The sequence below is a fragment of the Geobacter hydrogenophilus genome, assembly GCF_018501225.1.
GTDB lineage: Bacteria > Desulfobacterota > Desulfuromonadia > Geobacterales > Geobacteraceae > Geobacter > Geobacter hydrogenophilus.
This window is the reverse complement of the sequence record NZ_JAHCZI010000003.1, coordinates 228361-343703: the sequence shown is the minus strand read 5'-3', so window position 1 is coordinate 343703 and position 115343 is coordinate 228361. Positions and strand designations below refer to the sequence as shown.

103 protein-coding genes (2 of these 103 only partly in view) are annotated in these 115343 nt (G+C 62.4%); 64 read left to right on the top strand and 39 right to left on the bottom strand.

All coding sequences use genetic code 11. The features are described from left to right. From gcvPB to hypA, 5 genes are all read right to left on the bottom strand, one after another. A protein-coding gene (gene gcvPB, locus KI811_RS07510) for an aminomethyl-transferring glycine dehydrogenase subunit GcvPB (RefSeq protein ID WP_214185848.1) crosses the window boundary here: on the bottom strand, positions 1–859 show its 5' portion. 587 nt of this gene lie to the left of the window's left edge; only the first 859 of its 1446 coding nucleotides appear in the window; it begins with the start codon at positions 857–859; the stop codon falls past the left edge of the window. Then, on the bottom strand, positions 850–2196 hold the full coding sequence (gcvPA, locus tag KI811_RS07505; protein WP_214185847.1) for an aminomethyl-transferring glycine dehydrogenase subunit GcvPA: 1347 nt from the start codon (positions 2194–2196) through the stop codon (positions 850–852). Before gcvPA ends, gcvPB begins: the two co-directional genes overlap by 10 nt. After that, complete coding sequence (gcvH, locus tag KI811_RS07500; protein ID WP_214185846.1) at positions 2193–2567, bottom strand: glycine cleavage system protein GcvH; 375 nt, start codon at positions 2565–2567, stop codon at positions 2193–2195. Before gcvH ends, gcvPA begins: the two co-directional genes overlap by 4 nt. Before the next feature lie 88 nt (positions 2568–2655). Next, positions 2656–3744: a glycine cleavage system aminomethyltransferase GcvT gene (gcvT, locus tag KI811_RS07495; protein WP_214185845.1), complete on the bottom strand. Its 1089-nt coding sequence runs from the start codon at positions 3742–3744 to the stop codon at positions 2656–2658. 136 nt (positions 3745–3880) lie between these two features. After that, positions 3881–4213, bottom strand: coding sequence for a hydrogenase maturation nickel metallochaperone HypA (gene hypA, locus KI811_RS07490; RefSeq protein ID WP_214185995.1), 333 nt, complete (start codon positions 4211–4213; stop codon positions 3881–3883). A gap of 151 nt (positions 4214–4364) precedes the next feature. On the opposite strand from hypA, the gene KI811_RS07485 reads away from it, so the two are divergent. The 6 genes from KI811_RS07485 (at position 4365) to KI811_RS07460 (ending at position 13146) form a co-directional block, all read left to right on the top strand. Further along, positions 4365–5771, top strand: a complete 1407-nt coding sequence (locus tag KI811_RS07485) for a sensor histidine kinase (protein WP_214185844.1) — start codon at positions 4365–4367, stop codon at positions 5769–5771. A 20-nt stretch (positions 5772–5791) separates the two neighbouring features. Then, positions 5792–7168: a sigma-54-dependent transcriptional regulator gene (locus KI811_RS07480; protein WP_214185843.1), complete on the top strand. Its 1377-nt coding sequence runs from the start codon at positions 5792–5794 to the stop codon at positions 7166–7168. A gap of 8 nt (positions 7169–7176) precedes the next feature. After that, positions 7177–9741: a glycosyltransferase family 1 protein gene (locus tag KI811_RS07475; RefSeq protein WP_214185842.1), complete on the top strand. Its 2565-nt coding sequence runs from the start codon at positions 7177–7179 to the stop codon at positions 9739–9741. Positions 9742–9798: 57 nt separating this feature from the next. Next, positions 9799–11535, top strand: coding sequence for a flagellar hook-length control protein FliK (gene fliK / locus KI811_RS07470; RefSeq protein ID WP_214185841.1), 1737 nt, complete (start codon positions 9799–9801; stop codon positions 11533–11535). Continuing rightward, the gene (locus KI811_RS07465) at positions 11522–11806 is read left to right on the top strand and encodes an EscU/YscU/HrcU family type III secretion system export apparatus switch protein (RefSeq protein WP_214185840.1); all 285 of its coding nucleotides are present in this window, start codon (positions 11522–11524) and stop codon (positions 11804–11806) included. The genes fliK and KI811_RS07465 overlap by 14 nt, the downstream gene beginning before the upstream one ends. Positions 11807–11901: 95 nt before the next feature. After that, the gene (locus tag KI811_RS07460) at positions 11902–13146 is read left to right on the top strand and encodes a BamA/TamA family outer membrane protein (RefSeq protein WP_214185839.1); all 1245 of its coding nucleotides are present in this window, start codon (positions 11902–11904) and stop codon (positions 13144–13146) included. Here the strand turns inward: KI811_RS07460 and mnmL are convergent. Both mnmL and KI811_RS07450 read right to left on the bottom strand, forming a co-directional pair. Further along, the gene (gene mnmL, locus KI811_RS07455) at positions 13143–14075 is read right to left on the bottom strand and encodes a tRNA modification radical SAM protein MnmL/YtqA (protein ID WP_214185838.1); all 933 of its coding nucleotides are present in this window, start codon (positions 14073–14075) and stop codon (positions 13143–13145) included. The two genes, KI811_RS07460 and mnmL, sit on opposite strands and share 4 nt — an antisense overlap. Beyond that, positions 14072–15019: a helix-turn-helix transcriptional regulator gene (locus KI811_RS07450; RefSeq protein ID WP_214185837.1), complete on the bottom strand. Its 948-nt coding sequence runs from the start codon at positions 15017–15019 to the stop codon at positions 14072–14074. The genes mnmL and KI811_RS07450 overlap by 4 nt, the downstream gene beginning before the upstream one ends. Positions 15020–15167: 148 nt before the next feature. On the opposite strand from KI811_RS07450, the gene KI811_RS07445 reads away from it, so the two are divergent. From KI811_RS07445 to KI811_RS07435, 3 genes are all read left to right on the top strand, one after another. After that, positions 15168–15455, top strand: a complete 288-nt coding sequence (locus KI811_RS07445) for a cytochrome c3 family protein (RefSeq protein WP_214185836.1) — start codon at positions 15168–15170, stop codon at positions 15453–15455. Between the two features lie 131 nt (positions 15456–15586). Then, positions 15587–15859 (top strand): cytochrome c7, encoded by a 273-nt coding sequence (locus tag KI811_RS07440; protein WP_214185835.1) that lies wholly within the window; start codon positions 15587–15589, stop codon positions 15857–15859. A gap of 91 nt (positions 15860–15950) precedes the next feature. Then, entirely contained in the window at positions 15951–18473 is a 2523-nt protein-coding gene (locus KI811_RS07435) for a helicase C-terminal domain-containing protein (protein WP_214185834.1), read from the top strand. On the opposite strand, the gene KI811_RS07430 is transcribed toward KI811_RS07435, so the two are convergent. Together KI811_RS07430 and pckA are read right to left on the bottom strand one after the other, a co-directional pair. Beyond that, positions 18454–18909: a hypothetical protein gene (locus KI811_RS07430; protein ID WP_214185833.1), complete on the bottom strand. Its 456-nt coding sequence runs from the start codon at positions 18907–18909 to the stop codon at positions 18454–18456. The two genes, KI811_RS07435 and KI811_RS07430, sit on opposite strands and share 20 nt — an antisense overlap. A gap of 169 nt (positions 18910–19078) precedes the next feature. Next, a complete protein-coding gene (gene pckA / locus KI811_RS07425; RefSeq protein WP_214185832.1) occupies positions 19079–20671 on the bottom strand; it encodes a phosphoenolpyruvate carboxykinase (ATP) in 1593 nt (530 codons plus the stop codon). 213 nt (positions 20672–20884) lie between these two features. On the opposite strand from pckA, the gene KI811_RS07420 reads away from it, so the two are divergent. Further along, positions 20885–21076, top strand: coding sequence for a ferredoxin (locus tag KI811_RS07420; RefSeq protein ID WP_004513886.1), 192 nt, complete (start codon positions 20885–20887; stop codon positions 21074–21076). A gap of 34 nt (positions 21077–21110) precedes the next feature. Next, positions 21111–21269: a rubredoxin gene (gene rd / locus KI811_RS07415; protein WP_004513887.1), complete on the top strand. Its 159-nt coding sequence runs from the start codon at positions 21111–21113 to the stop codon at positions 21267–21269. 60 nt (positions 21270–21329) lie between these two features. Here rd and KI811_RS07410 read toward each other — a convergent pair whose 3' ends face one another. After that, positions 21330–21509: a hypothetical protein gene (locus tag KI811_RS07410; RefSeq protein WP_214185831.1), complete on the bottom strand. Its 180-nt coding sequence runs from the start codon at positions 21507–21509 to the stop codon at positions 21330–21332. A 115-nt stretch (positions 21510–21624) separates the two neighbouring features. Next, the gene (locus KI811_RS07405) at positions 21625–22698 is read right to left on the bottom strand and encodes a pyridoxal-phosphate-dependent aminotransferase family protein (RefSeq protein ID WP_214185830.1); all 1074 of its coding nucleotides are present in this window, start codon (positions 22696–22698) and stop codon (positions 21625–21627) included. A gap of 341 nt (positions 22699–23039) precedes the next feature. Here KI811_RS07405 and KI811_RS07400 point away from each other — a divergent pair, with 341 nt between their 5' ends. Then, positions 23040–24554 carry a cytochrome c3 family protein gene (locus KI811_RS07400; RefSeq protein ID WP_214185829.1) on the top strand — a complete coding sequence of 505 codons (1515 nt, stop codon included), beginning with the start codon at positions 23040–23042 and terminating at the stop codon, positions 24552–24554. Positions 24555–24652: 98 nt separating this feature from the next. Here the strand turns inward: KI811_RS07400 and KI811_RS07395 are convergent, their stop codons facing one another. The 7 genes from KI811_RS07395 to KI811_RS07365 all read right to left on the bottom strand — a co-directional run bounded on the left by KI811_RS07395 (position 24653) and on the right by KI811_RS07365 (position 34188). Continuing rightward, complete coding sequence (locus tag KI811_RS07395) at positions 24653–24808, bottom strand: hypothetical protein (RefSeq protein ID WP_214185828.1); 156 nt, start codon at positions 24806–24808, stop codon at positions 24653–24655. A gap of 4 nt (positions 24809–24812) precedes the next feature. After that, the gene (gene glgA / locus KI811_RS07390) at positions 24813–26267 is read right to left on the bottom strand and encodes a glycogen synthase GlgA (protein ID WP_214185827.1); all 1455 of its coding nucleotides are present in this window, start codon (positions 26265–26267) and stop codon (positions 24813–24815) included. Between the two features lie 53 nt (positions 26268–26320). Further along, positions 26321–27346, bottom strand: a complete 1026-nt coding sequence (gene galT / locus KI811_RS07385; protein WP_214185826.1) for a galactose-1-phosphate uridylyltransferase — start codon at positions 27344–27346, stop codon at positions 26321–26323. Positions 27347–27373: 27 nt separating this feature from the next. Further along, on the bottom strand, positions 27374–29575 hold the full coding sequence (locus KI811_RS07380) for a glycoside hydrolase family 57 protein (RefSeq protein ID WP_214185994.1): 2202 nt from the start codon (positions 29573–29575) through the stop codon (positions 27374–27376). Beyond that, complete coding sequence (locus KI811_RS07375) at positions 29572–32082, bottom strand: mannose-1-phosphate guanyltransferase (RefSeq protein WP_214185825.1); 2511 nt, start codon at positions 32080–32082, stop codon at positions 29572–29574. The genes KI811_RS07380 and KI811_RS07375 overlap by 4 nt, the downstream gene beginning before the upstream one ends. 119 nt (positions 32083–32201) lie before the next feature. Beyond that, entirely contained in the window at positions 32202–32564 is a 363-nt protein-coding gene (locus tag KI811_RS07370; RefSeq protein WP_214185824.1) for a response regulator, read from the bottom strand. Between the two features lies 1 nt (position 32565). Then, positions 32566–34188 (bottom strand): sensor histidine kinase, encoded by a 1623-nt coding sequence (locus tag KI811_RS07365; RefSeq protein ID WP_214185823.1) that lies wholly within the window; start codon positions 34186–34188, stop codon positions 32566–32568. Between the two features lie 218 nt (positions 34189–34406). On the opposite strand from KI811_RS07365, the gene KI811_RS07360 reads away from it, so the two are divergent. Further along, positions 34407–34802 (top strand): hypothetical protein, encoded by a 396-nt coding sequence (locus KI811_RS07360; RefSeq protein WP_214185822.1) that lies wholly within the window; start codon positions 34407–34409, stop codon positions 34800–34802. Here the strand turns inward: KI811_RS07360 and pcnB are convergent. Continuing rightward, positions 34691–36064, bottom strand: coding sequence for a polynucleotide adenylyltransferase PcnB (gene pcnB / locus KI811_RS07355; protein ID WP_214185821.1), 1374 nt, complete (start codon positions 36062–36064; stop codon positions 34691–34693). The two genes, KI811_RS07360 and pcnB, sit on opposite strands and share 112 nt — an antisense overlap. A gap of 103 nt (positions 36065–36167) precedes the next feature. Between pcnB and KI811_RS07350 the strand changes: the two genes are divergently transcribed. The 6 genes from KI811_RS07350 (at position 36168) to KI811_RS07325 (ending at position 41212) form a co-directional block, all read left to right on the top strand. Further along, positions 36168–36524 (top strand): nitrous oxide-stimulated promoter family protein, encoded by a 357-nt coding sequence (locus tag KI811_RS07350; RefSeq protein WP_214185820.1) that lies wholly within the window; start codon positions 36168–36170, stop codon positions 36522–36524. 45 nt (positions 36525–36569) lie between these two features. Then, positions 36570–37313, top strand: coding sequence for an ATP-binding protein (locus KI811_RS07345; protein WP_214185819.1), 744 nt, complete (start codon positions 36570–36572; stop codon positions 37311–37313). A gap of 122 nt (positions 37314–37435) precedes the next feature. Continuing rightward, positions 37436–38041 (top strand): peroxiredoxin, encoded by a 606-nt coding sequence (locus KI811_RS07340; RefSeq protein ID WP_214185818.1) that lies wholly within the window; start codon positions 37436–37438, stop codon positions 38039–38041. 69 nt (positions 38042–38110) lie between these two features. After that, entirely contained in the window at positions 38111–40345 is a 2235-nt protein-coding gene (locus KI811_RS07335) for a DNA polymerase domain-containing protein (RefSeq protein ID WP_214185817.1), read from the top strand. Positions 40346–40421: 76 nt separating this feature from the next. After that, positions 40422–40838: an exosortase system-associated protein, TIGR04073 family gene (locus KI811_RS07330; RefSeq protein WP_214185816.1), complete on the top strand. Its 417-nt coding sequence runs from the start codon at positions 40422–40424 to the stop codon at positions 40836–40838. After that, complete coding sequence (locus tag KI811_RS07325) at positions 40835–41212, top strand: exosortase system-associated protein, TIGR04073 family (RefSeq protein ID WP_214185815.1); 378 nt, start codon at positions 40835–40837, stop codon at positions 41210–41212. The genes KI811_RS07330 and KI811_RS07325 overlap by 4 nt, the downstream gene beginning before the upstream one ends. A 99-nt stretch (positions 41213–41311) precedes the next feature. Here the strand turns inward: KI811_RS07325 and KI811_RS07320 are convergent, their stop codons facing one another. Next, the gene (locus KI811_RS07320; protein WP_004512628.1) at positions 41312–41560 is read right to left on the bottom strand and encodes a hypothetical protein; all 249 of its coding nucleotides are present in this window, start codon (positions 41558–41560) and stop codon (positions 41312–41314) included. A 313-nt stretch (positions 41561–41873) separates the two neighbouring features. Between KI811_RS07320 and KI811_RS07315 the strand changes: the two genes are divergently transcribed. From KI811_RS07315 to gpmI, 13 genes are all read left to right on the top strand, one after another. Continuing rightward, positions 41874–44402, top strand: coding sequence for a TIGR03960 family B12-binding radical SAM protein (locus tag KI811_RS07315; protein WP_214185814.1), 2529 nt, complete (start codon positions 41874–41876; stop codon positions 44400–44402). Continuing rightward, positions 44392–45894 (top strand): ribonuclease G, encoded by a 1503-nt coding sequence (rng, locus tag KI811_RS07310; RefSeq protein WP_214185813.1) that lies wholly within the window; start codon positions 44392–44394, stop codon positions 45892–45894. Before KI811_RS07315 ends, rng begins: the two co-directional genes overlap by 11 nt. Before the next feature lie 18 nt (positions 45895–45912). Next, the gene (purT, locus tag KI811_RS07305; RefSeq protein WP_214185812.1) at positions 45913–47091 is read left to right on the top strand and encodes a formate-dependent phosphoribosylglycinamide formyltransferase; all 1179 of its coding nucleotides are present in this window, start codon (positions 45913–45915) and stop codon (positions 47089–47091) included. Positions 47092–47114: 23 nt separating this feature from the next. Then, a complete protein-coding gene (locus KI811_RS07300; protein WP_214185811.1) occupies positions 47115–47417 on the top strand; it encodes a Rieske (2Fe-2S) protein in 303 nt (100 codons plus the stop codon). Between the two features lie 77 nt (positions 47418–47494). Beyond that, complete coding sequence (gene rplU, locus KI811_RS07295) at positions 47495–47803, top strand: 50S ribosomal protein L21 (protein ID WP_004512633.1); 309 nt, start codon at positions 47495–47497, stop codon at positions 47801–47803. Between the two features lie 81 nt (positions 47804–47884). Further along, complete coding sequence (rpmA, locus tag KI811_RS07290; protein WP_004512634.1) at positions 47885–48142, top strand: 50S ribosomal protein L27; 258 nt, start codon at positions 47885–47887, stop codon at positions 48140–48142. Positions 48143–48231: 89 nt separating this feature from the next. Continuing rightward, entirely contained in the window at positions 48232–49248 is a 1017-nt protein-coding gene (obgE, locus tag KI811_RS07285) for a GTPase ObgE (RefSeq protein WP_214185810.1), read from the top strand. Between the two features lie 10 nt (positions 49249–49258). Further along, positions 49259–50380, top strand: a complete 1122-nt coding sequence (gene proB / locus KI811_RS07280) for a glutamate 5-kinase (protein ID WP_214185993.1) — start codon at positions 49259–49261, stop codon at positions 50378–50380. Positions 50381–50476: 96 nt separating this feature from the next. After that, on the top strand, positions 50477–51733 hold the full coding sequence (locus KI811_RS07275) for a glutamate-5-semialdehyde dehydrogenase (RefSeq protein ID WP_214185809.1): 1257 nt from the start codon (positions 50477–50479) through the stop codon (positions 51731–51733). A 31-nt stretch (positions 51734–51764) separates the two neighbouring features. Continuing rightward, complete coding sequence (nadD, locus tag KI811_RS07270) at positions 51765–52415, top strand: nicotinate-nucleotide adenylyltransferase (RefSeq protein ID WP_214185808.1); 651 nt, start codon at positions 51765–51767, stop codon at positions 52413–52415. Continuing rightward, positions 52405–52800 (top strand): ribosome silencing factor, encoded by a 396-nt coding sequence (rsfS, locus tag KI811_RS07265; protein WP_214185807.1) that lies wholly within the window; start codon positions 52405–52407, stop codon positions 52798–52800. The genes nadD and rsfS overlap by 11 nt, the downstream gene beginning before the upstream one ends. Beyond that, positions 52797–53261, top strand: coding sequence for a 23S rRNA (pseudouridine(1915)-N(3))-methyltransferase RlmH (locus KI811_RS07260; RefSeq protein WP_214185806.1), 465 nt, complete (start codon positions 52797–52799; stop codon positions 53259–53261). Before rsfS ends, KI811_RS07260 begins: the two co-directional genes overlap by 4 nt. Before the next feature lie 30 nt (positions 53262–53291). Beyond that, entirely contained in the window at positions 53292–54827 is a 1536-nt protein-coding gene (gene gpmI / locus KI811_RS07255; protein ID WP_214185805.1) for a 2,3-bisphosphoglycerate-independent phosphoglycerate mutase, read from the top strand. A gap of 95 nt (positions 54828–54922) precedes the next feature. Here gpmI and KI811_RS07250 read toward each other — a convergent pair whose 3' ends face one another. The 12 genes from KI811_RS07250 to KI811_RS07195 form a co-directional block, all read right to left on the bottom strand. After that, on the bottom strand, positions 54923–55342 hold the full coding sequence (locus tag KI811_RS07250) for a TraR/DksA family transcriptional regulator (RefSeq protein ID WP_214185804.1): 420 nt from the start codon (positions 55340–55342) through the stop codon (positions 54923–54925). Positions 55343–55429: 87 nt separating this feature from the next. Further along, on the bottom strand, positions 55430–56767 hold the full coding sequence (gene rimO, locus KI811_RS07245; RefSeq protein ID WP_214185803.1) for a 30S ribosomal protein S12 methylthiotransferase RimO: 1338 nt from the start codon (positions 56765–56767) through the stop codon (positions 55430–55432). Positions 56768–56800: 33 nt separating this feature from the next. Further along, positions 56801–57286 (bottom strand): YajQ family cyclic di-GMP-binding protein, encoded by a 486-nt coding sequence (locus tag KI811_RS07240; RefSeq protein ID WP_214185802.1) that lies wholly within the window; start codon positions 57284–57286, stop codon positions 56801–56803. A 31-nt stretch (positions 57287–57317) separates the two neighbouring features. Further along, the gene (locus tag KI811_RS07235) at positions 57318–58046 is read right to left on the bottom strand and encodes a LolA family protein (protein ID WP_214185801.1); all 729 of its coding nucleotides are present in this window, start codon (positions 58044–58046) and stop codon (positions 57318–57320) included. Between the two features lie 93 nt (positions 58047–58139). Continuing rightward, positions 58140–58958 (bottom strand): LolA family protein, encoded by an 819-nt coding sequence (locus KI811_RS07230; protein WP_214185800.1) that lies wholly within the window; start codon positions 58956–58958, stop codon positions 58140–58142. 18 nt (positions 58959–58976) lie between these two features. After that, complete coding sequence (locus tag KI811_RS07225) at positions 58977–59465, bottom strand: chemotaxis protein CheD (RefSeq protein ID WP_214185799.1); 489 nt, start codon at positions 59463–59465, stop codon at positions 58977–58979. Continuing rightward, complete coding sequence (locus KI811_RS07220; protein ID WP_214185798.1) at positions 59462–60076, bottom strand: chemotaxis protein CheC; 615 nt, start codon at positions 60074–60076, stop codon at positions 59462–59464. The genes KI811_RS07225 and KI811_RS07220 overlap by 4 nt, the downstream gene beginning before the upstream one ends. Before the next feature lie 53 nt (positions 60077–60129). Then, positions 60130–60498, bottom strand: a complete 369-nt coding sequence (locus KI811_RS07215) for a response regulator (protein ID WP_214185797.1) — start codon at positions 60496–60498, stop codon at positions 60130–60132. Positions 60499–60601: 103 nt separating this feature from the next. Continuing rightward, complete coding sequence (locus KI811_RS07210) at positions 60602–61477, bottom strand: CheR family methyltransferase (RefSeq protein WP_214185796.1); 876 nt, start codon at positions 61475–61477, stop codon at positions 60602–60604. A gap of 86 nt (positions 61478–61563) precedes the next feature. Further along, positions 61564–62553: a thiamine-phosphate kinase gene (thiL, locus tag KI811_RS07205; protein WP_214185795.1), complete on the bottom strand. Its 990-nt coding sequence runs from the start codon at positions 62551–62553 to the stop codon at positions 61564–61566. Next, positions 62550–65021 carry an endopeptidase La gene (gene lon / locus KI811_RS07200; RefSeq protein WP_214185794.1) on the bottom strand — a complete coding sequence of 824 codons (2472 nt, stop codon included), beginning with the start codon at positions 65019–65021 and terminating at the stop codon, positions 62550–62552. The genes thiL and lon overlap by 4 nt, the downstream gene beginning before the upstream one ends. Then, entirely contained in the window at positions 65021–65473 is a 453-nt protein-coding gene (locus KI811_RS07195) for an Hsp20/alpha crystallin family protein (RefSeq protein ID WP_214185793.1), read from the bottom strand. Before KI811_RS07195 ends, lon begins: the two co-directional genes overlap by 1 nt. A gap of 476 nt (positions 65474–65949) precedes the next feature. Here KI811_RS07195 and KI811_RS07190 point away from each other — a divergent pair, with 476 nt between their 5' ends. Then, positions 65950–67881, top strand: coding sequence for a tetratricopeptide repeat protein (locus tag KI811_RS07190; RefSeq protein ID WP_214185792.1), 1932 nt, complete (start codon positions 65950–65952; stop codon positions 67879–67881). An 88-nt stretch (positions 67882–67969) separates the two neighbouring features. On the opposite strand, the gene KI811_RS07185 is transcribed toward KI811_RS07190, so the two are convergent. Beyond that, on the bottom strand, positions 67970–68155 hold the full coding sequence (locus KI811_RS07185) for a twin-arginine translocase TatA/TatE family subunit (protein WP_214185791.1): 186 nt from the start codon (positions 68153–68155) through the stop codon (positions 67970–67972). A gap of 259 nt (positions 68156–68414) precedes the next feature. On the opposite strand from KI811_RS07185, the gene KI811_RS07180 reads away from it, so the two are divergent. From KI811_RS07180 to KI811_RS07160, 5 genes are all read left to right on the top strand, one after another. Then, positions 68415–68864, top strand: a complete 450-nt coding sequence (locus KI811_RS07180; RefSeq protein WP_214185790.1) for a response regulator — start codon at positions 68415–68417, stop codon at positions 68862–68864. 103 nt (positions 68865–68967) lie between these two features. Next, positions 68968–70965: an excinuclease ABC subunit UvrB gene (gene uvrB, locus KI811_RS07175; RefSeq protein ID WP_214185789.1), complete on the top strand. Its 1998-nt coding sequence runs from the start codon at positions 68968–68970 to the stop codon at positions 70963–70965. 16 nt (positions 70966–70981) lie between these two features. Beyond that, complete coding sequence (locus tag KI811_RS07170) at positions 70982–71683, top strand: response regulator (RefSeq protein WP_214185788.1); 702 nt, start codon at positions 70982–70984, stop codon at positions 71681–71683. A 10-nt stretch (positions 71684–71693) separates the two neighbouring features. Next, complete coding sequence (locus tag KI811_RS07165; protein ID WP_214185787.1) at positions 71694–72944, top strand: spinster family MFS transporter; 1251 nt, start codon at positions 71694–71696, stop codon at positions 72942–72944. A gap of 93 nt (positions 72945–73037) precedes the next feature. Continuing rightward, complete coding sequence (locus KI811_RS07160; RefSeq protein ID WP_214185786.1) at positions 73038–73703, top strand: nitrite/sulfite reductase domain-containing protein; 666 nt, start codon at positions 73038–73040, stop codon at positions 73701–73703. An 11-nt stretch (positions 73704–73714) separates the two neighbouring features. On the opposite strand, the gene KI811_RS07155 is transcribed toward KI811_RS07160, so the two are convergent. Continuing rightward, a complete protein-coding gene (locus tag KI811_RS07155; RefSeq protein WP_214185785.1) occupies positions 73715–76942 on the bottom strand; it encodes a UvrD-helicase domain-containing protein in 3228 nt (1075 codons plus the stop codon). Positions 76943–77146: 204 nt separating this feature from the next. Here KI811_RS07155 and KI811_RS07150 point away from each other — a divergent pair, with 204 nt between their 5' ends. Continuing rightward, the gene (locus KI811_RS07150; RefSeq protein ID WP_214185784.1) at positions 77147–78517 is read left to right on the top strand and encodes a hypothetical protein; all 1371 of its coding nucleotides are present in this window, start codon (positions 77147–77149) and stop codon (positions 78515–78517) included. A gap of 30 nt (positions 78518–78547) precedes the next feature. Further along, the gene (locus KI811_RS07145; RefSeq protein WP_214185783.1) at positions 78548–80251 is read left to right on the top strand and encodes a LysM peptidoglycan-binding domain-containing protein; all 1704 of its coding nucleotides are present in this window, start codon (positions 78548–78550) and stop codon (positions 80249–80251) included. Between the two features lie 158 nt (positions 80252–80409). On the opposite strand, the gene KI811_RS07140 is transcribed toward KI811_RS07145, so the two are convergent. Both KI811_RS07140 and KI811_RS07135 read right to left on the bottom strand, forming a co-directional pair. After that, positions 80410–81114 carry a LysM peptidoglycan-binding domain-containing protein gene (locus KI811_RS07140; RefSeq protein WP_214185782.1) on the bottom strand — a complete coding sequence of 235 codons (705 nt, stop codon included), beginning with the start codon at positions 81112–81114 and terminating at the stop codon, positions 80410–80412. Between the two features lies 1 nt (position 81115). Beyond that, entirely contained in the window at positions 81116–84097 is a 2982-nt protein-coding gene (locus KI811_RS07135) for a tetratricopeptide repeat protein (RefSeq protein ID WP_246551492.1), read from the bottom strand. Between the two features lie 205 nt (positions 84098–84302). Here KI811_RS07135 and uvrC point away from each other — a divergent pair, with 205 nt between their 5' ends. Then, on the top strand, positions 84303–86147 hold the full coding sequence (gene uvrC, locus KI811_RS07130; protein WP_214185780.1) for an excinuclease ABC subunit UvrC: 1845 nt from the start codon (positions 84303–84305) through the stop codon (positions 86145–86147). A gap of 41 nt (positions 86148–86188) precedes the next feature. Here uvrC and KI811_RS07125 read toward each other — a convergent pair whose 3' ends face one another. Together KI811_RS07125 and trxA are read right to left on the bottom strand one after the other, a co-directional pair. Next, positions 86189–86701: a TlpA family protein disulfide reductase gene (locus tag KI811_RS07125; protein WP_214185779.1), complete on the bottom strand. Its 513-nt coding sequence runs from the start codon at positions 86699–86701 to the stop codon at positions 86189–86191. A gap of 29 nt (positions 86702–86730) precedes the next feature. Beyond that, a complete protein-coding gene (trxA, locus tag KI811_RS07120) occupies positions 86731–87060 on the bottom strand; it encodes a thioredoxin TrxA (protein ID WP_004512669.1) in 330 nt (109 codons plus the stop codon). A 160-nt stretch (positions 87061–87220) separates the two neighbouring features. On the opposite strand from trxA, the gene KI811_RS07115 reads away from it, so the two are divergent. From KI811_RS07115 to KI811_RS07080, 8 genes are all read left to right on the top strand, one after another. Then, positions 87221–87895 (top strand): precorrin-2 dehydrogenase/sirohydrochlorin ferrochelatase family protein, encoded by a 675-nt coding sequence (locus KI811_RS07115; protein ID WP_214185778.1) that lies wholly within the window; start codon positions 87221–87223, stop codon positions 87893–87895. Further along, positions 87892–88707 carry a c-type cytochrome biogenesis protein CcsB gene (ccsB, locus tag KI811_RS07110; RefSeq protein ID WP_214185777.1) on the top strand — a complete coding sequence of 272 codons (816 nt, stop codon included), beginning with the start codon at positions 87892–87894 and terminating at the stop codon, positions 88705–88707. The genes KI811_RS07115 and ccsB overlap by 4 nt, the downstream gene beginning before the upstream one ends. A gap of 16 nt (positions 88708–88723) precedes the next feature. Next, on the top strand, positions 88724–90028 hold the full coding sequence (gene hemA / locus KI811_RS07105; protein ID WP_214185776.1) for a glutamyl-tRNA reductase: 1305 nt from the start codon (positions 88724–88726) through the stop codon (positions 90026–90028). A gap of 51 nt (positions 90029–90079) precedes the next feature. Continuing rightward, complete coding sequence (hemC, locus tag KI811_RS07100; RefSeq protein ID WP_214185775.1) at positions 90080–91036, top strand: hydroxymethylbilane synthase; 957 nt, start codon at positions 90080–90082, stop codon at positions 91034–91036. 23 nt (positions 91037–91059) lie between these two features. Next, on the top strand, positions 91060–92601 hold the full coding sequence (gene cobA, locus KI811_RS07095) for a uroporphyrinogen-III C-methyltransferase (protein ID WP_214185774.1): 1542 nt from the start codon (positions 91060–91062) through the stop codon (positions 92599–92601). 61 nt (positions 92602–92662) lie between these two features. After that, positions 92663–93430 carry a TatD family hydrolase gene (locus tag KI811_RS07090; RefSeq protein ID WP_214185773.1) on the top strand — a complete coding sequence of 256 codons (768 nt, stop codon included), beginning with the start codon at positions 92663–92665 and terminating at the stop codon, positions 93428–93430. A gap of 14 nt (positions 93431–93444) precedes the next feature. Further along, entirely contained in the window at positions 93445–94212 is a 768-nt protein-coding gene (locus KI811_RS07085; protein WP_214185772.1) for a tRNA threonylcarbamoyladenosine dehydratase, read from the top strand. 88 nt (positions 94213–94300) lie between these two features. Beyond that, complete coding sequence (locus KI811_RS07080) at positions 94301–94798, top strand: ferritin family protein (protein ID WP_214185771.1); 498 nt, start codon at positions 94301–94303, stop codon at positions 94796–94798. Positions 94799–94899: 101 nt separating this feature from the next. Here the strand turns inward: KI811_RS07080 and KI811_RS07075 are convergent, their stop codons facing one another. After that, on the bottom strand, positions 94900–96954 hold the full coding sequence (locus tag KI811_RS07075; RefSeq protein WP_214185770.1) for a sodium-translocating pyrophosphatase: 2055 nt from the start codon (positions 96952–96954) through the stop codon (positions 94900–94902). 226 nt (positions 96955–97180) lie between these two features. Here KI811_RS07075 and KI811_RS07070 point away from each other — a divergent pair, with 226 nt between their 5' ends. The 15 genes from KI811_RS07070 to KI811_RS07000 all read left to right on the top strand — a co-directional run. Beyond that, the gene (locus KI811_RS07070; RefSeq protein ID WP_214185769.1) at positions 97181–97624 is read left to right on the top strand and encodes a Fur family transcriptional regulator; all 444 of its coding nucleotides are present in this window, start codon (positions 97181–97183) and stop codon (positions 97622–97624) included. Between the two features lie 30 nt (positions 97625–97654). Continuing rightward, the gene (locus KI811_RS07065; RefSeq protein ID WP_214185768.1) at positions 97655–97765 is read left to right on the top strand and encodes a rubredoxin-like domain-containing protein; all 111 of its coding nucleotides are present in this window, start codon (positions 97655–97657) and stop codon (positions 97763–97765) included. A 58-nt stretch (positions 97766–97823) separates the two neighbouring features. Next, a complete protein-coding gene (locus KI811_RS07060; RefSeq protein ID WP_214185767.1) occupies positions 97824–99038 on the top strand; it encodes an FprA family A-type flavoprotein in 1215 nt (404 codons plus the stop codon). 6 nt (positions 99039–99044) lie between these two features. Beyond that, positions 99045–100307 (top strand): lactate racemase domain-containing protein, encoded by a 1263-nt coding sequence (locus KI811_RS07055; protein ID WP_214185766.1) that lies wholly within the window; start codon positions 99045–99047, stop codon positions 100305–100307. A gap of 85 nt (positions 100308–100392) precedes the next feature. Continuing rightward, positions 100393–101778 (top strand): FAD-binding oxidoreductase, encoded by a 1386-nt coding sequence (locus tag KI811_RS07050; protein WP_214185765.1) that lies wholly within the window; start codon positions 100393–100395, stop codon positions 101776–101778. Between the two features lie 163 nt (positions 101779–101941). Then, positions 101942–103207, top strand: a complete 1266-nt coding sequence (locus KI811_RS07045; protein WP_214185764.1) for a (Fe-S)-binding protein — start codon at positions 101942–101944, stop codon at positions 103205–103207. A 244-nt stretch (positions 103208–103451) separates the two neighbouring features. Next, the gene (locus KI811_RS07040; RefSeq protein WP_214185763.1) at positions 103452–104015 is read left to right on the top strand and encodes a helix-turn-helix domain-containing protein; all 564 of its coding nucleotides are present in this window, start codon (positions 103452–103454) and stop codon (positions 104013–104015) included. A gap of 138 nt (positions 104016–104153) precedes the next feature. Further along, entirely contained in the window at positions 104154–105878 is a 1725-nt protein-coding gene (locus KI811_RS07035) for an acyl-CoA carboxylase subunit beta (RefSeq protein WP_214185762.1), read from the top strand. Between the two features lie 150 nt (positions 105879–106028). Then, positions 106029–108905 (top strand): ATP-binding protein, encoded by a 2877-nt coding sequence (locus tag KI811_RS07030; RefSeq protein WP_214185761.1) that lies wholly within the window; start codon positions 106029–106031, stop codon positions 108903–108905. A 150-nt stretch (positions 108906–109055) separates the two neighbouring features. Further along, the gene (locus KI811_RS07025) at positions 109056–109691 is read left to right on the top strand and encodes a dTMP kinase (RefSeq protein ID WP_214185760.1); all 636 of its coding nucleotides are present in this window, start codon (positions 109056–109058) and stop codon (positions 109689–109691) included. A gap of 93 nt (positions 109692–109784) precedes the next feature. Next, entirely contained in the window at positions 109785–111443 is a 1659-nt protein-coding gene (locus KI811_RS07020; RefSeq protein ID WP_214185759.1) for an acyl-CoA mutase large subunit family protein, read from the top strand. Between the two features lie 170 nt (positions 111444–111613). Next, entirely contained in the window at positions 111614–112018 is a 405-nt protein-coding gene (gene mce / locus KI811_RS07015; RefSeq protein ID WP_214185758.1) for a methylmalonyl-CoA epimerase, read from the top strand. A 540-nt stretch (positions 112019–112558) separates the two neighbouring features. Further along, positions 112559–113974: a histidine kinase gene (locus tag KI811_RS07010; RefSeq protein WP_214185757.1), complete on the top strand. Its 1416-nt coding sequence runs from the start codon at positions 112559–112561 to the stop codon at positions 113972–113974. Positions 113975–114103: 129 nt separating this feature from the next. Beyond that, entirely contained in the window at positions 114104–114385 is a 282-nt protein-coding gene (locus KI811_RS07005) for a hypothetical protein (protein ID WP_214185756.1), read from the top strand. A 188-nt stretch (positions 114386–114573) separates the two neighbouring features. Continuing rightward, positions 114574–115343, top strand: partial view of an FG-GAP-like repeat-containing protein gene (locus KI811_RS07000; RefSeq protein WP_214185755.1) — the 5' portion only. It continues 763 nt past the right edge of the window; 770 of the gene's 1533 nt are visible here — the first part of the coding sequence; it begins with the start codon at positions 114574–114576; its stop codon lies beyond the right edge, outside the window.

Sequence of the window (115343 nt, the reverse complement as noted above, 5' to 3'; positions counted from 1 at the left end):
TCTTCACGCCAACCGGTCCGCTTCCGGGACCGCCCCCGCCGTGGGGGGTGCCAAAGGTCTTGTGGAGGTTCAGATGGATCACATCGAAGCCCACGTCGCCGGGGCGAACCTTGCCGAGGATGGCATTCAGGTTGGCGCCGTCATAGTACATGAGGGCGTCGTGGTCGTGGGCGATGTCGCAGATCTCCTGGATGTGCGGATTGAAGAGCCCCAGGGTGTTGGGGCAGGTCATCATGACCGCCGCCACCTCGTCGGTCATTACCTCCCGGAACTTGTCCAGGTTCATGTCGCCATAGGGGGCCGTCGGGACGGTGATGATCTCGTACCCCACCATGGCGGCGGATGCCGGGTTGGTACCGTGGGAGGAATCAGGAACCACCACGTACTTCTTCTTGTTCCCCTTGGCCTCATGGTAGGCGGCGATGAGCATGATGCCGGTCATCTCGCCGTGGGCGCCAGCCAGGGGCTGGGTGGTCACCTCATCCATGCCGGTGATCTCGGCAAGGGCCGCCCCCAACTCATAGGCAAGCCCCAGGCATCCCTGGCTGAAGGAGGAACCGTGGGGAAGGAGCGGCACCATGGGGTGGTAGGGGGCGAAGAGCTTTGCCGCCTCTTCAAGGGCCTTGGCGTTGTACTTCATGGTGCAGGAGCCCAGGGGGTAGAAGTTGGTGTCCACCGAGTAGTTGCGGCGCGAGAGCCCCGTGAAGTGGCGCACCACGTCCAGTTCGCTCGCCTCGGGGAGCGCGGCGGGCTCCTGTCTGCGAAGCGCCGCCGGAAGCTCGGGGGCGGCGGGGACGTCACTCGCCGGGAGCCGCACTCCTCGGCGCCCAGGGACCGATTTCTCATAGATCAGCTGCATAGGATACCCTCCAGGTGCCGGGCCAGGGTGTCGATCTCGTCTTTGGTCCGCTTCTCGGTCACGGTCACCACCATGCACCGCTCCATCTCCGGATAGTAGGGGCTCAGGGGAACTCCGGCCGCGACCCCCTTCCGCAAAAGCGCCGTGACCACCTCCTCGGCGATCTTGGGGAGACAGACGGTGAACTCGTTGAAGGTGGCGCCGCCGTTCATCACCTCAACCCCGCCCAGGTTGCCGAGGGTCTTTTTCGCGTACTCGGCCTTGTCGTAGTTGAGGCGCGCCAGCTCAACGAGCCCCTGTTTTCCGAGGGAGGAGAGGAAGATGAGGCCCCGCAGGGCGCAGAGGCTCTGGTTACTGCAGATGTTGGAGGTGGCCTTGTGGCGCTTGATATGCTGTTCACGGGCCTGGAGGGTGAGGACAAAGCCCCGCTGGCCGTTCTTGTCCACGGTCTCGCCGATGATCCGGCCCGGCAGGTTGCGGATGTACTCCTTGCGGCTGGCGATGAAGCCGAAGGAGGGCCCCCCGAAGGAAAGGGGATTGCCGAGGCTCTGGCCGTCACCCACCACGATGTCGGCCCCCATGGCGCCGGGGCTCTCCACAATGCCCAGGGCCACCGGATAAGCGGAAACCACCAGGAGCGCCCCGGCGGCGTGGGCATCGGCGGCCAGCCGGCGGAAATCGCTCACGCTTCCGAAGAAGTTGGGATTCTGGACGAGGACCGCGGCGGTGGCGTCGTCGATGGTGGCCCGGAGCCGCAGGTCGTCTTCCATGCCGAGCTTCGGCCCGATCTCCACCAGCTCCACGTCCAGGTTGGCCAGGTAGGTCCGGACGATCTCCCGGTGAAAGGGGTTCACAGCCCCGTCAATGACGAGCCGGTTTCTCCCCGTTATCCGCAACGCCATCATGGCCGCCTCGGCCAGGGCGGTGCCGCCGTCGTAGAGGGAAGCGTTGGAGACCTCCATGCCGGTGAGGCGGCAGATGGCGGTCTGGTACTCGAAGAGGGCCTGGAGGGTCCCCTGGGAACATTCGGGCTGGTACGGGGTGTAGGCGGTGTAGAACTCGGCCCGCCCCGCAAGGTGGTCCACCACGGCCGGAATCAGGTGGTCATAGTAGCCCCCCCCAACGAAGTGGGAAAGGTGCTGGGCATTCTTCCCAGCCAGGGTCTCGAACCGGTGGAGCATCTCGAACTCGGACATCCCCGCAGGGAGCTCGAAGGAGCGTGCCCGCAGCCCCGGGGGGATCGGCCGGAACAGGTCGTCGATGCTCGACGCGCCCGTGGCCGCCAGCATCTCCCGGACCTCCTCCGGCGTGTTGGGACAGTAGCTGGCGGTGCTCATCCCAGGCTCCTCACGTACTCGTCGTACTGCTCACGGGTCATGAGCTTCTGGAGCTCGGCCGGGTCCGCCATATCCATAATGGCCATCCAGCCGGCGTCCTCAGCCGCCTCGTTGACGATCTCGGGGCGCTCGTCAAGGGCTTCGTTCACCTGGGTCACCTTGCCGGAAACCGGGGCGTAGATGTCGCTGGCCGCCTTGACCGACTCGATGGCGGCCAGAACCTCGAACTGCTTCACGGTCTTCCCCACCTTGGGAAGCTCCACGAAGGTCACATCCCCCAGCTGATGAGCCGCATACTCGGTGATCCCCACCGACGCAACCCCGTCCTTGACCTTGACCCACTCGTGCTCCTTGGTGAAATAGGTTTCCATGTATCCCTCCTTAAAAAATAAGAATCCAGAATCCAGGAGTCAGAATTCAGAATGGAAGAGGCTTTTCTCCTGACTCCTGCCTTTTGCCTTACGAACGCAATGACCCGCCCCGGTAGAACGGAAGATCCACCACCGTCGCCTCCATGCTCACCTTCTCGTGAGTTATGGTGAGAGGCGCGCCGAGGGTGGCCACCGAGGGATTCACGTATCCCATGCCGATGCCGCAGCCGAGCATGGGAGAGAAGACGCCGCTCGTGACGGTGCCGACCCGCTCCCCCTCGAAGTGGATTTCATAGTCGTGGCGCGGCGAGCGGCGGGACGTGACGTCGAAGGCCACCTTGAGCCGCTTCACCCCTTCTGCCCGCTGTTTCAGAAGAGCCTCCTTGCCGACAAACGCCTTGTCGAAGTTGACAAAGGTCTCAAGCCCTGCCTCGATGGGGGTGGTGGTCTCGTCGATGTCGCTCCCGTAGAGACTGTACCCCATCTCCAGCCGAAGCACATCACGGGCGCCGAGGCCGGCGGGCTTCACCCGGTCGTCGGCAAGGAGCCGGTTCCAGAGATCCACGCTCTTCTCGGCCGGGAGGAAGATCTCATACCCCAACTCGCCGGTGTAGCCGGTGCGGCTCACGATGGCGTCAGCGCCGAGGACCTTGGTCCGGATGAACTTGAAGTAGGGAATGGCGGCGATCTCCGGCCCGACTACGCCGGAGAGCACCTCGCGGGAGAGGGGCCCCTGGAGGTCCAGCTTGCCGGTGGCGGCGGAGATGTCCCGGAACTCCCCGCCGGAGAGGCGGGCGGAGATGGCGGCAAAATCCTTGGCGATGGTGGCCGCGTTCACCACCACCATGGCCTCGTCGTCGGCCAGGCGAAAGACGATGAGATCGTCGATGACCCCGCCGTTTTTGTTCAGGAGAAAGCCATAGCGGGAGCGCCCCACCGGGATCGACTTCACGGAGAAGGTGAAGACGTCTTCGAGCCCCGAGGCGATGATGTCTCCCTTGAAGTGAAATTCCCCCATATGGCAGATGTCGAAGAGGGCCGCCTTCTCCCGGCACCACCGGTGCTCGGCGATGATCCCCTCGTACTGGATCGGCATGTTCCAGCCGCCGAAGGGGGCCATGAGGGCTTTCAGCTTCTCGTGTTCAGCGCAAAGGGGGGTGTTCTTGAGGGGTTCCATGGCGGGTCCTCCGGCGGGAAAATTAAGCAAGACACATAAAATTTGACTTTAATTGATTTGCCTGGCTTTGTAAAACACTATTGTACACCACAAAACCAGCGGCGCCACCAGGTCAGACAAGAGAAAATAGCGGCGATTACTCCACCTCCAACTCCTTCACCCGCAACTCCTCCCCGGTCACCACCCGTATTCCGTAGGCGCCGCACGCGGGACAGGGATCGAAGTAGCCACGAACCGGAAACTCTTTCCCGCAGGAGGTACATTCCCCCCGCCCCGGCACCTGCTCGATGACGAGCCGTGCCCCCTCCAGGAGCGTATCCCGTGTGCAGGCCTCGAAGCAGAACTCGACCGCATCGGGCACCACGCCGGAAAGATCGCCGATCTCCAGCGTCACCGACAGGACCCGGCGCCCCCCGGCGCTCTTGTCACATATTTCCACCACGCTCTGGGTTATGGACATCTCGTGCATGTGCATCTCCTTGAGAACCGCTTGAGTAAGAAGCGTCATGATAGCAGAGTCGCCCCCTTGGGAAAAGGATGGGATATACGCCTTGTCTCCACCGATACGGCTGATGTATACTTTCGCGACATTTCACGCGATTTTTCCCCCGAGGTTATCCATGACCCTCAATACCAGGCTGGTGATGATCATGCTGACGCTCCTGGTCATCGCAGTCCTCACCCTCTTCTTCCTGAACCAGTACAGCCAGAATGAGATGGTGCAGGAGATCCAGGAAAGCTCCACCATGGTGACCAAGGCCCTCCAGATGAGCATCGAGGACCTCACCTCCGAGTACGAGCCCGACCGGGCGCGCCTGACTGAGTACATGAAGGAAGCAAAGATCAAAGGAGTCAGGGAAATCAACATCTTCAGCAACGAAGGGGAGATCATCGACTCTTCCAACCCGGCGAAAATCGGGAAGAAGCGCGAGATCAAGAAGCTTGAGAAGGGCCTCAAGGTCTCTCCCGGGACAAAGTCTGATGCGGGGTCGTCGCGGGCCTATGACCTGGTCGTTCCGGTCATCGTCGGCGACGAACAGCTGGGGTACGTGCAGATCAACCTTCTCCTCGACAACATCCGCACCATCCAGCACGAGAACTTCGTCAACCGGGTGGTGGCCACCTCCCTGGTTTTTCTCCTGGGCATCTCCCTCACCATCTTCCTGGCAAAGCGCTACACCTCACCCATCAACAACCTGGCGGACGGGGTGCGGCGGGTGGCCGACGGGGACCTCTCGGTCACCTTCCCGGTGAAGACGGGGGACGAGATCGGCGAACTGGCCACAAACTTCAATGAGATGGTGGAGAAGCTCCGGGAGCGGGAAATTCTTGAAAAGCGCCTCTACGAGGCCGAGCACCTCTCCCGGGTGGGGCAGCTCGCTTCCGGGATCGCCCATGAGATCAGGAACCCCCTCAACTACATCAGCCTCGCCATTGACCACTTGAAGAGCGAGTTTACGGCCGCCTGCCCCGACAAGACGGAGCGGGTCGTCCCCATCGCGGACAAAATCAAGGAGGAGGTGCGGCGGGCCAACTACATGGTGGTAAACTTCATGAACTTCGGCCGCCCCCTGAAGCTGCGGATAGCGGAAATCTCCTACGCGGAACTCATCGAAAAGGCCCTGCCGCTGCTCCAGGAAAAGCTCACGGAGCAGCGGGTCACGGTTCGCACCGCAATCCCCGACGATCTTCCCCCCATGCGGGCCGACGGGGAGATGCTCCGCAACTGCATCTTCAACTTCGTCACCAACGCCGCCCAGGCCATGCCCGACGGCGGCGCAGTCACCCTCGGGGCCACCCACGACCGGGAGCAGAACCGTTTTCTCCTCACCTTCAGCGACGAGGGGTGCGGCATCCGGGAGGAGGACCTGGCGAAGATCTTCCAGCCCTGGTACACTACCCGTGAGGCCGGCATCGGCCTCGGTCTTGCCATCACCGAGCGGATCATCCGGGAGCACGGGGGAGAGATCAGGGTGGCCAGCACCGCCGGGAAGGGGACGACGTTCACCGTCGTGCTCCCCGCATAGAACTTCACAAGGAACCATCCATGACCGGAACCATTCTCATAGTTGACGACGAACGGGCACAGCGAGAGATCATCCAGACAATCCTGGAAGGGGAAGGGTACCGCGTGACAGCGGTTCCCGGAGGGCGCGAGGCCTTGGAGCAGCTCGAAACGAGCGAGTTCGACGTGATCCTCACGGACCTGAAGATGCAGGGGATGTCGGGGATGGAGCTCCTGGAGCGGATACTGGAGGCCGATCCCCGCCAGTGCGCCATCATGATGACCGCCCACGGCACCGTGGACTCGGCGGTGGAGGCCATGAAGAAAGGGGCCTTCGATTACCTGGAAAAGCCCCTGGAGCGGGATAACCTCCTTCTTACCCTGCGTCGGGCCTTCGAGCGGGTGAATCTCCTGCGGGAGAACCGGGTCCTCCAGAAGCGGCTCAAGGAGACGAGCGTCATCCCGGACATCATCGGCGAACACCCGAAGATGCGGGAGGTCTTCCGGATCATCACCAAGATCGCTCCCACCGCCTCCACGGTCCTCATCTACGGCGAGTCGGGGACCGGCAAGGAACTGGTGGCCAAGGCGATCCACGACGGGAGCCCCCGGAAGGACAAGCCTTTTTTCGCCATCAACTGCGCCGCCATCCCCGAGAGCCTCATGGAGAGCGAGCTCTTCGGCCACGAAAAGGGGGCCTTCACCGGCGCCAGCTCCCGGGAACTGGGGATCTTCGAAGCGGCCGACGGCGGCACGGTTTTCCTGGACGAAATCGGCGAGATGAGCGTGGCCATGCAGGCGAAGCTCCTGCGGGCCATCCAGTCGAAGGAGATCCGCCGGGTTGGGGGAAAGGTGAACATCCCCGTGGACGTGCGGATCATCTCCGCCACCAACAGGGACCTGGAGGCGGAGATCAGGCGGGGAGGATTCCGGGAGGACCTCTTCTACCGCCTGAACGTGATCCGGATCACCCTTCCCCCGCTGCGGGAACGGGGAAGCGACATCGCGGCCTTGGCCGATTTCTTCGTGAAAAAGTGCGGTGCCCAGACGGGAGTCACCGTCAGGGGGATCGCCAAGCCGGCCCTGAAGCTCATCATGGACTACAGCTGGCCCGGCAACGTCCGGCAGCTGGAATCGGTCATCGAACGGGGGGCGCTCATGGCCGAGAGCGACCTGATCCAGCCCGAGGATCTGCCGGCCGAGATCACCGAGGGGCTCTCCCGGGCGGGGTGGATTCCCTTCGAGCTTCCCCCCGACGGAATCCAGTTCGATGAGCTGGAGCGCAACCTCATCATCAAGGCCATGGAACGGGCCGACTGGGTCATCGCCAAGGCGGCCCCGCTTCTGGGCATGAGCTACAAGACGCTCCAGTACCGGCTGGAGAAGTTCGGTATCGAAAAACCGGGGAATGGGGATTAGGAGGGGTCATGGATTTCACCAAGGGAATGCACCGCTTTACCGTTGTCCCTTCGCTGACCGGCGAACTGGCCAGACTCCAGACCATCGCCTACAACCTTTGGTGGACCTGGGAGCCCGAGGCGGTGGAGCTTTTCAAACGGCTCGACATCGACCTCTGGCAGCAGACCCGCCACAACCCCGTGGAGATGCTCGGCATCCTTCAGCAGACCACCCTCGACAAGCTCACCACCGACGAGGGGTTCATGTCCCAACTGAAGCAGGTGGACGAAAAGTTCCGGGAATACCTCTCGGCCAGGACCTGGTTCGAGCGGACCTGCAACGGCGGCAGACCCATGAGCGTCGCCTACTTTTCCATGGAATTCGGCATCCACGAGTCGCTCCCCACCTATTCGGGGGGACTCGGAATCCTGGCCGGCGACCACTTGAAGTCAGCCAGCGACCTGGGGATTCCCCTGGTGGGAGTCGGACTCCTCTACCGGCAGGGTTACTTCCGCCAGTACCTGAACATCGAGGGGTGGCAGCAGGAGCTCTACCCCGAAAACGACTTCTACAACCTCCCGCTCACCCTGGAGCGGGACGCTTCCGGCGCCCCCCTGGCCGTGGAGCTCAACATGCCGAGCCGCAAGGTGACGGCCCACATCTGGCGGGTCCAGGTGGGACGGGTCCCCCTCTACCTCCTGGACACGAACCTGGAGGAGAACGCCCCCGAGGACCGGGAGATCACTGCCCAGCTCTACGGCGGCGACCTGGAGATGCGGATCCGTCAGGAAATCCTCCTGGGGATCGGCGGCATCCGGGCCCTCCACCTCCTGGGGATCACCCCCAACGTCTGCCACATGAACGAGGGGCACGCTGCGTTTCTGGCCCTGGAGCGGACCCGCCTCCTCATGGAGGAGCACGGCATCCGCTTCGCCGAGGCCATGGAGGGGGTGCGGGCCGGCAACGTCTTCACCACCCACACGCCGGTGGATGCCGGCATCGACCACTTTCCCCCCGATCTCCTGGAGAAGTACCTGGGGCGCTACTACCGTTTCCTGGGCCTCTCCCGGGACGAGTTCCTGGCCCTGGGGCGGATCAACCCCAAGAACTCCCACGAAGCGTTCTGCATGGCGGTGCTGGCCCTCAAGCTGGCCGACCATGCCAACGGCGTCTCCCAGCTCCATGGCGAAGTGTCGCGGCTCATGTGGAAGAACCTCTGGCCCGAACTCCCCGACGAGCATATACCCATCACCTCGGTCACCAACGGGGTCCACACCAAGACCTGGCTCTCCAACGAGATGGCAGGGCTCCTCACCCGCTACCTGGGGAACCGCTGGCGGGAAGACCCCACGGACCCTCTCCTCTGGAAGCGGGTCGCCCATATCCCCGAATCGGAGCTCTGGAGGACCCATGAGCGGTGCCGCGAGCGGCTCGTCCTCTTTGCCCGCCGCCGCCTCAAGGACCACCTGAAGCAGGTGGGGGCCACCGCCAAGGAGATCGCCCAGGCCGACGAGGTCCTTGACCCGGAAGCTCTCACCATCGGTTTTGCCCGCCGCTTCGCCACCTACAAGCGGGGGACCCTCCTCTTCCGGGACCTGGCGCGACTGGAAAAAATCCTGGGGAGCACCGACCGGCCGGTGCAGATCATCTTCGCCGGAAAGGCCCACCCCCACGACACCGAGGGGAAGGAACTGATCCGGGAGATTTTCCAGCATTCCCTCGACAGCCGGTTCCGGGGACGGATCGTCTTCATCGAGGACTACGACATGGCCGTGGCCCGGCACCTGGTCCAGGGGGTCGACGTCTGGCTCAACACCCCCCGCCGCCCCCTGGAGGCCAGCGGCACCAGCGGCATGAAGGTGGCCTTCAACGGCGGTCTCAACATGAGCATCCTCGACGGCTGGTGGCCCGAGGGGTACCAGGGGAACAACGGCTGGGCCATCGGCAAGGGAGAGGTCTACGACGACCTGGATTACCAGAACGAGGTAGAGGGGCGGGCCATCTACGACCTGCTGGAAAAGGAAGTGGTCCCCCTCTTCTACGACCGGGGCGCCGACGGCATTCCCCGCGGCTGGCTTGCCTTCATGAAGGCAAGCCTCCAGACCCTCTGCCCCCTCTTCAGCACCGAGCGGATGGTTCAGGAGTACACCAGGACCATGTACCGTCCCTCCTTCGCCCATTGGGAGATGCTCTCGGCGGACGGCCTGGCCCTGGCAGTGGATCTCGCCAGCTGGAAGGGGGATATCCGCCACACCTGGCACCAGGTAAGGATCGCGGGGATCGAAGCCAAGGCTCCTGCCGAGGTCCCGTTGGGGACGGTAATCCCGGTGACGGTGAACATTATCCTCGGCGACATCCCCCCCGACCAGCTTTCCGCGGACCTCTACTGCGGGGTCCTGGACTCCCGGGGGAACATCGTCGGCGGGGAACTGGTTCCCCTTACGTGGGAAGAAGCGACAGAGGACGGCACCCACCGCTTCCACGGCGAGATCGAGAGCCGCTTCTGCGGCAGGCACGGCTTCATGGTGCGGGTCATGCCCCGCCACCCGAAGCTGGGGCCGGTCTACGAGCAGGGGAGCATTGCATGGGGATAACGGGCGGGACCGGGGTCCCCTGCTCAAGGTTTACCGGTTTCGGCCGATACGTATGACATGATCATCACCCAGGACATAGCCCGGATTGCCCAGGCCCTCCTCAAGGACACCACCGGTTCCCTGGTGGAGGCCACCTGGCAGTCCCTCACCCCCCTCAACCTCACGCCGGGACAGATGGTCCACGGCGAGGTCATGGCGAATTTCGCCAACAGCCGCTACTTGGTGAGAATCGCCAACGAGCTCCTTCACATGGAGCTCCCCCTCAACCTCCAACCGGGTCAGGCAGTGGAGCTCACCTACGTCACCGACGAGCCCCGGCTTGTCTTTTCCCTGTCGAAGTCGGGCAATTCCGCGACGCCCGTCCAGATCAGCGACACGGGGCGCTGGCTCAACACCCTGGCCCAAGGGACCGGCGGCACGCCGGCCGCGAGCCCTCTCCCCCGCCCTTCCCTCGTGATCTCAACTCCCCCACGGGACACAGCCCTTCTGGCCGAAGGGCTGAAGAACGTCCTCACCCGGAGCGGTGTTTTCTACGAATCCCACCTGGCCCAGTGGGTACAAGGGGAACATCCCCTTACCGACCTCCTCCGGGAGCCCCAGGGCCAGCTCTCCCCCCTTGCCGGCCGCCTCCCGGCCGAGGGAAATGGGGCAAGCCCGACACTTCAGGGAGTCCGGGTTTCGCCCGGCGAGACACCGCCGGCGCCGGTGCCTCCCGCTGTGACGCCGGGACTACCTCTTGAGGAAGGCATCACTCCAGCCCCCCCACGAACCATTGCAGAAGAAAGTCCGTCCGCACCAGGAAACGCCGCACCGGACACCGCACCCCGACAGGGGGAAACTCCTCCCCCTCCCGACGCCGCCACCGGCACCCCGAAGGGGGGCCAGACGCCCCCAGCCGCATCCCGGGACCCCCTTCCCCAAGCGGCTATTTCGCCCCAGAACCAGTCCCCAGCCCCGGGGCGGCCAGGTGAACCGCCTGCACATCTCCCCGCGGAGCCTCAGCAGGGAGGCATGGCCACGATCTCACCGGACCCCAAGACCGTCGACGCACCGCCGGCCGCCCCGCAAAATGCAGCAGCACCGACCGGAGCCCCCCTGCCAAAATCCGTTGGAGAGGTTCCCGTCCCACAGCCTGCAGTGACGGTTCCCCAGGGGGGGCAGCCCCCTCAACCGCGGGACGCCGTTGTCCCGAGCCCTGCGGAATTCGGGCACCCCGCCCCGGCATCATCCCCGAACGCACGTCCGCAGGCAGAAGGCCACCCACAGTCCCTCCTTCGGGACGGAGCACCAGCCACATCCCCCGGCAGGTTTTCCTCTCCTTCCCCCCTCCCCGGAACGCCGGAGGGAGGAGCACGAGCCGCGATCCCCGGAGAGACCGCGCCAACCAGCCGGGAGACACAGGGCCGGCTGGCGGAGCCACCACCTCCCGCAGGCATTGAGTCCCAGACCATCCCCATCATCAAGGAGCAGCTCTCCACCCTCACCACCGGCGTCTTCACCTGGTTCGGCCAGGCCTGGCCCGGCCAGGACATGGAGTGGAAGGTGGAGGAGCGGGAGGCGGAAGGGGGTAAGGGGGAGCGGTCGTGGCTGACCGAGGTGGCCGTGGAGCTGCCAAGCCTGGGGGCTATCCGGGCAACCCTCCGTGCAGGAAAGGAGGGGATCGGTGTGACCCTGGTTGCGGAAGACGGACGGACGGCGGAGATTCTCGCGGCAGGACAGAATGGCCTTGAGGAGCGGTTCGGCGCCGCAGGGCTGCGGCTCGGCGGCTTTACGGTGAGAGATGGATCACAGTGAGCGGGAAAAAAAGGCGGTGGCCCTCTCCTACCGGGAGGGGCAGTATGCGCCGCAGGTGGTGGCAAAGGGGCACGGGGTGACCGCCGAGGCGATCATCGCCTGCGCCCGGGAGGCCGGTGTGTTCGTCCACGAGTCGCCGGCCCTTGTGAGCCAGCTCATGCAGGTGGACATCGACCACTACATCCCTCCGGAACTCTACCGGGCGGTGGCGGAGCTGCTCGCCTGGCTCTACTGGCTGGAGCACGAGGAGGGGCGCGACGGGAAACCGTGACATGGCGGTGGTGCGGTCTTTTGTGTTGCCCGAGAGGGGAAAACCCGTTATTCTTTCGGGTCGTCTCTCACGATTCCAGAAAGAAAGACCGCCCGATGCAACGCATAGTCCTCCTTCTGCTCATACTCGGCACGTCCCTCCTGGCGGCCTGCACCACCATGGTCCCCCGGGAGAAGCTCCCCTACCCCATCACCGACGCGAGCTTCGGCGACCCGGTCAAGGTGGTTACCATTCCCCTGCCGGTCATTGCCACGAGCCCCAACGAGGGGGCCATCCTCGGCGGGCTGACCGCCTTTCTCCTCCATAACGCCCGGGACGAGGTGAACACCCTCATCGCCCCCCAGGTGAACTACAACGCGAACTTCGGCACCACCTTCTCCCTCTACGGGGCCTTCTTTCCGCTCCCCAACCGGAACTGGGAGTTCAACCTCTCCAAGTCGACCAACATCAACGAGGACTACGAAGTCAGGCTCCGGGACAAGACCTTTCTTGACGGCAAGCTGGAGACCAACGCCTTTGTCTACAACTTCACCGACGGCTCGGCCCGGTTCTTCGGCTTCCAGTCGGACAGCAGAAAAGAGGACGAGACCAACTACGCCGACAAGGAATACGGCTTCACCCTGGGGGTCGGCTACGACATCATCGACCACCTCCAACTGGTCGTCGGCGAGCGTTTCCGTCAGGTCGCCATCAGGCGCGGCGCCGTCTCAAAACTCCCCTCCATCCGCGACCGCTTCACCGAGGGCCAGGTGCCGGGAATCAACGGTTTCACCGCCCATGCCCAGAAGCTCTCCCTCATCTACAGCACCCTCGATTCCCGCGACATGCCCACCCGGGGGCTCTACGCCAAAGCCTCCATCGAAGGAAGCGCGGAGTTCCTTGGAAGCGACGCCAGCTACCGCCACTACGAGGCAGAGCTCAAAGGGTATTTCCCCCTAAAGGAAGCCCGTTACATCACCGTGGCGCGGGTTGCCTACAGCCAGACCCTGGGGAGCGACGTTCCCTTCCTGGAGCGGAGTATCCTCGGCGGCGAGTCCACCCTGCGGGGGTACGGGCGCAACCGCTTCATCGATTCCAGCTACTTCCTCTGCAACCTGGAGGAGCGGATCCGCCTCTTCCGCTGGAGCGTCTTCGACGTAAACACCGACTGGGAAGTGGCTCCCTTCATCGACCTGGGGGCGGTCATGGAGTCCCTGGACCAAGCCAGAAGCAAAAACTTCGAGTTCAACCCCGGCATCGGTTTCCGGGCCGTGGTCCGCCCCAACATCGTGGGCCGGGTCGACATCGGCGTCGGTAGCGACGGCCCGGCGGTCTTCGTGGGGCTGGGGTATCCCTTCTAGGCCATCCTTCCACGATCCCGCATAACCGCCCCCTGCCGCGTCCCCCGCCGCTCCAATTCGGCATCCACGGCATCGAGCACCTCCCCCTTGCGCAAGGACCAATCCGGCGCCACCAGCTGGTCGGCGGGGGCATCCCCCACGAGGCGATGGATGACGATGCGGGGATCGAGCCGTGCCAGGAAATCGCAGACGATATCCACGTAGGCGTCCCGCTCCAGACACCTCCCCTCTCCTTGCCGGTACATCTCCTCAAGCACTGTCCCCTTCATCACGTGGAGCTGGTGGAGCTTCACCCCCTCCACACCGAGGCCGTTCAGGATCTCAGCAGTTGCCACCATCTCCTCCCGCGACTCCCCCGGCAGCCCCAGGATAACATGGGCGCAGACCCGGATTCCCCGCTCCCGGCTCCGGGCCACGGCGTCAACAAAGGAAGCGAAATCGTGCCCCCGGTTGAGGGAGATAAGGGTTCGATCCAGGGGGGATTGAAGACCCAACTCCAGCCAGAAATAGGTGCGCCGGGCGTACCCGGCCAGGAGATCGAGAACCTCGGACGGAAGGCAGTCGGGGCGGGTGCCGACGATGAGGCCGGCCACGTCGGGCACTGCCAAGGCCTCGTCGTAGAGGAGGCGGAGCCGCTCCACGGGGGCGTAGGTGTTGGAGTAGGCCTGGAAGTAGGCGAGAAATTTCGCCGCGCCGTAGCGGCGGGCGAGGAAATCCTTCCCGTGGAGGAGCTGATGGGTGACGGAGAGCTCTGGCCTGATGCCGAAGGAACCGGAGCCCTTGCCGCCGCAAAAGATGCACCCGCCGGTGCCGGCGGTGCCGTCCCGATTGGGACAGGTGAAGCCGGCATCCACCGAGATCCGCTGGACCCGGCAGCCGAAGACACGGCGCAGCTCATCGGCAAAGGCGGTGTAGCGCCGCTCGGTCACTTGACCACCTCGAAGACCTTCAGCTTATCGTTCCATGTGTACCCCGCGCCGCTCCAGATGGCCTCGATGGTCTTCCACTCAAGGCCGAGCCCTTTCATCTCCTCACTCAGGTAGTAGGCGGGCATGATCTCGTTGTCGTCGATCCTGCCGTCGCCGTTGGTGTCGGCCCAGTGGCGGCCGTTGACGGCAATCCGCGCCGGACCGCCGATGATCCCCCTGCGGGTTGCCTTCCCGTGGCTCAGGATAACCTCGCCGCCGAAATCGGCCTGGCTCCCCAAGGGAAGCGTCCGGGGCGCCGAGAGGGTATAGGAAATGGTGACAGGCCCGGTACCGCCGGGGGGGATGAGCCATTTCACCTCCCGTTCCCCCGCCTCTCCGGCCACCGGGGGATTAGAGGCGACAAACCGCCAGCCGGCAGGAATCCGCTCCTTGACGATAAATCCGCTCTTCTCGCCGTCGCGCCGGTCCACCTTCACCTGAACCGGAACGAGCTGTCCCGGCGCTCCAAAGGAAGGGAGGACCCTGGTCGCCACCAGCTCGGCGGCGCCCCGGCGCGAGAGGACGGCCCCGACAATCAAGGCCACCAGGAGGGTGCCAAGCCCCGCGGCGAGGACAAGGGGCGCCAGACGCTGTTTCCGCGGCGGCTGAAGCATGGGAACGGCTTCCGGCTCCGGTTCCGGTTCGGTAACCGGCTCCGGCTTGAGAATTTCCTCAAGGGAAACCTCCAGCGCCGTTGCCACCTTCTCGGCGTTGTCGCGCTTGATGGTGGGGTAGCGGTTGTTCTCCCACCGGGAGATGGTGTCGGTGGTGACTCCCACCACGCTCGCCACGTAGAGCTGGGTCAGTTTCTTGGCTTCGCGTATCCTTTTAATGGCCGTACCGTCGATGGCGACGATCGGGGACACACTCCGTTCGCGTTCACTCTTTTCGTCCTGGGTTTCCATGGGGTGGCATTGTAGCAGGTTTTCCGAAAGTCACGGAAGCATTTTGCGTTCAGACGCCACGTGCTCAATCGCGGGCAAGAAACTTGCAAGACGGATTCCCGTCCCGGGGTAATGCCCTGAGCAAAGCCTTCCCTAAGGAGCTGACGCGATGGAGTGTAAAGTTCATGTCGCAGTTGCGGTGGCGATCCTGATCGTCGGTGCCGGAACCGCCAGCGCCATCGAGACCATTACCTTTCCGAACCGGATCGGCCAGGTGAGCTTCCCCCACAAGAAGCACCAGGATGCCCTGGGCCAGTGCCGAGGATGTCACGAAAAGGGACCGGGAAAGATCGACGGCTTCGACAAGGTGCTGGCCCACGGCAAGGGATGCAAAGGGTGCCACGAAGCCATGAAGAGGGGACCGGTCCTCTGCAAGGGATGTCACGGAGGTGGCTAACTCGCTGATTTTTTGTCCATGACGACCCGACATCGGGTCACATTCCGGCCGATATCGATACCAGAGGCATGGGATATCCCATACAATGAACCCATGCGGTTACACCACCACACACCGAAAGGAGATGTACCATGAAGCAACTGATTGCAGCAGTAGCCCTCACCATCTTTGCCGCCGGGGCGGCCATGGCGGCCGACACCCTCACCTTCCCCGCCAAGAACGGCAACGTGAGCTTCGACCACAAGAAGCACCAGCAGGTGGCGGGAAGCTGTAAGGCATGCCACGAGAAGGGCGCAGGCAAGATCGAAGGGTTCGGCAAGGACTGGGCCCACAAGACGTGCAAAGGGTGCCACGAGCAGAAGAAGGCCGGCCCCACCAAGTGCGGCGAGTGCCACAAGAAGTAACCTGATTGGCCACATCGGCCGGAACAGGGGGCGGAGCGATCCGCCCCTTTTTTCGTTGCCGGCTCCCGTCAAACCCGTTATCCTCCCCCGGATGAAGCGGTACTTTTCAGAGCAGGCCATCCTCGACATGCGGGCCGCCATCGCGGCGGCGGCGGCGGGAAACGAAGTCTTCTTCCTGGGGCGCACCGACGAGAACCGGATCGTCACCGAGGTGGAGCCCCTGGCCCGGGGGAACCGGGACGCAGTGGCAGCCATCATGATCGCCACCAGCTTCGGCGACGTGGTGATCCACAACCACCCCTCGGGGAACCTCGACCCCTCCCAGGCCGACATCGAGATCGCGTCGCTCCTGGGAAACCAGGGGGTCGGCTTCTCCATCGTGGACAACGCCGTGGAGCGGTGCTACCAGGCGGTGGCCCCCTTTGCCCGGCGGGAGACGGAGCGGCTCACTTTCCCCGAGATCGAACGGATCTTCGCCCCGGCCGGGGTCCTGGCCGCCAATCTCCCCGGTTACGAGCACCGGGAAGAGCAACTCCGGATGGCCTTCGCCGTGACCGAAGCCTTCAACGACGACCGGGTGGCGGTCATCGAGGCCGGCACCGGCACCGGCAAGTCCCTCGCCTACCTGGTGCCGGCGGTCCTCTGGGCCATCCGCAACAAGGAGCGGATCGTCGTCTCCACCAACACCATCAACCTCCAGGAACAGCTCATCAAGAAGGACATTCCCTTCCTCCAGCGCCACGCCGGGGTCCAGTTCCGGGCAGTCCTCGTGAAGGGGCGCTCCAACTACCTCTGCCTCCGGAAGCTAGCCGGAATCAAAAGCGAACCATCCCTCTTCGCCGACGACCCGGCGGCCGGGGAACTGGAGGCGATCGTCGCCTGGAGCGAAAAGACGGCCGAGGGATGCCGCAGCGACCTCTCCTTCATCCCCAAGCCGGAGACCTGGGAGGAGGTGGCCTGCGAGGCCGACCAGTGCAACCGGATCAAGTGCCCCTTCTACGCCCGCTGCTTCTTCTACGGTGCAAGGCGCCAGGCGGCCAGCGCCGACGTCCTCGTGGTGAACCATGCGCTCCTCATGGCCGACGTGGCCCTGCGCCAGGAGACCGGCTACCGCTCCACCGCCATCCTCCCCCCCTTCGAGCGGCTCATGGTGGATGAAGGGCATCACCTGGAGGACGTGGCCACCGGGCACCTCTCCTCCCAGGTCTCCCGCCAGGGAATTCTGAAGCTCCTGGGGCGCCTCCAGAACCCCCGCAAGGCCCAGCGGGGGCTCCTCCCCCAGCTCTCGGCCCAGCTTTCCCGCGAGGTGCCGGTGGAGCTGGACGACCTCTACCGGGACCTGGCCGAACGGCTGGAGGAAAAGCTCATCGCCCGCACCCAGGAACTGGCTGCCGGGGCGGTACGGGCCATGGACGTCATTGGCCTCGCCCTCCTGGCCCACCTGAAGGGGAAGGGACCGGAAAACGGCGAGCGGAAGCTCCGGGTCACCCCGTCCCTCTTCGGCTCGAAACTCTGGCAGGAAACCGACGACGAGGCCCGGGAACTGGCCGCGGACTTGAACGCGTTCGTGCGGGAGCTGAAGGAATTCCTCACCGGGTGCGGGCGGCTCCCGGAAGCGGTCCAGGAAAAGCTATCCGGGCTCCTCGTGGATCTTCGGGGGGTGACGGGGCGCCTCGAAGCCCTGGCCGCCGACCTCCTCTTCTTCATCGGCCGGGACGGCGAAGTCTGCCGCTGGTTCGAGGTGAAAAAAGGGGCCAAGGGGATGGCGGTGCGGCTCTGCGCCTCCCCGCTGGAGGTGGCCGCCTCCCTCAAGCGGACCGTCTTCGACGCCTTCCGGACCGTGGTGGTCACCTCGGCCACCCTGGCGGTGGGGGAGACCTTCGACTACCTGGAAGGGCGAACCGGCATCGCCCTTCTGGACCGGGGACGGGTAACGGAGCTCCTCCTCGCCTCCCCCTTCGACTACGAGCGCCAGGCCTTCGTCGGTATTCCCGCCGACCTTCCCGAGCCCACGACAAGGGGGTTCCAGGAAGCCCTGGAGGTGGCCCTCCACCGGGGGCTCGCCATCTCCAACGGCCACGCCTTCGTTCTCTTCACCTCCTACGACCTCCTCTCCCGCATCCACGGCAGGATGGCGGAGGCGCTGCGGCGCCGGGGCCTTAACCCCATGCGCCAGGGGGAGATCAACCGGCACCACCTCCTGGCACGGTTCCGCACGGAGCCCAACGCGGTCCTCTTCGGCACCGACTCCTTCTGGGAGGGAGTCGACGTGCAAGGGAAGGCACTGGAGCTTGTGGTCATCACACGGCTCCCCTTCCGGGTGCCTACGGAGCCGATCCTGGAGGCCCGGGCCGACCACATCGCCCTCCGGGGAGGGGACCCCTTCATGGAGTACACAGTCCCCCAGGCGGTCATCAAGTTCAAGCAGGGATTCGGGAGGCTGATCCGGAGCCGGGAGGACCGGGGAGCGGTCCTGATCCTCGACAGCCGGGTCCTTTCCAAGAACTACGGGAGGTTTTTCCTCCGGTCGCTGCCGCCGGTGCGGCTTGCGGACGGCGGCAGCGGGGAGGTCTTCGGGGAGATGGAGCGGTTTTTCAGCTCTTCGCCTTCATGAGCTTTTTCGCGGCGTAGTTGAAGCACTGGAAGTAGGTGAGGTAGGAAAGGAGGAACACGGCCAGGATCATGAACTGGATCTGGGGCGCGCTTGGGGCCCTCAGGGTAAAGGTGAAGAAGAAGATGATCAGGGCGCCCTTCAGGATGTCGCTGAAGACCCGCTTGCGACGCAATGCCTGCTGCTCGTCGGCGGTAAGCCCCATGGCTGCCGAAGAAACCTCCCGCTGGGCATCGCCGAGGGCGAACTTGTAAACGGGGTAGAAGAGAATCAGCTGGATCACCACCACCCGGATGATGCTGTTCATGAAGACCTGGGAAGGAACCTTCCCCAGGAGCACGAAGGACATGCCGGCAAGGAGGATCAGGAGAAAAACCTGGACGAATCCGTGGATAACCGTAAGCTTGCGCAACCGGGTAAAATCAAACGTCTGTGCCATGGGAACTCCCCGCCGTAAGATAGATAACGCGCTAAACCGTTGCCGCGCACTGTAGCAAATAAAATATCGTTTTACAATAGTGCAGTGCATTTTGCTTTAGTACTCAAGAAAAAAGGCCCCCTCCCCGGGAGCCTTTTTTCGTTCACCCTTACCTCGCGCGCTAAAAATCCTACATGACCTCTGCCACTCCGGCTGAAACATAGGAGCGATACTGCTCGAAGTTCTTGCGGAAGCGCTCCACGAGCATGGTGGCGGTTTGGTCGTACTTTGTTTTGTCGGCCCAGGTGTTCTTCGGATTGAGAACCTCCGGCGGGACACCGGGGCAGGCGGTGGGGATGTCAAGGCCGAAGAACTGGTCCTTCGAGAAGGTCCCGGCATTGAGGGTCCCGTCAATGGCGGCGTTGACCAGGGCACGGGAGTAGGCGATCTTCATGCGGGAGCCTACGCCGTAGGGGCCGCCGCTCCAGCCGGTGTTCACGAGCCAGCAGCTGACCCCGTGCCGGGCTATCTTCTCACCGAGAAGCTTGGCGTAGACCGATGGGTGGAGCGCCATGAAGGGGGCGCCGAAGCAGGCGGAAAAGGCCGCCTGGGGCTCGGTAATTCCTGCCTCGGTGCCCGCCACCTTGGCGGTGTAGCCCGAGAGGAAGTGGTACATGGCCTGGTCAGGGGTGAGCCGGGCGATGGGGGGAAGGACCCCGAAGGCGTCGCAGGTGAGCATGATGATATTGGTCGGATGTCCTCCCATCCCCGATTTCACGATGTTCGGGATGTGGGTGATGGGGTAGGAGGCCCGGGTATTCTCGGTGAAGGAGTCGTCGTTCAGGTCGATGCGCCGGCTCACGGTGTCGATGGCCACGTTTTCCAGTATCGTTCCGAAGCGCCGCGTGGTCTGGTAGATCTCCGGCTCGGCCTCGGGAGAGAGATTGATGATCTTGGCATAACATCCCCCCTCGAAATTGAAGACGCCGCTGTTGTCCCAGCCGTGCTCGTCGTCGCCGATGAGCCGACGCCGGGGGTCGGCGGAGAGGGTGGTCTTGCCGGTGCCGGAAAGGCCAAAGAAGACCGCCACGTCGTCCTTCTCCCCCACGTTGGCGGAGCAGTGCATGGAGAGGACATTCTTGTGCTGGGGAAGGAGGTAGTTGAGGATGGTGAAGATGGATTTCTTGATCTCGCCGGCATAGCTGGTGCCGCCGATGATGATGAGCTTCTTCTCGAAGTTGACGATGATGAAGGTCTCGGTGTTGGTGCCGTCCACGGAGGGGATGGCGTGGAAAGCGGGGAGGTCGATGACCGTGAAGCCCGGCTTGAAGCCGACCAGTTCCTCGGGGGTTGCCCGCACGAACATGTTGCGGGCGAAGAGAGAGTGCCAGGCACGCTCGGTGATAACCCTGACCGGGAGCCGGTGGTCGGGGCTGCACCCCGCAAAGCACTCCTGAACGAAAATGTCCTTGCCGTGGAGATAGGCCAGCATCCGGCCGAAGAGGGCGTCGAATCTGGCGGAGTCGAAGGGCTGGTTCACCTTGCCCCAGGCGATGTGGTCATGGCTGGAGGGCTCATCGACAATGAACTTCTCGTTGGCTGCCCGGCCGGTGTAATGGCCGGTCTTCACCGCAACGGCACCCAGATGGGTCACGAGCCCCTCGCCCCGCTTCACGATCTGCTCGTAGAGCACGGCAGTCGGGGGAGTCCAGTAGATGAGGTTCGCGTTGGTAATCCCATGCTCCTCGAGCCCGGTGCCTCTGGTTATGTCGTTCAGTCTCACGGTCGTCACCTCCATGGTGGATTATGGTTTTGCCCAGATAGAGAAACTGACACCTTTACTATCACAAGAAAATATCAAGTACCAGTAAAAACCAGAAAAACCGGGATGTTAGAAGGCAAAAACTCTTCCCGGTGAACGTGCGCCGTGCATTGACAGCAGTATCGGCATTGCTACAATTGGGGACATCGGGAATTCCAAAGGAGGGAAATGTCAATGGCACGAAGACCATGGGTGGATCAGGAAGCGTGCATAAGCTGCGGACTCTGCGTGTCGGTCTGCCCCGGCGTGTTCCGGTTCGCCGAAAACGGCAAATCGGAAGCCTACGATCCGGCAGGGGCCTCGGAGCAGGAAATCCAGCAGGCCATCGATGGCTGTCCGGTACAGGCAATCAGTTGGAAGGAGTAGCAGCAAAACAAAAAAAGAGAGGAGACTGAACACCATGCAATCATGGAGATGCACGATCTGCCAGTACATTTACGACCCGGCGGCGGGGGACCCGGAAAACGGCATCGCCCCGGGAACTCCCTTCGAAGACCTGCCCGACAGCTGGGTCTGCCCCCTCTGCGGAGCTGGCAAGGAGATGTTCGAGGAGGTCTGACGACGGACCGGCAATGCCGGCCAGCTCGGAAAGAAGCCTCTCTTCACGGGGAGGCTTTTTCTATTTCCCCTTTTTCCCGGCTTTGATGATATCGATCTCGGGTTCTCCCTTAACGATCCGGACGCGCCAGACGAGGCCGCACTCCCCGCACTCCTTGACGGGAGACTCCTCTGCAGTGAACCCCTCGGAATGAATATCGATCTCCACCGAAGTTCTATTGCCGCAATTGGGACATTTCATCGTTCTTTCTCCTTTTTACCGAATCTCCCCGCGGGCAGGGGGAAGAGAGCGGCTCGTTCATCACAGCACAGTATAGCAGGAGGTGAGGAAAAGTCAGGGCGTCGCACAAAATTCATTAGCCGAGCACGGCGAGGCATTCATCAATCACAGCAAGGAACTCCTCCAGGTCGGAACGCTGCATATCTCCCATGTGGGGAATCCGGAAGGTCTTCCCCTTGATCTTGCCATAGCCATCATCAAAGGCGAAGCCTCGCTCGCCAAGCATCTTTTTGAGACTAGCAAGATCGGTGCCACGGGAGTTTACGGCGCAGGTAAGGGTCATGGAACGGTAGGCCTCTTCGGCGAAGAAACCGTAACCGCGGTCCGACACCCACCCCCGCACGAGGTCGGCCAGGGCTCGATGCCGGGCCCAGCGTTGTTCGAACCCCTCGGCGAACATCCGCTCCAGTTGCTTGTCCATGGCATAGATAAGCGAAATGCACGGGGTTGAGGGAGTATTGTTCTTGGCGTCGTTTGCCTCGAATTCGAGAAAATCGAAGTAGTATCCACGCCCCTCGACGGTGCGGGCCCGGGCAAGGGCTTTTTCGCTCGCCGTAAATACAGCAAGGCCGGGAGGAAGGGCAAAGGCCTTCTGAACGCCGAAAATGCAGCAGTCGATGCCGAATTCGTCCACCGGAATCGGGAGGGCGCTCATGGAAGAGACGGTGTCGATGATGGATACCACATCAGGGTACTTGCGAAGCACCGCGGCGATCTCCGGCAGGGGAGACATGACGCCGGTGGAGGTTTCGTTGTGGATAAGGGTAAGGCTGTCGTATTTTCCCGTGGCCAGTGCCTCGTCAACCAGCTCCGCGGTGATCGGCTTTCCCCACTCCACCTTGACCGCATCGGCCTCTTTGCCGCAACGGCGCGTCACATCGTGCCACTTGTCGGAAAAAGCGCCGTTGCAGAAGTTGACGCAGCGCCCTGCCACCAGGTTGCGCACCGCACCTTCCATGGCGCCGAAGGCGCTGGAAGTCGAGAGAAAAACCTTCGCCTCGGTTGCGAGGAGCTTTTTGAGCCCCGTCGTCACCCTGCCATGGAGAGTTGCGTACTCCGCCATCCGGTGGCCGACCATGGGGGTCGCCATTGCCTGAAGGATATCGGGATGGACCTCAACCGGTCCGGGGATAAAAAGCTTCTTTGCCATAATGTCTCCTCGGGAAGAAGGAATCGAAACTGATACGGGGATAGGGCCTTGCGAAGCGCCCATTCACGGCGGCATCAAGAGCTTGATAAAATAGCAAAATCCGCCCAATCTGTCAAGGGAGGCACCACACAGCAAACCACCATTTTAAGAATTCACTCATAAGCCAGACCCTGCATTCGATTCTATACTCTCTCCGGTCCGGCAAGGCTTTTATTCAACGCAATTTTTTTAGGTTTGACAAACTGCCAAGTCTGACGGTAAGGTTAAGAGCTTTGGATTCGGTTGTGTCAACACGATAAACCATTCCACAACAAAAAAGCGTTTTATTTGGAGGAAAAGGTATGGCTTTGCGCAAGACGGCAGGTTATCTCTGGAACCCGATCAGCCTCATCGGTCTGCTCCTGGCGTTCGTGGGAACCGGTCTCATCATCGCATTCCTCGCGATGGAGATGATCACCGGGGTCGAACACCCCTACATCGGACTTCTGACTTACTTCGCCTTCCCGGGGATGCTCATCTTCGGGCTCATCCTGGTCCCGGTCGGCGCGTGGATGGTCCGGAACCGTCGGCGCAAGGAGGATGAAGAAATCCCCCCCTACCCCCGGATGGATTTCAACGATCCCCACAAGCGCAAACTCGCCATTTTCTTCGTCCTGGCGAGCGTCATCTTCGTCCTGATCGTGTCGGTGGCGTCGATCCTCGGCTTTGAGTTCACCGAGTCGACCACCTTCTGCGGCGAACTCTGCCACACGGTCATGACTCCCGAACACACGGCCTGGAAGAACTCTCCCCATGCACGGGTGAAATGCGTCGAGTGTCACGTGGGCCCCGGCGCCGAATGGTACGTCAAGGCGAAAATCTCCGGCCTCCGCCAGGTATGGGCCGTTGCGACCCACAGCTATCCGACCCCCATCGAGACCCCCATCGAGAACCTGCGCCCCGCCCGGGACACCTGCGAGCACTGCCACTGGCCCGAGAAGTTCTATGCCGGACGCCAGAAGGTCTTCTATCACTACGCCCCGAACAAGGAGAACACCCCCCGCGAGATCAACATGCTGATCAACATCGGCGGGGCACCAAAATCGCCCCATGCCAAGGGTATCCACTGGCACATCGGCACCGAGGTCTACTACATCTCCCGGGACAAGAAGCGCCTCGACATCCCCTACATCGCGGTCAAGCAGAAGGACGGCTCCTTCGTGGAGTACATGAGCACCGAGACTCCCTTGACCAGGGATGAGATCGCCAAGGCCAAGAAGCGGCTCATGGACTGCACCGACTGCCACAACCGGCCGACCCACATCTACAAGTCACCGGGACAGGAGATGGACGAGCACATCGTCTCCGGGCTCATCGACCCGGCGCTTCCGTACATCAAGAAAGTCGGCGTTGAACTTCTGGAGAAGCCCTACAAGACCCAGCAAGAGGCCTTTACCGCCATCGCGGCGAAGCTCCCCGAGTACTACGCCACCAATTACCCAGAGGTCAGCAAGACCAAGGCCGCGGCCATCAACCAGGCGGTGACCCAGGTGAAGGATATCTACTCCCGGAACTTCTTCCCCGAGATGAAGGTCTCCTGGAACACCTACCCGAACCACATCGGCCACTTCTACACCCCCGGCTGCTTCCGCTGCCACGACGGCAAGCACAAGTCCACCGACGGGAAGAAGACCATCTCCAAGGACTGCAACATGTGCCACACCATGATCGGCCAGACCCAGGAGAATATTCCGGCCGGCAAGCAGGTGAAGGAGTTCGTTCACCCGGTGGATATCGGGGACGAGATCCACAAGACCAACTGCAGCGACTGCCACATGTCAGGCGGCGAGGACGTGCCGGGTGGCGGAAAGCACTAGGCACTAGCCACTCTCTGATTTAGCTGAACGAACAATCCCCCCGGAGGTCCGCCACCGGGGGGATTTTTTTGTTCAGTATCGAGTTGAGCGGCCGGGAGCTACAATTCCTCGAAAACGTCCTCGTCCTTTGTTTCTTCCGCATCCTCGGGTTCAAACTCCTCGTCCATGACATGGTCGAGGAATTTCCGGTTGTTCTCGATGACCCTCCGAATCTCCCTGCTCAATTCGTCCAACTCGTTGCGCTCGTCACCCATCTCCTTACCCCCGCCTATTGTCCGCACATGTGCGATAGAGTTCCTCGTACTTGCCGGCGGCACTGCGCCAGGAAACGTCACGGAGCATACCACGCCGCATGATCTTGCGCCACCCCTCCCGGTCCCGGTAGGCGACCAGTGCCCGTTGGACAGCATCCCAGCATGCATCGGCACTGAACTCCGTGAAGGAGAAGCCGTTCCCTTCCCGGGGATTGGCGGTGACATCGATGACCGTGTCGGCAAGGCCACCGGTCCTTCGCACGATCGGCACCGTGCCGTAGCTGAGGGCAATGAGCTGGCTCAGGCCGCAGGGCTCGAAACGCGAGGGCATGAGAAACATGTCACATCCGGCGTAGATCTTCGGCGCCAGGGGCTCCCTGAAGCCGAGGTTGATGGAGACGTTCTTCACCCCCTTGTTCCTGAATTCATGGAGCTGGTGCATGAGGCGGAGGTCGCCGGTGCCCAGAATCACCAGTTGCAGCTCTTCGGCGGCAAAACGGGGGAGGAGGTCGATGACCAGGTCGATCCCCTTCTGCTCCACGATCCGTCCCACCATGCCGATGATGGGGATCGACGCTCCCGCCTTGAGCCCCAGTTCCCGCTGGAGCTCCCGCTTGTCGGCCCCCTTTCCCGCCAGGGACTTGGACGAGTAATTCCGGAAAATGCGCCGGTCCAGGGATGGGTTCCACTCTTCCGTGTCGAGGCCGTTGAGGATGCCGGCAAGGTCGGCCTGACGGCGCTCGAGCACCCCTTCGAGCCCGCATCCCTGACCGGGGCTCAGTATCTCGTGGCAGTAGGTTTCCGAAACGGTCGTGATGTCGTCGGCGGCAAGGATCGCCCCTTTCAGGAGGTTGATGCTACCGTAGAACTCGAGGCGGTCCATGGTGAAAAGGGACGGATCGAGCCCCGTCTGCGGGAGGGCGTCGGCGGGGAACACCCCCTGGTAGGCCAGATTGTGGATGGTGAAGATGACTGCTGTGCGGTTGAAGAACGGGTCGTGGCCCAGTTCGTATTTCAGGATGATGGGAATGAGGGCCGACTGCCAGTCGTGGCAATGGATCACGTCGGGGCGGAAGTCCATCCGCTTCAGGAACTGGAGCACGCTGCGGCAGAAGAAGGCGAAGCGCAGGGGATTGTCGGGATAGTCCCCCTCGGGGGGGCCATAGAGGTGGTCCCTCCCGAAAAAATCACGGTTTTCGACCAAGTAGACCGGCACCTCCCCCAAGGCAGTCTGGCGCAGGTACCCCTTGTGGAGCTCCCCCCCCAACTCCACCTCTGCACTCTTGCGGGCCTTGCGTACCGGGAGATTCCCCGACGACACCTCCTTGTAGAAGGGGATGGCAACGCGGACATCGTGTCCCATCCGCCGGAGCTCCTTGGGGAGAGCGGCGACCACGTCCGCCAGACCGCCGGTCTTGGCAAGGGGGGCAACCTCGGATGCAACCTGAAGGATTTTCATCATCGGGCCTCGCAGCGGCTCAGAGTCGATAGGCGATGTCAGGCTTCGGGCATTTACAGCTCAGCCCCCCGGAGGAATGTGGCTGCGTCCTCCGGCGAGGTGGGATTGATGTAGAAGCCGGTCCCCCACTCGAAGCCGGCGATGGGGGTAAGCCGTGGCACCAGCTCGATGTGCCAGTGGTAGTCGTATTCGATGGAACTCCAGAATTCCGGCTTGCCGAGCCGCGGCTGCGGTGGGGGCGCGGTATGGAGGATGAAGTTGTAGGGGGGATCCTTGAGGACGCTCTTGAGCCGGCCGAGCATATCCTTGAGGGCCACGGCCAGTTCGGCCAGTTCGCCGTCGGTGGACAGGGCGAAGTCGTGGGAATGGCGCTTCGGGTAGAGCCGCAGTTCGAAGGGGAAACAGGAGGCGTAGGGTGTCATGATCACGTAGTTGCCGAATTCCCGAACGATCCGGTCGCCGCTCTGGAGCTCGAAGTCCAGCAGGTCGCAGAAGAGACAGCGCTCCTTGTTGGCGTAGTGCTCCCGGCAGACGCGCAGCTCGGTGGCTGCCGCCGGGGGGATGAGGGGTACGGCGATGAGCTGGCTATGGGAATGGGAAAGGGTCGCGCCGGCCCGCTGGCCGTGGTTCTTGAAAAGGACCATGTAGCGGAACCTCGTGTCCCGGCGCAGGTCCAGGAAACGGGAGCGGTACGCCTTGAGAACCTCGGTGATCTCTGCTGGCGAGAGCTCTGCCAGCCCCCGGTTGTGGTCCGGTGTCTCGATGATGATCTCGTGGGCGCCGATGCCGTTCATGACATCATAGATGCCGTAGGCGCGGCTGTTGAGCTCCCCTTCTATCCGGAGCACCGGAAAGCGGTTCGGGATCACCCTCACCTTCCAGCCGCTGGCATTAGCCCCGCCGGAATGGCGGACCGCATGCACCTCGCCGGGAGTCTTGTCCTCGTTGCCGTAGCAGAAGGGACAATTCGTCAGCTCGGCGGGCTCGGGCTCCACGAGGAAATCCCGGGGACGACGTCCCCGTTCCGTGGCGATAATCACCCAGTGCTGCTTGAGGGGGTCCCATCTTAGTTCGGACATTGTTCCTCCAGATTCATGGGGCTCCTGTTATATAAGCCAATTCTCCGCATCCAGCTCCGGCCCCGCGTAGCCTAGGACGAGGGGCGAATCGGCGGGCCAGCGGCCAAACTCTTCGCCTCCGCGGACGAGGGTCACGAAAGCGAAGAGCTTCCCCTTCGGCTTGAGCCCCAGGGGCCCCAGGGGAACAGCCGCTTCGCAGACAGGGCCGATCTCCCAGCGGCAGCGCCCCTTGGCCTTCTTCCACCCTTTGGCCCCCTTCACCATGAGCTCGCCAGACCGCTCGGACGGAGTCATTTCGAGACGATACTCGCTCCCGGAGACCAGGTGTAGCTGAAGGGTATCACCCTCCTGAATGACGAGGTTCAACGGTGTTGGGCCGTCAAGGCGTATATAGAGGTTATCCCGGTCATAGCCGTAAAAAATGGACTGGAGAAGGCTTTCGGCGGCGTGCATGGCCGATGCCTGCTTGGTGAGGTCCACGAGCCCCGCCGCCAGCCACTCGAAATAGTCGTCCACCCTGCCGTTGATGGTGGGGGTGATGAGGGCCGCCGGTTCCCGCACGAGCCCCGCCGGGGTGAGTTTCTTGATGGGTTCGTAGAGCTCCCGGGGGACGTCGAGGCCGAGAAGGCGGTAGACGTTCATGAGGTGCTTGCGGAAGAGGCGGTCAAAGCGGTCGCTGTGGGCGGAGAAGTGGTCGTCGCCGTACCACCAGAACCAGTCACTCCCCTCGGCCGCATAGAGGGAGGTGCAGACGAGCCGGGCGATGCGCTCCTCGTCGGCCCCCTCCCCCTCCCACTGTCCTCCCACCGCCATGAGGTCGGCCACCAGCGGGTTGGCAGTGACCGCCGCCTCCCGGGCCCGCTCCAGGTAGTCCCATCCCTGGTTCTCCTCCGGATGGCCCACCCAGATGCCATAGTCGGCGTTGATCCAAGAGCCGGGGTGGATGTGTTCGATGACCCGACGTTCCGGTTCCCGGGCCAGAAATTCGGAGCAGGTAACCGCCTCAAGCCCCTTGGCGGCGGTGGCGGTGTAGAGTCCCCGGAGGAAGTCGTAGCCGTTGTCGGGGTAGTACTCCCAGGCGTTCTCGCCGTCCAGGATCACCGGCACCACCCGGGCGTCGGGAATCCGCTCCCGGATCCCCCTGAGCCTCCCTACGAAATCATCCACCGCCCGGTGGGTCTCCCAGGAGGAATAGGTGAAACCGATCAAATCCGAGAGGAGATGATCCCGAAAAAAGGCCTTCAGCTCCCGGGCGCCGTGGCGGAAGGTGTAGGGATGGTAGAGGTCCCCCCGCTCGGGGCCGAGCCCCCCCGGAAGGGTCCGGGCGAGGATCTCCTCGTCAGTGGCGATCCACTTGATGCCGCAGCCAGCAATGATGGCGAGGGCCTCGTCGCTCACCGACCCCTCCGACGGCCACATACCCACCGGGGTGAAGCCGAACACATCTTGGAACCGGGCGATGCCCCGACTCACCTGGCTCCGGGCGTCCTCCGGGTGGCGGAAGCGGGTCGCCGGAAGATTTGCCCGGGGCATGGCGATGCTTGCCGCCTTCATGTCGCAGAGAAGGGGGAGGATCGGGTGGTAGTAGGGGGAGACGGCCAGTTCCGCCTTCCCCTCGTCATGGAGTTTTTTGTAGAGAGGAATTATCCCGTTGATGATGTCGGCGTGGCGGGCAAAGAGGAGCGCCTTATCATCCTCGGTGAAGTGGCGCCCCTTCCGCACCAGTTCCTTCAACTCGGGGTAGCGACGACGGGCCGCCTCGCCAGTCCAGGACAGGAAAAACCAGACCTGGAGATCCAGGAGATCCTGGTCGCTGAAGTGGCGATGCCGTTCCCGCACCTTAACCTGGGTTCCGTCGCCGGCCAAGTGGAGGAGCTCCAGGTAGCGGCGGTTCGGCTCGATGAGCCGCTGGCGGTTAGCGGAGAAGAAATTTTCTAGCGCAAAGAGCCGGTCCTCTTCGGCCATGTCGGCGGGGGCCATTCGCCCCCGGATGAGCCAGGGATCCACAGCCGTGCCGGCGGCATAGTCGATGATCTGGTCCAGGAGCGACGGCACCAGGTTGAAGACCGCCCGGGCGCCGGGGGTGTCGTCCACGATGGCCGCCATGTCGAAGTAATCCTTGACGGCATGGAGATAGGTCCAGGGAAGGGCGTACTCCCCCTTCACCGGATCCTTGTAGTACGGCTGGTGCATGTGCCATACGAATATGACGGAAAGGGGGGCGCTCACTGCAGTTCCCGTTTCCACCCCTCGACCTTTTTCTTGTACTCATCGAGGAGCTTCTGGGCCGTCTTGGCGTCCCGGGCCTCGGCCACGATGTGGACGTAGGGGAGGTACTGGTCCGGGAGCACCAGGGCCCAGTCCTCGCCGAAGTGGACCTTGATCCCGTCGATAAAGCTCGCCTCCTTGTCGAGGCTGTCCTCGCTCATCTTCCGCATGATCCCCCCTTTCATGTCCCAGACACAGGCGACTCGGGTCTGGAAGAAGGCCCGCTGGGGGATCTCCGCCGCCACCTTCGAGATGGAGAGCCCCCCCTTGGCCACCAGCTCGATGGTCTTGGCGATGGCGAACATGCCGTCAAAGGCGGCCTGAAACTTCGGGAAGGCGAAACGGCCGTCCATGGTCCCCGCAAGGACCACCTCGGAGGAGAGGGTGGCCTCGATCATGGCCCGGTCGGCGCTCTTGGTGCGGGTCACGGCGCTCCCGCGCTCCTGGACCATCCGCTCGATGGCCGATGGCGCCGACACCGGCACCGCGAAGAGACCCTTCTCGCCCGAGCGGAGCGCAAGCCCCACCATGAGCGGCAGGAGCTCCGCCCCCTCATAGACCTTCCCGCTCTCGTCCACCACGATGACCCCCTCGGTGCCGGGGTCGAGCCAGAAGCCGGCATTGGCCTCAAGAGTGGCGACGATCTTGGAGAGCTGGGCTAGGCTCTGCTGGCGATCCGCCACGGCCTGAACACCCCGCTCCTCGTCCACGTAGGCGTTGAGGCTGATAACCTCGCACCCCATCTGGGTCAGGATGCCGGGGAGGAGTTGGCTGGCCGACGAGTGGTTGAAGTCGATCACCACCTTGAACTGCTTTTTATTCAGCGGCGCCTTGCCGATGGCGTGGAGGAACCCCTCCCGGTAGAAGTCCATGACCTGCTGGGGTATCTCGGCCAAGGCCCCCGGTTCCGTGTGGTGAGCCCGGCGGAAGTTCTCCTTGAAAAAGATCCGCTCCACGTTCTTCCCCATGGAACTGGAGAAGTCGAGGCCGTCGCCGTCCAGGAAGACGATCTCGGTGGATGCCGGATCATCCATTGCCTGGCGGAAGTAGAGCCCCCCCACCTCGCCGAAGCTGCGGAGCTTGTAGCGCAAGACCGGCATCGGCACCATGGTCAGATCCCGCACATTGACCCCGGCGGAAAGGAGCCCGCCGATGAAGCTCCGCTTGAGCATCCGGCACGAGCGGTAGGCGTCGCGCCCCGAGATGATGTGGCTCCCCTTGGGGAGCATGGTGCCGTAGGCGCACCCCAGCTTGGCCACGAACTCGGGGGTAAGCTCCATGTTGGTGAGCCCCTTGACCATGGCCCCCTCGAAGAGGGACTTTTTCCACTTTTCACCCCAGATGAGGTTGCCGGTGACGGTAGCCCCGGCCTCGATCACCTTGCGGGGCCAGATCTTCACGTCCCGCTTGATGTAGGCCTCTTCGCCGATGGAGGTGTCGTCGGCCACGATGACCCCCTCCTCCATGACGACCCCGTGCCCGACCCGCACGTTGCTGCAGAGGACACCGTCGTTAAGCTTCGCCCCCTTCTTCACGTAGACGTTGTCCCAGATGACGCAGCGGTTGAGGCGGACCCCCGGCTCGATGGTGCAGTTGCGGCCGATGACCGTATCCTTGATATGGGCGCTCTCAAAGACCTGGGAGTTGTCCCCCACGACCACCGTCCCCTCAAGGGTGATGTGCTCGTCCAGATTCACGTCGCTGCCGAGCCGCAGGTCCTTCCCCACCAGATCCTGCTTCGCCTCGTCGATCTTCACGTTCACCTTCCCCTTGAAGATGTCGTGGTGGGCCTCACGGTAGGAGTCGGTGTTGCCGATGTCGCGCCAGTACCCCTTGGCGGTATAGCCGAAAAGGGGCTTCTGTTGCTCCAAGAGCTTCGGGAAGAGGTCCTGGGAGAAGTCATAGTTCTCTTCTTCCGGAATGTGGGCGAAAATTTCCGGCTCGAAGACGTAGATGCCGGTATTGATGGTGTCGGAGATCACCTCGCCCCACCCCGGTTTTTCCAGAAACTGGGTAATCCGCTTCTCCTTGTCGGTGATGACGACGCCGAACTGGAGCGGGTCCTTCACCGAGGTGAGGGTGATGGTGGCAAGGGCCTTGTTGTCCTCGTGGGAGTCGATGATCTTCTGGAGGTTGAAGTCGGTGAGGAGGTCGCCGCTGATGACGAGGAACCGCTCATCCAGGAACTTCTCGGCGCACTTGACGGCCCCGGCGGTCCCCATATCCTGGAGGGGGGTGACGTAGGTGATCTTCACGCCGAAGTCGGTGCCGTCCCGGAAGAAGTTCTTGATGACCGCGGGCTGGTGGTAGAGGAGCATCACCAGGTCGGTGATCTCGTACTTCTTCAGCAGTTCCACGATATGGAGCATGATGGGACGGTTCAGCAGCGGAATCATCGGCTTCGGGATGCTGCTCGTGAGGGGTTGGATGCGGGTCCCGAACCCGCCGGCCATAATGACTGCTTTCATGGATGCTCCTTTACGGTGGAATAGAGTAGTCAAAAAGAATTCAGGAGTCAGGAGTCAGGAGTCAGAATAAAACCTTCTGGATTCTGACTTCTGACTCCTGAATTCTATGATTTTTGCCTTTACTTCCCTTTCTTCGCCAGAACCCGCTTGACCTCCTCCTTGAGCTCCGTGAGGTCGCTGGACTTGACCACGTAGCCGTCGGCGAGCCAGGCGGAGAAATCATCCTTGAAGCAGGAGAAGGCGGTGCAAAGGATCACCGGCAGGTTGTGGCGTTCCTTGACGACCTTCTGAAGGAGGTCGAGTCCGCTCTCGTTCTTGAGCTTGATATCGAGGACGATCAGGTCGAACTCGCTCTCCTTGATCTTTTCCACCGCCTCGGCGGCAGTGGCGGCGGTGGCCACCTCGTGTCCATCGTCAGCCAGCTCCTGGGAATAGAGCAGCCGGATGCTGCTTTCGTCGTCCACCACCAGCAGTCGTGCCATGTTACGTTTCCTCCCTGTTCACGGGTAGTTTGATGATATACCGGGTCCCCCCGCCAGGCGGGGTGTCGACCTCGAAGAGGTTGCCGTGCTTCTCCATGATCGTCTTGCAGATGGCCACGCCGAGGCCGGAACCGAGTTCCTCGGTGGAGCCGAAGGGGGTTGTCATGGCATCGATGCGTTCCGGGCTCAAGGCGACGCCGTTGTCCGATATTTCCACAAGGATCCAGCCGTTTTCCCGACGGGTTTCGGCCCTGATCTCCCCCCCCTCCGGCATACCTTCCATGGCCGCATTGACGATGGTTCTGACGCAGTAGGCCACCTGTTTGTAGTCAATGCGGGCCGGCGGCAGGCTCGTGTCGAGCCGGAGGCGGCAAGCCACCCGCCGCTCGTGGAGCCGGCCGTTCAACTCGCGGCAGACGGCGCTCACCAATTGGTTCACGTCCCAGGTATCCAGGGCAGGGTAGAGGGAATCGGAGTAGTTGAGAATATCCTCCAGAACCTCCTCCAACTGGCGCACCTGCTGGCCAATGGACTCCAGGTACTCCCGCTTGGGGTCGTCGTCGGCAGCCCCCCGCAGGAGCGTGCGGGCAAACCCGCCGATGATCATGAGGGGATTGCGGATGGAGTGGGCGATGCTGGAAGTGATCTTCCCCACCAGGGCCATCCGCTCCATCTTAACGATCAGCTCCTGTTGTTCCTTGAGCTTCACGTTGACAGCCGTCACCTTGAGGAGTTCTTCCTGGAGCCGTTCGTAGAGCGAAGCCCGTTCGATTGCGAAGGCTACGGAGAAAGCGAAGGTCTCCAGGGACTGCACGTCCTGGGGGGTGATCCGCTTGCGGGTGATGCAGTTATCGGAGATGATCACCCCGATTCGGCGGTTGCGAGAGATGAGCGGCGTGACAAGGAAGGTGTCCACCCCCAGGGCCTGAACCAGGGAGTGATCGCATTCGGGGTTCTGGAAGGCGTTCTCCACCAGGATCGGTCTCTTTTCCCGCAACGCCCTGACGAGGACATGGTTCGGATCCGCCATGGGGATGGTCATCCGCTTGAGGACATCGTGGAACTTCTGCTTCTCGGAGGTAAGCTTGGTCTGGTAGAAGTCCCTGGCCATCTCCTTGAGGGTAAAGTCATCCCGCTGGATATCCTCCCAGATCGCCCATGCCTCGCCGTCGTTCCGGGGCCCTACCCCCAGGTACCCCCGGAGAAATTTTCGCTCCTTGTCGGCCAGCAGAAGGAAGGCCCGGTTCATACCGAACCCCTTGCCGGCGGTGATGGCGGTCATCACCACCGAAAGGACTTCGTCCAGGTCGACGGAGGTCTGGAGAACGAGGCTGATCTCGTGGAGGAACTTGATCTCCCGTTCCCGGCTGTCGAGGAAACTGACCATGGACTGGAGCTTTCCCCGCTGCTCCCTGACTTCGCCAAGCAGGAACGAAACCACTTCTCCCAGAGGATTCCCCGACTCCTGCATCTTCTGCAGGTCCTTGCGGAAATTGGGACAGTCGATGCACTTTTCAAGGACCCGCCGCTGGTAGGAGGTGTAGAGTACCTCCTCCCCCTCGCCGATATTCGGACATCCTCCTGGTTCAACTATTTTTCTGTGCCAACAACAGACCCAATCCACTAATCATCTCCCGAGAGGGTTGATTTATGCGCGACACAACAGCACAAAGTATACCAGCAGACAGCACCTTTTCAAGACAGCAAAGGTTTTATTAATTAACCAGCTCATCAAGTATCCGCTCCATCATGGAGAGCTTGGACACTTGCTTCTTCATTGGATACTCATCGGCACTCCACAAAAATTCATGAATATTTTTTCGAGAGGAGGCACTTACAACGATGATCATGTCAAAGCCATCGCTGATGAGAATAGGCGTCAGCGTCTGCCTCCTGGGTGAACGGGGGAAGCTCGGGACTCAACGATGTCACGGTGTATCGCAAGGGGATGGCGGCGGCAAGGGGACGGGGGCTCTTCGCCAACGCGGTGACGGAGCATTTCCCCCCCTCCTGCCGATGGAGGAGGAACGGCTCCGCGACAGGGAGCTCAAGGAGAACTTCATCGAACGGGTCTTCGGCGATGGAAGGAGGGGCTCTCCGCGGACAGGTAGCAATCCCATCAACACTCACGCGGCAGGAGGCTTCCGCCTTCTCCCCCGGCGCCGCCGGCGTTTCGGGGGAGCTTCTCCTCCGTCAGCCACCGGCTCCACCGGCGGCATGACGCTTTCCCGGGCGTAGCGCTCCCACCAGGTGAGAATTTTCCCGCCCTCCCCCGTCACCGCGCACCGGCAACGGAGATAGGCCAGGGCCTCGGCAAAACACGAGCGGGCAAGTACCCCCTGGGGCCGCTTCCCCGGTATCTTCCGGAGACGGTGCTGAATCAGCAGAATCTCCCGCACGGCGAGCGCGACCCGCTGGGGAATGGCAATGATCGGCGCCTGCTCGCCGAGAAAGCCGGCCATTGCCTCGTTGACCGCGTCCGGCACCGGCATCCCCGCCTCAACCAGCTCCGCTGTCCGTTCCTCCACGTACTCGCCGAACATGAGGGCGAGAAGGAGGGGGGGCGAGACCGGCTCTCCGCCCCCCACCTGATCGTCGGCCCACTCCAGGGCCTTTCCGACCTGGGAATGGGGAAAACCGTCGCTCTCCCGGTCGAGCCAGGCGCCGAAACGGGGGAAGAGATAGCTGAAGAGCCCTGCCTGGCGGAGCAGCTGGTAGACCCGCTCTCCCTCGCCCGAGAGGAAGAGCTTCAGCACTTCCTCGTAGAGTCGGGGGGCCGTGGCCCGGGTGATGGCGGGGGCCAGTTCCCGGATTGCCTGCCAGGTGGCATCCTCCACCGTGAAACCCAGGTTGGCGGAAAAGCGCACCGCCCTCAGCATCCGGACGGGGTCTTCCGTGAAGCGGACAAGGGGATCGCCGATGGTCCGGATCACCCCGCGCCGCAGGTCTTCCATGCCATTCGCATAGTCGATGATGGAAAAATCCGCGATGTTGTAAGCAAGGGCGTTCACGGTGAAGTCCCGCCGCAGGGCGTCCTCCTCGGGGGTGCCGAAGACGTTGTCCCGCAGCACCATTCCCTCGTCGCTCACCACGTGGCGGGGCGGCCGGGGGCGCTCCCCCTCGCCGGCCCCCTTTTCCGGGACATCCTGAACAGACGTCCCTTCATCGGGCTCCTCAGGTGTCAAGGCCCGAAAAGTGGCCACTTCGATGATCTCGTCCTGGTAATGGATGTGGGCGAGCCGGAATCTGCGCCCCACCAGGCGGCAGTTGCGGAACAGCCGCTTCACCTGGTTGGGGGTGGCGTTGGTGGCCACATCGAAATCCTTGGGTTCGCGCCCAAGAAGGAGGTCGCGGACACATCCTCCCACGAGGTAGGCAATGTAACCGTTATCCTTGAGGCGGTAGAGGACCCGGAGTGCGTTGGGGCTCACTTGGGAGCGAGAGATGGGATGATCGGGGCGGGGGATGATGACGGGTTCGCTGTTCATAGGGGTTTTCATAGCACACAACGGGGACAAAAGCAAAAAGCCCCCGCTCAGTCAAAAACGGGTTTTTTTGACATTGGTCATGACAAGGGCGACCTGCTTGACCTATGATGACCCCATGGAAACGTTCTCGAACAAGCAATTGAAGGATGTGAAGGTACTCGTCGATTTTGTCAGGGTCTACTGTCACGCCTGCCACGACCGCTCCCTGCGCGCCCCCTTTGACCTCCCTCCGGAGCTGCGGCGCCGCTACCCCAAGGGGGTGGAGCTCTGCCCCGAATGCGCCGCCCTCTTGGCCCACGGCATCCAGAAACGCCGCAAATGCCCCCTGGACCCGAAGCCCTCATGCAAGAGCTGCCGCATCCACTGCTACAGCAAGGAGTACCGGGCAAAGATCCGGGAAGTCATGGGCTTCTCGGGGAAACGGATGATCATGCGGGGCCGACTCGATTACCTCCTGCATTTTCTTTTCTGAACCGAATCAACGACACGAACATACGGTGTAAAGGAGATACCTGCCATGATCCGGAAAATCGTACAGATCGACGAAGAAAAGTGCAACGGTTGCGGCCTCTGCGTCCCCGCCTGCGCCGAGGGGGCCATCAAAATCGTGAACGGCAAGGCGGTCCTTGCCGCCGACAACCTCTGCGACGGCCTCGGGGCCTGCCTCGGGGACTGTCCCCAGGACGCCATCCGGATCATTGAGCGGGAAGCGGACGAATTCGACGAGACTGCGGTGGACGAGCACCTGAAGGGGGCGGGCCGGGAACTCGCCCAGCACGCCCCCCCTCCCCCGCAGCCCCACGGGCATCATGCCGGCGGCTGTCCTGGCTCCCGGGCCATGGTTTTCGCGCCCGCACACCCCGCCGACGAACAACCCGCAGGGGGAACAATCGCCAGCCGGCTGCGCCAGTGGCCCGTGCAGCTCCACCTGGTCCCGACCACGGCCCCCTACTTCCAGGACGCCGATCTCCTCATCGCCGCCGATTGCGTCGCCTTTGCCCATGGCGACTTCCACCGGGAATTCCTGGAGGGGAAGGCCCTGGTCATCGGCTGCCCCAAGCTGGATGACAACAACGCCTATCTCCAGAAGCTGACCGAACTCTTCCGGGTCTCCTCCATCAGGAGCATCACGGCCCTGCGGATGGAAGTCCCCTGCTGCTGCGGCATCGTCATGGCGGCCCGCCAGGCCCTGGCCGCCAGCGGGAAGGATATCCCCTTCCGGGAGGTGACCATCGGCATTCAGGGAGATGTTAAGGGATAAATTCACCACTCAAGACAAACAGGATTCTTTTTGTCTTTTTCCATTGACAAGGGGCACTGCGACTGGTATCTCTTTCACTGTCGTTGAAACCACATTCGCCGTACGAAAGGAGAGACCATACCATGTGCATGTGTACCCTCGTCACCAAAGAGGCCCCTGATTTCGCCGCCGACGCTGTCCTGCCCGACAACACCTTCGCCACCATCAAGCTGTCGAGCTTTCGCGGGAAATACGTGATCCTCTTCTTCTATCCCCTGGACTTCACCTTTGTCTGCCCCTCGGAAATCCTCGCCTTCAACAAGAAGCTGGACCAGTTCAAGGCCAAGAACTGCGAGGTTATCGGCGTCTCCGTGGACTCCAAGTTCACCCACCTGGCCTGGAAGAACACGAAGGTGGAAGATGGCGGCATCGGCAACATCCAGTACCCCCTGATGTCAGACCTGAAGAAGGAGATCGCCACCCAGTTCGGCGTTCTCTTCGAGAACGGCGGCGTCGCCCTGCGGGGACTCTTCCTCATCGATACCAAGGGTGTCGTCCGCCACGCCGTCATCAACGACCTCCCCCTGGGGCGGAGCGTTGACGAGGCCCTGCGGATGCTGGACGCCCTCCAGTTCGTGGAAACCCACGGCGACCAGGTCTGTCCCGCCAACTGGCGCGAGGGTGACGAGGCCATGAAGCCCACGGCCGCCGGCGTTGCCGACTACCTGGCGAAGCATGCCGCAGGGTAGCCGCCTCCACGCAGCGAAACGAAAGGCACGGTCCGGCGACCGTGCCTTTTTTGTCTTACCGAGGATCCCATGGCCGAACCCAGTCTCACCGAAAGCCCCCTCCTCTCCGGCGCCGACCCCACGGAAGGGATCGTTGCCGCCGAACTGGCGGGGCGCTTCATCCGCCTCTTCATCCACACACCTGGCGGCGTCATCTTCAGGGACATCCCCTTCCGCCCCTTCATCCTCCTGGAAGACCCGACACTTCTGAGCGGTTTCCGGAGCAACGTCGAGACCCGCCCCCTGGCAGGCCCCGGCACCTTCCGTTACCTGGCCCTCTTCGCCGACTGGTCCGAATGCCTCGCCGCCCGGGATTTCCTGGCGAAACGGACCGGCCATACCCCCTCCGCGCCCGACGCTCCCTACCTCTTTCTCTCGGACCCGGTGCACCAGCACCTCCTCCTTGCCGGCACCACCTTCTTCAAGGGGCTGGAATTCAGCGCGCTCCGCCGCCTGGCCCTGGACATCGAGACCGCCTGTGCCGAGGGATTCGAGTTCTCCAACCCGGCACGGGAGGAGGACCGCATCCTTTCCATCGCCGTCATGGAGGAAGGGGGATACGAGGAGTACCTATCGGCCCATGCCATGTCCGAGCGGGAGATGCTGGAGCGACTCACCGCCATCATCCGGGAGCGGGACCCGGACGTGATCGAGGGGCACAACCTCTTCCGCTTCGACCTCGAATACATCAGGGCCCGGGCGGCCCGACACGGGGTCAGGCTCCGATGGGGGCGCGACGGGAGCGAGCCAAGGGTCCACCCGTCCCGGTTCACCGTGGCGGAACGGATCATCGATTATCCCCGCTGGGACATCTACGGCCGCTCGGTCATGGACACCTACTTCCTCCTCCAGATCTACGATGTCTCCAGCCGGGAACTGGAGAGTCACGGCCTTAAGCAGGCTGCCATTCACTTCGGCCTTGCCTCTCCCGACCGGGTCTACCTGGACCGCCAGACCATGGATGAAGTCTTCCGCAGCGATCCTGAGGCGCTCAGGCGCTACAACCTGGACGACGTGCGGGAGACCCTGGCCCTGTCGCGGCTCCTCTCCTACCCCTGGTTCCTCCAGACCCGCATCTTCCCCTACTCCTACCAGACCTGCGTCATCAGGGGAAACGCCACGCGGATCAACGCCCTCTTCTTGCGGGAATATCTGCGGCAGGGCGCCGCGGTACCGAAACCTGCCGGGTCCGGGGGGGCCTTCGAGGGTGGGTACACCGCCGTCTTCGAGACCGGCGTTCTCGGCCCCATCGTCCACTGCGACGTGGCCTCCCTCTACCCCTCCATCATGCTCGCTTACGGCCTCGCCCCCCGACGGGAGCACCTGGGGCTCTTCCTGCCGCTCCTGGCGCAATTGCGGCAGTTCCGCCTCGCCGCCAAGGAGCAGTCCAGGGAGGCGGCGGACCCTCGTACCCGCGATTACTTCAACGCTCTCCAGCAGACCTTCAAGGTGCTCATCAACTCCTTCTACGGCTACCTGGGAACCACCATCCACACCTTCTCCGACCCGGGGGTGGCCGCCGAGGTGACCCGCCGGGGGCGGGAACTGATCCAGGCGATGATCGAATGGCTTCGCCTCCACGGGGCCCGTCCCGTGGAGGTGGACACCGACGGCATCTACTTCATCCCTCCGCAGGGGATAGAAACCAGCGGGCAGGAGGAGGCCCTTGTCAGGGAACTCTCCGCAACCCTCCCCCAAGGGATCGCCGTGGAGATGGACGGCCGGTACCGCGCCATCTTCTCCTACAAGATGAAGAACTACGCCCTCCTGGACCACGACGGGAAGGTAACCGTCAGGGGAAGCGCCCTCCGCTCCCGGGGGATCGAACGGTATCTGCGGGACTTCATGGCAGCGGCGGTCCGGCTCCTGCTGCAGGGCGACGGGACAAAAATCCCGGCGTTCCACGAGGACTACATCCGACGTCTGCGGGACCACCTCATCCCCATCGAGAGCCTCGCCCGCACCGAAACCCTCGGCGAAGCGCCGCCCACCTATCTCCAGAAGGTCCGCCAAGGGAAGCGGAACCCCTCGGCGGCATTCGAGATAGCCCTGCGCGCCGAGCGCCCCTTCCGGGCCGGCGACCAGATCAGTTACTACGTAACGGGACACGGAAAAGGGGTGACCGTCTACGAAAACTGCAAGCCGGTCTCCCAATACGATCCAACCCGACCCGATGAAAATACGGAATTCTATCTCGACAAGCTCAACCAGCTCGTGAAAAGGCTTGCCCCCTACCTGCCGAAGGAGCCCACCCTCTTTGACTGAGGCCGCTTGCCACCTGCCGGCAAGTGTGCTACAAGGGGTAAGAAACTCCCATCACATGCCGGCAAAAGGAGAATATATGCGTTCTTTCGCATGGTTTCTTGCCCTGACGCTGACCCTTTCCTGCTCCACCCCCCTCCTTGCCCAGGATGAACCGAAACCGGAATTCGTCGTGGAAAAGATGGCCTTCAAACTGGCCCGCGGCGTGACCAATTTTGCAACGGCCATCGTGGAACTTCCCAAGCAATCGTACCTGAGCGTCCGTGACCGGGGCAACGTGGGTTACGTCATCGGCCCCCTCAAGGGAGTCGGCATGACCCTTTACCGGGCCTTCATCGGCGCCACTGAGGCAGTCTTTTTCCCCGTTCCCCAGCCGGGATATTACGACCCCATGATCGAACCCGACTTCGTATGGAAAGGATGGGAGCCGCCCCAGCGCGCGACTGTGGAGGAAGGTGGCGTGACGATGGAGACAGAGTCGGGAGAGGGGCGATGAAACCGGGACGCCTGATTACCGGAGCGGCCCTCGCCTGCCTGCTCGTTTGTGGGCAGCACCAGCAGGCCCATGCCGAAAGCATAACCTCAGTCGAAGACGCCTCGGCCCAGGAGGTGGTTGACGGCATGGCCAACAAGTTTGCCCGGGGGGTGGCCAACACGGCGACCGGTTGGCTGGAGTTTCCAAAGCAGATTTATGTCACCTGGCAGGAAGAAGGGCCGGCAAAGGGATTGATCGTCGGCCCCCTGAAGGGGGTGGGAATGACTGTAGCGAGGACTCTTGCCGGGGCGGGGGAGGCGGTGACGTTCTTTATCTCCTGGCCCGGCTTCTTCGACTCCTATATGGACCCGGCCTACGTTTGGGAAAAAGAATAGATAGATCAGGAGAACGGCGGACACACTCGCAAGGGAACACACGGCGCAAAAAAAGCCGCATCCGAAGATGCGGCTTTTTTTGCGTCCTCAGGGGACTTATTACTTCGCAGCCGGAGCAGCCGGAGCCTCAGCAGGCTTGGCTTCTTCTTTCTTCACGGCTTTCTTGGCCTTCTTGGCTTTCTTGGCCTTCTTGGCAGCCGGCTTCTTCTCTTCTTTCTTCACTTCAGCAGCCGGGGCAGCCGGAGCGGCAGCCGGAGCAGCTTCTTTCTTCGGCTCGGCAGCGAAAACAGCACCGGCGAAGGCAACGGCAACAAGAGCAGCAACGATCGAGGAAACAACTTTCTTCATTACAACACCTCCAAAGGATATTTTGTCGTATCCTTGAGCAGGGAACGTGCCACTTCTCAAAGATACCTTCAACTCACTGAAATAACATCATTCCAAACCCGGACGACCACGATCAGGGGAAGGAAACAGATGGCAACACAACCGCATATGCTCTAGCAACTACCGCATATAAGGCATCAGAATTTGCCGCCAGGAATGGAGCAGCCACGGCAAACCATGGTCTTTTGCCTTGCCAAATCTCGACTAATTCACTAAATTTGAATATTTAACCTGTATGGCATCCCTCTGTCGTCCCCACACGGAGAACCCACTAGTGTTGCATAACAATCTGCTCGCCATAGAAAAACCTGTCCGCTACACAGGGGATGAAATCGGCTCCCGCCCGAAGAAGGATGCCGAACTCCGCTTCGTCCTCGCCTTCCCCGATGTCTACGAGGTGGGAATGAGCCACCTGGGACTCCAGATCCTCTACGACGTCCTGAACAGGGAAGAGGGAATCGCCGCGGAACGGGCTTATACCCCCTGGCCCGACCGGGAAGCACAACTGAGAAGCCTCGGCGAGCCCCTCGCGACCCTGGAGAGCCAGACCTCCCTGGCCCAGGCCGACATCATCGGCTTCACCCTCCAGTACGAGCTCTCTTACACCAACATCCTCACCATGCTCGACCTGGCCGGCATCCCCTTCCGGGCCGCGGAGCGGGGGGTTGAATTCCCCCTCGTGATCGCTGGGGGCCCCTGCGCCTGCAACCCCGAGCCCCTGGCCGATTTCCTCGACGCAGTCCTCCTGGGGGACGGTGAGGAGGCGGTAGTGGAGATCGCCGATGCCTGCCGCGAGCGGAAGCGTAGCGGCGAGTCGAAACAGTGGCTCCTGGAGCGCCTCGCTGCCATCGACGGAGTTTACGTCCCCTCGTTTTTCGAACCCCGCTACCACGACGACGGCACCATCGACGCCATCATCCCCCTGCATCCCGGCTACGACCGGGTGCGGCGGCGGTTTCTCTCCAATCTCGATACGGCCCCCTACCCCACCACGCCGGTGGTCCCCTTTCTCAAGACGATCCACGACCGGGTGAGCATCGAGATCGGCCGCGGCTGCACCCGTGGCTGCCGCTTCTGCCAGGCGGGGTACCTCTACCGGCCGGTGCGGGAGCGCTCCCCGGAAACGATCCTCCGGCTCGTGGAAGAGACGCTGCGGAGCACCGGCTATGATGAAGTTTCTCTCCTCTCCCTTTCCACGGGCGACTACGGCTGCCTCACGCCGCTCCTGCGGGAGCTGATGGTGCGCTACGCCCACGAGAGGATCGCCGTGGCACTGCCGTCACTGCGGGTCGGAAGCCTCAGCCAGGAACTGGTGGAAGAGATCCGCAAGGTCCGCAAGACCGGCTTCACCCTGGCCCCCGAGGCGGGAAGCGAGCGGCTGCGCACGATTATCAACAAGGGGATATCCGAGGAGGATCTCCTCCGCAACGCCTTCGAGGCCTTTTCCAACGGCTGGCGGGTCATCAAGCTCTACTTCATGATCGGGCTCCCCGGCGAAACAGAAGAGGACCTCGTCGGCATCGCCGACCTGGCCCGCAAGGTGAAACTGGAAGGAAAGCGGGCCGGCAGCGGCGGCGAGGTAAACGTCTCGGTCTCCACCTTCGTCCCCAAGCCCCACACCCCCTTCCAGTGGGAGCCCCAGATCACCACCGAGGAGACCGTGGCCAAGCAGCGGTTTCTCCGGGACGAGCTCAAGAAGCGCAAACTGGGCCTCAAGTGGCACGACGCCCCCCTCTCCTTCATGGAAGGGGTCTTCGCCCGGGGAGACCGGCGTCTCGGCGCCGCACTGGCAAAGGCATGGGAGCTCGGCTGCCGCTTCGACGGATGGGGCGACAAACTGAACAGGGCCGCGTGGCACGAGGCCTTCGCCGCCTGCAGCATTGACCCCGCCTTCTACCACCGCCGCCGGGGACTCGACGAGATCCTCCCTTGGGACCACCTTGATTTCGGCGTGACCAGGACCTTCCTGCTCAGCGAACTGGAGAAGGCCTGGGCCGGCGAGCCCACCGGCGACTGCCGTACCGGCCGCTGCACCGGCTGCGGCATCTGCGACTTCGACCGGATCGCCATGCGGACCACCGATCCGGCGTGGCAGAAAGGCAGCGCACCCGCCACGGCTCCCCCTGTCGAGACCGACGCGAAGATGACCATGCGGCTTCGCTACACCAAGACCGGTGCCATGCGCTACCTGAGCCACCTGGAGATGATCGGTCTCTTCACCCGGGCCGTGGGACGCGCCCGGCTCCCCATCCGCTTCTCCCAGGGGTTCCACCCACATCCCAAATTCTCGTTTGCCACTGCCCTTTCGGTCGGTGTAGAATCACGGGCCGAGTATCTCGACATGGAGCTCATCCCCGGCCCCGCGCCGGAGGAAGTACGGGACCGGCTCAACGCCGCACTCCCCGAGGGGATGCGGATCGTCGAGGCCGTGGTCATCCCGCCGGGGACGCCGTCCCTGTCGGTGCTCATGGACAAGGTTCGCTACCGGATTATCCTGCCGGAGGAAGCGGCTCGCGACCTTGCCGCCCGGGCAGAAGCGTTCCTTGCCCGGGACAGTTTCCCCCTTCAGCGGGCAAAAAAGGGGCGGATACAGGAATACGACCTGCGCCATGAACTGGCCGCCCTCACCGTCGATGGCCCGGCCCTGGAGCTGACCATCGGCCGGGGAAAACCCCTCGAGTACGCCGCCGCCATCACGGGGCTGTCGCCCGAAGAGCTGGCCGATGCCCGCATTGAAAAGCTCGACGTCCTTTTCAAAGAATCTTCAATATTATCTATACAGGGTATGTGCAATGGCCAATGAACTGGTAATCAACACCTCATCCCACGAGACCCGCATCGCCCTCATCGAGAACGGCACCATCGCCGAACTCTACATCGAGCGGAGCCGCGAGAAGGGGATCGTCGGCAACATCTACAAAGGAAAGGTCGTCCGGGTCCTCCCCGGCATGCAGGCGGCCTTCGTGGACATCGGCCTGGAAAAGGCGGCCTTCCTCTACGTGGCCGACGTCTTCGACGCCATGGAAGAGTTCGACTCCTTCATGGACCGCAACGGCGAGGACAGCGAAGGGGAACAGCAGGTGCTCCAGCCCCTTCACCCCATCGAAGAGCTTCTCCAGGAGGGGCAGGAGATCCTGGTCCAGGTGTCCAAGGAGCCCATCGGCACCAAGGGGGCGCGGATCACCTCCCACATCTCGCTGCCGGGTCGACACCTGGTCTACATGCCCACCGTGGATCACGTGGGAATATCCCGCCGAATCGAGGAGGAGCCGGAGCGGGAACGGCTCAAGGAGATCGTGGAGCGGATGAAGCCCCAGAACGGCGGCTTCATCGTCCGGACCGCCGCCGAAGGGAAGAGCGAGGAGGACCTCGTCTCGGACATGAACTACCTGACCAAGCTCTGGGACGAGGTGGTCAAGCGTAACGACAAGGGGCACGCCCCCTCCCTCATCCACGCCGACCTGGACGTGACCCAGAAGGTGATCCGCGACATCCTCACCGAGGACGTTTCCCGCATCGTAGTGGACTCCAAGACGGAGCACGACAAGATCATCCAGTTCATTTCCACCTTCATGCCGAAGATGAAGTACTCCATGGAACTCTACGACGACGAGGAGCCCATCTTCGACCATTTCGGGCTGGAGGTGGAGATCAGCCGGGCACTGGGGCGCAAGGTCTGGCTCAAGTCCGGCGGCTACATCATCATCGAGCAGACCGAAGCCCTGACCGCCATCGACGTGAACACCGGCCGCTTCGTGGGGAAACACAACCTGGAGGACACGATCCTCAAGACCAACCTGGAGGCGGTGAAGGAGATCGCCTACCAGCTCAGGCTCCGCAACATCGGCGGGATCATCATCATCGACTTCATCGACATGGAGAAGGAGGTGAACCGGGAAAAGGTCTTCACGGCCCTAGAAGAGGCCATGAAGGCCGACAAGTCCAAGACCAACATCCTGAAGATCTCGGAGCTGGGCCTCGTGGAGATGACCCGCAAGCGGGTGCGCGAGTCCATCGGCCGGATGATGTGCGAGCCCTGTCCCTACTGCGAGGGGCGCGGCTACGTGAAGTCCAAGACCACCGTCTGCCACGAAATCTTCCGGGAACTGCGCCGGGAAATGCTCGACATCCGCGGCACCAAGGCGACCCTCACCGTCCATCCCCAGGTGGCCGATCTCCTCTACGACGAGGAACGCCGGGGGCTGGAAGAGCTGGAAAAGAAATTCAAGAAGCGGATCACGGTCCGGGCCAAGCCGGGCTTCCACCAGGAGCAGTTCGAGATCGCCATCAGCTAGGAACAAAGGAATTTCCCCATGATCGGAACCCCCCTCAAGAAAAGCGCCACACGCGTCATGCTCCTCGGCTCCGGCGAACTCGGAAAAGAGGTTGTGCTCGAAGCCCAGCGGCTGGGCGTCGAGGTGATCGCCGTCGACCGTTACGCCGATGCTCCCGCCATGCAGGTGGCCCACCGCGCCCATGTCGTCAACATGCTCGACCGGGCCGAGCTCGGCCGGATCGTGGCCCAGGAACGGCCCCACCTCATCGTCCCGGAAATCGAGGCAATCGACACCCCCTACCTCCTGGAACTGGAGCGGGAGGGGTACACCGTGATCCCCACGGCCCGGGCCGCCAACCTGACCATGAACCGGGAGGGAATAAGGCGTCTGGCGGCGGAGGAACTGGGCCTGCCAACGGCTGCCTATCGCTTTGCCGCGAGTATCGAATCGTTCCGGGCGGCGGTGGCGGATATCGGACTTCCCTGCGTGGTGAAACCGATCATGAGCTCCTCCGGCAAGGGACAGAGCGTTGTAAAGAGCGTGGAAGAAATCGACGACGCCTGGGCCTACGCCATGGAAGGGGGGCGGGGAGCCTCCGATACCGTGATCGTTGAGGAATTCATTCCCTTCGACTACGAGATCACGCTCCTGACCGTGCGCCACGCCGGGGGCACCACCTTCTGCCCCCCCATTGGCCACGTGCAGATCAAGGGGGACTACCACGAGTCATGGCAGCCCATGGCCATGACGCCGGCCGCCTTGGCGGAATCCCAGCGCCAGGCCAAAGCAGTGACCGATGCTCTCGGCGGCTCCGGAATCTTCGGGGTGGAACTCTTCATCAAGGGAGATCGGGTCTGGTTCAGCGAGGTCTCGCCCCGCCCCCACGACACCGGCATGGTCACGATGATCTCCCAGAACCTCTCCGAGTTCGAGCTTCACGTCCGGGCAATCCTTGGCCTTCCCGTTCCGGAGGTGGTAAACCTGGCTCCGGCGGCCTCCCATGTCGTCCTGGCCCCGGAGGCAGCCGAGGAGGTCACCTTCTCCGGCCTGGACGCCGCCCTCTCCGTCCCGGAAACGAAGCTGCGCCTCTTTGGAAAACCCGACACCAGGCCGGGACGACGGATGGGGGTCGCGCTCTCCTTCGGCGCCGACACCGATGAGGCGCGGAACCGGGCCGAGCAGGCAGCCCATGCAGTGAGAATCGTCACCCTCTGACCATCATTAAAAGGAGGTTTGTCATGGATTTTGCGGCCAAAGTTTCCGATATACCCGACTGGGGAAAGAAAGTCGTCACCGTCAACAGCCAGGAGATCCTCCTCGTCAAGACCAAGGGGAACATTTACGCCTGCGAGACCGAGTGCCCCCACCAGGGAGCCCCTCTAGCCGGCGCCCTGGTCAAGGAGGAAGGGCATATCTCCTGCCAGCGCCACGGCTATCGGTTCAACCTGAAGACCGGGGCCTGCAAGGAGTTTCCCGAGTACACCCTCAAGGTCTATCCGGTGGAGGTGGCAGGTGACGATGTGCTGGTGGGTCTGGAATAAAAATTTCTTGACTCCTCGCGCTGTTCCGGTTAACCTTCCAAGCTCGTCAAAAAATTTGAACAAAGGTGGTGAAGTACATGTACGCGGTAGTGAGAACCGGAGGGAAGCAGTACAAAGTTTCCGAAGGCGACTTTCTGAAAGTCGAGAAGCTTGAGGGGGCGGTGGGCGACACCATCGAACTCAAGGACATCCTGATGGTTGGCGGCGAAACGGTCAAGATCGGAACACCGTTAGTGCCCAGCGCCTCTGTGGTCGGCAAGATTGTCGAGCAGGGCAAGGACAAGAAGATTCTCGTCTTCAAGTCCAAGAAGCGCAAGGACAGCAAGAAGCTGCGCGGGCACCGTCAACCGAGAACCGTACTCAAGATCGAAAAGATCAACGGGTAATCGGCACCACAGCATTTTTTCGCAACGACGGCCCGGCAGTCCTGACTACCGATACGGCATGCCGTCAGGAGGTTTAACACCATGGCACACAAGAAAGGCGTCGGCTCCACACGGAACGGGCGCGATTCCGAATCAAAACGACTCGGCTGCAAGAAGTACGGCGGCGAGAACGTCAAGGCGGGGAACATCATCTACCGCCAGCGCGGCACCCAGATCCACCCCGGCACCAACGTGGGGTGCGGCAAGGACTACACCCTCTTCGCCCTCATCGACGGCGTGGTGAAGTTCGAGCGGCTGGGCCGCGACCGGAAGAAGGTCTCCGTCTACCCGGCCAGCTAACGCGTTGGCGGGTCGCACAAACCCAAGAGCCTGGGACTTTCGAGTTCCGGGCTTTTGTTGTTTCTTGAAACAGGATATGAGATACGACGATGCAGTTCATCGATGAAGTAAAAATCCACGTCCAGTCGGGACACGGCGGTGCCGGGTGCGTCTCCTTCCGCCGGGAGAAGTTCATCCCCTTCGGCGGCCCCGACGGCGGCGACGGCGGCAAGGGGGGCGACGTCATCTTCACCGTCGACCCGAACCTTTCTACCCTCATGGACCTCCGCTACCGCCCCCATCTGAAGGCGGGGCGGGGAAAGAACGGCATGGGGAAGGACCGCCACGGCGCCAACGGCGACGACCTCACCATTCCCGTCCCCCCCGGCACCATCGTGAAGGACGCGGAGACCGGGGAAATCCTCGCGGATCTGATCGAACCGGGACAGACCGTGGTCCTCCTCAAGGGGGGACGCGGGGGCCAGGGGAACGCCCGCTTCACCACCTCCACCAACCGGGCTCCCAAGTTCGCCCAGCCGGGAGAGGACGAGGAGGAGCGCTGGCTGCGGCTGGAGTTGAAGCTCATGGCCGACGTGGGGCTCCTGGGCTTCCCCAACGTGGGGAAATCCTCGTTCATCACCAAGGTTTCCGCGGCCCGGCCCAAGATCGCCGACTACCCCTTCACGACCATCAAGCCGAACCTGGGGGTGGTTCCCTACAAGAACTACCGTTCCTTCGTGGTGGCCGACATCCCCGGCATCATCGAGGGGGCGTCCGAGGGGGCGGGACTGGGGCACCGGTTCCTCAAGCACGTGGAGCGGACCAACATCCTCCTCCACCTCATCGACCTCTCCTGGATCCCCGACCGGGACCCGATACGGGAGTACGAGACCCTCAACCGGGAACTGGCCCTCTTCAGTCCGGAACTGGCCGACAAGGAGCAGATCGCCGTCATCAACAAGATCGACCTCCCGGTGGTCCGGGAGAACCTCCCGCCAGTGCTGGCCTGGTTCCAGGAGCGGGGGATAAAGGTGTTCCCCATCTCCGCCGCCACCGGCGAGGGGATTCCGTTCCTCCTCGACGAAATCGCCCGGCACCTCTGGGGCGCGGCCGAGGAAGAGTGGTAACGTGGTACCAATGCGCGCATCCATCCTCAAAAAGGTCAAACGGATCGTCATCAAGATCGGGAGTCGAGTCCTCACCGGCGACGAGAACGGCCTCGACCACGCCTTCATCGCCCGGCTCGCCGCCGAGACCGCATCGTTGCGGCAGCAGGGGCGCCAGGTCATCATCGTCTCATCGGGTGCCGTGGCTGCCGGCAAGCGCGAACTCGGCATCGAGGGGCGGCCCAAGAGCATTCCCCAGAAGCAGGCCGCTGCCGCCATCGGGCAGTCGCGCCTCATGCGGGCCTACGAAGAGGACTTCGGCCGCTTCGGCCATAAGGTGGCCCAGATACTCCTCACCCGTGACGATCTCGCCAACCGTCGGCGTTTTCTGAACGCCCGGGCAACCCTCGACACGCTCCTGGACTTCGGCGTCATTCCCGTCATCAACGAGAACGACACCGTGGTGGTGGATGAAATCAAGTTCGGCGACAACGACAATCTCTCGGCCCTGGTCACCAATCTGGCCGAGGCCCACCTCCTGGTGATCCTGACCGACATCGACGGCTTCTACGACTCCGACCCCCGGGCTAACCCCGATGCCAAGCTGATCCACCTGGTGAAGAGCATCACCCGGGAGACGGAGCGGGCCGCGGGTGACAGCGGCTCCAGCGTGGGCACCGGCGGCATGGTGACAAAGCTGGCCGCAGCCAAAAAGGCGGGGCAGTTCGGAGTCCCGACCCTCATGCTCAACGGCACGGTGCCGGGAATCCTCACCGAGGCCTTTGCCGGCCGGGAGGTGGGAAGCCTTTTCCTCCCTGCCCGGGAGAGCCTCAACCGCCGCAAGCACTGGATCGCCCACACCCTGCGCCCCAGCGGCCGGGTCATCGTGGACGACGGAGCCCGGGCGGTCCTCTCCCGTCAGGGGAAGAGCCTCCTCCCCTCGGGGGTAATCCGAGTGGAGGGAGAGTTTGACCGGGGGGCCTGCGTCCGGGTATGCGGGGCCGACGGCGTCGAGATCGCCCGGGGAGTCGTGGACTACTCCCACGCCGAAATCGAGCGGATCCTCGGCCACCGGAGCAACGAGATCGAGGCGATCCTCGGCTACAAGTACGGGGACGAGATCATCCACCGGGACAATCTGGTGGTGCTGTAAAGAAGGAATTCAGGAGTCAGAATTCAGAACCCAGTAGATTCTTTCACCTGAATTCTGGCTCCTGTCTCCTGACTACTCATAACGGAGGTACCTCCCGTGACCATTGCTGAACAGATCCGCACCATCGCCGCAGACGCCCGCCAGGCATCAATCGCCATGGCGAAGCTCCCCACCACGGCCAAAAACGACCTTCTCATGGCCATGGCCATGGCCCTTATCAGCAACACCCCGCACCTGATCGACGAGAACCGCAAGGACCTGGAGGCGGGTGAGAAGAAGGGGCTTTCCAGCGCCATGCTCGACCGGCTCATGCTGGATGAGGCGCGCATCAAGACCATGGCCGACGGCCTGCGGGAGGTGGCGGGACTCCCCGATCCCGTGGGGGAAGTGACGCGGATGTGGAAGCGCCCCAACAACCTCATGGTGGGAAAGATGCGGATTCCGCTGGGGGTCATCGGCATCATCTACGAGGCGCGCCCCAACGTGACCGCCGACGCCGCAGCCCTCTGTCTCAAGGCGGGGAACAGCGTGATCCTGCGGGGGGGCTCCGAGGCCATCCACTCCAACCTCGCCATCGCCCGCATCCTGGGCGAGGAGATGGAGCGGGCCGGCATCCCGAAAGCGGCCCTGTCGGTCATCCCGTTCCCGGAGCGCGAGGGGGTCCTGGAGATGCTCAAGCGGGAGGAGTTCATCGACCTCATCATCCCGAGGGGGGGCGAGAGCCTGATCCGCTTCGTGGTGGAGCACTCGAAGATCCCGGTCATCAAGCACTACAAGGGGGTCTGCCACGTCTTCGTGGACGCCTCCGCCGACTTCGACATGGCCGAGCGGATCGTGGTGAACGGCAAGGTCCAGCGTCCCGGCGTCTGCAACGCCCTGGAAACCCTCCTCGTCCACAAGGACGTAGCCGAAACCTTCATTCCCCGCATTGCCGCAACCCTGACCGACCTCAAGGTGGAGCTGCGGGGCGATGACTGCGTCCGCCAGTTCGCCCCCCAGGCGAAAAAGGCCACGGAAGAGGACTGGCAGGCCGAGTACCTGGAGCTGATCCTGGCCGTCCGGGTGGTGGACGACCTGGACGAGGCCATCGACCACATCAACGCATACGGCTCCCTCCACACCGAGGCCATCGTCACCCGGGATTACCACAACTCCCAGCGATTCATCCGGGAGGTGAACTCCAGCACGGTCCTCGTGAACGCCTCTACCCGCTTCGCCGACGGGAATCAGCTGGGGCTCGGCGCGGAGATCGGCATCTCCACCACCAAACTCCACTCCTTCGGCCCCATGGGACTGGAAGACCTGACGACCACCAAGTTCATCGTCTACGGCGACGGCCAGGTACGGCAGTGACCGGGGACCAGGAACCAGAGACCGGCAAAGCATGAGAACGGGGATTCTCGGCGGCACCTTCAACCCGATCCACCATGCCCACCTTCGCATCGCGGAGGAGGTTCGGGACGCGTTCGCCCTGGACCAGGTCATCCTTATCCCCGCGGCTTCCCCTCCGCACAAGCCCATGGAGGGAGAGATCCCCTTCGAGGTCCGCTGCGAGATGGTCCGCCTTGCCACGGCGGACAACCCCTCCTTCGTCGTCTCCGACTTGGAAGGGAGGCGGACGGGAAAGTCCTACTCCATCGACACCCTGCGGGAGTTGCGGCGGGAGCGCCCCGGGGACGAGTTCTTCTTCATCATCGGCAGCGACTCCTTCCTGGACTTCGGCTCCTGGCACGAGTACGAAGCCATCTTCTCTTCGTGCAACATCGTGGCGGTGGAGCGCCCCGGCGCCGTTATCCGCGACCTGGCGGCGGCCCTCCCCGTTGCGGTGGCGCCGCAGTTTTGCTATCATGCCGCCGAAAAACGCCTCGCCCACCGCTCGGGATACTCGGTCTACTACCTGGCCGGCATTCCCCTGGACATCTCATCAAGCGCCATCCGCAGACTCGCCCGTCTGGGCCGTTCTATCAGGTACCTGGTGCCGGAGCCGGTCGCGCATTACATCACGGAACAAAGGATTTACACCCATGACCGATAAACCGACCCTCACCCCCCTTGAGCGGGCCCTTGAATGCGCCCGTCTCGCCCTCGACAAGAAGGCCCTCGACGTGAAGATCCTGAAGATCGGCCGTCTGTCGTCCATCGCCGATTATCTGGTGCTCGCCTCGGGCCGCTCCGACAGACAGGTCCAGGCCATCGCCGATTCGGTGAAGAAGGGGCTCAAGAAGTACGGCAAGGCCCTCGACGTGGAAGGGCTGAAGGAAGGTAACTGGGTCGTCATCGACTACGGTGACGTCCTCGTCCATGTCTTCCAGGAGGAGGTCCGCCGCTACTACAACCTGGACGAACTCTGGTCATCGGCCCCGACGTCGGAGATTCCCGACGCGTGGCTCTGGGAAGGGAAAGAAGGTATCCCCACGTGAAGCTGAAGGTCCTCTGGGTCGGCAAGACCCAGGAGGAGTGGCTGCGGCGCGGCATCGACGAGTACGCGGGCCGAATCAGGCGCTACACCCCCCTGGAGATCGCCGAGGCCCGTGAGGAAAAGGGAGCCGCCGCCGAGGCCATGCGGGCCCGGGAGTGCGAGCGGTTGGAGAAGCTGGTGCCGAAGAACGCCCGCCTCGTCCTGCTGGATGAGCGGGGCGATCAGCTGACATCCCCGGAACTGGCGGCCTTCATGGGCAAAGGCCGGGACAGCGCCGTGCCTGAGATGGTTTTCGCCATTGGCGGCGCCTATGGCTTTGCCGACAGTTTCCGGGCCCGGGCCGACAAAGTGCTCGCCCTCTCCCGTCTCACCTTTACCCACCAGATGGTGCGGGTCATCCTCCTCGAACAGATCTACCGGGCCCATACCATCCTCAACGGCGAACCGTATCATCACTCATGATATGAACTTCTATCTTCTTGTGGAGGAACCATGACCCGCCCCCTCATGCTCATGATCCTCGACGGCTGGGGAATCAACCCCAGCGCCGAGAACAACGCCGTGGCCCAGGCCCGGACCCCGAACCTCGACACCCTCCTTGCCACCTACCCGACCACCGAAATCCAGACGTCGGGGATGGCGGTGGGACTTCCCGATGGCCAGATGGGGAACTCGGAGGTGGGACACCTGAACATCGGTGCCGGGCGGGTGGTCTACCAGGACCTCACCCGCATCACCAAGGCGATCCAGGACGGCGACTTCTTCACCAACCCGGTGCTCCTGGAGTGCATTGCAAAAACCAAGGCTGCCGGCGGACGGCTCCACCTGGCAGGGCTCCTCTCCGACGGGGGGGTCCACTCCCACAACACCCACCTTTACGCCCTGCTGGAACTGGCCAAGCGCCAGGGAATCAGGGATGTGTTCGTTCATGCCATCCTCGACGGCCGCGACACCCCGCCCAAGAGCGGGGCCGACTACCTGGCCCAGCTGGAAGCGGAAATCGCCCGCATCGGCGTTGGTTCCATCGCCACGGTCATGGGACGGTACTGGGCCATGGACCGGGACAACCGCTGGGAGCGGGTGGAGCGGGCCTACAACGCCATGGTCCAGGGCGAAGGGGCTCCACGGGGAAGTTCAGCCGAAGCCATCGAGGCGAGCTACGCCGCCGACGTGACCGACGAATTCGCAGAGCCTTCCGTGATGGTCCGCGACGGCGCGCCGGTGGGGCAGCTGCGGGACCGGGACGGCTTCATCTTCTTCAATTTCCGCTCCGACCGGGCACGGGAGATCACCAGGGCGCTGGCCCTCCCCGACTGTGAGGGCTTTGCGCGGCAGGCGCGGCCAAAGCTCGCCTCCTACGTCTGCATGACCGAGTACGACGCCACCTTCGGCCTTCCCATCGCCTTCGGCCCCGAGGAGCTCAAGAACATCCTCGGCGACGTCCTTGCCCATGCCGGGATTCGGCAGCTGCGGATCGCCGAGACCGAAAAGTACGCCCACGTCACCTTCTTCTTCAACGGGGGCGTCGAGGAACCCTTCCCCCATGAGGAGCGCTGCCTCATCCCCTCCCCCAAGGAGGTGGCCACCTACGACCAGAAACCGGAGATGAGCGCCTACCCCGTCACCGACGAGCTCCTGAAGCGAATCGACAGCGATGCCTACGACGTGGTCATCGTCAATTTCGCCAACGCCGACATGGTGGGGCATACCGGGATCCTGGAAGCAGCCGCCAGGGCCGTGGAAGCGGTGGACAACTGCGTGGGGCGCATTGTGGCAAAGGTGCGGGAGAAGGGAGGCGCCGTCATCATCACCGCCGACCATGGCAACGCCGAGAGGATGGTGGACGAAACCGGAGGCCCCCACACCGCCCATACGAGCGAGCCGGTCCACCTGGTGCTCGCGGATGACAGCCGCAAAGGGATTCGGCTTCGTGCCGGCACCCTGGCCGACATCGCCCCCACCATGCTGGAGATTCTGGGCCTTTCCCAGCCGGCTGAGATGACGGGAAAGAGCCTCATCGTCCAATAATGACATTTTTTTGACAAAAATTCCTTCATTTGACAAAAAAAGGGCGCCGCACTCGATGCGGCGCCCTTTCCATTTCCGAAACTGACGTGTGGTTTTTATCCTTCCTCTTCCTCGCCGAAGGAAACCTCGCGGTAGGACCGTTCTTCCTCCACGCGCCGGGTCTGGGCCTGGAGCTTCTCCATATCGGACTGACACCGGACGCAGAAGCGGGCAAAGGGCATCACCTTGAGGCGGCCAAGGGGGATCTCCTCCTCGCACTCCTCGCAGATGCCGTACTCGCCATCGGCGATGCGGAGCAGGGCTTCGTCGATCTGGCGCAGCTTGTCCCGCTCCCGGTCGTTGAGGAGGAGCCCCAGTTCCCGGTCCCGCTCGCTGGATGCCTGGTCGTAGATGTCACCCGTGGGCTCGCCGGCATTCGTCTCGGTCCCCGACTTCAGCGCCTTGTTTATCCCTGCCAGGATCTCCTCCTTTGCCTTCAGGAGAAGAGCCTTCATTTCGTCTTGTTTTTCAACCATTTACATCACTCCATCGTTATAGGGTGGGCCAAAAGGTCTCGAAATGTTACTCAAAAACTTTTGATTGTCAAGCAAATTTCAGGCCCATTACTCTTCAACAATCTCGCCGATGAGGTCATAGTCGGACGAATCGGTGATCCGCAGCCGCACAATATCCCCCACGTTGGCATTGCCGGCGGTGATATAGACCTGGCCGTCGATGTCAGGGGCCTGCCGGGACGAACGCCCCTTGAGGAGGAGGTCGGTCTCGTCGCTGTACCCCTCCACGATCACTTCCTCTTCCGTGTCGATGAGGCGGCGGTTGCGCTTGAAGGAGAGCCTGGCCTGAACCTTCATGAGCTTCTTGTAGCGGTCCCGCTTGACCCGCTCCGACACCTGGTCCTCCATCCCGGCAGCCGGCGTTCCCTCCTCCCGTGAGTAGCAGAAGACACCGAGACGGTCGAACTGGGTCTCCTCCACGTAATGGAGAAGCGTGCGGAAATCCTCCTCGGTCTCGCCGGGGAAGCCGACGATGAGTGAGGTGCGAAGCGCGATCTCGGGGATCTCGGCACGGATCTTCGCGATGAGCGCCCGGATCTGAGGCTCGGTGCTCCGGCGGTTCATCCGCTTCAGGACCGGATCGCTGATGTGCTGGATCGGGATATCCAGGTACTTGCAGACCTTGGGCTCGGTCTTGATGATCTCGATGAGCCCATCGGTGATCCCGTCGGGGTAGGCATAGAGAAGCCTGATCCAGCGCAGTCCCACGATCTTCGCCAGTTCCCGGATGAGCTCCTCCAGGGTGGGGCTTCCCGGCAGATCGCGCCCCCAGGCGGTGATGTCCTGAGCAATGAGATTAATCTCCCTGGTGCCGGTGGCGACCAGTGTCCGGGCCTCCATGAGGAGGTTGTCAAGGGGGCGGGAGCGGAGCGCCCCCCGCAGTGACGGGATGACGCAGTAAGAGCAGCAGTTGGAGCACCCCTCAGCGATTTTCAGGTAGGCGGTGTAGGCCGGAGACGACTTGAGCCGCGGCAGGCTCTCGTCGAAGATGTAGTTGGGGTCGCTGATATAGCGGAGTTGCTCGGCAACGCCCCGCTTCTCGGCAATGATCTCGGCGATGCGGGGATAGTCGGCGGTCCCGACGAAGATATCCACCTCGGGAAGCTCCGTGGCCAGTTCCTCCTGGTAGCGCTGTGGGAGACAGCCGGTCACGACGAGGAGCTTGCAGCGGCCGTCGTGCTTGCGGTCAGCCAGATCGAGAATCGTGTCGATGCTCTCTTTTTTGGCGTCGCCGATGAAGGAACAGGTGTTGACGATGATGATGTCCGCCTCGTGCTCGTCGGTAGTGATCTCGTACTGGTCCTTGGCCAGGCAACCGAGCATCACCTCGGCGTCCACCAGGTTCTTCGGGCAGCCGAGGCTGACCATGCTAACTTTTTCCTTCATCAAATCCGCTCCCTCTCTCTGTTTCCGTAACGTCTAATCCCTGAAATTCACAAACTGAAGCTCGATCCCCAGATCCTTCCCCTTGAGGGTCCGGATCGCCTCCTGGAGGTCATCGCGGTTCTTGCCGGTGACCCGCACCTGGTCGTCCTGGATCTGCCCTTGGACCTTGAGCTTGGTATCCTTGATGACGGCCACGACCTCCTTCCCCTTCTCCTTGGAGATTCCCTGCTGGACGGTGATGATTTGCCGCACCATGCCGCCGGAGGCGGATTCGGCCTTGCCGTACTGGAGGGCCTTCGGCGAAATCCCCCGCTTGATGAACTTGGATTGGAGGATGTCGACGATGGCCTTCAGACGGAAATCGTCGTCCGCAAGAATCTTGATGGAATCCTTCTCCAGGGTCACCTCGCTCTTGGATCCCTTGAAATCATAGCGCTGGCCGATCTCCTTCACGGCCTGGTTGACCGCGTTGTCCACTTCCTGCATGTCCACCTTTGAAACGATGTCGAACGACGGCATCATCTCCTCCTTTATCTGGTTAGTGCCTTTGTTATCGGACTCCCCCCATGGGGTTCTGTATCACCTCAACACCCGGGGGAGGCGTAAAGGTGAAGAGCGAAGCCTTCACCCCACGGTTTACCTTGACCTTGCTGAACTCGATGGCGGTCCGGTTCCCCATCTGATCGAAGACCACGGACGACACGATGGGAAACGGCATCGTTGCGCGCCCCTGCGCCAGGTACTCTTCCACGGCCCGGCCCGACACGGTCAGGTGGAGCTTCTGGAAGGCCTGCCCCGGCTTCTTGGGCACAAGCTCCAGGACGTAGTTCCCCCGGGCGTCCTTCCCATCCCCCACGAAGCGGGCAGTGAAGTCCCGAGAAACCTCCCCCATCCCCGTTAGGTACGACAGGGCCACCCCTCCTCCCCCCGCAAAGAGGGAGGCAGCGTCCATGGTCATCACCTGCCGGTTCTCGGGAAGGTAGTACCAGACCTTCTTGCCGTTGGAGATGATCTCCTGGCGGGGTTTGGTGTAGTTGAAACGGAACATGGCCCCTGCTCCGCCCCCCTTGCGGATGAATACTTCCCCGGCGCCGGTCTGTGCCTTCTTCACCGAGGCCAGCTCGGAGCGCTGGGTAAAAGAGGCCTGCAGGTCCCTGAGGGATGCGTACCCCTTCTCCAGGGCCGTCACCACCTCGCTGACAGAGGCTGCAGCGGCAAGAGTCGGGGCGAAGGCCATAAGGGCCGCGACGAGGCACGGCAAAAGGCGACGAAAGATCATGGGCTCCTCCTGAGCGGTTGATGGGTCCATGCAAACAGCAAGGGCGGCATGTTTCATACCGCCCCCGCCAACAAACCTTACGGAAAACCTGCTTCAGTGCTTGCGGGGTGGCTTCACCACCTGGACCCCCGGGGGAACGGCAAACGAGAAGAGGCTGTCGCTCAGCATGATGTTCGTCCGCACATTGCTGAACTCCATGAGGGTCGTGCTCCCCTGATGGTCCACCATGGTGGTGGAGAGAATCGGAAACGGCCACTCCTGCCGGCCAATGCTGGAGACAGTGTTCACCGAGGTTCTCCCGCTCTGGACATAACTCAGGACCGCCTCACGGGGGACGACGATGAAGAGCTTGGCGATGGCCGCGGTGGCCCGGCGGGGGGTCAGTTCCAGCACGTAGTTGCCGGCGATGTCCTGCCCCTGGGGTGAAAAGACGATCAGGAAATCCTTGGATATCCGCGGCAGCCCCTGGAGGAAATTCGATGCCCGATCCCGGTCGGGATTAAAGGTATAGGGGTTAAAAACCGGCGTCACGTCGCTCACGATCACCTGGCGGTTCTCGGGGAGGTACATCCAGAGGGTCCGGCCGTCGGAAACGATCTCCTGCTTCAGGGGGCGGAAGTAATCGAAGCGGAACATGAGCGGCTCGCGACTGGAAGCCGTCTTGAAGAACATCTGGCCGTCGGCCCGCATCTCCCGTTCCTTCCCGGCAATGGTCGAGCGCTGGAAAAAGTCGGCAGTCACCGTGGCAAGGGGAGGAAGGCCGGTATTCCTGTCCGGCCTGAACGACTTCTCCACCGTGTCGATGACATCCTGAAGGCCGGCGTTCACTCTAGCCACCGGTGCCGCCGTGGCGGGAACCGCCCCTACGAGAAGCGCCAGGAATACCACGATGACGAGCCTGTAAATCTTCATGCCCCCTCCGCGCGACCGCTAAAGCTGCTTTATGGGCTGCTGCAGCGCCCTGACCATGATGATCCCGGTTGACGTATTGAACTCCAGACTCCGCCCGTAGTCCCCCCCCGTATCCTCGGCCACAAGGGGGATGCCGCTCCGCTCCAGGGCTTCCCTGGCCGCCGCGATATTGCGCTCGCCGATGCCGCCGTGGGCCGAGCGGTACTGGGGTTCGAACATGGTGGCGCCGCCGGCCAATTTTGCCACAAGTCGTTCAGGGGCGCAACCGCATTTGAGGAGCTCCTCCACCATGAGGTCGACGGCCCAGCAGGTGAATTTGGCTGTCCTTTCCGCGCCTTGCACTTCGCGGACAGGAGCGGGCAACAGGGTATGTGCAAGCCCGCCGATCCGGACTTCGGGATCATAGAGGGCGATGCCGACGCAGGAGCCGAGCCCGTAGGTCACAAGGACCACCGGGTCAGATGCAACCTTGTGCTCCGATATGCCGACGCTGATAATCTTGCTCAAAGTTTCACCCCTATGGCGTTGAGGATTATCTTCAGGGACACGGGGTCGGGAAGGAGGAAAAACTGGCCGTTGATCTTCTCCTCCTCTCCAAAAAAGTCGGTTTCGACCATGAGAGCCAGGTCACCGATCTCACCCAGTTCAATGAGGGCGTAGTCGATGACGGCACCGACCATATCAAAGGAGAGGACCGGCACGGAAGGGATCAGAGTCTTTCCCATGAGAGCGCCAAGGGCGTTCAGATAGGCGGAAGCGAGAATATTTCCCACCTCCTTGAGGGCCGATATCTCCAGTTCGGTAAGGAGTGTTCCTTCGCTCTTGTCCCGGGGAAGCAACCGCGAGAGGAGCTTCAGGGCGCTGTCACGGGGGAGAACGATGAGGATGTTCCCCCGGGCATCGCCGAGCATCTGGAGATAGATACCCACGACGAGCTTTTCGGCGCCGCCGAAGACCTCGGGCACCTTGCAAATTTCCGTCAGGAGCACTTTCGGGACGGTAAGCGAGATGCTCCGGCCGATAAGTTGAGAAAGGGCTGTGGCGGCGTGCGCCACCCCGATATTGCTCACCTCCCGCAGGGCATCCAGGTGTTCCTCTGTTAATGCATCGAATTTCATGCAGCTTTTCCCCCTATTCCATTACCGGCTTGGTGAAAACCACGGACCGACGCTTACCCTTCGGAGACCTTCCTGATGACCTCCTTGACCCGGTCGGGGTTGAAGGGCTTCAGGATAAAATCCCGCGCACCAAAGCTCTGGGCCTTCTGGACAAGGGACTCCTGCCCCACGGCGCTGCAGATGACGACCCGGGCGTGAGGGTCGATGGCCATGATCTCGCGTAGCGCCTCGATGCCGTTCTTGACCGGCATAATAATGTCAAGGGTCACGATGTCGGGCCGGACGTCGCGATAGGTCACCACCGCCTCGGCTCCGTCCGCCGCCTCGGCCACCACCTCGAAACCGTCTGCCTCCAGAATGCCCCGCAGCATATTCCGCATGAACAGGGCATCGTCAACGATCATCACTCTCTTCTTAGCCATGAATCCTCCATGTTTAGGCTTTCTGGATCTCTTTATGAAATTCAGCCGGTACCTTCGGCGCAAGCATTGCTGCCATTCGGCGGCAGGTGCTCGGCAGTGGGCCTCAGTAGACTGAAAAACGGTTCTTCTGATAAATCCGCTCCATGGGACAGAGGGTGGTGAACCGCTGCCGCACCTCTGCGACGAGGGTCTCTGCCTTGCCGAGCACCAACACCCCCCCTGTACGGAGAGAAGAAACGAACCCTCGCAGAATCCGCGCCTGCTCACTCCGTTCAAAGTAGATGAGGACATTGCGGCAGAGAATCAGCTCGCTCTCGACGGATGATTCAGGGTCGAACAGATCGCCGCGACGAAAGTCCACCATCTCCCTGATGGTCGGATTCAGCACGAACCGCTCTCCCCTGGGGCTGAAATGGCGATCCCTCACTTCGGAGGGAACCTCGGCGAGACGCTCCGGGGAATATATCCCGGCGCGGGCCGCATCAAGTATCCCTCCATCTATATCGGTCGCCACGAGGGAAACCTTGAACTCTTTCAGTGACTCGCGGAACGAATCTCTCAGGATGATCGCCAGTGAGTACGGTTCTTCGCCGCTGGCGCAGCCGACGCTCCAAAAGGTAGCACTGTCCCGACCCTCGCGCCGAAGCCGATCGAAGATCGCCGGGAGGACCGTTCCGCGCAGCGCCTCGAAGGTGGAACTGTTGCGGAAAAACTGGCTCACGTGGATGGTGAGCCCCTTGAGGAGAAGTTCCAGCTCCCTTTCATTTCGTGCTACGAGATCGCAATAGGCGTCTGCCGTCACGGAGCGGGTCGCCCTTACCCGAATGGCGATCCGCCGCTTCAGATACTTGTCCTTATAGCTGCTGATGTCAAAGTTTCGACGAACCTTCAGGATGTCCCGGACCCGCTCCAGTGCGTGATCGGGGAAATCAAGGGAGGTTTCGTCACTCTCGGTTGCCATCCATGTCGGTAAAATCATGGCCTCATGCCCTGCTTTGTCACGGGAGATGTCGGTTGTTGGCAGCAAGAACCGTTCCGGGAAGCGAAAGGGTTCCCCCCCGGGCGTCACCCTACGGCAAAATGATTGTAGCCACCGCAGGTAACGGGTATCTCGCGGCCATCGGGTCCCACCACCGCAAGGCCTCTGCCGTCGGTTATTTCACCGATGAGGGTGGCGGGACAACCGGTTTCCGCCAGGAGAGAAGCCACTTCCTCGCTCCGATCGGCCGAAACCGTAAACAGGAGTTCGTAGTCCTCGCCGCCGGTCAGGGCGAGAAGGGAGGGATTCGGGGTCATCTGGGGAGCGAGTTCGCGAAAAGAGGGAGAGAGGGGAAGACGGTCGAGCGTGAGGCGGGCACCAACGCCGGAAAGATCGAGGATGTGTCCCAGATCGGCGGCAAGGCCGTCGCTCACGTCGATCATTGCGCTGGGAAGCCTCGCCCCAGCCAGGGCCAGACCGGCCCGGACCCGGGGGGCAGGGTCCAAGTGGCGGTCCACGACCCATCCTCGGCGCTCGCCCCGTCTCAGGAGTTCGAGCCCCAGGGCCGAATCGCCAACGGTGCCCGTTACGAAAACATGGTCGCCGGGACGGGCACCGCCACGGCGGACAACCAGCTCCGGAACCTGCTCGCCGTGGAGGGTAACCGATATCACGAGGCCATTTGACGAGCGGCAGGTATCGCCGCCAATGAGGGTAACGCCGTATTCGCGGGCCAGATCAAGCATTCCCTCGATGAATCGGTCAAGGAACTCCACGGTCACCCCGGCAGGGACGGCAAGGGAGAGGAGAAAATGGCGGGGCTCCCCCCCCATGGCGGCCACGTCCGAGAGGTTCACCGCCAGGGATTTTCTCCCGAGGCGGTAGGGGTCGGTAAAGGCAAGGTCAAAGTGGATTCCCTCCAGAAGCATGTCGGAGGTAACGAGGAGCCACCGCCCCGGTACGGGCTCCGTGGCGGCAGCGTCGTCACCGATGCCGATCCGCACCCCGGCACCGTCGCCGACCCGGGAAGATATGCGTCCAATAAGGCCGAATTCCCCTATCTCCCGAAGTCTCAACTCTTTGCCCCGGCCATGGCCCCTTTGCGGGGAGCGGCAATTCCCCGCCGCGGCGGCGCCTTCGCCGTGGCTGCCGGTTTCCCCTCGCTGGCAGGAGGGGGTGGCGGGAAGGTTTCCAGGGCCACGGCGAGAACGTCGTCAATGACCTTGGCGGAAACTACCGTCACCTTCTTGAGGATATGCTTGGGGACTTCCTCAAGGTCCTTCACGTTCTGCTCGGGTATGACGATGGTTTTGATGCCGGCCCGGATGGCGGCGAGCATCTTCTCCTTGAGACCGCCGATGGGAAGAACCTTCCCCCGCAGGGTGATCTCGCCGGTCATGGCCACGTCTTTGCGGACCGGAACCCGCGTCAGGGCCGAGACGAGGGCCGTGGCCATGGTGACACCGGCAGAGGGGCCGTCCTTGGGGATGGCCCCAGCCGGCACGTGAACGTGGATGTCATACCCGGAAAGGAAATCCTCGGCCAGGTGGAACTCCTTTGCCTTGGAGCGGATGTAGGAGAGGGCCGCCTGGACCGACTCCTTCATGACGTCTCCCAGATGGCCGGTGAGGGTGAGCCCCCCCTTCCCCTTCATGATGGTCGCCTCCACGAAGAGGACTTCGCCCCCCACGGGGGTCCAGGCAAGGCCGGTGACGATCCCCACCTCGTTCTTCTCCATCTCCCCTTCCCGGATGAACCGTGCCGGCCCAAGGTACTTCGCCACCGTTGCCGGGGTGATCCGGAAACGCCGCGTCTCCCCCTCGGCCACCTTGCGTGCCACCTTGCGGCAGACGCTGCCGATCTCCCGCTCCAGGTTCCGCAGTCCCGCCTCCCGGGTGTACTTGGCGATGATCGTTCGCACCGACTCGTCGCTGACGGCGATCTCCTTCTCCGAGATGCCGTTCTCCTTCATCTGGCGGGGAATAAGGTAACGCTTGGCGATCTCCAGCTTCTCCTCCTCCGTATACCCCGAGAGCTGGATCACCTCCATCCGGTCCCGGAGCGGCCCCGGTATCGTGTCCATCTGGTTGGCGGTGGCGATGAACATGACGTTGGACAGGTTGAAGGGGAGGTTGATGTAGTGGTCCGAGAACATGTGGTTCTGCTCCGGGTCCAACACCTCCAGCAGGGCCGAGGAGGGGTCGCCCCTGAAGTCGGCCCCCAGCTTGTCCAGTTCGTCGAGCATAAAGACGGGGTTGTTGGAGCCGGCCTGCTTGAGCCCCTGGATAATCCGGCCCGGGAGTGCCCCCACGTAAGTGCGCCGGTGCCCCCGGATCTCGGCCTCGTCCCGCACCCCTCCCAGGGAGATGCGGACAAACTTCCGTCCCATGGCCCGGGCAATGGACTTGCCGAGGGAGGTCTTGCCCACGCCGGGAGGACCAACGAAGCAGAGGATCGGCCCCTTCATCTTCTTGCGGAGCTTGCGCACGGCCAGAAACTCCAGGATCCGCTCCTTGATCTTCTCCAGGTAAAAGTGGTCCTCGTCAAGGATCTGACGGGCCCGCTTGATATCAAGAACGTCCTTGGTCGCCTTGCCCCAGGGAAGCTCCACCATCCAGTCCAGGAACGTGCGGAGCATCCCCGCCTCGGCGGCGTCGGGGTGCATCTGCTCCAGGCGCCCCAACTGCTTGAAGGCCTCCTTCTCCACGACCGGAGGCATCTTGGCCTGCTCGATGGCCTTGCGGAGCTCGTTCAGTTCCTCGGAGCGGGGATCGGTCTCCCCCAGCTCCTGCTGGATGGCCCGCAGCTGCTCCCGGAGGAAGTACTCCCGCTGACTCTTCCCCATCTCCTCCTTGGCGGCCGACTGGATCTTCACCTGCATGTCGAGGAGCTCGTGCTCCTTGTTGAGATGCTCATTGACCTTCTGGAGCCGCTGGATCGGATCGATGATCTCCAGGAGGGCCTGGGCGTCATCGACCTTGAGGCCGATATTGCTGGCGATGAGGTCGGCCAGGCTTCCCGGCTCCTGCATGTTCTCCACGATCACGAGGACCTCGGGAGAGACGGCCTTGCCGAGGGAGACAATCTGGGTCAACTGCTCCTTGACAGCCCTCATGAGAGCCTCGGTTTCCAGGGACTCCTCGGGGCCCGAGGGCTCCACGATCCGCTCGATCCGGACCGTGTAGGCGGGCTTCGACTCCACGAACTCGGTGATCCGCCCCTTGGCGAGCCCCTGGACGAGAACCTTCACCCGCCCGTCGGGAAGCTTCAGCATCCGCATGATCATTGCCACGGTTCCGACGGTGTACATCCCCTCGGGGGTCGGTTCCTCGTCTCCCATCTCCTTCTGGGTGGCGAGAAAGATGAGCCGGTCCCTGGAGAGAGCCTGGTCCACCGCGTTGATGGAGATCTCGCGTCCCACGAAAAGAGGAAGGATCATGTACGGGTAGACAACCACATCCCGCACCGGCAACAGGGGCAAAACATCGGGGATTTTCAGTTCCTCGTTCTCCTGCCGGGGTTCTTTATCTTCAATTTCTTCCATTACTCGTCTCCTTGTTCTATCGGTATCTCGCGGATGATCTTACCCCGATCCGCGAGACGGGGAAAAGTGACCGTGAGGACCCCCTGCCGAAAAGAGGCCCTGACGGCGGCGATATCCACCGTGAGCGGGACCTCGACGGCGCGACAGAAGCGCCCGAACCTCCGCTCCAGACAACGGTAGCTCACCCCGTCACGGGTATCGTCACGCTTGACCCCTTCCAGAATCAGCGTATTACAGCATAGCTTGAGTGACAGGTCGCCCTGGTCGCAGCCGGGGAGTTCAAACTCTGCCGTGAATTCGTCCGGAGTCTCGAAGATGTCAATGGCCGGAAGATACTCGCATTCGCCCCAACGCTCCCCCCCGCCGGTGCGGGCGATGTAGTCGAAGACCTCGTCAATCTGCAGATGCAGGAGAGAGAGCCAGTCGAGCGGCTCCTTGGGAATAACGGCCATAGCACCCTCATGTGTGCGGAAAGACCTGGACGGAGAAATCCGCGCCCTCTGAAATTGAATTCAGGTCCAGTGTATCAGTTTAATCATCTAATCATCTTTGCGTCCGAAGTCAAGGCAATCCGCGCTGGCGAAAACCGGCGGGAATACCGCGCCCTTGCCCCCCGGGAGGCCCCGAAAGAGGTTAATCCGTTGAATTTTACCACCCCACTGTGTATAATCCCCCGAATTGCATATGCCGGCCGGACATTGTCCTATACCGACTCCCACTCCCTTCATCCGGAAACCGTGCCGCACTGGCGGCCGCCTGCTCCGCCCAACCGGCCCTTAAGCGCCGCCGCCACACCAGAACGTCCCATCAGCAAGGGAACCACTGCGAGGAGACTGCCGCCGGGCACCCCACGCACAACAAAGACCTGTCATGCAGACGAAACGACAGGCATCGAAACACACTCGAAACGATTTCAGGAGGACACTTCGTGATACACAGCAGAACGATCTTGGTCCCGACCCTCCTCTTTCAGCTTGCACTCGCGATCCCCCTTACCGCGGGGGCCGACAGCCGCTGCGACGACGCAAGGCGCCTGGCAGCCACCATTCCAGTGCAGGCCGATGGCGATATGACGAGGAAAACCGAGGATGTCGTCCTCGAATCCTGTGCCGACGGGGCCGCGGGCTATTTCGTCCGAGGCCTCCGCGCGGAGCGGGCGGGACGCCATGACGAAGCAATCAAGGATTACCGCGAGGCTCTCCGCCTTGAGCCGGCCTTTCCCCGGGCACAGGGAAACCTGGGCCTCGCCCTCCTGGCTCAAGGAAGCCACGACGACGCCGTCGTGGAACTGACCCGAGCCATCTCCTCCGACCCCGACCCACGCTACCACCATGGCCTTGCCATGATCTTCGGCCAGCGCAAGATATACTCCCTCGCCCTCTACCATTACGCTGAAGCGGCAAAAGGGCTCCCTGCCGATCCGGTAATCCCCACCGAGCTTGCCGCCCTCTACCGTGAGATGGGCAAGGGAAGCGACGCCGAAAAGCAGTACCGCAAAGCTCTCAGCCTCTCCCCCTCCCACGAAGAGGCACGAGTGGGCCTTGCGTCCCTCTACATGGCGGAAGGGCGGACCGACCGGGCAATCGAGGAGTTGAAACAGGCCCAGATCGCCAGACCCGGGAACAAGGAGATCAGCAGCCTCCTCGCCGAGGCCTACGAGAAAAAGGGGGACCGTCAGGCAGCCGACTATCAGTCACTCCTGGCGGGGAAGCAGCGCGGCGTTCTCTCCGACGAGCGACTCAGGAGGGGAGACGAGCTCATGCAGACCAAGGAGTATGCGAAGGCCGCGGAAGAGTTCAAGGCGGCCCTCAGGGAAAAACCCGACTGGCCAGAGGCCCTGATGAAGCTCGCCGAAGCCCAGACAGCAGCGGGGCTCGATGACGAGGCCATTACCTCCTACAAGGAACTGATCAGGCTCAAACTCGGCACCGGCGATACCCACTACAACCTCGGCGTCCTCTATGAGCGGAAGGGTCTCATCGACGAGGCAGTGGTCGAGTACAAACAGGCAATCCACAGTTCTCCCGACAACGGCGACGCACGCCGGCGCCTGGCAGACATATACGCGTTTCGCGGCAGCTACCCCCAGGCCATCGAGCAGTACCGTGAGCTTCTCAAGAAAGGGGACAACAACCCGGTCCTCCATCTGAAACTCGCCCGGGCACTGCTGGGGGCCAAGACCCCCAAGGAAGCCATGGCCTCCTACCAGGAAGCCCTCAAAATCGCTCCCGACAACCTGGAGGCCCGCCGCGAACTGGCGGCCCTCTACCGCAAGGGCAACCAGAACGAGGAGGCGGAGAAGCAATACAAGGAAATCCTACGCATCAAGAAAGACGACGCCGAAGCCCGCAACATCCTCACCGCGCTCTATGTGAAGTCCAAGAAATACGACGAATTGATCACCCTTCTGAAGGACGGAGTGGAACTTGCCCCCAATGATCCTGCCAGCCATTACAAGCTTGGGCTCATCTACGAATTCAAGAAGGAGTACGATGCCGCCGAACAACAGTACAAAAAGGCGGTGGAACTGAAGGGGGATCACGCCAAGAGTCTCAACGCCCTGGGACGGATCTATCTGAAGACGGGAAAGATCTCTGAAGCAAAGGGAGCTCTGGAAGCAGCCAAGAAAGCCGACCCGGGGATGGAAGAAACAGCCGTCCTTCTGAGTAACATCAAAGAAGAACTCTCTCCCGAGCCACCCCGCTACAGCAAGAAAGGGCGCAAAGGAAAAGCTTCGAAAGAGGCAAAAAAATCCCGGGCGTCAAAGAAGAAATCATCGAAGAAGGGCGCCAAGGCCACTTCCAAGAAATCATCCACCAAATCCGGCGGCAAGGCCAAAAAAGCCAAGAAGAGCCACTAGGGGCCTGCCCGCTCACCCAGAAATATCCTCTTATTGATAACAAGAAGGGCCGGCATTGCCGGCCCTTCGCACATCGGAAACCTTTGCCCTACTTCGAGGGATCGTCCTTTTTCTCCGGCTTAATCTCGATTTCATCCTTTCCATCCGATGCCTTCTTGAAGTTCCGGATGCTCTTGCCAAGGGCGGCTCCGATCTCGGGGAGCCTCCCGGCGCCGAAGACCACCAGGACAATGACGAGAATAACTATCAACTCGGGCATGCCGATTCCAAACATATGGACCTCCTTCTGCCATGAACGGTACGAAAAGTATTACATCTGGGTCCTTAAAAATCAAGAGATCATCCTTCATCGGCACCCGACGGTCTCCCTCGCTCCCTTCAATTTTTCCTGTCTTTTATGATTGACTGCCGATAGAATTAATCTCGAACATCTCAAAAACAGCAGCATATTTTATTTATACTCTTCTACTATCCTTTTCCTCTATGGTATATATTGTCTAACTTGTCGGCAACGCTAGATGCAAGGGCCTTCCATGACCAACAGACACATTCTCCTTGTAGAAGACAACCCCGACGACGAAGTACTGACGCTTCGCGCACTCCGCAAGCACAATATCGCCTCCGAAATTACCGTGGCACGGGATGGGGTCGAGGCCCTCGATTTTCTGTTCGGCACCGACACCCACGGCGGACGCGACACGACCATGCCCTGCCTGGTTCTTCTTGACCTGAAACTCCCCAAGGTGGACGGGCTCGAAGTCCTGCGCAGAATCAGAAGCGACGAACGGACAAAGCTCCTTCCGGTGGTGGTCTTCACCTCCTCCAACGAGGAGCAGGACATCCTTGAATGCCATACCCTGGGGGCCAACAGCTACATCCGCAAGCCGGTCGATTTCAACCACCTGAGTGAGGCGCTCCGCCTCATCGGCACCTACTGGCTCACCATGAACCTGACCCCGAAGCTCTCCAACGCCGCAAGGTAGTCGCAAGCCGCGGCAACTCTCTTCCGAAACATTCCCATAGCTCCGGATCCCGTGCGTCCTTTTCCCCGATGCAAACGCAACCCGTCCATGGTACTATCCCCCCATGGACCGTTATACCCTGGTAAGTGACTATTCTCCCCGCGGAGACCAACCGAGGGCCATCGAGGAACTGAGTGAGGGAATCCTCCGAGGCGACCGGCACCAGGTCCTCCTGGGGGTCACCGGCTCGGGGAAGACCTTCACCATGGCGAACGTCATCGCCGCCACCAACCGTCCCGCCCTGGTCCTGGCCCCCAACAAGACCCTGGCTGCGCAACTCTACGGCGAATTCAAGGAGCTCTTCCCCCACAACGCCGTAGAGTACTTCGTCTCCTACTACGACTACTACCAGCCCGAAGCCTACATCCCCACCACGGACACCTTCATCGAGAAGGACTCCTCCATCAACGACGAGATCGACAAACTTCGCCACGCGGCCACCCGCAGCCTCCTGACCCGGCAGGACGTGATCATCGTGGCTTCGGTGTCGTGCATCTACGGCATCGGCTCCCCGGCCGAGTACCAGGCAATGCACATCTTCTTCCACGAGGGGGAGGAGTACGGCCGGGACACCCTGCTGCGCAAGCTCGTGGAGATCCAGTACGAGCGCAACGACATTGATTTCCACCGGGGAACCTTCCGGGTGCGGGGGGACATCGTGGAGATCTTTCCGGCCCACGAGGACGAGAAGGCGCTGCGGATCGAATTCTTCGGCGACACGGTGGAGGCCATCAGCGAGATCGATCCCCTGCGGGGGGTGGCGCACCAACGGCTCGCCAAATGCGCCGTCTATCCTGCGTCCCACTACGTGGCCACCCGGGAAACCCTTGAGCGGGCAATCGAAGAGATCAGAGTAGCCCTGCGGGAGAGAATCCAGTGGTTCCGGGAGCAAAACATGCTCGTGGAGGCCCAGCGAATCGAACAGCGGACCATGTTCGACCTGGAAATGATGGAAGAGATGGGGTTCTGCCAGGGGATCGAAAACTACTCCCGCCACTTTGACGGCCGGGCGCCGGGGGAGCCTCCCTATACCCTCATCGACTATTTTCCCAAGGATTTTCTCCTCTTCGTGGACGAATCCCACATCACCGTCTCCCAAGTGGGAGGGATGTACCGGGGGGACCGAAGCCGCAAGGAGACCCTGGTGAATTACGGGTTTCGCCTCCCCTCGGCCCTGGACAACCGCCCCCTCACCTTCCAGGAGTTTACCGCCCGGCTCAACCAGACGATCTACGTTTCCGCCACCCCCGCCGACCACGAATTGCAGCAGGCCGGCGGCGTGGTGGTGGAACAGGTGATCCGCCCCACCGGCCTCCTGGACCCGGTCATCGAGGTGCGGCCTGCTGCGGGCCAGGTGGACGACCTCCTCCACGAAGTCAGGGAAACTACCGCCCGGGGCGAGCGGGTGCTGGTCACCACCCTCACCAAGCGGATGGCCGAGGAACTGACCGACTACTACCGGGATCTGGGGGTGCGGGTGCGGTATCTCCACTCGGACATCGACACCATCCAGCGGATGCAGATCATCCGGGACCTGCGCCTCGGCGAGTTCGACGTGCTCGTGGGGATCAACCTCCTGCGGGAGGGGCTCGACATCCCCGAGGTCTCGCTGGTGGCGATCCTCGACGCCGACAAGGAGGGATTCCTCCGTTCGGCCCGGTCCCTGATCCAGACCTGTGGCCGGGCCGCCCGCAACGTCAATGGCTGGGTTATCATGTACGCCGACGCGGTAACCGGCTCCATGCAGGCATGCATCGACGAGACCGCACGGCGTCGGACGATCCAGGAGGCTTTCAACACCGAGCACAACATCACCCCCCGGACGGTGAAAAAGGGGCTCCGCACCATACTCGAATCCATCGAGGAGCGGGACTACTACACCATTCCCCTTGCGGCCGAGCCTCAAGAAGAGTACGTTCCTGCCGATGAGATTCCTAAGCTGGTGAAGCGGCTTCGCAAGGAGATGCTCGCCTTTGCCAAGAACCTGGAATTCGAGAAGGCAGCCGAACTCCGTGACCGGATCAAGAACCTGGAGGAGCGGCACCTTCAGTTCCACCCCTGAAATGCCGGAGAACGTCATGAAACCACCATCAGTACTGCTCGTCGACGATGAACGCTTTTTTCTCTCCGTGCAGCGGGACTTTCTCAAGGGCTCCCCGATCGCCGTCCTCTCCGCCCCGGGGGGAGAGGAGGCCCTGAGGATCGCCCGGGAGCAGCGGCCCGACCTGATCTACCTCGACTGCCGGATGCCGGAGATGGACGGCGTCGCCTGCTGTACCATCCTCAAGGGGGACCGGGAACTGCGCACCATTCCCGTTCTGATGATGGTGCAGGAGGGGAAGGAGAAGGACCGGGAGCGGTGCCTTGCAGCGGGGTGTGACGGGATCATCGCGAAGCCCATCGACCGGCGGGAGTTCCTCGAAGCTGGGCGGCGATTCGTCCCCGAGGTGGAGCGTCGCCACCAGCGGATCCGGTGTGGTTCCCTGGCCGTTTTCCGCAGGGGGGATGCCAGCTTCCACGGCTCCATCGAGGACATCAGCTTCTGCGGGGTGTATGTGGGGTCCCGGTGCGACGTGAAAATCGAGGATAGAATTCAGCTCGGATTCTTTCTCCCCGGGAGCGATCTCATCGAGACCGACGCCCGGGTGGCGTGGGTGAACCAGGGGCACCGCCGTATCAAACCGACAATGCCCGAAGGGTTCGGGGTCGAATTCGTCGGTATCGCCGCCGAGGCCGCCGACCAGGTGAAACGGTACATAGCCGCTTACGTTCCCCGGTAGGAATCAGCCCATGCACGTCAACGCTCCGTCGCCCCCCTTGAAAAGCTCTCCCTACGCACGTTACGTCCTGGCCCTTCTTCTGGGGGTCAACCTTCTCAACTACATCGACCGCCAGGTCCTCTATGCCGTCTTTCCCCTCATCCAGCATGATTTCAGCCTCTCCGACACGGCCCTGGGGCTTCTGGGAAGCGGCTTCATGGTCACCTACATGGTATCGGCTCCCCTCTTCGGGTGGCTCGGCGACCGCTGGAGCCGGACCAGGCTCGCCGCGGCGGGCCTCGGGATCTGGAGCGTGGCCACCGCCGCCGCGGGCCTTGCCCCCACCTATCCGGCATTGTTGACCGCCCGCACCACGGTCGGGGTCGGTGAAGCGAGCTTCGGCACCGTCTCGCCCGGTCTCCTTGCCGAATTTTTCGACCGAGAGCGCCGGGGGCGCATCCTCTCCTACTTCTACCTGGCGATTCCCGTGGGAAGCGCCCTCGGCTATCTCCTGGGAGGGGTCATCGGCCAGCAATGGGGATGGCATGCGGCGTTCATGATGGTGGGTCTGCCGGGGCTTCTCCTCGTCCTCCCGGTCTGGCTCATGCGGGAACCGCCCCGCCGCACCGACGCCGCACCGGAGCAGAACGATGCCCCGGACCACGGCGGCTACCGCGCCCTGTTTCGGAACCGCTCTTTCATCGCCAACACCCTGGCCATGGCGGCCATGACCTTCGCCCTGGGGGGGCTTGCCCAGTGGATACCCACCTTCCTCTACCGGGAGCACGGCCTCAGCGTGGCCACCGGCAACACCCTGTTCGGGGGGCTCACCGTGGTTACCGGCATCTGCGGTACACTGACCGGCGGGTGGCTTGGCGACCGCCTCCAGCGCCGCACCCCCAAGGGGTATCTCCTGGTCTCGGGCTGGGGGTTCCTCCTGGGGACGCCGGCGGCGGCCTACGCCATCCTCACCCCTTCCCTCAACCACTGCCTGGGGGGGATGTTCCTGGCCGAATTCTTCCTCTTCCTCAACACCGGCCCCCTCAACACCGTCATCGTCAACGTCACCCGCCCGGCCGTCCGCGCCATGGCCTTCGCCGTGAACATCTTCTTCATCCACGCCCTGGGGGACGCAATCTCACCCACCATCCTCGGCCGGCTCTCGGACATCTGGGGGCTCCGCACTGCCCTCCTCTCCACCCCTGTCGCCATCCTCGTTGCGGCCCTCTTCGCCTTCCTCTGCTGCCGCAGCATCGAAGGGGACATGGCAAAGGCCGAGTAGCCCCTGGCACCGCCAATCCTCTTTCGTTCCCTCCTGAACTATGCTAATGCAAGAGTCTCGAAGGTCTGATTTTTCTATCCGCGGGAGACATTCATGAAAAAAGACATTCTCGAAAAGGGGGCGATCGTCCAGCGGGACCGGGAAACCTACGCCATCGCCCCCCATATCCCCGGCGGCATCACCGATACCGCCACCCTCCGCAAGATCTGCGACGTGGCCGACCGCTACGGAGTCAAGGAGCTGAAACTCACGTCGGCCCAGCGCATCGCCCTCATGGGGGTGAAGGAAGAGGACCTGGACGCCATCTGGAGCGACCTGGACCAGCAGCCGGGTGCGGCCATCGGCCTCTGCGTCCGGAGCGTCAAGATCTGCCCCGGCACCACCTGGTGCAAGCGGGGGGTGCAGGATTCGGTGGCCCTCGGCCTGAAGATCGATACCATCTACCACGCCATGGAGCTTCCCAACAAGATGAAGATGGGGATTTCGGGATGCATGGTCAACTGCGCCGAAACGATGCTGAAGGACATCGGGGTGGTGGGGACGCCGAAAGGGTGGCGGATCTACGTGGGGGGAAACGCCGGTGCCCGGCCCCGCATCGGGGAGGTATTCACCGATACCGCTCCTGACGATGACGAGGTTCTGACTGTTGTTGCACGGATCGTCGACTACTACAAAGGCTCCGGCAGCGAGCAGCGGCTGGGGCGGATCGTGGAGCAGATGGGGATCGAGGCGTTCCGGCAGGCGGTTCTCGGCACCTGACGGAAGGCCCCTCAGAACAGCTCCAGCTGCTCGCCCTTCTTCCCCTTGCGCACGGCATCCTGAGCGGCGCGGCTGACAAGCCACGTCGGAATCTCCTCCACGAACCGGGAAAGGGAGCGCTCCCCCGCGCCGCACCAGGGACGCTCCCGGGAGGCAGTCAGGATGAGCGCCTCCTTGGCCCGCGTCATCCCCACGTAGAAGAGCCTCCGTTCCTCCTCCAGGTCGGCATCGCGCCAGAGGGTGCAGGGGAGAAGCCCCTCCTCGCACCCGGCCAGGAAGACCACGGGAAACTCCAGCCCCTTGGCGGCATGGAGCGTCATGAGGGGCACCCCCTCGGCGCGCTCGTCGTAGAGGGTCTCGGAGGCATAGTCCCGCAGATGGCGGGCAAAGACCGCGAGATTGCACCCAAAACTCCCCGCCAGAGCCACGAGGCGGCAGGCATCGGGATGGCCGGCATCCACCCCCAGAAAGGGCAAGACAGTCCCGATGGCCGGCGCTATCCCTTCCCGGGACGCCACGTCCCGGAACCGCTCCAGGGCGGCGGCCAGTTCCGCCACCTGACGGGCGGCCACGGAAGGGAGGCCCACCGCAGCCGCCAGGGAAAGGAAATCGCCGGTCAGGGGAAGCGCCTCCTCCAGCCGGGTCAGGGTCTCCTCGCCGATTCCCCGCAGCCCCCCCAGAAGGGCCAGCCACTCTCCGATGTCGTCACTTCCGGCGGCTGCCCGAACGAACCGGGTAACGGCCCGCACCGCCGGTCCCAGAAAGTAGGGGACCGAACCAACGAGCTGAAAGGGGATGCCCCGCCGCTCCAGCGCCCCGGCCAGTTCCTCGGCCTGCCGGGAAAGCCGGTAGAGAACCGCCATCTCCCCGAAGCTTCGCCCCCTCCCCTGGTCGCCCCCACGCCCCGAAATCCGGGAGAAGTTGCTGACTCCCCCCATGAACTCCTCGATGCGCCGCACGATGAACTCCGCCTCCGCTGCCGGCGTGGGGGCCCGGTGAAGCTCGATCATCCCCTGGTGCGGCGCACCGGCCACGAGGGAAAGGCCGCTCCGCAGGGTATTTCGGGCAATGACCGCCGAAGCCCCCTCCACCACTGGCGAAGCCGAACGGTAGTTGCGGGAGAGGGAGAGCCGCCGGGTGCCGGGATGGTCGGCGAAGCGGAAGAAAAAGGCGGGGTCGCTCCCCCGGAAGCCGTAGATGGCCTGGTCCGGATCGCCGATGGCAAAGACCGTCGCCTCCCGGGCCAGGATCTCCACCAGGGCGTACTGGGGGGCGTTCAGGTCCTGGAATTCGTCCACGAAGAGGTGCTCGACGCTGCCGCAGACCCTTTGTCGAAAAAAGTCGTCCTCCCCGAGGCGCCGCACAACGAGGGGGACCACGGCATCCAGGTCCACGGCCCCGCGTCCCGCAAGCTCCTCCAGGTAGCGCTGCAGCGGCTCAGGCGCTCCGTCGATACCCGCTCGGTGGAGGTGATCCGCGATGCCGTCGGCCACGGTACCCCGTTCCTTTTGCCCCAGATCGGGAAAGAGGGGCTTCAGGAGCCGCTCCCGGCTCTCCTCCCCCACCACGGCGAGCCCCGGCTCCTCCCGCCGGAGCCAGTCAAGGCAGAACCGGTGGAACGTCCCCACAAAGACCCGCTCCCCTGCTCCGCCGGCCGCGACCACGAGCCGCTCCCGCACCTCCCTGGCGGCCCGGTTGGTGAAGGTGATGGCGCACACCTGCTCCGGCACCGTCTCGGGCCGCGCCAGGAGGGCAGCGATGCGCGCCACGAGGGTGTAGGTCTTGCCGGTGCCCGGTCCGGCCGCCACCAGCACCTGCCGGTCGGCACAGCCGACTGCCTCGGCCTGCTCCGGGTTCGGCCCTCCGGGTTGGGAATCGCTTGCCGTAACGTCCTTGCGAACGGCCGGGGCGAGGGGCTGCGGAGGTTCTTTTCGACGGATTCGCCGGGGGGGATCGTCGGCAAAGAGGCCGGCCTGGCCCGAGAGCCGCGCCACCTCCCCCTCCTCGAAGACCCGGATCGTCCCGAACTCTCCATCGTACCCCCCGTGCCGGATGACCCGCCCTGACCGGATGCGGGTCACCGCCTCGGCCACCAGGGGCGCCACCTCCCGAATCTCCTCCGGAGGCGTGTGGAGCAGGAGTCCAAACTCCGAGCCGAAGCGGGCCATAAGCCGTCCGTACTGGCGCAACACCTCCTTGGAGCCCGGGCCGACGCCAAGGATCTCCCCCAGCACCTCGGGGAGGGGCACGAGACTGAAAAACTCCGGCGCATCTTGAGGATACAGGGGGAGCTCCCGGTCGGCCAGCGCCATGACCCGGTGGAGGACCCCCACGGTGAGGGGGCGGCCGCAGGCGGGGCAGCGGCCGTCGAGGCGCCGGGTCTCCTCCGGCTCAAGGCAGACCGAGCAGGCCCGGTGGCCGTCCAGGTGGTACTTCCCCTCCTCGGGGAAAAACTCAACGGTCCCCCGGAAGGTGTCGCGGCGATTCGCCTTCAGGGCGTCGCGGAGCGAGAAGAAATCGAAGCCGGTGGCGAAGAGGTTCGCCTCCCGGCCGAGGCGGGAGGGGGAGTGGCAGTCGGAATTGGAGATGAGGGTGAAACGGTCCAGGGCCGAGATCATCCGGTTCATGTCAGGATCGGAGGAGAGGCCCGTCTCCAGGGCGAAGACGTGGGGAGAGAGGTCGCCGAAGCACTCCTCCACCGTGTCGAAGCCGGACCGGGAACCGAAGAGGGAAAACCAGGGGGTCCAGATGTGGGCCGGGACGAGGAACCCCTCGGGTGCCTCCTCAAGGACGATTTCCAGGAGGTCCCGGGAGTCGAGGCCGAGGATCGGGCGGCCGTCCGACTCGATGTTGCCGATGCCCGCAAGCCGCGCGGCAAGACGCTCCGCCGAGGCGAAATCCGGGACGTAGACGAGGTTGTGAACCTTGCGGACCACACCGTGGCGCTTGTAGATGCAGCTGATCTCCGCCGAAAGGACGAAGCGGACCGGCGTCAAGGAGGGGGAAAGCCCCGGGAGGGGGGAGGGAGCCGTTTCCTCCCGCAGACGGAAGAACCCGGGCTCCGCCGGCATGAGAGTCTCCCGCAGGAGACGGAACCAGCCGGGATGGGTGAAGTCGCCGGTCCCCAGAACCTGAATCCCTTTCACCCGGGCCCAGGCGGCAAGACCGGCCGGATCACACTCCCGGCTCGTGGCCCGCGAAAAGGGAGAATGGACGTGAAGATCGGCAACGTACTCCATGGATCTCTTCTCCTTCTGCGTTGTTCGACTGTCAAAGGTACACCGAGTCGTCGGAGGCCGTCCACTCCTTTTCCGTGAAATCCGGCCGCGACGTCACCCCCCTGGCCGGACGGCAACCATTTTGCATGCCATGATCCATTCACTCTTGATTCTCTCCAGACCGTCACATAGAATACGGTTATTTTTTCGGCGCACGGGGTGCATGTGGTAAAAATCCTTCTCATAGCGGACCAGGACCGGCTCGAAAAGCTCTTCGACTTTGTGAGCGATTCCCCCCAGATACACTTCAGAATCTCCCGCTCCCTCCGCCAGGGAAGTCAGGACATTGCCGACGAAGCCCCGGACATCCTCTTCGTCCAGAACCACCTCTCGGGGCTCTCCGGGGAAATCATCGCCCGGCACCTCATCGGCCAGGTGGAAGGGGTAAGGCCCCAGGTGGTTCTTTTCGGAGAAATGGCACAACAGCCGCCGGACCAGGGCCCCCTGGACGCATGCCTCGACATTGCCCGCACCGACGAGGAACTGACCGCCGCCGTCATCGGCATCATCTCGGAACTCCCCGCACCACCGCCCCCCGTCGAGATCCCTTCTTCCGTGGAGGCGGAAGAACAGGCGCCTGCGCCTTCCCCCACGGAACAGCCCGTGACTGCTTCGCCAGCCACCGATGCCGAGCCGTCGATCACGGAACCGCCCATCCCTGCCACGGATACCGTGGTGGACACTTTCGGCCGGCAGGGATCACCTGTTAGCCCCTTTGACGAGAAGCTCGCAACCGTCATCGAACAGACTGCCGAGCCGGTCCCCCTGGCGGAGATGGAGGATACGGTATCCCTCACCGCTGGGGCTGACGTTGCGAGGCCCTCTGCTTCAACACGCCCCCGCATCGGCAGGAAAGAGACGAAACTCACAAAGCTAATCTGGATCGGGCTTGCCGCTCTGGCTGTCGTTGCGGTCGGAACTATCATGCTGCTGACTCCCGAAACACCCTCCCCCAAACAGGCCCTCAGGCCAGCGGCACTTCCCGCAGCGCCAGCGCCTAAGAACATTGTCCCTACACCACAGCCCCCCGCACCGGCGGCGCCACCGACTGCCGCACAAACCTCATCGCCTGGAGCAACAGCACCGGCAGCGACACCACCCAAAATCCCGGCACAGCCACAGCCGCAACGTCCCCCTCAAGCAGCCACGCCTCCTCAACCCGCGGTTGGCACGGGGGGAGGACTCGCCCAGCTTCCCTCCTTCGTACCGCGGGAGGGGCACGACCGGGATTATGGAAAGTCGCACCCCGGCTGGGAGCGTTACAAGGGTGCCCGCACTGAGTTCAAGGTCTACCGCGAGGGGACCGTCATCCGGGCCGTGCAGGCCATCGACCGCAGCGGTGTCGGCATTCCCGAATCTTTCCTGCGCGGCGCCCTGAGCCAGATGAGCACCTCGCGGGAGTTCACCCTGGACTCCACGGAAACCCAGGGAAAATTCCGGGTGGAGAAGGGGACGGTTAAGGGAGGGGGCCGGCTCGTTGTCTACCGTACGGTTCCCAAAGGCGCCATCAGGGCCTTCGTCGTCCACTTCAACTGATCACTTCTTACCGAGGATACGGACTCTGTCATGACATCACGCACCTACATGAATTTTTGCGCCACCTTTGCCCTCTGGGGACTTCTCGGACCACTGCAGGCTGGAACCGCCCAGGCTGCCTCCCCCTCCTTCGAACTGGATCTGAAGGACCTGGAAAAAACGACGAAACCTTCCCCCCAACACCGACAGCAACCCGTCCGCGCTCCCCGCAAGGATAGTGCCCGGAAAGCAGATGCCAAACCGGACACCCCAGCCTCCGAAGCATCGGGCGACTATACCCGCTATACCGTCAGGCCCGGCGACTTTCTCTTTAAGATCCTGATCCGCGATTTCGGCCTCAGCAACGCCCAGGCCGAGGCGCTCATCCCGGAAATCCAACGAATCAACAAATTGCCGAGCGCCACGCGCCTCGAAGTGGGACAGACCATCCTCATTCCCCGTCACCGCCGGGCATCATCTCTGGCCAAGACCGCTACACCGGCACCCACCCCGGCATCCACACCTGAACCAGCATCTGCACCGGAAGGACACCGCCCCCTCATCATCCCGCCTGCGCCGTCATCGGCGCCGGCTCCCTCCACCGCCGTCACCTCGCCCCCCGCCCCGGTGGCGTCCTCACAGCATGAAACAGCAAAGGAGGCGGTCGCGTCGGCTCCGCCGCCACCACCACTCACAATATCGGGCCGTGAAACTGTGCCGCCTGCACCAGCCACGGAAGCAAAGGCTGATCTTTCCTATTCCACGGCACTTATCCGTCTTTGGGAAAACCTCGTTCCCGGCCAGCGGCAAATTGAACCTTTGACCGTCAACGGGAAGGTTCTCGACCCGGCCGATTACCCGCTCCTCCTGGCTGCCGACGGAGGCCGGATTCTGGTGGATCTCCGGAGCACCCTCCAACCCCAGCTTCGCACTCAATTGGCTCAAAAGTACCCCGACATCCACATTGTCACCCGGGGCAACGACAGCCTCAAGGCGCTCGTCGCAACCCTCGTGAGAGCAGCCGAGTTCGCCCGGACAGAAGAGAACGTGACCGTCGACCTGGGAGCGGATCCCACCCTCTCCGTCCGGGCAGACTTCCGCATCGTGAGGCTTCCGACGGGCCGGGGGGGGCCCGAAACCGTCCTCGTCTTTCTGGACGAACATGGCCCCTGCCTGCCTCCCTCCCTCACCGATTACCTCCATCGGAGGGGGTACCAGGTGGCCCAGTTCTGCGACCGCCCGGGAGACACCGTTGCCGAGCCGGGGTACGACCTCCGGGCCATCCCCGCTTCCACACCTTGCGATATGGCGGTTTCGCTTCTGGACGCGCTTTCCCTGAAACTGGACCGCAACCGTATCGTTTCTGGGGCCATGGGAGAGAACTCGGAGAACCGTTTCAGCATCAGGGTAGAAGGATACTTCGAGGCGGGGGGAAAGCGCTTTATCCTCGATTGCTCCGGCAACGATCCCTACAACTACACCCTCTTCAGACTTCTCCAGGTGCAGGGTTACGGCATCATCCAGCCCCAGGAGAACGAGGATTTCACCGACGTAACGCGGCGCCTGCTCACTGAGCTCAACTACCCCAACTCATTTGGAAAACATGAAATGGACTACGGGCGGTACAGAATCGCGATCACCGGCTTCAAGATTACCCGCCGCGAAACGTCGGCCGGCCGTCTCCTGCTCACGTCCCGGCCATCCGACCCGGTATTTGCCGAGCTGCTGCGGTGGGCTCCGGCTGAGAAGAAGTAAAGGCCCACGGGTAAGCAACGCCATGGTGCACGGGCGATGATCACAGACTATCGGGAGTGGATTTTTCGATCAAAGGAAATGGGCGCGGTATCACGGAAATGCATGATTTCCGCCTGAACAGACTACCGGCAAGGAGGATACTGGAGAAGAAATAATCCCTATTGACCCGCCATCTTCATGAGGGCATCAGCCCGATAGAGGGACGCATCGGGGGCAAGGGGAGATGCTGGATAACGGGCCAGGAACCGGTCAAACGCGTCGAGCGACTGCTGGTACTGGCCCGACTTGTAGGCGCTGACGCCCTTTTCAAAGAGGGTCTGCTCGTTCTCTTCCCCCTTCCGCGTGGCAGGAGAGGGAGAAACTGTCTTTGACGCCGGCACCTGGGACGCCTTAGGCGGCAAGGACGGGCTAGTTGTAGCCGCAGGCACCTTGCCCACAGGCTTTGCCTCCTTCGGAGCCTTCGGTACCGCCGGGGTCACAGCCTGATGCTTTCTGGCGCCCTTCCGCTTCTCTGCAGGCTTGGCACGGCGAGCCGGCGCCGCAGTTCCCTCGCCGTGACCGGGAGGCAGGGGAACCAGAAGCTTATGGCCCGCATAGATCAGGTTGGGGTTCGCAATCTCGTTAAAGAGCAAAATCTGGGAAAAGTAGGTCCCCTTGCCGCTGTATTTCCGCGACAGCCCGTAAAGGGTATCTCCCTTTTCGATGGTGATGCGCTTGACAAGGACCCCCTCCTCGGGGCCCGCAAGTGGTTTGCCATCGGACGGTTCCGGAGCATAGCGGAGATACTCCGCGCCACTGGTTGAGGAAAGCGACGCAAGGGAGAGGACAAGAGACGACGCGACAAGTCTGAGAGTGCCGTTCATATCAGTACCTGTTCCCGAGTTGATCCTGGTAGTTCAGGACGTTTTTCACCTGGATGCTCCTGCCAACCGCGGTTCCCGCCTTGACCCTGAAGGTCACCTTGATGACCCGCTTCTCTCCGGCCCCCAGTTCGTCAAACTTCCAGATGTAATCCCCGTTTTTCGCGCGACCGAAAGAAGGATCCGATGCGACCAGTTCCAGGTCTGCGGGGAGAACGCTCTGGAGTTCCACAGCCTTGGCCATGCTCGAACCACGGTTGGTGAAATTGAGCTCGAAGGAGGACACCTCGCCCGGCTTGAGCCTTCCCCCCTTGCCACTCATGGCCAGTTCAACCACAGGCCTGGCGTAGACCAACCGCAGGTTCGCGGTGGCGCTCTTTGCCTTGTCGCTTTCCGGCTCGAAGGCCATGGAAACGGTGGCGGCTGTCCCGTCGCTCTCGGTGGCCGGTGTGGAGAGATCGAGGATCACATAGGACTCCTCCTTAGGCGCCAACGGCCCAACGTGGTTAATGATCGGTTCGTTCGCCTGGCGGATGCCGTCGCGGTTGAGGTCCTGATAGAAAGTATAGGTGACGTTGGGAGGAAGCTGCGGCTTGATGAGGAAATCCTCCCGCACGTTGCCAGTGTTGGTCACGATAAGGGGCACGGATATTGACTGGCCGGGAATCACGACCAGCTTGTCACTGTTGGTCCTGACGGCGACGCCGCTCACCGGCTTCACGAAGGAAGAGGCCGAGATGAAGGAATCCCGGGTCTGGAGTTCAGTATTGACCACGTCTGCCCGCAGGAAGAGCTCTTGTTGAGCGATTGCCTCATCCTTCAACTGGAAAGCCACATCGAATTCCCTGCTCTCTCCCGATGCGAGACGTATGGCGTCAAGCACCAGCGCCGCCTTCATCTCTTGCTTGAGGCCGGTCCCCACCGGACTTACCGGTTCGTACTGGGGCGGATAGTTAAGCCGCAGGCTTACCCCCTGGGCAGTGGCGGTACCGATGTTGAGGAGCGTCACCCGATAGGCGACCTTCTCCCCGGGGAGAATCTGACCCTTATCGGTCTTGACCACGGCGCGGAGAAGCGGCGCCGAGGCGGCAAACATGATATCCCGGGCCTGGGTGGCATCCCTGTCCATACGCGAGGCAATCTTGATGGGATAGATCATCTTCTGGCCATCGATGTACTCGCGCGGGACGGTAATGGAGACCACTCCGTTGAAACGTTCCCCGGGAGCGATGGACGGCGTCATGTTGACGGGAATTTCCTTCCTGGCGGCATCGGCGAACTGGGCTCCGAACTCGGCGGGAAAGCCCGATTCGAGATAGAAGCTGTCGGTGCCGTTACCCCTGTTGACCACTTCAAAGGGTATGTCGTGGCGCTTGCCGACCTCCAGGCTTTGGGAGACCGGGGCAATGGTCATGTCCGCATCGGCAAACTGCCCAACTTCCAGTGAGAGAATCTGGGCGTTCTTTTCGGAAGGTGCCGGCTTCGCCGCCACGGCGGCCGTACCGGGAACCGGATAGACAATGCCGAGGTCCTTCAGCTTGGCCGTCGCTGTTGCCGCGGCCTTGGTCCCCGGGAAACGGTCGATGAGCGACTTGTATTCGCCGATGGCCTTTTCCCTGAGTGTCGCACGTTTGCTGGCCTCCGCCTTTTCCGCGGTCAGTTTTTCCGCTGCGGCCCGTTCCCTCGTGGCCTTCTCGGCTGCAAGGCGATCCGCCTCGGCCTTTTCCCGGGCCTTCTGTTCGGCAAGCCGGAGCTCCGCAGCCGCCTTTTCCGCGGCCACTTTTTCGGCAGCAAGGCGCTCGGCAGTACGCTTCTCGGCTTCCGCCTTCTCCCGGGCCGCCAGTTCAGCCGCAGCTTTCTCTTTGGCAGCCTTCTCCGCGGCGATCCGCTCGGCAGCGGCCCGGTCAGCGGCAAGTGTTTCTGCAGCAGCGCGCTCGGCAGCGACCTTTTCGTCAGCCGCCTTCAACGCAGCAAGGCGTTCAGCCTCGACCTTTTCCCTGGCCGTTTTTTCCGCCGCCAGACGCTCGGCTTCCGCCTTTTCCCGCGCAAACTTCTCCGCTGCCAGGCGTTCTGCGGCAGCCCGCTCCGCAGCGGCTTTCTCGGCCGCGGCACGCTCCGCGGCGGTTTTTTCCGCAGCTGCCTTTTCCAGGGCCAAGCGCTCAGCCTCGGCCTTCTCCTTGGCGGCCTTCTCCGAGGCCAGGCGCTCAGCTTCAGCCTTCTCCTTCGCAAGCTTCTCCGCTGCCAGGCGCTCAGCCTCAGCCCGGTCCGCGGCGACCTTTTCCGCAGCCGCACGCTCTGCGGCCGCCTTCTCGGCCGTTGCCTTCGCCAGGGCCATGCGCTCGGCTTCCGCCTTCTCCCGGGCAGCCTTCTCCGCAGCCATACGTTCGGCGGCGACCCGTTCCGCCGCGGCCTTCTCCGCAGCGGCCCGCTCTGCCGCAACCTTCTCCGCAGCCGCCTTCTCCGCCGCAAGGCGCTCAGCCTCGGACACGCTGCGCGCAGCCTGCTCCGCGGCCTGTTTTGCCGCCGCAGTCTTTTCCGCCAGCGCCTTCCGTTCCGGCGCCGGAGCAGCGGCCACCGTCGCGGATGCCGGACGCTTAGCCGCAACGGGAAGCTGCTCCCCCTTGTCAAAGCGCGCCACAAGCCCAAGAAGCTCATCTTCGACGGTTCCCTTGAGGGGGCTGTCGGGATACTCCTTCATGAACTGGGACATATACCGTGCCGCGTCCCGCTCGAACCCTGCCTTGAAATTGGCCCGGGCAAGCCAGAAGATGGCCATGTCGCGCAAGGGAGTGTCGGGGTATTTCTCAAGGACCGTCTTCATCCGCTCGATGGCGGTCTGGTAGTCCTTTTTCTGGTAGGCGTTGAAACCTGCGATGAAGACCTGGGAATCGTCGGAATTGACTGCATAGACGGGGGTGGAAAGGAGCGACGCGATTATGAGACATCCGGTCAGGCACCGGAAAGCGGCAGTGCGGAAATATTTCATAAAATCCACGGGCTTGACCTTTCCCTTCGTGAGGGCAAAGAAATTAAGGTAATTAGATTCAGTTACATAGCATCATAACACCCGCTTGTCAACGATGAATGCCGGCGCGAGGCCCCGTAACTACGCGAAAAACGGCCATACAAAACTTTGAATCCGGAGTCCCGACCCTCTTTTCAACGGAGCCCTCACTCGGTATACTGGCCCCATGTTCGACAAATCTCGCCTGGACACCCTCCCCGATTCCCCCGGCGTCTACCTCATGAAAGGGTCAGACGGCACCATCCTCTATGTGGGGAAGGCCAAGAGCCTCAGGAAACGGGTTCGCTCCTACTTCGGGGCGGCCGGCGAATCCCGCTACCATATCCGGTTCCTCGTGGCCCGGGTGGCGGAGGTGGAGGTCATTGTCACCGACACCGAGAAAGAGGCTCTCATCCTTGAGAACACCCTCATCAAGAAGCATCGCCCCCGCTATAACCTGGACCTGCGGGACGACAAGACCTACTTCTCACTCCGCATGGACATGAACGAGGAGTTCCCCCGGCTCACCATCATCCGGAAGGTACTCCAGGACGGGGCCCGCTATTTCGGCCCCTATTCATCGGCCGCCTCGGCCCGCGAAGCCCTCAAGCAGCTCTACCGGCTCTTCCCCCTGCGCCACTACCCCCTCGAAACCTGCCGCCGGCGCCGGCGCCCCTGCCTCTTCCACCAGCTCAGGCAGTGCTCGGCTCCCTGCCACGGCCTCATCTCACCCGAGGAATACCAGGGCCTCGTCCAGGGGGCCGCCCTCTTCCTGGACGGGAAGAACCGGGATCTTCTGAAGGCAAACCGGGAACGGATGGCATCCGCGGCAGCAAACGAGCGCTACGAGGAGGCGGCCCGCTACCGGGACCTCATCCGCGCCATCGAGGTGACGGTGGAAAAGCAGAAAATGGTGACCACGGGAGGAGATGCCGACGTTCTCGGCATGCACCGGGAAGGGAGCGCCCTCTCCCTCGCCCTCCTCTTCATCAGGGGAGGGCGTCTCATCGGCAGCCGCAGCTACCTTCTCGCCTGGGAACTGGAGGACGAGGAGGCCGTTTCGTCATTCCTCAACGACTACTACAGCCGGGAGGTCTTCATCCCCGACGAGGTGCTTGTTCCGCTTCCCGTGGCCGACAGCGCGGCACTGGCGGAACTTCTCTCCGAGCGGCGGGGAAAGCGGACAGGCGTAACGCACCCCCAGCGGGGAACAAAGGCCGATCTGGTCAAACTCGCGGGGAAGAACGCCGAGGCGGCCCTTCGGGAGAGGCAGAAACGGGAGGAAGGGGCGGAAGCGGTTCTGACGGAACTGAAGGAACGGCTCCACCTGCGGAACCTCCCCCGCCGCATCGAGTGCTACGACATATCGAACATCCAGGGGACCTACCCAGTGGGAAGCAGGGTCTCGTTCCGCGACGGCAAGGCGGACAAGGGAGGCTACCGTCACTACCAGATCAAAACGGTCGCCGGCGCCGACGACTTCGCCATGATGCACGAGGTCCTCTCACGCCGGTTCAGGGACAGCCCGGCCAAGGACGAGCATCCCGACCTGATCGTGGTGGACGGCGGCATCGGACAGTTAAACATCCTGACCGCCGTTCTCCGGGAGTTGCAGGTGGAGGATGTGGATGCCGCCTCCCTGGCCAAGAGCCGCGTGGAACGGGATATGGCGGCGGAAGAGCTGACACGGAGCACCGAGCGGGTCTTTCTCCCGGGCCGCAAGAACCCGGTGGTCCTCCGCCAGAACAGCGCGCCACTCCTCCTTATGGCCCGCATCCGCGACGAGGCCCATCGCTTCGCCATCACCTACCACCAGAAACTGCGGGGGAAAGACACCATCCGGTCGACCCTCGACACCATTCCGGGAATCGGACCGAAGCGGCGAAAGGAACTTCTGCGGCAATTCGGAAGCCTGCGGCGAATACGGGAAGCGAGCCGGGATGAACTGGCCGCCACTCCGACCATTCCGCCGACCCTGGCCGAGAGCATCTGGAAATCTCTCCACGAAAACGACGAAGGCGGCACCCCCTGAAAGGGATGCCGCCTTCGGGCGCTCCATTGTAAACTCCCCTACTACTTTTCGGCCAGAAGCTTCTTGATGAGGGCCTCCATGTTCTTGAGGGTGGCGTCCGAACCTCCCATGAACTTATCGGCCACATTTCCCCTCTTGTCGATGACGTACACCGTGGGGAGCGACCGGAGACCATAATCGGTCTGGACGTCCTGGCCGGCAAGGGCCACGGGATAGACTATCCGCTTGCTGGCGATGAAGTCCTTGACTGCCCCCTCATCGCCATCGTCAAGCGAGAGCCCCAGAACCTGGAGTCCCTGCCTGCCGTACTTCCTGCTGATGCCATTCAGATGCGGAATAGCCTCCCTGCAGGGGGGGCACCAGGTGGCGAAAAAATCGATGACGAGCACATATCCCTTGTAATTGGCGAGGCTTATCGGCTGCCCTGAGGTGCTTACCACCTTGAGGGGCGGGGCAGGCTGTCCCTTCTGGGGGATGGCAAGCGACGGCGAGGCAACCGCCATCGTGAAACCGGCCGCCGCGGCAAAAGCTCTCAAAACAGGGACTATCCGCATAAGAGGCACAACTCCTGAGTTAGTTCGAGCTAGAGCGCCTTCTTGATGAGGGCCTCAAGCTGAGCCTTGGGAACAGCCCCTACGACCTGGTCGACAACCTTGCCATCCTTGAAGAGGATGACCGTGGGGATGCCGCGTACGCCATACTTGCCGGGGGTGCCGGGGTTGTCGTCCACGTTTACCTTGCCGACCTTCACCTTGCCGTCGTACTCGTCGGCAATGGCGTCGATGACCGGGGCGATGGCCTTGCAGGGGGCGCACCAGGTGGCCCAGAAATCCACAAGGACCGGAACGGTAGCCTTGAGCACATCGGTATCGAAATTATCATCACTGAACGTCAGCACCTTTTCACTGGCCATGAAAGCCTCCTTATCAAACAAATTGTACTATCAGAATATAGACGAGCTTCCCCGAAACATCAAGGAGGAAAACGGCAGCGTTTCCCCCGCCCCTTGGCAATCAGCCTGAAATCTGGTACACACACATTCGTTGCTTACCTTAACGAAACTACCGGATTCCATGGTCCAATTCCCCGTAAACCTGAACCTTCGCGAGCGGAATGCCGTCATCGTCGGCGGCGGTTCCGTTGCCGCGCGCAAGTGCCTTCTCCTTATGGAAGCGGGAGCGCGGGTCACCGTGATCGCTCCCCGCCTCGATCCCCGTCTGGAAGAGCTTCGGAGGGAAGGCCGGATCATCTGCCACGCCCGCCAGTACGGGGAGGGGGACCTCGCAGATGCCTTTCTCGCCTTCGCAGCCACGGACAACCCAGCCGTGAACCTGCACGTGGCCCGGGACGCGGCAACCCTCGGCATCCTTGTGGACATCACCGGTGCGCCGGAGCACGGAAACTTTACAACCCCGGCGCACTTCCGCAGGGGAGATCTTCTGGTCGCCGTCTCCACGGGGGGGAAGAGCCCTGCCCTGGCCCAAGGCATCTGCAACGATCTGGCGCAACGATTCGGCCCCGAATACGCTGAAACCGTTGCGATACTTGGCGCGGTCCGTGAAAAGCTGTTGACTGTCCGCAGCAACCGCACCTACAATAAGACGGTTTTACGCACCCTTGCCAATGCCGACCTCCCCGGCCTGATCCGGCGGGGAGAATACGAAACGATCGACCGCCTCCTCGTGACCCACGCCGGCCCCGGCTTTACCCTGGCCTCGCTGGGAACGAGGACCGAGGACCCCGCATGAACGCCCTGTTCTTCAATATGACCCTGGCCATTTACTTCGCAGCCACCATTGCCTATCTGGCTTACCTCGTCAAGCCCCGGGAAGTACTCGGCAAGGTTTCCTGCTGCATTCTCTCTGCGGGGTTCGTGGCTCACTGTGCCTACACGGTCGACCGGTACCTGGAGGCGGGACACACTCCCATCACCAACCTCCACGAGTCACTCTCCTTCTTCAGTCTTGCCATCGTGGGCATCTACATCCTCTTCGAGCGGAAATACCGGATCTTCATCCTCGGCTCCTTCGTCACCCCCGTGGCATTCCTGCTCATGGCGGCCTCCACCGGCTTTCCATCGGCCATCATGCCGCTGAACCCGGCCCTCAAGAGCAAGTGGCTCATGGTCCACACGGTCATGGCGTTCCTGAGTTACGCCGCGTTCGCCGTTGCCTTTGGCGCCGCCATCATGTACCTGATCCAGCAGCATTTCCTCAAGAGCAAGAAGCTGGGCCCCATGTACCAGAAGCTTCCTTCCCTGGACATACTGGACGAGATCAACTACCGCTGCCTCACCATCGGGTTCCCGCTCCTTACCTTCGCCATCATCTCGGGTGCCATCTGGGCCGAATCCGCGTGGGGAACCTACTGGAGCTGGGACCCGAAGGAAACCTGGTCGCTCATCACCTGGTTCGTCTACGCGGCGCTGCTCCACGGCAGGCTAACCACCGGATGGAGGGGAAAGAAGGCCGCCATTCTCGCCATTGTCGGCTTCTTCGTCCTCCTGTTCACCTTCCTCGGCGTGAACCTGTTCCTGTCGGGGCTGCACAGTTACAAATAAGAAGTCAGAGGATCCCATGAACATTGTGGTTGTGGGGCTGTCACACAAGACCGCCTCCGTCGATATACGGGAAAAAGTCGCCTTCGCACCGACCCAGATGGAAAAGCCGCTGCGGGCGCTGCTGGCCATCGAGGACATTGCCGAAGCGGTCATTGTCTCCACCTGCAACCGGGTGGAAATATACATCTCCACCCGCGACATCGCCGGCGGCATGGCGCGGATCAAGCGGTTTCTGGCCGACTACCACGGCATCCCCCCCGAAATCCTCGAACCCCACCTTTACGCCCACCACGGCGAGGCAGCCATCCGGCACGTCTTCCGGGTCGCTTCCAGCCTCGACTCCATGGTGGTGGGAGAGCCCCAGATCCTGGGCCAGATCAAGACCGCCTACGGTTACGCCGCCGAGTTCAAGACCAGCGGCATCATCCTCAACCGCTTCCTCCACAAGGCCTTCTCCGTTGCCAAGCGGGTGCGGACCGAGACAAAGATCGCCTCGTCGGCCGTCTCCGTCTCCTTTGCCGCGGTGGAACTGGCCCGAAAGATTTTCGGCGATCTCTCGGACAAGACGGTCATGCTGATCGGCGCCGGCGAGATGTGCGAACTGGCGGCCAAGCACTTCATCAACAACGGGGTGCGGGGGGTCATGGTCACCAACCGGACCTACGAACGGGCCGTGAAGCTGGCCGAGGAATTCGAGGGGAAACCGGTCTCCTTCGACGACCTCTTCGACCAGCTCCACAAGGCCGACATCGTCCTCTCCTCCACCGGCGCCACCCAGTTCATCATCAAACCCAAGGACGTGGAGGAGGTGAGCCGGCGCCGGAAGCTGAAGCCCATGTTCTTCATCGACATCGCGGTGCCGCGGGACATCGATCCCAAGGTGAACGACGTGGAGAACGTCTACCTCTACGACATGGACGACCTCCAGGGGGTGGTCGCCTCCAACCTGCAGCAGCGGGCCGAGGAGGCGAAAAAGGCCGAGGCGATCATTGACGAGGAGATCGGCCAGTTCCACAAGTGGCTCTCCAACCTGGAGGTGACGCCGACCATCGTGGCGCTCCGGTCGAAATTCGAAGAGACGCGGAAGGCCGAACTGGAAAAGACCCTCGCCTCCTGGAAGGACCTCCCCCCCGACGGGGCCAAGCGGCTTGAGGCCCTCACCGCCGCCATCGTCAACAAGCTCCTCCACCCCCCTACCGCAACCCTCAAGCGTGCAGGCCAGGGAGGGCGGACCGACCTCTACGTGGATGCCCTCCGCACCCTCTTCGAGCTCCAGACCGGCGAGTCCGAGGCGGAGGAGCTCGGGGAACTGGAAGAGTAAGACCCCACAAAGCGATTCCGCTGTTTTCATAGATAAAAAAAGGAGACTGCAATGGCACCGAAGCAGCTGAGAATAGGAACCCGGGCGAGCCAGCTTGCCCTCTGGCAGGCCAACTGGGTGAAGGGTGAGCTGGAAAAGCGCTACCCCGGCATGGCCGTGGAGCTCGTGAAGATCAAGACCATGGGTGACAAGATCCTCGACGTCCCCCTGGCCCAGGTGGGGGGCAAGGGGCTCTTCGTGAAGGAGATTGAAGAGGCGATGCTCCGAGGAGAGATCGATATCGCGGTCCACAGCATGAAGGACGTCCCCACGGAATTTCCCGAGGGGCTCGGCCTCTACTGCATCACCAAGCGGGAAGACCCCCGCGACGCCGTCATCTCCCAGGGGGTGAAATTCGCCGACCTTCCCCAAGGGGCAAAAATCGGCACCTCGGCCCTGCGCCGCCAGGCCCAGCTCCTCAAGGTGCGCCCCGACCTCCAGATGGTGGTCATCCGCGGCAACGTGGAGACCCGCATCCGGAAACTCACCGACGAGAACCTGGACGCGGTCATTCTGGCCGCTGCCGGCCTGAACCGCCTCGGCTTCGCCGATCAGGTCTCCGAGTACCTGCCGGTGGAGCTGTCGCTCCCGGCCATCGGCCAGGGAGCCCTCGGCATCGAGTGCCGCCTCGATGACGAAACGATCAAGGAGACCATCGCCTTCTTCAACCACCCCGACACCGCCCACGCGGTCCGGGCCGAGCGGGCCCTTCTGTGGCGCTGCGAAGGTGGCTGCCAGGTCCCCATCGCCGCCCACGGCCAGGTTTCCGGCGACACCCTCACCCTCACCGGCTTCGTCGCCTCGGTGGACGGCACCCGCTCGGTGAAGGACACCATCTCCGGGCCGGTTACCGACTGCGAAAAGCTCGGCATCGCCCTGGCGGAGAAGCTCCTGGCCGACGGCGCCCACGAGATCCTTGCCGAGGTCTACCAGCGGGAAGTGGCGCGGGAGAAGGAAATCCCCGTTTAACGTTTTCCATGCCTTACTCATCCATGCCTGATAAACCCCTCAAAAAAAGCTTCGTCTACCTCATCGGCGCGGGCCCCGGCGATCCGGGGCTCATCACCCTCAAGGGTCGGGAGTCCCTGGGAAGAGCCGACGTGGTCATCTACGACTACCTGGCCAACGACGAGCTCCTCCGCTTCGCACGGCCCGACGCCGAGCTGATCTACGCCGGCAAGATCGGCGGGCACCACAACCGCGAGCAGTGGCAGATCAACGCGCTCCTGGTGGAAAAGGCCCTGGCGGGGAATGTGGTGGCACGGCTCAAGGGGGGTGACTCCTTCGTCTTCGGCCGGGGGGGTGAAGAGTGCGAGGCCCTTGTGGCGGCGGGAATCCCCTTCGAGATCGTCCCCGGCGTCACGGCCGGGATCGGCGCCACCGCCTACGCCGGCATCCCCCTCACCCACCGGGGGGTGACCACCTCTGTCGCCTTTGTCACCGGCCACGAGGGGCACGACAAGGAGGTCTCCCAGATCGACTGGAAAGGTCTCTCCCTGGGGAGCGGCACCATAGTCTTCTACATGGGGATAAAGAACCTTCCCCAGATAACGGCAAACCTCGTGGCCCACGGCAGGCCGCCGGAGACCCCGGTCGCCCTCATCCGCTGGGGGACCCGGCCCGACCAGGAGGTCCTCACCGGCACCCTGGCCGACATCGCCGAGCAGGCGCGGCGAACCGGCTTCCGTGCCCCCGCCATCACCGTGGTGGGAGAGGTGGTGCGCCTGCGGGAGAAGCTCCGCTGGTTCGACAACCGCCCCCTCTTCGGCACAAGCATTCTCGTTACCCGTGCCGCGGACCAGGCAGGCGAGTTCGGCGCCATGCTCGGGGCACTGGGGGCCCGGGTCGTGGAGTGCCCCACCATTGCCATCGTCCCCCCGGATAGCTGGGACGGCCTCGACGGAGCCATCGCCCGCCTGGACCGGTTCCACTGGATCGTTTTCACCTCGGCCAATGCGGTCCGCTTCTTTTTCGAACGGCTCGCCGCAGCCGGAAAGGACTCCCGCGCCCTGGGAACCTGCCGGGTCTGCGTCGTGGGGCCCAAGACAGCGGCGGCCCTGGCTCCTTTCGGCATCCGGCCGGACCTGATCCCGGCCGACTACAAGGGGGAAGGGGTGGTGGAGGTGTTCCGCTCGGAGGAGATTGCAGGGAAGCGGATCCTCTTCCCCAAGGGAGACCGGGCCAGGAACGTGATTCCCCAGGGACTCGCGGAACTGGGGGGAGAGGTGACCGCGCCGGTCGCCTACCGCAACGTGACGCCCGACTCCCTTCCCGCCGGCATCATCGCCGAACTGGAAGAGCGGCGCATCACCTGCATCACCTTCACCTCGTCATCCACCGTGGAGAACCTGGCCGCCATCCTCGGGGAGAACCGCTTCCTCCACCTCTTGGAAGGAGTGACGATCGCCGCCATCGGTCCAATTACCGCCAAAACCTGCCGCGAACTGGGGCTTGAAGTCCACGTGGAGCCCTCGAAGTACACCCTCGCTGCCATGACGGACGCTCTCGTCGACCATTTTCCCCGGCAGGGGTAGAATCACTCGTCCCCCCGCCTCTTCACCTCTCGACCCTGCAACCGGAGTGTGGAGTTCCCCGATGCTCACCGACACCCACTGCCACCTGGATGACCCAATCCTCAGCTCTCGTCTCGGCGAGGTCATGGCCGCCGCGCGACAGGCCCGGATCGGGCGGATCATCGTCCCCGGGGTTGCGCCGGGGGGGTGGGAACGGATCGCCTCCCTGGCACGGGAACATGAGGGAATCTTTCCCGCCTTCGGCATCCACCCCCAGGCGGCTGACCAGGCCAACGACGACGCCCTGGCGCGGCTCACTATCCTCGCCAATTCTGCCGTTGCCCTGGGAGAAATCGGGCTCGACCACCTGCCCCACCACGTTCCCCGCTCAACCCAGGAAACGGCATTACGGGAACAGCTCCGGATCGCGGTGGCAGCAGGACTTCCGGTCATTATCCATTGCCGCCGGGCCTTTGAGCCCCTTCTCCGCATCCTCAGGGAGGAAGGGGTCTCCCGCGTGGGAGGGGTCATGCACGCCTTTTCGGGAAGCGTTGAGATTGCCCGGGAATGCATCAGGCTCGGCCTCTTCATCTCGGTCGCGGGGACCGTCACCTACAGAAACGCCGTGAGGCCCGTGGCCGTGGCCCGGGAAATCCCCCTGGAACACCTTCTCCTCGAAACCGACGCCCCCGACATGACCCCTGAACCCTTTCGTGGCAACCACAACGAGCCCGCATTCCTCCCGGTGACGGCGCACCGCCTGGCCGAACTAAAGGGGATCGCGGCCGCACACGTGGCGCTCATAACGGACTCAAACGCAGCAAGGCTCTTTCGCCTTTCAGCACTCTGAAACGAGGTATTTCCATGTCCCCACTCCACCGCTTTTCCCGCACCGAGATCCTCATCGGCCCAGAGAAGCTCCAGCGGCTCCGCCAGTCGACCGTGGCCGTCTTCGGCCTCGGTGGTGTCGGAAGCTTCGCTGCCGAGGCCCTCTGCCGGGCCGGGGTCGGCAGGCTCGTCCTTGTGGACTTTGATGACATCTGCCTCACCAACGTAAACCGTCAGCTCCATGCCCTGGACGGTACCGTGGGGAGGGCTAAGGCCCTCGTTATGGCCGAGCGGCTCCGCCTCATCAACCCCGAGGCAGACATCGTACCCCACAAGGACTTCTACGAGGCCGGCAACAGCGACTTCCTCCTCTCGGGGGGATACGACTACGTGGTGGACGCCATCGACCACATAACGAGCAAGCTCCACCTGATCCGCAGCTGCCGGAAGCGGGAGCTGCGGATCATCTCCAGCATGGGGGCCGCCAACAAGTTGGACCCCACGAAAATCCGCGTGGCCGACATCTCCAAGACGAGCGTCTGTGGCCTCGCCCGGGTGGTCCGCAAACTGCTGCGCAAGCAGGGGATCAAGAGCGGCGTCACGGTAGTCTACTCCACCGAGGAGCCCCGGGAGCAGGCTGTGGTCGATGCCGGCTGCCGCTCCAACTGCATCTGCCCCAACAAGGAAGAGCAGCGCTTCTCCTGCGAACACCGCCGGAACATCCTCGGGAGCGTCTCCTTCATCCCAAGCATCGTCGGGCTCACCATGGCGGGGGTTGTGGTGAACGATCTGCTGAAGGATTGACGAAAAAACTACCCTTGTTGAAGGTCAACAATTTGCCGTTATACTTTCATCCAGACGCCATCGAATGGGATGAAAGGAGGATACCCGTATGACGAGGGAGTATTCGGTTCAGGAGGCCCTGAAGCTCGCAATCAAGGGCGAAAAGGACAGCATGGACTTTTACCGCAAGGCCGCCTCGGTGACCAAGAACGAACGGGCCCAGAAGGTCTTCGATCTTCTGGCCAACGAGGAGGTGGGACACCTCAAAGCATTCTTCGACCACTACAAGGGAGGAGAATTCGGCAACGTGACCGACTACATGGCACAGCCCCCGGACACCAAGAACCCCACGTACGTTGCCCTCATGAAGGCGGTTAATGAGGAGACCCCCGAGCAGCAGGCCCTCGAACTGGCCCTCAAGGAAGAGAAGTCCTGCATCGACCAGTACACGGTCCTTGCCAAGGACCTCATCGATCCCCTTGTCAGATCCATCTTCGAGCGGGTCATCAAGGAGACCGAAAAGCACCTGGCAATGATTGAGGAGGAGTACCGCCACGTCATGACCATGGTCCACGAGTCGGACCAGGACATCTACGTGCGGGAATGAAGTAAACCATAGGGCAAGCCGCCACGTCGGAGGCATAAAGAAAGGGCGGTCCGGAAATTCCGGCCGCCCTTTCCGCGTCAAAAGGTGGCTTAAGAGCCTGACTACCCCAGTTTGGCGAGCAGCGGCACGATGAGGAGCGAAACGATGTTGATAATCTTGATCATGGGGTTGACGGCCGGGCCAGCGGTATCCTTGTAGGGGTCGCCGACGGTGTCGCCGGTGACGGCGGCCTTGTGGGCATCGCCACCCTTGCCGCCGTGGTAGCCGTCCTCAATGTACTTCTTGGCGTTATCCCAGGCGCCGCCGCCGGTGGTCATGGAGATGGCCACGAAGATGCCGGTGACGATGGTGCCGACGATGACCCCGCCGAGGGCCTTCGGGCCGAGGGTAAAGCCGATGATGATCGGAGCGGCGATGGGGATGATGCCGGGGATGACCATCTCCTTGAGGGCCGTCCTGGTCACGATGTCGACGCAGGAGGCGTAGTCGGGCTTTCCGGTGCCTTCCATGATCCCCTTGATCTCTCGGAACTGGCGACGGACTTCCTCAACGACCGACCCGCCCGCCTTGCCGACCGCCTCCATGCAGAGGGCGGCGAAGTAGTAGGGGAGCATCCCCCCGAGGAACAGGCCAACGATGATGTAGGGATCGGCCAGGTTGAAGTCGATGGTCTTGCCGGCCAGCTTCAGCTCGTCCACGTAGGAGGTGAAGAGAATGACCGCCGCAAGGCCGGCGGAGCCGATGGCGTACCCCTTGGTGACCGCCTTGGTGGTGTTCCCCACGGCGTCCAGGGGATCCGTGACGGCGCGGACCGAGTCGTCCAACTCGGCCATCTCGGCGATGCCGCCGGCGTTGTCGGTAATGGGGCCGTAGGCGTCCATGGCGACGACAATGCCGGTCAGCGACAGCATGGAGACGGCGGCAATGGCGATGCCGTAGACTCCGGCGCACTGGAAGGCGACGATGATGCCGGCTGCGATGACGATGACCGGCATGGCGGTGGACTTCATGGATACGCCGAGGCCGGCGATGATGTTGGTGGCGTGGCCGGTGGTGGAGGCTTGGGCGATGTGCTTCACCGGCCCGTACTCGGTGGCGGTATAGTATTCGGTGATCCAGAAGATGGCGCCGGTGACCACGAGGCCCACAATGGCGGAGATGAAGAGGTTCAGGGCCGAGAAGGTCTGGCCGTTGGCATTGGTGAGCCCTTGGGGGAACATCTGGACGGTAACGACATAGAAGGCGATGCAGGCCAGGATGCCGGAAGCGATCAGCCCCTTGTAGAGGGCGGGCATGATCTTCTGGTTGCCCCCCAGCTTGACGAAGAAGGTGCCGATGATGGAGGCGATGATGGAAATGCCGCCGAGGATCAGCGGATAGTTGACGGCGGCGGCATTGCCGGTGAAGGCGATGGCGCCGAGCAGCATGGCGGCGATAAGGGTCACGGCATAGGTCTCGAACAGGTCGGCGGCCATGCCGGCGCAGTCACCCACGTTGTCACCCACGTTGTCGGCGATGACCGCCGGGTTGCGGGGGTCGTCCTCGGGGATGCCGGCTTCAACCTTACCCACCAGGTCGGCGCCAACGTCGGCACCCTTGGTGAAAATGCCGCCGCCGAGACGGGCAAAGATGGAAATGAGCGAACCGCCAAAGCCGAGTCCCACCAGTTGGTTGACTACCTCTTTCACCGGAGCACCCGGCATGATCTGCTGGAGGATCAGGTAGTAGCCGGCAACCCCCAGGAGGCCAAGGCCGACCACCAGCATGCCGGTGATGGCGCCCCCCTTGAAGGCCACGTTGAGGGCCTTGTGGATGCCGGACTTTGCCGCTTCCGTGGTGCGGATATTGGCGCGGACCGAAACAAACATCCCGATGAAGCCGGTCAGTCCCGAAAAGAGGGCGCCGATGGCGAAGCCGATGGCGGTTTTCATCCCCAGGGTGGCGAACAGGGCGATGAACATGATCACCCCGACGACTGCGATGATGGTGTACTGGCGCTTCATGTAGGCGCCGGCACCCTCCTGGATGGCGCCCGCAATCTGGCGCATCCGGTCGTTGCCCTGGGGCAGCCCCAGAATCCACTGGGCCGAAACAAGGCCGTAGACGACGGCCGCCGCGGCACAGACCAGGGCGAAGTAAACTGCATACTGTTCCATTTACCAACCTCCTGACAAAATAGCCTGCTAAAGGCTTTAACACCCGCTCAAACCAACCATGCTCCAACAGGACAAAAAACGTAACATTGTTATAGAACATAAGAGATTTTGTCAATGTTAAATTCCCGACCATCGTCATCGACAAGTCACGGAGGAAACAAGACCTCTATCAACACATGAATCCACTTGACTGGCGGAACCGATTGCAATAAAGTACCAATTCAATATGGACTGCCTTCTCGCATTCAAAACGGAAAAACTCCGGCATCTTGAGGAAGGGTGCCGCCAAAACGGCCTCGCCATGACCGTCCAGCGCCGCGTCGTCCTGGATGCCCTGGCAGAGCGCACGGACCATCCCTCCGCGGATCAGCTCTACGATGCGGTCCGTGGGAGGTTGCGGGGAATTTCCCGCACCACCGTCTACCGGGTGCTGGAGACCCTCGTGGGAATCGGCGTTGTCCAGAAGATCAGCAATCCCGAGTCCAAGGCCCGGTACGACGCGAACACGGTGCGCCACCACCACGTCCACTGCATCCGTTGCCAGAGGATCGAGGACATGCACAATTCCGCCCTTCACCTTGCGCAGCTTCCAACCGAAACCGAAGCCGGATTCACCCTGATCGACTACTCCATAAACTTCAGCGGGATCTGTCCCGACTGTCGTTCATGACACATCACCCGCAAGAAAGGAGGACCGCAGATGAAAAAATGGAGGTGCGTAGTCTGTGATTACATCCACGAGGGACCGGGACCTCCCGAGGTCTGCCCCGTTTGCGGAGTCGGCAGGGACCAGTTCGAGGAAGTGGAATAGTCTGGACTTGCTTTCTTACACCGATGCGACCAACACCACTACTCAGGAGGAGATACCCGTGAAGGCTGTTGAAATAAAGAAAGACATCTACTGGGTTGGCGCCGTGGACTGGGCCGTGCGCGATTTCCACGGCTACGAGACTCCGCGCGGCACCACCTACAACAACTATCTGATCATGGACGAAGAGATCACCCTCATCGACACGGTCAAGTATGATTTTGCCACCTACACTCTCAAGAACATCAGCGGAGTGGTGGACCCCGCCAAGATCAAGAACGTCATCATCAACCACATCGAAAACGACCACGTCACAAGCCTCGACTGTGTCATGGATCTGGCCCCCAACGCCACCATCTACATCTCGGAAAAGGGGAAGAAGGGCCTTGAGCGCTTCTTCGACCTGTCCCGCTGGAACGTGAAGACAGTCAAGACGGGGGACACCCTCACCATCGGCAAGCGGACCCTCGAATTCCTCGAAACCCCCATGCTCCACTGGCCCGACTCCATGGTGACCTACGCCCGCGAAGACAAGGTCCTCTTCACCCAGGACGCCTTTGGGCAGCACGTGGCCTCGGCAACCCGCTTCGATGACGAGTACGAGACTTCCAACTCCCCTGTCGAACTGGAAGACGCGGTCGTCGACTACTACGCCAACATCCTCATGCCCTTCGGCCAGATGATCAAGACCAAGATCGCCGAGATCCAGGCAAAGGGATTCGAGATCGACATAATCGCTCCGGACCACGGCCTCATCTGGCGCAAGGATCCCGGCAAGGTCCTCGGCATGTACCTGGACATGGCCAACGGCAAGGCCCGGGAATCGGTGGCTATCATCTACGACACCATGTGGCAGAGCACCGAGAAGATGGCGGTCCCCATCGCCGAAGGGATCAGGGCCGAGGGGCTCGACTGCAAAATCATAAAGCTGCGGGCCACCCCCACCAGCGCCGCCATCAAGGAATTCTGGAAGTGTCGCGGCACCCTCATCGGCTCCCCCACCCTCAACAACATCCTCTACCCGAGCGTGGCCGAATTCCTTACCCACCTGCGGGGACTGCGCCCCAAGAACCGGATCGTCGGGGCCTTCGGCAGCTTCGGCTGGGGGGGCGGCGCCGTAAAGGAGGCCTACGAGGTGTTCAAACAGATGGGGCTCCAGACCGTAGAACCGGGAATCCAACTCGCCTACCGTCCCTCCCTGACCGACGAGGAGGCCTGCTTCGAATTCGGCCGCAACTTCGCCCGCCAGGTATCCGAGTACCACAAGGGGTTCTGATCCCCCATGGACCTCCACTACGGCGACACCTCATTCACCCTGACGCTTCCCCCGGAGCGACTTCTCGGCGTCATTCGCCCGGAAATCGGCGCACCGGTCGACAGGCCCGAAACGATCATCGCGGCCGCCCTCGACCGGTGCGCCGAAACGATCGGCACCTTCCGGCCTGGGGAGCGGGTCATCATCGTCACCTCCGACATCACCCGCTACACCGGGAGCGAGGTCTACCTCCCCATCCTGGTGGAGCGCCTTGCGGCCGCCGGCATCCGCGAGCGTGACATGGAAATCCTCGTGGCCCTCGGCATCCACCGGAAGCAGACGGAGCACGAGCACCAAAAGATCGCCGGCCCCCTTCACGGCCGAATCCGAATCGTGGACCACGACTGCGACGACCCGGGGGAACTGGCCTTCATCGGCCGCACCGCCAACGGCATCGACGTGACGGTGAACCGCCGGGTGATGGAGGCCGACCGGGTCATTCTCACCGGCACCATCGGCTTCCACTACTTTGCCGGCTTCGGGGGGGGGAGAAAGAGCATTCTCCCCGGCGTGGCGTCCCGGGCAACATGCATGGCCAGCCACTTCGCCGTTCTCAACCCCGGCGAAGGGACCGGCAAGAACCCCCTGGCCACCACCGGCAACCTTGAAGGGAACCCGGTCCACGGAGCCATGGTGGAGGCGTGCGCCATGGTGAAACCCGACTTCATCCTGAACACTGTCCTCTCCCCGGACAAGCGGATCATGGCCGCCTTTGCCGGCCCCTGGCGGGAGGCCCACGAGGAAGGATGCCGGTACTACGCCGAGCGGTTCGCCTGGCCGCTTCGGGAAAAGGCCGATCTTGTCGTGGTCTCCTGCGGCGGCTTCCCCAAGGACATCAACGTCATCCAGTCCCACAAGGCCATGGAGTACGGCAGCCAGGCCCTGAAGGAGGGGGGCGTCATGGTCCTGCTGGCCCAGTGCCGGGACGGCTATGGCAACGCCACCTTCTTCGACTGGTTCCGGTTCAGGGATCTGGGCGCCTTTGAGGCGCGGCTCCGGAGCCACTACGAAATCAACGGCCAGACCGCCTACTCCCTGCTGCAGAAGGCGCAGAAATTCCGCGTCATCCTCGTCTCGGACCTCCCCCCGGAAGAAATCAGGACCATGGGAATGGTTCCCGCCAAGTCCCTTGATGAAGCGATGGCAACGGCTGCTGAACTGCTCCCGACCGACTACACCGCCTACGTCATCCCCGAGGGTGGGACGGTGCTGCCGGTAATGAATAATTAAACACAGAGGCACAGAGACTCTGAGAAAATCTCTTTTTTGAGGTTTTCTCTGTGCCTCTGTGTCTCTGTGTTGATATGAGGTGCTCATGTTTGACAAACGCATCATCGATGAACTGAAGACCATCGTCGGCGCCGACAACGTTGCCACCGACCGCCAGGACCTGATCTGCTACGGCTACGACGCCACCCAGATGGAATTCCTCCCCGACGCCGTGGTTCACCCCGGCAGCGCCGACGAGGTTTCGGCAGTGCTGAAGCTGGCCAACCGCGAGAAGTTCCCGGTCTATCCCCGGGGGGCCGGCAGCGGCTTCACCGGCGGGGCGCTCCCCAAAGCGGGCGGCATCGTCCTGGTGGTGACGCGGCTCAACCGCATCCTTCGCATCGACACCGAGAACCTCATCGCCGAGGTGGAGCCCGGCGTGGTCACCGAGCAGTTCCAGCTGGAGGTGGAGAAGCTGGGGCTCTTCTACCCCCCTGACCCCGCCTCCCTCAAGTTCTCCACCCTGGGGGGGAACGTGGCCGAGAACGCCGGCGGCCCCCGCTGCGTGAAGTACGGCGTCACCCGGGACTTCGTCATGGGGCTCGAAGTGGTCCTTCCCTCCGGCGAGATCATCCGCACCGGCGGCGAGACCTACAAGGGGGTGGTGGGGTACGACCTGACCCGGCTCCTCTGCGGCTCCGAGGGAACCCTCGGGGTCATCACCAAGATCATCTTCAAGCTTCTGCCCTTGCCAGAGGCGAAGAAGACCATGCTCACCATCTTCGACTCCATCGACGGGGCAGCCAAGGCGGTCTCCACCATCATCGGCAACAAGATCATCCCGACAACGCTGGAGTTCATGGACCACGCAACGCTGCAGTGCGTGGAAAAGCGTTTCAGCCTGGGGATTCCGGCCACCGGCCGGGCGGTCCTCCTCATCGAGGTGGACGGCGACCGGGACCTGATCGAAAAGCAGGCGGCCCGCATCCAGGAGCTGATCAGGCCCCTGGGGCTCGTGGAGTGCAAGATCGCCCGGGACGCCGCCGAATCCGAGGCCCTCTGGAAGGTGCGGCGGCTGGTGTCGCCGTCGCTTCGGGACGTGAACCCGGACAAGTTCAACGAGGACATCGTCGTCCCCCGCTCCAAGGTGCCGGACGTCATCCGGGCCATCGAGAAGATCCAGCAGAAGTACGAAATCCCCATCGTCAACTTCGGCCACGCCGGCGACGGCAACATCCACGTCAACATCATGATCGACAAGTCCGTCCCGGGGCAGGAGGAGAAGGCCCACGAGGCCATCGCCGAGGTGTTCCAGGCGGCCCTGGACCTGAACGGCACCATGTCCGGGGAGCACGGCGTGGGGCTCGCCAAGCAGCCCTACATCCACCTGGAGCTGAAACCGGCCCAGGTGGCGGCCATGCAGGCCATCAAGGCTGCCCTGGACCCCAACAACATCCTCAATCCGGGAAAGATGTTCCCTGTTGACTTCTGAGTAAGTTCCACCTGTTCACCCCCCTGCTTCGCTTACGCTTGCTTCCCCCCTACAGGGTAGGGGGGACTGAGGGGGGTCCTCCATGGTCTGACTTACTTGTTGACAAACCGCCGGCACGCAGGCACTTAGCGCTAACATTCGCCGTAATGAAAGGTTTGTATAAGTGGATCCGTTGAAACGAGTCGAAAACGAACTGAAGAAATGCGTCAAGTGCGGCGCCTGCCGGGCCCACTGCCCCGCCTTCGCCACCTTCGGCAAGGAGCCGGCGGTGGCCCGGGGGAAGGTGGCCCTGGCCCAGCACCTCCTCAAAGGGGATATCGAGCTGGACGACGCCACCTACGCCGCCATGTCCAAGTGCCTCCTCTGCGGGAGCTGCGTGGAGAAGTGCCCCAACGACGTCCCCACGGACGAGATCGTCATGGTGGCGAGGGAAGCCCTCTCCGGCCAGCGGGGGCTCACCACCTTCCACGCGGCGGTGGGGCGGGTGATCAGGAACCGCTCCCTCATGAAATTCGGCGCCGCGGCGGCCCGCATCCTCGGTCCCCTCTTCTTCCGCAAAATACCGGAGACCTCGGGGCTGCGCCTCCGCTTCCCGCTCCCCTTCGTTGGGGGAAAGCGCCACATCCCCCCCATCGCCAAAAAGCCGTTCATGGACCGCCACCCCGAGGTGATCCCGGGAGAGCCGGGAAAGCCGCGCATCGTCTATTTCGTCGGCTGCATGACCAACTTCTGCTACCCCCAGGTGGGGGAGGCGGCCCTGGCCCTGTTCCGGCACCTGGGGTGCACGGTTATCATCCCCAAGAACCAGCAGTGCTGCGGCCTGCCCGGGATGTCCGGCGGCGACCTGGACACGGTGCGGGGGCTGGCCGAGAAGAACCTGGCCGAGCTGGAGCGGTACGAAGCCGACTACATCATGACCGCCTGCGCCACCTGCGGCGGGGCGCTCCACAAGTTCTATCCCAACCTGGTGGGGAAGCGGCACCCGGAACTGGCGGCCCGCCTCAAGGCCATCGCCGAGAAGACCGTGGACGCTGCCCAGCTCCTCCAGAAGCTGGGGCTCAATCCCGAGGAAACCGGCGCCGGCAGCGACATCCGCGTCACCTACCACGACCCGTGCCACCTGAGAACCCGCGCCATCACCCGTCAGCCCCGGGAACTGTTGAAGGGGACCCCGGGCGTGGAACTGGCCGAGATGGAGGGGGCCGACAAGTGCTGCGGCCTCGGCGGCACCTTCAACGTCTACCACTACGAGAGTTCCCTGGCCATCAACAAGATGAAGAGCGCCGCCATTATCAACACCGGTGCCGATGCGGTGGTCACCGGCTGCCCCGGCTGCATGATGCAGCTTTCCGACGGCCTCAAGCAGCAGCGCAACCGGACCCGCGTCATGCATACCCTCGAGATCCTCGCCCGCTCCATCCGCCCGTAATCCGACGAACCGGCGGGACGGGGTTTCCATCCCCCTCCCGCCGACCCATTTTCCCCTTCTGGAAAAATCGTTCTATAGTCTCCTCGATGACGGCATCCGTTCTCTCCCTCCCCGCTCCAATCCCCCGTCTATTCTGACAAATTAAGTCAAGATAAAAATTATTTTATTGACAGTACAAACCACTTTAGGGTATGTAAACACTGAATAAAAACCAGTTTTATTTCTTTCTTCCACGGGGTAGCGGATGTCCGAATACAACATCGGGGCCAAGATCAAAAAGCTCCGCCTGGCCAAGAAGCTGACTCTCCAGGCGGTCGCCCGAGAAACAGGCTTTTCCCCCGCCCTCATATCCCAGATCGAGAACAACAACGTCTCCCCCCCCATCGCGACCTTGTCCAAGATCGCAAAATTCTTCGACGTTAAGATCAGCCTCTTCTTCTCCGAAGATGAAGAGGAATACCGCTATGAGGTGGTCCGCCGGGGCGAGCGCAAGGTCATCCCCCGGGTCATCTCCCGGGCCGGCACCAGCCAGGGGTACTCCTACGAGTCCCTCTCCTTCCGCAAGCAGAACAAGAAGATGGAACCCTTTCTCCTCACCGTCACCGAAAAGGCCGCCGAGGAGAACACCTACAGCCACGATGGCGAAGAGTTTCTCTTTGTCATGAAAGGGGCCGCGGAACTCCTGCTCGAAGACGAACGGATCGCCCTCGAAGAGGGGGATTGCGTCTACTTCGACTCGTCCCTCAGGCACCGGCTCCTCTCCAAGGACGGAAACGAAGTCCAAGTGCTGGCGGTGGTTACCCGCTAAACCGACACCCCCCTCAGACAACCCGTTTTTTTATGCAGAATCGTATACATAATCACGTTTAAACGTGCACAGAACTCAACAGGAGGGATTTCGCAATGCGACTGTTGAAAAAATCTACTCACCGGAAGGATGGCCGCGATGTCTAAGAATGCAATCAAACCGCAACTCAAGAACCCGTTTGACCCCCCCGAGAAAGTAGAATTTACCATCCCGGGCGAAATCTCTCGGACGACCGGCCCCTACGAGGAGGCCATGCAAGAGGGGTACGACCTCATCCAGCGCCCCATCAAGTCGGTCAAGATCGACCAGATCGAGAAACAGCACTTCAAGAAGCGGATGACCGTGTGGGAGCGCCTCAAGGTCCTCTCCGACCAGGCTCCCAACGTCCTGTACCAGAACTGGGGCAAGAACCTGGATGGTGCCTCCCTGGTGACCGCCATCATGAACATCGGCGGCCGCGACGTTGCGGTCTACGGCCATGACTTCACCGTCCGCGCCGGCTCCATCGATGCCACCAACGGGAGCAAGCTGGCCAAGCTCTTCAACCTGGCCGGCGAGAAGGGGATCCCCCTCATCGGCATGAACGACTCCGCGGGAGCCTTCGTGCCGGCCGGGGTCGGCGGTCTCGACGGCTACGCCGAGGCGTTCACGGCCCTGCGCAAGATCAGCGGCGTGGTCCCCTCCATCATGTGCATGTTCGGCTTCAACGCCGGTGGCGGCTCCTACCTGCCGCGGCAGGGGAGCTTCGTCATCCAGCCCAACGAGACGTTCTTCGGCCTCACCGGCCCCGGCGTCGTCAAGTCGGTCCTCGGTGAGGACATCACCCCCGACGAGCTCGGCGGCCCCAAGGTCCACGGGAAATCGGGCGTTGCCGACCTGACCGTTTCCGACGAAGTTGCCGCCCTCCGCACGGCGGTCCGCCTCCTCTCCTATATTCCCGACAACAACAGCGTGGGGGCTCCGTTCCAGGAGACCAGCGATCCCCTTGACCGCAAGACCTGGGAGATCAACACGCTCCTGAAAAAGGCCTTCAACTCGCCGACCGGCTTCAACACGCCGTTCGATGTCTCCATCATCATCCAGCAGATCTGCGACCACGGCGACTACTTCGAACTCCAGCCCGAGCGGGCCAAGGAAGCGGTCACCGCCTTCGGCCGCCTGGGTGGCCAGGTGGTGGGCTTCGTGGCCAACAACTCGGCCGTGGCCTCGGGCCAGATCGACTGCGACTCGGCGGTGAAGATCGCCCGCTTCGTCCGGTTCTGCAATATCTACAACATACCCATCATCTTCATGGAAGACACCACCGGCTTCCTGCCGGGGCGCGAGCAGGAGAGCCGCGGCATCGTCCAGGCGGGACGCTCCATGCTGGACGCCATCGTCGACGTCCGCACCCCCCGAATCCTCCTCATTCTCCGCAACGCCTTCGGCGGCGCTTACGCCTCCTACAACAACTACCCCACCGGCGCCGACCTGGTGCTGGCGCTCCCCACCACCCGCCTCGCGGTCATGGGGCCCGCCGGCAAGGAATTCGTCTACAAGGACGAGTTGCGCAAAATCCGTGGCGCCGTGGCCGAGATGGTCAAGAAGGGGACCGAAGAGCGGATCTGTGCCGGCACGGAAGCCGCGGCGGCCAAGCGGGATGCAGAGAAGGAAGCCGCCGAGTGGCTCAAGGGCCAGGAAGCGGCCCTGAACCAGCGGTACGAAAAAGAACTGATGAACCCGAAGGAAGGTCTGGCCCTCGGCTCCATCTCCTCCATCGTCATGCCGACCGACCTGCGCCAGGTGCTGGGCGAAAACATCGCCTTCCTGATGCGGCACTACAAGCCGTCGCCCATGTGCAGCCCGCAGCGAGAGTTCCATTAATTTTGACGCAGGCTAAATAACACAGAGACACAGAGGCACAGAGAAAGACAGAATCGAAGAGGATCATAAATTCACCCGTTTTTTGTTTTCTCTGTGTCTCAGTGTCTCTGTGTTGAAATCTATAATTCGATTGATTGGAGATAGAGACCAATGACCGACCTGTACATGAACAACCCCCTGATTCACCGGGACCGCCGCCTTGGCCTGTCCGATTCCGAGTGGGTGCGCTCTTTTGCCTGCGAGGACCTGAAGCCGCTCATCGTCTGCCGCGGCCCCATCCGCAAGGAGGCCATGGATGTCTTTGAGGAGATGGGGATCACCCACTACGGCATCCTCCTCTCCGAAAAGGATTCCATCGTCTACGCCAACGCCCTGGCCCCGGAGCTGCGCCAGCTGACCGATTCCAACCGGGTCCACCGGGTGCCCGACTACACCGGCGCCAGCAAGGAGGAGCGGGTCGAGCGGATCGGCCAGATCATCCAGATCGCCAAGGACAACAACTACGACGCCATTTTCGCCGGCTACGGCTTCATGGCCGAGGACGAGGAGTTCGTCGCCGCCATCGAGAACGCCGGCCTGTCGTTCATGGGCCCCAACTCCCGCACCCAGGCCGACGCCGGCAAGAAGGACGAGGCCAAGCGGACCGCCCTCCAGGTGGGCGTCAGCGTCACCCCCGGCATCAACAACGTCACCGCCCGGACCCTGGTCAAGAAGCACCAGACCCGCGAGGCGCTCCTGGCCCTCGTGCAGTCCGAGGGGCTTGAGGTGGACGCCAAGGTTCTGAAGGACACCAAGCTTCCCCTGGAGGAGCTGGCCGACGCCATCCTCTACGCCTCCTACGCCAAGGGGATCGACCTCTACTCCATCGAGGAGCTCTGCGCGCAGGTGCAGGTGGAAGTGGCGAACATGTTCACGGAATACCCCGGCAGCCGGATCCGCCTCAAGGCCATTGGCGGCGGCGGCAAGGGGCAGCGGATTCTCGGCGCGTCGCTGCTGAACATCAAGAAGCCGACCGAGGCCCAGGTCAGGGAAGCGGCCGCCGAGGCCCCCGGACTGGTCCGGGAGGTTCTCAACGAAGTCAAGGCCAACGGGGTCGGCGACAACAAGAACGTCCTCATCGAGCTCAACATCGAGCAGACCCGCCACAACGAGATCCAGCTTCTGGGCAACGGCGAGTGGTGCGTCTCCATGGGGGGCCGCGACTGCTCCCTCCAGATGCACGAGCAGAAGCTGCTGGAAATCTCCGTCACCCAGGAAGGGCTTGCCCTGGCCATCGAAAAGGCCAAGGCCGCCGGGCGCAAGGCCGAAGTGAAGGCCCTGGAGAGCGATCTCAAGGTGCTCAAGCGGATGGAAGAGGATGCCGCCAAGTTCGGCGTCGCCGTAGGGCTCGACTCCGCATCCACCTTCGAGTGCATCGTGGACCGCGACCGCTACTACTTCATGGAAGTGAACACCCGCATCCAGGTGGAGCACCGGGTTTCCGAGCTCTGCTATTCCCTCAAGTTCACCAACCCCAAAGACAAGAACGACTCCTTCATCGTCGAGTCTCTCGTTGAGGCCATGGCCCTGCTGGTGCGCCACAAGAAGCGGCTCCCCAAGCCGGAACGGATCGCCCGGTTCGGCGCCGGCGCCGAGGCCCGTCTCAACGCCACCGACGCCTCCCTCTCCCCCCACGCCGGCGGCATGATCCGGTACTGGTCCAACCCCATCGAGGGGGAGATCCGCGACGATCAGGGGATCTGCATGGTCAACCCCGACACCGGCATGTTCATGCGCTACAAGGTGGCCGGGGCCTACGACTCCAACATCGCCCTCCTCCTCACCAAGGGGGATGACCGTCTCGCCAGCTACCTGAAGCTCTCCGAGGTGCTGGGCAAAACCTCCCTGCGGGGAACCGACCTGGCCACCAATCTGGAGTTCCACTACGGCCTCGTCAACTGGTTCCTGGGCCAGAACGTCATGGCCAAGCCGACCACCCGCTTCGTGGTCCCCTACCTGACCCTGGTGGGGCAGCTCAAGGAAGAGGCCAACAAGCTCGACACGGTCTTCGCCTTCATCCAGATGAAAAAGACCTACGCCAAGAAGATGGCCGCACAGTTCCCCGACGACCCGAAGATCGCCAAGGAGATGTCCGCCATCCTCGACCGCAAGGGTACCCTCGTCACCCGCCCCATGGACCGGCTTCTGGCCGATCCCCATCTCCTGTCAGGGTGGCTCTCCATCAACCGCAGGAACTTCACCATGGAAAACGGGAAGGTGGTCTGGCACGACAACCCCTTCGTGATCCTGGCGGACACCTATGACTACCTGAACATGTCCTACGACCCGGCGGCACCGGCCGCGGACGTCATCTGGGGCCATGACAACGACCTGCTCCAGAAGGGACTCCGCTTCTACACGACTCTAGCCGGGCATTTCAAGCTGGGGCTCCACGAGTTCGACGCCCTTTCGGCCATCCTCGTCAAGGAAAAGCCCCAGGGCGGGTTCTCCGACGAGCAGTGGCTCGAAATCCAGTCCGCCCACATGGGCTTCGAGGCAGGACTTGAGCTCCTCGGCATGCTCTTCATCATCGCCGATACCGTCAAGTTCTGGGACTTCAAGGTGGAGGACGACCTGGAAGTCACCATCCCCGACTACCTGAACGACCCGGAGCTGCAGGCCCGGATGAAGAAGGTTCTGGTGCCGCCTCCCGCCACCAAGGCCGACGAGATCGTCGCCATGTGCGGCGGCATGTACTACGGCCAGGAGGCACCCGGCATGCCGGCCTTCGTGACCGAAGGGATGCACTTCGACAAGGGTCAGCCCCTCTACATCATCGAAGTCATGAAGATGTTCAACACGGTGCGGGCAACCTTCTCGGGCACCATCGACAAGATCATCATGCAGGGCGCGGACGGCAGCATCGTCCAGAAGGGCCAACCCCTCTTCAAGGTCACGCCCGACGAGAAATTCGTCGAGGTGAATCCGGAAGAGCAGGAGCAGATCAAGCGCGAACGGACCGCGGCCTATCTCAAGGCCGTTCTCTAGGCGCGGGGCAGGTGGTTACGGACGGGGCTCCGCGCAAAGACCTGGGGCCCCCGTCGTACCGGCTGACCCTGCCTGGCAAGGCAGGGTCGGTTATTATGGTGGCGGCCGAATTGCCTTGCCGGAAACAACACTAACGTTCGGGAGGATACCGTGAGAAAAGGAAAACTTATCGTCATTGAGGGAATCAGCGGCTCGGGCCAGCAGGTCAAGGCGGCCATCGTGGGCCTGCACAAGGCCCTGGCAGGGAAGAAATACGACGTGGTCGAATGCGCCAACCCCGATTCCGGCCGGGCAAAGGAACTCGGGATCGACAATCTTCTCAACTGGCCCTTCGGCAGAACCCCGCGGGCCGACTTCCTGTTCGAGGCCGCGGTCCGGACCGAGGTCTTCAAGAACATCGTTGAGCCGGCGCTGCAGGATGACAAGATCGTTCTGTGCAAGCAGTCGAGCATCTCCTCCCTGGCTAACGCGTGGGTAAGCGGTTACACCAAGCATTTCGACGTGCTGCGCCATATCGAGAAGCTTTCCCGGGGATTTCTCTTCGAGGATGAGATCTATCCAGATCTGACCCTCTTCATCGACGTGCCGGCCCAGGAGGCCTTCGAGCGGATCGAGGATGTCCTGCAGATCCATCACGAAGGGGGCATCGAATACTATGAAAAGATGCGGGAGTTCTATCTCAAGGAGATCTCCCGCTGGCACGGCGTCAGCATCGACGCCTCGGCCGGCAGGTCGGAAGATGCCATAAACGAAGAAATCTGGGCCAAGGTTCAGTCCATCCTCTAACCGCACAACTACCGACGCGCCCCTGCTGAACACCACGGCGGGGGCCGTTTCATTTTCAAGATACGAATTATCCACCACCAGAAGGAGACCGTAATGAGCATCAGCGACAAGAAACAGGCCTGGCAGGATACTGTCGTGGCCAAGAATATCGCCAAGGCCCCGGAGCGGAAGGCCGAATTCCGCACCACCTCCGGCATCGAGATGGAGCGCTGCTTCACCCCCGGCTTTGACGACTACCCGGGCTACGAAGAGGAGCTGGGGTTCCCGGGCCAGTACCCCTTCACCCGCGGCGTCCAGCCCACCATGTACCGGGGGCGCTTCTGGACCATGCGCCAGTACGCCGGCTTCGGCACGGCCAAGGAGTCCAACGAGCGCTACAAATACCTCCTCCAGGCGGGCCAGACCGGCCTCTCCGTCGCCTTCGACCTCCCCACCCAGATGGGGTACGACTCCGACGCCGCCATGGCCCAGGGCGAAGTGGGCAAAGTGGGGGTCGCCATCGACTCCCTCGCCGACATGGAGATCCTCTTCGACGGCATCCCCCTGGACCAGGTCTCCACCTCCATGACCATCAACTCCACCGCGTCGATCCTCCTCGCCATGTACATCGCCGTGGCCGAGAAGCAGGGGGTATCGCCGGACAAGATCTCCGGCACCATCCAGAACGACATCCTCAAGGAGTACATGGCCCGGGGCACCTACATCTATCCCCCCCAGGAGTCCATGCGGATCATCACCGACATCTTCGCGTACTGCAAGGACTCGGTCCCCAAGTGGAACACCATCTCCATCTCCGGCTACCACATCCGTGAGGCCGGCTCCAGCGCCGTGCAGGAAGTGGCCTTCACCCTGGCCGACGGCATCGCCTACGTGGAAGCGGCCATCAAGGCCGGCCTGAACGTGGACGAATTCGCCCCCCGGCTCGCCTTCTTCTTCAACGCCCACAACAACCTGCTGGAGGAAGTGGCCAAGTTCCGGGCCGCCCGCCGCATGTGGGCCACCATCATGAAAGAGCGCTTCGGCGCCAAGGACCCCAAGTCCCTCATGCTCCGCTTCCACACCCAGACCGCCGGCTGCACCCTCACGGCCCAGCAGCCCGACAACAACATCATGCGGGTCACCATCCAGGCCCTGGCCGCAGTCCTCGGCGGCACCCAGTCGCTCCACACCAACTCCCGCGACGAGGCCCTGGCCCTCCCCACCGAGGATTCCGTCCGCATCGCGCTCCGCACCCAGCAGGTCATCGCCTACGAATCGGGCGCAGCCGACTCCATCGACCCCCTGGCCGGCAGTTTCCTGGTGGAATCCCTCACCGACCAGATCGAGATGGCCGCCACCGAGTACATCAACAAGATCGACTCCCTCGGCGGCGCCGTCGAAGCCATCTCCCGGGGCTTCCAGCAGAAGGAGATCCAGGACTCCGCCTACGCCTACCAGCGGGCCATCGAGACCGAAGACCTGATCATCGTCGGCGTCAACAAGTTCACCGTAACCGGCGAGCCTGCCCCCGAGCTCCTCAAGATCAAGGAAGAGGTAGAAATCGCCCAGAAGAAGTCCCTGGCCGGCATGAAAGCCAAACGCGACGACGCCCGGGTCAAGGAAACCCTCGCCGCCCTCGCCGCCGCCGCCAAGGGAACCGACAACCTCATGCCGCCGATCCTCAACGCCGTCAAGGCCTACGCCACCCTCGGCGAAATCGCCAACGTCCTCCGCGACGTCTTCGGCGTCCACCGGGAGACGGTAGTGCTGTAGAGGCAAGAATGACCCCCCTCAGTCCCCCCTACCTTGTAGGGGGGAAGCGAGCGTAGCGAAGCAGGGGGGTCGCGCAGAGGGTGAACAGCCGAAACATTCTCAGAAGGAGTCCGAAGCTACTAGCCACATGCTGCCTTCATTCTGACTCCTGAATTCGTAAGAGGTTAGACATGCTTACCAAAATCAACCACATAGGCATCGCCGTCCAATCCCTCGCCGACGCCATTCCCTTCTACCGCGATAACCTCGGCATGGCCTTCATGGGGACCGAAGAGGTGGCCGAGCAGAAGGTCACCGTGGCCTTTTTCCAGATCGGCGAATCAAAGATCGAGCTGCTTGAGCCCACGACCGGCGACAGCCCGGTGTCGAAGTTCATCGAGAAAAACGGCGCCGGCATCCACCACATCGCCTACGAGGTGGAGGACATCGAGGCGGCCATTGCCAGGCTCGTTGCCGACGGTGCCCGGATGATCGACAGCGTGCCGAGAAGCGGCGCCCACGGCGCCCGCATCGCGTTCATCCACCCTAAAACAAGCCGCGGGGTCCTGACCGAACTCTGCCAGATGGGGCACTGACTGCATAAAGCCTCCACAGGCCTTGATTTATCGGGATTTTTTTCTTGACATTACTTTTAATCTCTTTATAGTGTCCCTAAATTTTAGAACGGCATTTTGTAATTTAACGTTATTGCCGTAAAAACGTAACATATCCGTGACATTAACTAAGCACCATTCACATACGCGCGGCGAAAACATGGCGAAAGCGCCCTGGCTCATGAAATTTGCGATTGACAGAACCTGATTGATAAGTAGAATCTAACCCCTGATATGAATGCACAGGTGCCGATGTTTACACGTCATTATCACAATCTTGCATGCATGTTCGCAACCGGCGGGGCCTCCCCGCGGGTTTGGCGCGTTGACTGAACGACCCCTTTTTCCCCTTCACCAAGGAGGGTGAAAAGGGTTTTTGTTTTTGGAGGGGGTACTTACGCCAGTTACGTCTGGACATTTCTCTTGAGAAAGGTGGTGATCGACGAAACGGCACAACAAACCACGGCTTTTAGCAACACAACTCTCATATGCAGTTATTATCACCAATGAAGGAGGCAACTGATGAAGAAAAAAGTATTGGCAGTATCCGCCGCCTGCGCGCTGACCGCTGCGACGGCAGTTCCGGCCCTGGCGCTGGAGAACGAGTTCCACGGGATGTTCCGGGTGTTCGGGACGATCTCCAACTACAACGACGGTGGTTCCGGGCAAATTCTCCCCACCGACACAGGGGCATACTCAACAGGAGTACTTAAGTACAACGGAGTAGACCCCAAGACCAAGAGCTTCGTTGAGCAGCGCGCCCGCCTCATGTACATCGCCAAGGCCAACGACGACCTCAAGTTGGTGACCCACTTCGAGATCGACTCCCGCTGGGGTGACACCTCCTACGCCAACGGCCGTAACGGCGGCGGCGCTGTCGGTGCCGACACCGTGAACTTCGAGACCAAGAACGTTTACTTGGACTTCAACATCCCCTCCACCCCCATGAACTTCAAGGTCGGTATCCAACCGATTGTCGACTCCTACAAGGGTATCTTCATCAACGCCGACGCGGCTGCGGCCCTTGCCACCGCCAAGCTTGGCGACGGCTCCGTACTTGTCGGTTTCTCCCGACTTGACGATGCCGACACTTTCACCCTTGGCTCAGCAACTGCCACCAGAGTTGCATCGACCCCCGGCAAGGCCAAGCGCGACCTCTACATCGTGGACGGCAAGTACAACATCACCAAGGACGTGAAAGTTGGCGCCTCCTACTACCTCCTCAACGTCGACCAAACCGCTGCTGCTGCCTATGACTACATGCTCCACACCGTTGGTGTGAACGCCGAGGTCAAGCTTGCCCCGCTCACCCTGGACGGCTTCCTCCTCTATCAGAGCGGACGCAGCAACGGTGCTGACAAAATCGACCTGAACGGCTGGGCTGCCAACCTCACCGCCAAAGGAAAGCTGGGCCCCGGCACCCTGAAGGCCTCCTTCCTCTATGCCTCCGGCGAGCAGAACGGTACGCGCGATGACTCCACCTACCGGGGTATCACCAACGAGACCTCTACTGCCAATGGCGAGCACAGCTTCTACGAGTCCGACATGATGATCATGTTCCGGAACAAGATGAACATCACCGGCGACCGGGCCATCGTGTACAACGTGAAGAACGTCATCGGCGGCTTTGTCGGCTACAACGCCAACATCACTCCCAAGGCCTTTGCCAACGTCAATGCCGGCTTCGTCGCTACCGACAAGTCAAACGACGACTTTGGCACCGGGCGGGTCAACGGAGGCGGCCACAAGAGCAACTACCTCGGCACCGAGATCAACGGTGAAGTGGGTTACAAGGTGTTCGACAACCTGACCGCCAGCCTCCAGGGCGCCTATGTGTTCCTTGGCGACTACTACAAGGATACTGTCGGCACCGCCGCCAATCCTGATGACCCCCGCAATCCGTACGTCGGCCGCATCATGCTGAACTACGCATTCTAAGTACTGCTCCACGCCGGGGGGAAGCTACGCTTCCTCCCGGTTTTTCTTTATGCTGTGCCGTTTGACTTTACCGTGCTGTCTGGTTAACTAAGAGAACAGGAAGTTCAACTACCCACTTGGAGGTCAACCATGAAGAAGATGGCTGTATTGTTGATGGCGGCATTTATGATGTCGGCTACCGTACCGGTTTTCGCTGCTGAGATGACCAAGGAAGAGAAGGACCAGTGCCTCCTGGCTTCCAAGAACTGCGCAACCGAAGTCGACACCCTCCAGAAGAAGATCAAGAAGCTCAACGCCGAGATCAAGAAGGGGAAGAAGGTCTACTCCGCCGACGAGATCAAGAAGCTCCAGCAGAAGCTGGACGAGGCCAACGCCCTGCTCGACGACATCCTCAAGGGTGGCGGCAACTAACCCGACCAGAACAAGCAACACCCCGAGGGGAGAGGCAACTCTCCCCTCTTTTTGTTTCAGCGTGCCGCAACAGCGGTTCAGTCGGTGAGTAAAGCTTTGACATGGTAAAGGCGGTTTGCAATAATCGGCCAGCGCAACCTAGTAACTCAGCAATAATCAAGAAGGTAACACCCCTTCCAGGAGCAACAATGAAAAGACTTTCCCTTCTCTGCGCAGTTCTGTTCGTGGCCCTCACGGCCGCCTCCACCCTGTTCGCGGCCCAGGTCAGGGTCTACGTGTCGGAGTTCGCGGTGACCGGCGCCGCCAACAAGGATGAACTGAAGTCGACGCTGCAGACGCTCTTTGCGTCGCGCCTGAGCAATGATTCGGTGCTGTCGGTGGATTCTCCGGTGGGGGCCGATGTGCTGGTGAAGGGGAGCTATATCGCCTTCGGCAAGGTCTTCAGCCTCGACGCGGTGGCCAAGGACCCCAGCGGCCGGGTCATCGCCCGGTCGTTCCAGCAGGGTGAGAGCCAGGACGAGCTGATCCCGGCCGCCGGCAAGCTGGGCCAGAGCCTGGCGGCCGAGATCGCGGCCAAGGTGAAGCCGGGGGTGGTGATGGTGCCGCAGCAGGTTTCCCAGCCGGTACCTGCACCGGTGCCGGTTCCCGTCTCCGACGTGGTGCGCCCCTCCGCTCCCCAGCAGGCCGCGGATGTGGTGAAGGCATCAACCACCAGTGATATCGTGAAACCCCAGGATCTTACCCGCACCGCCTCGGGAGGCTGGATGAGCCAGCGGCTTTCGGGCACCCTCATCGGCATTGCCCCGGGCAAGACGGCAGCTGACGGAACACGGGATTTCTACGTGGCCGACGAGCAGGCCCTGCGCCTCTATCGCAAGGGGGAGGGGCTGAAGCTGGTGGCCGAGGTATCGTTCTCTCCCGGCGACCGGGTAATCGCCGTCGATTCCGCCGATCTGGA

Excerpts from the sequence above, each read along its gene's own strand:
- galT (WP_214185826.1), bottom strand. The coding sequence starts at position 27,346 with ATGTCCGAACTAAGATGGGACCCCCTCAAGCAGCACTGGGTGATTATC.
- glgA (WP_214185827.1), bottom strand. The coding sequence starts at position 26,267 with ATGAAAATCCTTCAGGTTGCATCCGAGGTTGCCCCCCTTGCCAAGACC.
- KI811_RS07460 (WP_214185839.1), top strand. The coding sequence starts at position 11,902 with ATGCAACGCATAGTCCTCCTTCTGCTCATACTCGGCACGTCCCTCCTG.
- KI811_RS07035 (WP_214185762.1), top strand. The coding sequence starts at position 104,154 with ATGTCTAAGAATGCAATCAAACCGCAACTCAAGAACCCGTTTGACCCC.
- KI811_RS07085 (WP_214185772.1), top strand. The coding sequence starts at position 93,445 with ATGTCCCCACTCCACCGCTTTTCCCGCACCGAGATCCTCATCGGCCCA.
- ccsB (WP_214185777.1), top strand. The coding sequence starts at position 87,892 with ATGAACGCCCTGTTCTTCAATATGACCCTGGCCATTTACTTCGCAGCC.
- KI811_RS07345 (WP_214185819.1), top strand. The coding sequence starts at position 36,570 with ATGATCCGGAAAATCGTACAGATCGACGAAGAAAAGTGCAACGGTTGC.
- hemC (WP_214185775.1), top strand. The coding sequence starts at position 90,080 with ATGGCACCGAAGCAGCTGAGAATAGGAACCCGGGCGAGCCAGCTTGCC.
- KI811_RS07235 (WP_214185801.1), bottom strand. The coding sequence starts at position 58,046 with ATGATCTTTCGTCGCCTTTTGCCGTGCCTCGTCGCGGCCCTTATGGCC.
- mce (WP_214185758.1), top strand. The coding sequence starts at position 111,614 with ATGCTTACCAAAATCAACCACATAGGCATCGCCGTCCAATCCCTCGCC.
- purT (WP_214185812.1), top strand. The coding sequence starts at position 45,913 with ATGATCGGAACCCCCCTCAAGAAAAGCGCCACACGCGTCATGCTCCTC.
- rimO (WP_214185803.1), bottom strand. The coding sequence starts at position 56,767 with ATGAAGGAAAAAGTTAGCATGGTCAGCCTCGGCTGCCCGAAGAACCTG.
- KI811_RS07340 (WP_214185818.1), top strand. The coding sequence starts at position 37,436 with ATGTGCATGTGTACCCTCGTCACCAAAGAGGCCCCTGATTTCGCCGCC.
- fliK (WP_214185841.1), top strand. The coding sequence starts at position 9,799 with ATGATCATCACCCAGGACATAGCCCGGATTGCCCAGGCCCTCCTCAAG.
- obgE (WP_214185810.1), top strand. The coding sequence starts at position 48,232 with ATGCAGTTCATCGATGAAGTAAAAATCCACGTCCAGTCGGGACACGGC.
- KI811_RS07430 (WP_214185833.1), bottom strand. The coding sequence starts at position 18,909 with ATGGCACAGACGTTTGATTTTACCCGGTTGCGCAAGCTTACGGTTATC.
- KI811_RS07050 (WP_214185765.1), top strand. The coding sequence starts at position 100,393 with ATGTTTGACAAACGCATCATCGATGAACTGAAGACCATCGTCGGCGCC.
- rd (WP_004513887.1), top strand. The coding sequence starts at position 21,111 with ATGCAATCATGGAGATGCACGATCTGCCAGTACATTTACGACCCGGCG.
- KI811_RS07065 (WP_214185768.1), top strand. The coding sequence starts at position 97,655 with ATGAAAAAATGGAGGTGCGTAGTCTGTGATTACATCCACGAGGGACCG.
- KI811_RS07420 (WP_004513886.1), top strand. The coding sequence starts at position 20,885 with ATGGCACGAAGACCATGGGTGGATCAGGAAGCGTGCATAAGCTGCGGA.
- KI811_RS07080 (WP_214185771.1), top strand. The coding sequence starts at position 94,301 with ATGACGAGGGAGTATTCGGTTCAGGAGGCCCTGAAGCTCGCAATCAAG.
- KI811_RS07180 (WP_214185790.1), top strand. The coding sequence starts at position 68,415 with ATGACCAACAGACACATTCTCCTTGTAGAAGACAACCCCGACGACGAA.
- KI811_RS07145 (WP_214185783.1), top strand. The coding sequence starts at position 78,548 with ATGACATCACGCACCTACATGAATTTTTGCGCCACCTTTGCCCTCTGG.
- KI811_RS07465 (WP_214185840.1), top strand. The coding sequence starts at position 11,522 with ATGGATCACAGTGAGCGGGAAAAAAAGGCGGTGGCCCTCTCCTACCGG.
- gcvPA (WP_214185847.1), bottom strand. The coding sequence starts at position 2,196 with ATGAGCACCGCCAGCTACTGTCCCAACACGCCGGAGGAGGTCCGGGAG.
- KI811_RS07220 (WP_214185798.1), bottom strand. The coding sequence starts at position 60,076 with ATGAAATTCGATGCATTAACAGAGGAACACCTGGATGCCCTGCGGGAG.
- KI811_RS07440 (WP_214185835.1), top strand. The coding sequence starts at position 15,587 with ATGAAGCAACTGATTGCAGCAGTAGCCCTCACCATCTTTGCCGCCGGG.
- KI811_RS07170 (WP_214185788.1), top strand. The coding sequence starts at position 70,982 with ATGAAACCACCATCAGTACTGCTCGTCGACGATGAACGCTTTTTTCTC.
- uvrC (WP_214185780.1), top strand. The coding sequence starts at position 84,303 with ATGTTCGACAAATCTCGCCTGGACACCCTCCCCGATTCCCCCGGCGTC.
- KI811_RS07075 (WP_214185770.1), bottom strand. The coding sequence starts at position 96,954 with ATGGAACAGTATGCAGTTTACTTCGCCCTGGTCTGTGCCGCGGCGGCC.
- KI811_RS07210 (WP_214185796.1), bottom strand. The coding sequence starts at position 61,477 with ATGATTTTACCGACATGGATGGCAACCGAGAGTGACGAAACCTCCCTT.
- KI811_RS07165 (WP_214185787.1), top strand. The coding sequence starts at position 71,694 with ATGCACGTCAACGCTCCGTCGCCCCCCTTGAAAAGCTCTCCCTACGCA.
- KI811_RS07320 (WP_004512628.1), bottom strand. The coding sequence starts at position 41,560 with ATGAAGAAAGTTGTTTCCTCGATCGTTGCTGCTCTTGTTGCCGTTGCC.
- KI811_RS07240 (WP_214185802.1), bottom strand. The coding sequence starts at position 57,286 with ATGCCGTCGTTCGACATCGTTTCAAAGGTGGACATGCAGGAAGTGGAC.
- KI811_RS07445 (WP_214185836.1), top strand. The coding sequence starts at position 15,168 with ATGGAGTGTAAAGTTCATGTCGCAGTTGCGGTGGCGATCCTGATCGTC.
- KI811_RS07030 (WP_214185761.1), top strand. The coding sequence starts at position 106,029 with ATGACCGACCTGTACATGAACAACCCCCTGATTCACCGGGACCGCCGC.
- KI811_RS07475 (WP_214185842.1), top strand. The coding sequence starts at position 7,177 with ATGGATTTCACCAAGGGAATGCACCGCTTTACCGTTGTCCCTTCGCTG.
- rpmA (WP_004512634.1), top strand. The coding sequence starts at position 47,885 with ATGGCACACAAGAAAGGCGTCGGCTCCACACGGAACGGGCGCGATTCC.
- KI811_RS07405 (WP_214185830.1), bottom strand. The coding sequence starts at position 22,698 with ATGGCAAAGAAGCTTTTTATCCCCGGACCGGTTGAGGTCCATCCCGAT.
- KI811_RS07010 (WP_214185757.1), top strand. The coding sequence starts at position 112,559 with ATGAAGAAAAAAGTATTGGCAGTATCCGCCGCCTGCGCGCTGACCGCT.
- rsfS (WP_214185807.1), top strand. The coding sequence starts at position 52,405 with ATGACCGATAAACCGACCCTCACCCCCCTTGAGCGGGCCCTTGAATGC.
- KI811_RS07160 (WP_214185786.1), top strand. The coding sequence starts at position 73,038 with ATGAAAAAAGACATTCTCGAAAAGGGGGCGATCGTCCAGCGGGACCGG.
- KI811_RS07230 (WP_214185800.1), bottom strand. The coding sequence starts at position 58,958 with ATGAAGATTTACAGGCTCGTCATCGTGGTATTCCTGGCGCTTCTCGTA.
- KI811_RS07400 (WP_214185829.1), top strand. The coding sequence starts at position 23,040 with ATGGCTTTGCGCAAGACGGCAGGTTATCTCTGGAACCCGATCAGCCTC.
- KI811_RS07185 (WP_214185791.1), bottom strand. The coding sequence starts at position 68,155 with ATGTTTGGAATCGGCATGCCCGAGTTGATAGTTATTCTCGTCATTGTC.
- KI811_RS07395 (WP_214185828.1), bottom strand. The coding sequence starts at position 24,808 with ATGGGTGACGAGCGCAACGAGTTGGACGAATTGAGCAGGGAGATTCGG.
- KI811_RS07090 (WP_214185773.1), top strand. The coding sequence starts at position 92,663 with ATGCTCACCGACACCCACTGCCACCTGGATGACCCAATCCTCAGCTCT.
- cobA (WP_214185774.1), top strand. The coding sequence starts at position 91,060 with ATGCCTGATAAACCCCTCAAAAAAAGCTTCGTCTACCTCATCGGCGCG.
- KI811_RS07485 (WP_214185844.1), top strand. The coding sequence starts at position 4,365 with ATGACCCTCAATACCAGGCTGGTGATGATCATGCTGACGCTCCTGGTC.
- gcvH (WP_214185846.1), bottom strand. The coding sequence starts at position 2,567 with ATGGAAACCTATTTCACCAAGGAGCACGAGTGGGTCAAGGTCAAGGAC.
- KI811_RS07005 (WP_214185756.1), top strand. The coding sequence starts at position 114,104 with ATGAAGAAGATGGCTGTATTGTTGATGGCGGCATTTATGATGTCGGCT.
- KI811_RS07300 (WP_214185811.1), top strand. The coding sequence starts at position 47,115 with ATGGATTTTGCGGCCAAAGTTTCCGATATACCCGACTGGGGAAAGAAA.
- KI811_RS07040 (WP_214185763.1), top strand. The coding sequence starts at position 103,452 with ATGTCCGAATACAACATCGGGGCCAAGATCAAAAAGCTCCGCCTGGCC.
- KI811_RS07325 (WP_214185815.1), top strand. The coding sequence starts at position 40,835 with ATGAAACCGGGACGCCTGATTACCGGAGCGGCCCTCGCCTGCCTGCTC.
- nadD (WP_214185808.1), top strand. The coding sequence starts at position 51,765 with ATGAGAACGGGGATTCTCGGCGGCACCTTCAACCCGATCCACCATGCC.
- KI811_RS07375 (WP_214185825.1), bottom strand. The coding sequence starts at position 32,082 with ATGAAAGCAGTCATTATGGCCGGCGGGTTCGGGACCCGCATCCAACCC.
- KI811_RS07350 (WP_214185820.1), top strand. The coding sequence starts at position 36,168 with ATGGAAACGTTCTCGAACAAGCAATTGAAGGATGTGAAGGTACTCGTC.
- KI811_RS07135 (WP_246551492.1), bottom strand. The coding sequence starts at position 84,097 with ATGAAATATTTCCGCACTGCCGCTTTCCGGTGCCTGACCGGATGTCTC.
- KI811_RS07250 (WP_214185804.1), bottom strand. The coding sequence starts at position 55,342 with ATGGTTGAAAAACAAGACGAAATGAAGGCTCTTCTCCTGAAGGCAAAG.
- KI811_RS07335 (WP_214185817.1), top strand. The coding sequence starts at position 38,111 with ATGGCCGAACCCAGTCTCACCGAAAGCCCCCTCCTCTCCGGCGCCGAC.
- KI811_RS07480 (WP_214185843.1), top strand. The coding sequence starts at position 5,792 with ATGACCGGAACCATTCTCATAGTTGACGACGAACGGGCACAGCGAGAG.
- KI811_RS07410 (WP_214185831.1), bottom strand. The coding sequence starts at position 21,509 with ATGAAATGTCCCAATTGCGGCAATAGAACTTCGGTGGAGATCGATATT.
- KI811_RS07370 (WP_214185824.1), bottom strand. The coding sequence starts at position 32,564 with ATGGCACGACTGCTGGTGGTGGACGACGAAAGCAGCATCCGGCTGCTC.
- KI811_RS07155 (WP_214185785.1), bottom strand. The coding sequence starts at position 76,942 with ATGGAGTACGTTGCCGATCTTCACGTCCATTCTCCCTTTTCGCGGGCC.
- KI811_RS07195 (WP_214185793.1), bottom strand. The coding sequence starts at position 65,473 with ATGGCCGTTATTCCCAAGGAGCCGCTCGACTGGCTCTCTCTCCTGCAT.
- rplU (WP_004512633.1), top strand. The coding sequence starts at position 47,495 with ATGTACGCGGTAGTGAGAACCGGAGGGAAGCAGTACAAAGTTTCCGAA.
- pcnB (WP_214185821.1), bottom strand. The coding sequence starts at position 36,064 with ATGAAAACCCCTATGAACAGCGAACCCGTCATCATCCCCCGCCCCGAT.
- uvrB (WP_214185789.1), top strand. The coding sequence starts at position 68,968 with ATGGACCGTTATACCCTGGTAAGTGACTATTCTCCCCGCGGAGACCAA.
- KI811_RS07360 (WP_214185822.1), top strand. The coding sequence starts at position 34,407 with ATGATCATGTCAAAGCCATCGCTGATGAGAATAGGCGTCAGCGTCTGC.
- KI811_RS07115 (WP_214185778.1), top strand. The coding sequence starts at position 87,221 with ATGGTCCAATTCCCCGTAAACCTGAACCTTCGCGAGCGGAATGCCGTC.
- KI811_RS07140 (WP_214185782.1), bottom strand. The coding sequence starts at position 81,114 with ATGAACGGCACTCTCAGACTTGTCGCGTCGTCTCTTGTCCTCTCCCTT.
- KI811_RS07055 (WP_214185766.1), top strand. The coding sequence starts at position 99,045 with ATGGACCTCCACTACGGCGACACCTCATTCACCCTGACGCTTCCCCCG.
- gpmI (WP_214185805.1), top strand. The coding sequence starts at position 53,292 with ATGACCCGCCCCCTCATGCTCATGATCCTCGACGGCTGGGGAATCAAC.
- hemA (WP_214185776.1), top strand. The coding sequence starts at position 88,724 with ATGAACATTGTGGTTGTGGGGCTGTCACACAAGACCGCCTCCGTCGAT.
- KI811_RS07435 (WP_214185834.1), top strand. The coding sequence starts at position 15,951 with ATGAAGCGGTACTTTTCAGAGCAGGCCATCCTCGACATGCGGGCCGCC.
- rng (WP_214185813.1), top strand. The coding sequence starts at position 44,392 with ATGGCCAATGAACTGGTAATCAACACCTCATCCCACGAGACCCGCATC.
- KI811_RS07070 (WP_214185769.1), top strand. The coding sequence starts at position 97,181 with ATGGACTGCCTTCTCGCATTCAAAACGGAAAAACTCCGGCATCTTGAG.
- gcvT (WP_214185845.1), bottom strand. The coding sequence starts at position 3,744 with ATGGAACCCCTCAAGAACACCCCCCTTTGCGCTGAACACGAGAAGCTG.
- proB (WP_214185993.1), top strand. The coding sequence starts at position 49,259 with ATGCGCGCATCCATCCTCAAAAAGGTCAAACGGATCGTCATCAAGATC.
- KI811_RS07330 (WP_214185816.1), top strand. The coding sequence starts at position 40,422 with ATGCGTTCTTTCGCATGGTTTCTTGCCCTGACGCTGACCCTTTCCTGC.
- lon (WP_214185794.1), bottom strand. The coding sequence starts at position 65,021 with ATGGAAGAAATTGAAGATAAAGAACCCCGGCAGGAGAACGAGGAACTG.
- trxA (WP_004512669.1), bottom strand. The coding sequence starts at position 87,060 with ATGGCCAGTGAAAAGGTGCTGACGTTCAGTGATGATAATTTCGATACC.
- KI811_RS07450 (WP_214185837.1), bottom strand. The coding sequence starts at position 15,019 with ATGGAAACCCAGGACGAAAAGAGTGAACGCGAACGGAGTGTGTCCCCG.
- KI811_RS07020 (WP_214185759.1), top strand. The coding sequence starts at position 109,785 with ATGAGCATCAGCGACAAGAAACAGGCCTGGCAGGATACTGTCGTGGCC.
- hypA (WP_214185995.1), bottom strand. The coding sequence starts at position 4,213 with ATGCACGAGATGTCCATAACCCAGAGCGTGGTGGAAATATGTGACAAG.
- KI811_RS07215 (WP_214185797.1), bottom strand. The coding sequence starts at position 60,498 with ATGGCTAAGAAGAGAGTGATGATCGTTGACGATGCCCTGTTCATGCGG.
- KI811_RS07125 (WP_214185779.1), bottom strand. The coding sequence starts at position 86,701 with ATGCGGATAGTCCCTGTTTTGAGAGCTTTTGCCGCGGCGGCCGGTTTC.